The sequence below is a fragment of the Rhodococcus sp. NPDC127593 genome (assembly GCF_042671975.1).
Classification (GTDB): domain Bacteria; phylum Actinomycetota; class Actinomycetes; order Mycobacteriales; family Mycobacteriaceae; genus Rhodococcus_F.
In genome coordinates this window covers 1-113,763 of record NZ_JBHXWI010000011.1, presented here as the reverse complement: position 1 = coordinate 113,763, position 113,763 = coordinate 1, and the positions used below count along the sequence as shown (strand labels likewise).

General features: G+C 67.3%; 104 protein-coding genes and 1 pseudogene (1 of these 105 only partly in view). 64 read left to right on the top strand and 41 right to left on the bottom strand.

From position 1 onward, the window contains the following. The 6 genes from ACFVJ3_RS12565 to ACFVJ3_RS12540 form a co-directional block, all read left to right on the top strand. Nucleotides 1-967, top strand: the 3' portion of a protein-coding gene (locus tag ACFVJ3_RS12565; protein WP_378452357.1) for an MCE family protein. 29 nt of this gene lie to the left of the window's left edge; the window shows 967 of its 996 coding nt (coding positions 30-996); its start codon lies off the left edge, out of view; its stop codon occupies nucleotides 965-967. Further along, entirely contained in the window at nucleotides 967-2,223 is a 1,257-nt protein-coding gene (locus tag ACFVJ3_RS12560; RefSeq protein WP_378452356.1) for an MCE family protein, read from the top strand. The genes ACFVJ3_RS12565 and ACFVJ3_RS12560 overlap by 1 nt, the downstream gene beginning before the upstream one ends. Next, complete coding sequence (locus ACFVJ3_RS12555; RefSeq protein WP_378452355.1) at nucleotides 2,220-3,521, top strand: MCE family protein; 1,302 nt, start codon at nucleotides 2,220-2,222, stop codon at nucleotides 3,519-3,521. The genes ACFVJ3_RS12560 and ACFVJ3_RS12555 overlap by 4 nt, the downstream gene beginning before the upstream one ends. After that, entirely contained in the window at nucleotides 3,518-4,765 is a 1,248-nt protein-coding gene (locus ACFVJ3_RS12550; RefSeq protein ID WP_378452354.1) for an MCE family protein, read from the top strand. The genes ACFVJ3_RS12555 and ACFVJ3_RS12550 overlap by 4 nt, the downstream gene beginning before the upstream one ends. Before the next feature lie 134 nt (nucleotides 4,766-4,899). Beyond that, nucleotides 4,900-5,496 (top strand): hypothetical protein, encoded by a 597-nt coding sequence (locus tag ACFVJ3_RS12545; RefSeq protein WP_378452437.1) that lies wholly within the window; start codon nucleotides 4,900-4,902, stop codon nucleotides 5,494-5,496. 79 nt (nucleotides 5,497-5,575) lie between these two features. After that, nucleotides 5,576-6,472, top strand: a complete 897-nt coding sequence (locus ACFVJ3_RS12540; protein WP_378452353.1) for a hypothetical protein — start codon at nucleotides 5,576-5,578, stop codon at nucleotides 6,470-6,472. A gap of 108 nt (nucleotides 6,473-6,580) precedes the next feature. Here ACFVJ3_RS12540 and ACFVJ3_RS12535 read toward each other — a convergent pair whose 3' ends face one another. After that, nucleotides 6,581-8,743, bottom strand: a complete 2,163-nt coding sequence (locus ACFVJ3_RS12535) for an MMPL family transporter (protein ID WP_378452352.1) — start codon at nucleotides 8,741-8,743, stop codon at nucleotides 6,581-6,583. 411 nt (nucleotides 8,744-9,154) lie between these two features. On the opposite strand from ACFVJ3_RS12535, the gene rpoB reads away from it, so the two are divergent. The 4 genes from rpoB to ACFVJ3_RS12515 all read left to right on the top strand — a co-directional run bounded on the left by rpoB (nucleotide 9,155) and on the right by ACFVJ3_RS12515 (nucleotide 18,438). Next, entirely contained in the window at nucleotides 9,155-12,661 is a 3,507-nt protein-coding gene (gene rpoB / locus ACFVJ3_RS12530; protein ID WP_141469404.1) for a DNA-directed RNA polymerase subunit beta, read from the top strand. A gap of 117 nt (nucleotides 12,662-12,778) precedes the next feature. Continuing rightward, nucleotides 12,779-16,735: a DNA-directed RNA polymerase subunit beta' gene (locus tag ACFVJ3_RS12525; RefSeq protein ID WP_378452351.1), complete on the top strand. Its 3,957-nt coding sequence runs from the start codon at nucleotides 12,779-12,781 to the stop codon at nucleotides 16,733-16,735. A 146-nt stretch (nucleotides 16,736-16,881) separates the two neighbouring features. Continuing rightward, on the top strand, nucleotides 16,882-18,114 hold the full coding sequence (locus tag ACFVJ3_RS12520) for a M23 family metallopeptidase (RefSeq protein ID WP_378452350.1): 1,233 nt from the start codon (nucleotides 16,882-16,884) through the stop codon (nucleotides 18,112-18,114). Between the two features lie 123 nt (nucleotides 18,115-18,237). Next, nucleotides 18,238-18,438, top strand: a complete 201-nt coding sequence (locus tag ACFVJ3_RS12515; RefSeq protein ID WP_005258232.1) for a hypothetical protein — start codon at nucleotides 18,238-18,240, stop codon at nucleotides 18,436-18,438. A 5-nt stretch (nucleotides 18,439-18,443) separates the two neighbouring features. On the opposite strand, the gene ACFVJ3_RS12510 is transcribed toward ACFVJ3_RS12515, so the two are convergent. Further along, the gene (locus ACFVJ3_RS12510) at nucleotides 18,444-18,956 is read right to left on the bottom strand and encodes a SixA phosphatase family protein (RefSeq protein WP_378452349.1); all 513 of its coding nucleotides are present in this window, start codon (nucleotides 18,954-18,956) and stop codon (nucleotides 18,444-18,446) included. A gap of 9 nt (nucleotides 18,957-18,965) precedes the next feature. Continuing rightward, nucleotides 18,966-19,979 carry an aldo/keto reductase gene (locus ACFVJ3_RS12505; protein ID WP_378452348.1) on the bottom strand — a complete coding sequence of 338 codons (1,014 nt, stop codon included), beginning with the start codon at nucleotides 19,977-19,979 and terminating at the stop codon, nucleotides 18,966-18,968. Nucleotides 19,980-20,113: 134 nt separating this feature from the next. On the opposite strand from ACFVJ3_RS12505, the gene ACFVJ3_RS12500 reads away from it, so the two are divergent. Continuing rightward, nucleotides 20,114-20,950, top strand: coding sequence for a helix-turn-helix transcriptional regulator (locus ACFVJ3_RS12500; protein WP_378452347.1), 837 nt, complete (start codon nucleotides 20,114-20,116; stop codon nucleotides 20,948-20,950). On the opposite strand, the gene ACFVJ3_RS12495 is transcribed toward ACFVJ3_RS12500, so the two are convergent. Then, nucleotides 20,951-21,730 carry an acyl-[acyl-carrier-protein] thioesterase gene (locus tag ACFVJ3_RS12495; RefSeq protein ID WP_378452346.1) on the bottom strand — a complete coding sequence of 260 codons (780 nt, stop codon included), beginning with the start codon at nucleotides 21,728-21,730 and terminating at the stop codon, nucleotides 20,951-20,953. It abuts the gene before it with no gap. Between the two features lie 153 nt (nucleotides 21,731-21,883). Between ACFVJ3_RS12495 and ACFVJ3_RS12490 the strand changes: the two genes are divergently transcribed. From ACFVJ3_RS12490 to ACFVJ3_RS12460, 7 genes are all read left to right on the top strand, one after another. Beyond that, nucleotides 21,884-23,545, top strand: a complete 1,662-nt coding sequence (locus tag ACFVJ3_RS12490) for an FAD-dependent oxidoreductase (RefSeq protein ID WP_378452345.1) — start codon at nucleotides 21,884-21,886, stop codon at nucleotides 23,543-23,545. A 37-nt stretch (nucleotides 23,546-23,582) separates the two neighbouring features. Next, on the top strand, nucleotides 23,583-24,548 hold the full coding sequence (locus tag ACFVJ3_RS12485; protein WP_378452344.1) for an NADPH:quinone oxidoreductase family protein: 966 nt from the start codon (nucleotides 23,583-23,585) through the stop codon (nucleotides 24,546-24,548). 107 nt (nucleotides 24,549-24,655) lie between these two features. Beyond that, the gene (locus tag ACFVJ3_RS12480; RefSeq protein WP_378452343.1) at nucleotides 24,656-25,126 is read left to right on the top strand and encodes a MarR family winged helix-turn-helix transcriptional regulator; all 471 of its coding nucleotides are present in this window, start codon (nucleotides 24,656-24,658) and stop codon (nucleotides 25,124-25,126) included. Beyond that, nucleotides 25,123-26,652 carry a DHA2 family efflux MFS transporter permease subunit gene (locus ACFVJ3_RS12475; RefSeq protein WP_378452342.1) on the top strand — a complete coding sequence of 510 codons (1,530 nt, stop codon included), beginning with the start codon at nucleotides 25,123-25,125 and terminating at the stop codon, nucleotides 26,650-26,652. The genes ACFVJ3_RS12480 and ACFVJ3_RS12475 overlap by 4 nt, the downstream gene beginning before the upstream one ends. 145 nt (nucleotides 26,653-26,797) lie before the next feature. After that, on the top strand, nucleotides 26,798-27,895 hold the full coding sequence (locus ACFVJ3_RS12470; RefSeq protein WP_378452341.1) for an LLM class flavin-dependent oxidoreductase: 1,098 nt from the start codon (nucleotides 26,798-26,800) through the stop codon (nucleotides 27,893-27,895). After that, on the top strand, nucleotides 27,879-28,325 hold the full coding sequence (locus ACFVJ3_RS12465; RefSeq protein WP_378452340.1) for a MarR family winged helix-turn-helix transcriptional regulator: 447 nt from the start codon (nucleotides 27,879-27,881) through the stop codon (nucleotides 28,323-28,325). Before ACFVJ3_RS12470 ends, ACFVJ3_RS12465 begins: the two co-directional genes overlap by 17 nt. A 19-nt stretch (nucleotides 28,326-28,344) precedes the next feature. Beyond that, nucleotides 28,345-29,322 carry a pirin family protein gene (locus ACFVJ3_RS12460; RefSeq protein ID WP_378452339.1) on the top strand — a complete coding sequence of 326 codons (978 nt, stop codon included), beginning with the start codon at nucleotides 28,345-28,347 and terminating at the stop codon, nucleotides 29,320-29,322. Between the two features lie 12 nt (nucleotides 29,323-29,334). On the opposite strand, the gene ACFVJ3_RS12455 is transcribed toward ACFVJ3_RS12460, so the two are convergent. The 3 genes from ACFVJ3_RS12455 to ACFVJ3_RS12445 are packed head-to-tail and all read right to left on the bottom strand — an operon-like array spanning nucleotide 29,335 to nucleotide 31,306. Beyond that, complete coding sequence (locus ACFVJ3_RS12455) at nucleotides 29,335-30,279, bottom strand: serine/threonine dehydratase (RefSeq protein ID WP_378452338.1); 945 nt, start codon at nucleotides 30,277-30,279, stop codon at nucleotides 29,335-29,337. Nucleotides 30,280-30,310: 31 nt separating this feature from the next. Then, entirely contained in the window at nucleotides 30,311-30,739 is a 429-nt protein-coding gene (locus ACFVJ3_RS12450; RefSeq protein WP_378452337.1) for a PaaI family thioesterase, read from the bottom strand. A 3-nt stretch (nucleotides 30,740-30,742) separates the two neighbouring features. After that, nucleotides 30,743-31,306, bottom strand: coding sequence for a TetR/AcrR family transcriptional regulator (locus ACFVJ3_RS12445; protein ID WP_378452336.1), 564 nt, complete (start codon nucleotides 31,304-31,306; stop codon nucleotides 30,743-30,745). Nucleotides 31,307-31,396: 90 nt separating this feature from the next. Here ACFVJ3_RS12445 and ACFVJ3_RS12440 point away from each other — a divergent pair, with 90 nt between their 5' ends. Further along, entirely contained in the window at nucleotides 31,397-32,599 is a 1,203-nt protein-coding gene (locus ACFVJ3_RS12440) for an adenylate cyclase regulatory domain-containing protein (protein WP_378452335.1), read from the top strand. A 79-nt stretch (nucleotides 32,600-32,678) separates the two neighbouring features. Continuing rightward, nucleotides 32,679-32,984, top strand: a complete 306-nt coding sequence (locus ACFVJ3_RS12435; RefSeq protein WP_378452334.1) for a hypothetical protein — start codon at nucleotides 32,679-32,681, stop codon at nucleotides 32,982-32,984. Nucleotides 32,985-32,986: 2 nt separating this feature from the next. On the opposite strand, the gene ACFVJ3_RS12430 is transcribed toward ACFVJ3_RS12435, so the two are convergent. Continuing rightward, nucleotides 32,987-33,547 carry a TetR family transcriptional regulator gene (locus ACFVJ3_RS12430; RefSeq protein WP_378452333.1) on the bottom strand — a complete coding sequence of 187 codons (561 nt, stop codon included), beginning with the start codon at nucleotides 33,545-33,547 and terminating at the stop codon, nucleotides 32,987-32,989. A gap of 76 nt (nucleotides 33,548-33,623) precedes the next feature. Here ACFVJ3_RS12430 and ACFVJ3_RS12425 point away from each other — a divergent pair, with 76 nt between their 5' ends. Next, on the top strand, nucleotides 33,624-35,096 hold the full coding sequence (locus ACFVJ3_RS12425) for an FAD-dependent oxidoreductase (protein WP_378452436.1): 1,473 nt from the start codon (nucleotides 33,624-33,626) through the stop codon (nucleotides 35,094-35,096). On the opposite strand, the gene pepN is transcribed toward ACFVJ3_RS12425, so the two are convergent. Genes pepN through ACFVJ3_RS12405 form a run of 4 tightly spaced genes read right to left on the bottom strand, consistent with a single transcriptional unit; the run spans nucleotide 35,086 to nucleotide 40,334 of the window. After that, nucleotides 35,086-37,596: an aminopeptidase N gene (pepN, locus tag ACFVJ3_RS12420; RefSeq protein ID WP_378452332.1), complete on the bottom strand. Its 2,511-nt coding sequence runs from the start codon at nucleotides 37,594-37,596 to the stop codon at nucleotides 35,086-35,088. The genes ACFVJ3_RS12425 and pepN overlap by 11 nt on opposite strands. A 37-nt stretch (nucleotides 37,597-37,633) precedes the next feature. Next, nucleotides 37,634-38,488: a DMT family transporter gene (locus tag ACFVJ3_RS12415; RefSeq protein WP_378452331.1), complete on the bottom strand. Its 855-nt coding sequence runs from the start codon at nucleotides 38,486-38,488 to the stop codon at nucleotides 37,634-37,636. A 19-nt stretch (nucleotides 38,489-38,507) separates the two neighbouring features. Continuing rightward, complete coding sequence (locus tag ACFVJ3_RS12410; protein WP_378452330.1) at nucleotides 38,508-39,308, bottom strand: crotonase/enoyl-CoA hydratase family protein; 801 nt, start codon at nucleotides 39,306-39,308, stop codon at nucleotides 38,508-38,510. Between the two features lie 57 nt (nucleotides 39,309-39,365). Next, nucleotides 39,366-40,334 carry an SDR family oxidoreductase gene (locus ACFVJ3_RS12405; RefSeq protein WP_378452329.1) on the bottom strand — a complete coding sequence of 323 codons (969 nt, stop codon included), beginning with the start codon at nucleotides 40,332-40,334 and terminating at the stop codon, nucleotides 39,366-39,368. Between ACFVJ3_RS12405 and ACFVJ3_RS12400 the strand changes: the two genes are divergently transcribed. The 5 genes from ACFVJ3_RS12400 to ACFVJ3_RS12380 are packed head-to-tail and all read left to right on the top strand — an operon-like array spanning nucleotide 40,312 to nucleotide 47,564. Further along, nucleotides 40,312-41,103, top strand: coding sequence for a TIGR03084 family metal-binding protein (locus tag ACFVJ3_RS12400; protein WP_378452328.1), 792 nt, complete (start codon nucleotides 40,312-40,314; stop codon nucleotides 41,101-41,103). The genes ACFVJ3_RS12405 and ACFVJ3_RS12400 overlap by 23 nt on opposite strands. Further along, on the top strand, nucleotides 41,100-42,806 hold the full coding sequence (locus tag ACFVJ3_RS12395; protein ID WP_378452327.1) for an acyclic terpene utilization AtuA family protein: 1,707 nt from the start codon (nucleotides 41,100-41,102) through the stop codon (nucleotides 42,804-42,806). The genes ACFVJ3_RS12400 and ACFVJ3_RS12395 overlap by 4 nt, the downstream gene beginning before the upstream one ends. Beyond that, entirely contained in the window at nucleotides 42,803-43,951 is a 1,149-nt protein-coding gene (locus ACFVJ3_RS12390; protein WP_378452326.1) for an acyl-CoA dehydrogenase family protein, read from the top strand. The genes ACFVJ3_RS12395 and ACFVJ3_RS12390 overlap by 4 nt, the downstream gene beginning before the upstream one ends. Continuing rightward, nucleotides 43,948-45,546: an acyl-CoA carboxylase subunit beta gene (locus ACFVJ3_RS12385; RefSeq protein ID WP_378452325.1), complete on the top strand. Its 1,599-nt coding sequence runs from the start codon at nucleotides 43,948-43,950 to the stop codon at nucleotides 45,544-45,546. Before ACFVJ3_RS12390 ends, ACFVJ3_RS12385 begins: the two co-directional genes overlap by 4 nt. 8 nt (nucleotides 45,547-45,554) lie before the next feature. Beyond that, a complete protein-coding gene (locus tag ACFVJ3_RS12380) occupies nucleotides 45,555-47,564 on the top strand; it encodes an acetyl/propionyl/methylcrotonyl-CoA carboxylase subunit alpha (protein ID WP_378452324.1) in 2,010 nt (669 codons plus the stop codon). Between the two features lie 33 nt (nucleotides 47,565-47,597). Here the strand turns inward: ACFVJ3_RS12380 and ACFVJ3_RS12375 are convergent, their stop codons facing one another. Then, complete coding sequence (locus ACFVJ3_RS12375; RefSeq protein WP_378452323.1) at nucleotides 47,598-48,545, bottom strand: RNA-guided endonuclease InsQ/TnpB family protein; 948 nt, start codon at nucleotides 48,543-48,545, stop codon at nucleotides 47,598-47,600. A gap of 110 nt (nucleotides 48,546-48,655) precedes the next feature. On the opposite strand from ACFVJ3_RS12375, the gene ACFVJ3_RS12370 reads away from it, so the two are divergent. The 9 genes from ACFVJ3_RS12370 (at nucleotide 48,656) to tuf (ending at nucleotide 57,210) form a co-directional block, all read left to right on the top strand. Continuing rightward, on the top strand, nucleotides 48,656-49,846 hold the full coding sequence (locus ACFVJ3_RS12370; protein ID WP_378452322.1) for an acyl-CoA dehydrogenase family protein: 1,191 nt from the start codon (nucleotides 48,656-48,658) through the stop codon (nucleotides 49,844-49,846). Then, nucleotides 49,846-50,646: an enoyl-CoA hydratase family protein gene (locus ACFVJ3_RS12365; protein ID WP_378452321.1), complete on the top strand. Its 801-nt coding sequence runs from the start codon at nucleotides 49,846-49,848 to the stop codon at nucleotides 50,644-50,646. Before ACFVJ3_RS12370 ends, ACFVJ3_RS12365 begins: the two co-directional genes overlap by 1 nt. 59 nt (nucleotides 50,647-50,705) lie before the next feature. Beyond that, on the top strand, nucleotides 50,706-51,347 hold the full coding sequence (locus ACFVJ3_RS12360) for a TetR/AcrR family transcriptional regulator (RefSeq protein ID WP_378452320.1): 642 nt from the start codon (nucleotides 50,706-50,708) through the stop codon (nucleotides 51,345-51,347). A 38-nt stretch (nucleotides 51,348-51,385) separates the two neighbouring features. Next, complete coding sequence (locus tag ACFVJ3_RS12355) at nucleotides 51,386-51,910, top strand: DUF3558 domain-containing protein (protein ID WP_378452319.1); 525 nt, start codon at nucleotides 51,386-51,388, stop codon at nucleotides 51,908-51,910. Between the two features lie 11 nt (nucleotides 51,911-51,921). Next, a complete protein-coding gene (locus tag ACFVJ3_RS12350; protein WP_378452318.1) occupies nucleotides 51,922-52,461 on the top strand; it encodes a DUF3558 domain-containing protein in 540 nt (179 codons plus the stop codon). Between the two features lie 362 nt (nucleotides 52,462-52,823). Beyond that, nucleotides 52,824-53,198: a 30S ribosomal protein S12 gene (gene rpsL / locus ACFVJ3_RS12345; RefSeq protein WP_005252198.1), complete on the top strand. Its 375-nt coding sequence runs from the start codon at nucleotides 52,824-52,826 to the stop codon at nucleotides 53,196-53,198. After that, nucleotides 53,198-53,668, top strand: a complete 471-nt coding sequence (rpsG, locus tag ACFVJ3_RS12340; RefSeq protein ID WP_073361026.1) for a 30S ribosomal protein S7 — start codon at nucleotides 53,198-53,200, stop codon at nucleotides 53,666-53,668. The genes rpsL and rpsG overlap by 1 nt, the downstream gene beginning before the upstream one ends. Before the next feature lie 159 nt (nucleotides 53,669-53,827). Continuing rightward, nucleotides 53,828-55,930, top strand: a complete 2,103-nt coding sequence (gene fusA / locus ACFVJ3_RS12335) for an elongation factor G (RefSeq protein WP_378452317.1) — start codon at nucleotides 53,828-53,830, stop codon at nucleotides 55,928-55,930. An 89-nt stretch (nucleotides 55,931-56,019) separates the two neighbouring features. Continuing rightward, the gene (gene tuf / locus ACFVJ3_RS12330) at nucleotides 56,020-57,210 is read left to right on the top strand and encodes an elongation factor Tu (RefSeq protein ID WP_378452316.1); all 1,191 of its coding nucleotides are present in this window, start codon (nucleotides 56,020-56,022) and stop codon (nucleotides 57,208-57,210) included. Nucleotides 57,211-57,336: 126 nt separating this feature from the next. Here the strand turns inward: tuf and ACFVJ3_RS12325 are convergent, their stop codons facing one another. The 5 genes from ACFVJ3_RS12325 to ACFVJ3_RS12305 are packed head-to-tail and all read right to left on the bottom strand — an operon-like array spanning nucleotide 57,337 to nucleotide 59,830. Continuing rightward, nucleotides 57,337-57,912: a hypothetical protein gene (locus tag ACFVJ3_RS12325; protein ID WP_378452315.1), complete on the bottom strand. Its 576-nt coding sequence runs from the start codon at nucleotides 57,910-57,912 to the stop codon at nucleotides 57,337-57,339. Beyond that, nucleotides 57,909-58,889, bottom strand: coding sequence for a DUF6286 domain-containing protein (locus ACFVJ3_RS12320; protein WP_378452314.1), 981 nt, complete (start codon nucleotides 58,887-58,889; stop codon nucleotides 57,909-57,911). Before ACFVJ3_RS12320 ends, ACFVJ3_RS12325 begins: the two co-directional genes overlap by 4 nt. Beyond that, nucleotides 58,882-59,061: a hypothetical protein gene (locus ACFVJ3_RS12315; protein ID WP_005252219.1), complete on the bottom strand. Its 180-nt coding sequence runs from the start codon at nucleotides 59,059-59,061 to the stop codon at nucleotides 58,882-58,884. The genes ACFVJ3_RS12320 and ACFVJ3_RS12315 overlap by 8 nt, the downstream gene beginning before the upstream one ends. After that, a complete protein-coding gene (locus ACFVJ3_RS12310; protein WP_378452313.1) occupies nucleotides 59,058-59,372 on the bottom strand; it encodes a hypothetical protein in 315 nt (104 codons plus the stop codon). The genes ACFVJ3_RS12315 and ACFVJ3_RS12310 overlap by 4 nt, the downstream gene beginning before the upstream one ends. Beyond that, nucleotides 59,369-59,830, bottom strand: coding sequence for an Asp23/Gls24 family envelope stress response protein (locus ACFVJ3_RS12305; RefSeq protein ID WP_005252221.1), 462 nt, complete (start codon nucleotides 59,828-59,830; stop codon nucleotides 59,369-59,371). Before ACFVJ3_RS12305 ends, ACFVJ3_RS12310 begins: the two co-directional genes overlap by 4 nt. A 189-nt stretch (nucleotides 59,831-60,019) precedes the next feature. Between ACFVJ3_RS12305 and ACFVJ3_RS12300 the strand changes: the two genes are divergently transcribed. From ACFVJ3_RS12300 to ACFVJ3_RS12275, 6 genes are all read left to right on the top strand, one after another. Further along, complete coding sequence (locus tag ACFVJ3_RS12300) at nucleotides 60,020-60,547, top strand: hypothetical protein (RefSeq protein WP_378452312.1); 528 nt, start codon at nucleotides 60,020-60,022, stop codon at nucleotides 60,545-60,547. Continuing rightward, a complete protein-coding gene (locus ACFVJ3_RS12295) occupies nucleotides 60,544-61,059 on the top strand; it encodes a twin-arginine translocation pathway signal (RefSeq protein ID WP_378452311.1) in 516 nt (171 codons plus the stop codon). Before ACFVJ3_RS12300 ends, ACFVJ3_RS12295 begins: the two co-directional genes overlap by 4 nt. Before the next feature lie 11 nt (nucleotides 61,060-61,070). After that, nucleotides 61,071-61,514, top strand: coding sequence for a hypothetical protein (locus ACFVJ3_RS12290; RefSeq protein WP_378452310.1), 444 nt, complete (start codon nucleotides 61,071-61,073; stop codon nucleotides 61,512-61,514). A 117-nt stretch (nucleotides 61,515-61,631) separates the two neighbouring features. After that, nucleotides 61,632-62,807, top strand: coding sequence for an acyl-CoA dehydrogenase family protein (locus ACFVJ3_RS12285; RefSeq protein WP_378452309.1), 1,176 nt, complete (start codon nucleotides 61,632-61,634; stop codon nucleotides 62,805-62,807). A gap of 9 nt (nucleotides 62,808-62,816) precedes the next feature. Next, nucleotides 62,817-63,944, top strand: coding sequence for an acyl-CoA dehydrogenase family protein (locus ACFVJ3_RS12280; RefSeq protein WP_378452308.1), 1,128 nt, complete (start codon nucleotides 62,817-62,819; stop codon nucleotides 63,942-63,944). A gap of 186 nt (nucleotides 63,945-64,130) precedes the next feature. After that, on the top strand, nucleotides 64,131-64,334 hold the full coding sequence (locus tag ACFVJ3_RS12275) for a hypothetical protein (protein ID WP_005252231.1): 204 nt from the start codon (nucleotides 64,131-64,133) through the stop codon (nucleotides 64,332-64,334). Between the two features lie 7 nt (nucleotides 64,335-64,341). Here the strand turns inward: ACFVJ3_RS12275 and ACFVJ3_RS12270 are convergent, their stop codons facing one another. From ACFVJ3_RS12270 to ACFVJ3_RS12250, 5 genes are read right to left on the bottom strand one after another with little or no spacing between them, the layout of a single operon-like run. Then, the gene (locus tag ACFVJ3_RS12270; RefSeq protein ID WP_378452307.1) at nucleotides 64,342-65,502 is read right to left on the bottom strand and encodes a VWA domain-containing protein; all 1,161 of its coding nucleotides are present in this window, start codon (nucleotides 65,500-65,502) and stop codon (nucleotides 64,342-64,344) included. Then, complete coding sequence (locus ACFVJ3_RS12265; RefSeq protein WP_378452306.1) at nucleotides 65,499-67,667, bottom strand: DUF5682 family protein; 2,169 nt, start codon at nucleotides 67,665-67,667, stop codon at nucleotides 65,499-65,501. The genes ACFVJ3_RS12270 and ACFVJ3_RS12265 overlap by 4 nt, the downstream gene beginning before the upstream one ends. Next, complete coding sequence (locus tag ACFVJ3_RS12260; RefSeq protein ID WP_378452305.1) at nucleotides 67,664-68,767, bottom strand: AAA family ATPase; 1,104 nt, start codon at nucleotides 68,765-68,767, stop codon at nucleotides 67,664-67,666. Before ACFVJ3_RS12260 ends, ACFVJ3_RS12265 begins: the two co-directional genes overlap by 4 nt. Further along, entirely contained in the window at nucleotides 68,764-70,239 is a 1,476-nt protein-coding gene (locus ACFVJ3_RS12255) for a DUF5691 domain-containing protein (protein ID WP_378452304.1), read from the bottom strand. Before ACFVJ3_RS12255 ends, ACFVJ3_RS12260 begins: the two co-directional genes overlap by 4 nt. Continuing rightward, nucleotides 70,236-71,564, bottom strand: a complete 1,329-nt coding sequence (locus tag ACFVJ3_RS12250) for an SWIM zinc finger family protein (RefSeq protein WP_378452303.1) — start codon at nucleotides 71,562-71,564, stop codon at nucleotides 70,236-70,238. Before ACFVJ3_RS12250 ends, ACFVJ3_RS12255 begins: the two co-directional genes overlap by 4 nt. 128 nt (nucleotides 71,565-71,692) lie before the next feature. Here ACFVJ3_RS12250 and ACFVJ3_RS12245 point away from each other — a divergent pair, with 128 nt between their 5' ends. Next, nucleotides 71,693-72,208 carry an SRPBCC family protein gene (locus tag ACFVJ3_RS12245; RefSeq protein WP_378452302.1) on the top strand — a complete coding sequence of 172 codons (516 nt, stop codon included), beginning with the start codon at nucleotides 71,693-71,695 and terminating at the stop codon, nucleotides 72,206-72,208. Here the strand turns inward: ACFVJ3_RS12245 and ACFVJ3_RS12240 are convergent. Together ACFVJ3_RS12240 and ACFVJ3_RS12235 are read right to left on the bottom strand one after the other, a co-directional pair. Continuing rightward, nucleotides 72,154-72,582 (bottom strand): hypothetical protein, encoded by a 429-nt coding sequence (locus ACFVJ3_RS12240; RefSeq protein WP_378452301.1) that lies wholly within the window; start codon nucleotides 72,580-72,582, stop codon nucleotides 72,154-72,156. The two genes, ACFVJ3_RS12245 and ACFVJ3_RS12240, sit on opposite strands and share 55 nt — an antisense overlap. Nucleotides 72,583-72,650: 68 nt before the next feature. After that, complete coding sequence (locus ACFVJ3_RS12235; RefSeq protein WP_378452300.1) at nucleotides 72,651-73,154, bottom strand: GNAT family N-acetyltransferase; 504 nt, start codon at nucleotides 73,152-73,154, stop codon at nucleotides 72,651-72,653. A gap of 190 nt (nucleotides 73,155-73,344) precedes the next feature. Here ACFVJ3_RS12235 and ACFVJ3_RS12230 point away from each other — a divergent pair, with 190 nt between their 5' ends. The 3 genes from ACFVJ3_RS12230 to ACFVJ3_RS12220 are packed head-to-tail and all read left to right on the top strand — an operon-like array spanning nucleotide 73,345 to nucleotide 76,530. Next, entirely contained in the window at nucleotides 73,345-73,869 is a 525-nt protein-coding gene (locus tag ACFVJ3_RS12230) for a MarR family winged helix-turn-helix transcriptional regulator (RefSeq protein ID WP_378452299.1), read from the top strand. Then, nucleotides 73,862-75,661: an AMP-dependent synthetase/ligase gene (locus ACFVJ3_RS12225; protein WP_378452298.1), complete on the top strand. Its 1,800-nt coding sequence runs from the start codon at nucleotides 73,862-73,864 to the stop codon at nucleotides 75,659-75,661. The genes ACFVJ3_RS12230 and ACFVJ3_RS12225 overlap by 8 nt, the downstream gene beginning before the upstream one ends. 17 nt (nucleotides 75,662-75,678) lie before the next feature. Then, on the top strand, nucleotides 75,679-76,530 hold the full coding sequence (locus tag ACFVJ3_RS12220) for a patatin-like phospholipase family protein (RefSeq protein ID WP_378452297.1): 852 nt from the start codon (nucleotides 75,679-75,681) through the stop codon (nucleotides 76,528-76,530). A gap of 3 nt (nucleotides 76,531-76,533) precedes the next feature. On the opposite strand, the gene ACFVJ3_RS12215 is transcribed toward ACFVJ3_RS12220, so the two are convergent. Then, nucleotides 76,534-77,781, bottom strand: coding sequence for a lipase family protein (locus ACFVJ3_RS12215; RefSeq protein WP_378452296.1), 1,248 nt, complete (start codon nucleotides 77,779-77,781; stop codon nucleotides 76,534-76,536). Between the two features lie 119 nt (nucleotides 77,782-77,900). On the opposite strand from ACFVJ3_RS12215, the gene ACFVJ3_RS12210 reads away from it, so the two are divergent. Continuing rightward, nucleotides 77,901-78,395, top strand: a complete 495-nt coding sequence (locus ACFVJ3_RS12210; RefSeq protein ID WP_378452295.1) for a GNAT family N-acetyltransferase — start codon at nucleotides 77,901-77,903, stop codon at nucleotides 78,393-78,395. A gap of 4 nt (nucleotides 78,396-78,399) precedes the next feature. On the opposite strand, the gene ACFVJ3_RS12205 is transcribed toward ACFVJ3_RS12210, so the two are convergent. The 3 genes from ACFVJ3_RS12205 to ACFVJ3_RS12195 are packed head-to-tail and all read right to left on the bottom strand — an operon-like array spanning nucleotide 78,400 to nucleotide 80,625. Beyond that, nucleotides 78,400-79,161: an amino acid ABC transporter ATP-binding protein gene (locus tag ACFVJ3_RS12205; protein WP_378452294.1), complete on the bottom strand. Its 762-nt coding sequence runs from the start codon at nucleotides 79,159-79,161 to the stop codon at nucleotides 78,400-78,402. Continuing rightward, complete coding sequence (locus ACFVJ3_RS12200; protein ID WP_378452293.1) at nucleotides 79,158-79,826, bottom strand: amino acid ABC transporter permease; 669 nt, start codon at nucleotides 79,824-79,826, stop codon at nucleotides 79,158-79,160. Before ACFVJ3_RS12200 ends, ACFVJ3_RS12205 begins: the two co-directional genes overlap by 4 nt. A 10-nt stretch (nucleotides 79,827-79,836) precedes the next feature. After that, nucleotides 79,837-80,625 (bottom strand): transporter substrate-binding domain-containing protein, encoded by a 789-nt coding sequence (locus tag ACFVJ3_RS12195; RefSeq protein WP_378452292.1) that lies wholly within the window; start codon nucleotides 80,623-80,625, stop codon nucleotides 79,837-79,839. Between the two features lie 98 nt (nucleotides 80,626-80,723). Between ACFVJ3_RS12195 and ACFVJ3_RS12190 the strand changes: the two genes are divergently transcribed. Next, a complete protein-coding gene (locus ACFVJ3_RS12190) occupies nucleotides 80,724-82,187 on the top strand; it encodes a SulP family inorganic anion transporter (RefSeq protein WP_378452291.1) in 1,464 nt (487 codons plus the stop codon). On the opposite strand, the gene ACFVJ3_RS12185 is transcribed toward ACFVJ3_RS12190, so the two are convergent. Continuing rightward, nucleotides 82,184-82,954, bottom strand: a complete 771-nt coding sequence (locus ACFVJ3_RS12185; RefSeq protein WP_378452290.1) for a deoxyribonuclease IV — start codon at nucleotides 82,952-82,954, stop codon at nucleotides 82,184-82,186. The genes ACFVJ3_RS12190 and ACFVJ3_RS12185 overlap by 4 nt on opposite strands. Before the next feature lie 199 nt (nucleotides 82,955-83,153). Between ACFVJ3_RS12185 and ACFVJ3_RS12180 the strand changes: the two genes are divergently transcribed. Next, entirely contained in the window at nucleotides 83,154-83,402 is a 249-nt protein-coding gene (locus tag ACFVJ3_RS12180; protein ID WP_378452289.1) for a helix-turn-helix transcriptional regulator, read from the top strand. Beyond that, entirely contained in the window at nucleotides 83,402-84,637 is a 1,236-nt protein-coding gene (locus tag ACFVJ3_RS12175; RefSeq protein ID WP_378452288.1) for a type II toxin-antitoxin system HipA family toxin, read from the top strand. Before ACFVJ3_RS12180 ends, ACFVJ3_RS12175 begins: the two co-directional genes overlap by 1 nt. Before the next feature lie 5 nt (nucleotides 84,638-84,642). Here ACFVJ3_RS12175 and ACFVJ3_RS12170 read toward each other — a convergent pair whose 3' ends face one another. Then, complete coding sequence (locus ACFVJ3_RS12170; RefSeq protein ID WP_378452287.1) at nucleotides 84,643-85,269, bottom strand: hypothetical protein; 627 nt, start codon at nucleotides 85,267-85,269, stop codon at nucleotides 84,643-84,645. A gap of 96 nt (nucleotides 85,270-85,365) precedes the next feature. Here ACFVJ3_RS12170 and ACFVJ3_RS12165 point away from each other — a divergent pair, with 96 nt between their 5' ends. After that, a complete protein-coding gene (locus ACFVJ3_RS12165) occupies nucleotides 85,366-86,541 on the top strand; it encodes a hypothetical protein (protein ID WP_378452286.1) in 1,176 nt (391 codons plus the stop codon). Continuing rightward, nucleotides 86,538-86,948 carry a PPOX class F420-dependent oxidoreductase gene (locus ACFVJ3_RS12160; protein ID WP_378452285.1) on the top strand — a complete coding sequence of 137 codons (411 nt, stop codon included), beginning with the start codon at nucleotides 86,538-86,540 and terminating at the stop codon, nucleotides 86,946-86,948. Before ACFVJ3_RS12165 ends, ACFVJ3_RS12160 begins: the two co-directional genes overlap by 4 nt. Here the strand turns inward: ACFVJ3_RS12160 and ACFVJ3_RS12155 are convergent. Then, complete coding sequence (locus ACFVJ3_RS12155; protein WP_378452284.1) at nucleotides 86,943-88,229, bottom strand: HNH endonuclease; 1,287 nt, start codon at nucleotides 88,227-88,229, stop codon at nucleotides 86,943-86,945. The two genes, ACFVJ3_RS12160 and ACFVJ3_RS12155, sit on opposite strands and share 6 nt — an antisense overlap. Before the next feature lie 134 nt (nucleotides 88,230-88,363). Between ACFVJ3_RS12155 and ACFVJ3_RS12150 the strand changes: the two genes are divergently transcribed. After that, nucleotides 88,364-88,975, top strand: coding sequence for a maleylpyruvate isomerase family mycothiol-dependent enzyme (locus ACFVJ3_RS12150; RefSeq protein ID WP_378452283.1), 612 nt, complete (start codon nucleotides 88,364-88,366; stop codon nucleotides 88,973-88,975). Nucleotides 88,976-88,981: 6 nt separating this feature from the next. Here the strand turns inward: ACFVJ3_RS12150 and ACFVJ3_RS12145 are convergent, their stop codons facing one another. The 4 genes from ACFVJ3_RS12145 to ACFVJ3_RS12130 are packed head-to-tail and all read right to left on the bottom strand — an operon-like array spanning nucleotide 88,982 to nucleotide 91,887. After that, nucleotides 88,982-89,392, bottom strand: coding sequence for a hypothetical protein (locus ACFVJ3_RS12145; protein ID WP_378452282.1), 411 nt, complete (start codon nucleotides 89,390-89,392; stop codon nucleotides 88,982-88,984). 33 nt (nucleotides 89,393-89,425) lie between these two features. Continuing rightward, entirely contained in the window at nucleotides 89,426-90,238 is an 813-nt protein-coding gene (locus ACFVJ3_RS12140; protein ID WP_378452281.1) for an SDR family NAD(P)-dependent oxidoreductase, read from the bottom strand. 45 nt (nucleotides 90,239-90,283) lie between these two features. After that, complete coding sequence (locus ACFVJ3_RS12135; RefSeq protein WP_378452280.1) at nucleotides 90,284-91,075, bottom strand: SDR family NAD(P)-dependent oxidoreductase; 792 nt, start codon at nucleotides 91,073-91,075, stop codon at nucleotides 90,284-90,286. A 35-nt stretch (nucleotides 91,076-91,110) separates the two neighbouring features. Continuing rightward, entirely contained in the window at nucleotides 91,111-91,887 is a 777-nt protein-coding gene (locus ACFVJ3_RS12130) for an SDR family oxidoreductase (protein WP_378452279.1), read from the bottom strand. Between the two features lie 226 nt (nucleotides 91,888-92,113). Between ACFVJ3_RS12130 and ACFVJ3_RS12125 the strand changes: the two genes are divergently transcribed. After that, nucleotides 92,114-93,031: a tyrosine-protein phosphatase gene (locus ACFVJ3_RS12125; RefSeq protein ID WP_378452278.1), complete on the top strand. Its 918-nt coding sequence runs from the start codon at nucleotides 92,114-92,116 to the stop codon at nucleotides 93,029-93,031. A gap of 2 nt (nucleotides 93,032-93,033) precedes the next feature. Here the strand turns inward: ACFVJ3_RS12125 and ACFVJ3_RS12120 are convergent, their stop codons facing one another. After that, nucleotides 93,034-93,981, bottom strand: a complete 948-nt coding sequence (locus ACFVJ3_RS12120; RefSeq protein WP_378452277.1) for an aldo/keto reductase — start codon at nucleotides 93,979-93,981, stop codon at nucleotides 93,034-93,036. 225 nt (nucleotides 93,982-94,206) lie between these two features. Between ACFVJ3_RS12120 and ACFVJ3_RS12115 the strand changes: the two genes are divergently transcribed. The 5 genes from ACFVJ3_RS12115 to ACFVJ3_RS12095 all read left to right on the top strand — a co-directional run bounded on the left by ACFVJ3_RS12115 (nucleotide 94,207) and on the right by ACFVJ3_RS12095 (nucleotide 101,284). After that, nucleotides 94,207-95,709 carry an aldehyde dehydrogenase family protein gene (locus ACFVJ3_RS12115; RefSeq protein WP_378452276.1) on the top strand — a complete coding sequence of 501 codons (1,503 nt, stop codon included), beginning with the start codon at nucleotides 94,207-94,209 and terminating at the stop codon, nucleotides 95,707-95,709. Between the two features lie 27 nt (nucleotides 95,710-95,736). Continuing rightward, nucleotides 95,737-97,296, top strand: coding sequence for an APC family permease (locus tag ACFVJ3_RS12110; protein ID WP_378452275.1), 1,560 nt, complete (start codon nucleotides 95,737-95,739; stop codon nucleotides 97,294-97,296). Next, nucleotides 97,293-98,849 (top strand): GMC family oxidoreductase, encoded by a 1,557-nt coding sequence (locus tag ACFVJ3_RS12105; protein ID WP_378452274.1) that lies wholly within the window; start codon nucleotides 97,293-97,295, stop codon nucleotides 98,847-98,849. The genes ACFVJ3_RS12110 and ACFVJ3_RS12105 overlap by 4 nt, the downstream gene beginning before the upstream one ends. Nucleotides 98,850-98,941: 92 nt before the next feature. Beyond that, nucleotides 98,942-100,123 carry a thiolase family protein gene (locus ACFVJ3_RS12100; RefSeq protein WP_378452273.1) on the top strand — a complete coding sequence of 394 codons (1,182 nt, stop codon included), beginning with the start codon at nucleotides 98,942-98,944 and terminating at the stop codon, nucleotides 100,121-100,123. A 15-nt stretch (nucleotides 100,124-100,138) separates the two neighbouring features. Then, nucleotides 100,139-101,284: an acyl-CoA dehydrogenase family protein gene (locus ACFVJ3_RS12095; RefSeq protein ID WP_378452272.1), complete on the top strand. Its 1,146-nt coding sequence runs from the start codon at nucleotides 100,139-100,141 to the stop codon at nucleotides 101,282-101,284. A 76-nt stretch (nucleotides 101,285-101,360) separates the two neighbouring features. Here ACFVJ3_RS12095 and ACFVJ3_RS12090 read toward each other — a convergent pair whose 3' ends face one another. Further along, nucleotides 101,361-104,615: a protein kinase gene (locus ACFVJ3_RS12090; RefSeq protein ID WP_378452271.1), complete on the bottom strand. Its 3,255-nt coding sequence runs from the start codon at nucleotides 104,613-104,615 to the stop codon at nucleotides 101,361-101,363. A 73-nt stretch (nucleotides 104,616-104,688) separates the two neighbouring features. Further along, nucleotides 104,689-104,883 (bottom strand): hypothetical protein, encoded by a 195-nt coding sequence (locus ACFVJ3_RS12085; protein ID WP_378452270.1) that lies wholly within the window; start codon nucleotides 104,881-104,883, stop codon nucleotides 104,689-104,691. A gap of 204 nt (nucleotides 104,884-105,087) precedes the next feature. Here ACFVJ3_RS12085 and ACFVJ3_RS12080 point away from each other — a divergent pair, with 204 nt between their 5' ends. The 5 genes and pseudogenes from ACFVJ3_RS12080 to ACFVJ3_RS12060 all read left to right on the top strand — a co-directional run. Further along, entirely contained in the window at nucleotides 105,088-106,635 is a 1,548-nt protein-coding gene (locus tag ACFVJ3_RS12080; RefSeq protein ID WP_378452269.1) for a DUF1254 domain-containing protein, read from the top strand. 11 nt (nucleotides 106,636-106,646) lie between these two features. Further along, nucleotides 106,647-107,900, top strand: a complete 1,254-nt coding sequence (locus ACFVJ3_RS12075) for a cation:proton antiporter (RefSeq protein ID WP_378452268.1) — start codon at nucleotides 106,647-106,649, stop codon at nucleotides 107,898-107,900. 34 nt (nucleotides 107,901-107,934) lie between these two features. Beyond that, nucleotides 107,935-108,888, top strand: a complete 954-nt coding sequence (locus tag ACFVJ3_RS12070; RefSeq protein WP_378452267.1) for a hypothetical protein — start codon at nucleotides 107,935-107,937, stop codon at nucleotides 108,886-108,888. A 107-nt stretch (nucleotides 108,889-108,995) separates the two neighbouring features. Beyond that, entirely contained in the window at nucleotides 108,996-110,543 is a 1,548-nt protein-coding gene (locus ACFVJ3_RS12065; RefSeq protein ID WP_378452266.1) for a DUF1254 domain-containing protein, read from the top strand. Nucleotides 110,544-110,589: 46 nt separating this feature from the next. Next, nucleotides 110,590-111,300, top strand: a pseudogene (locus ACFVJ3_RS12060) (response regulator transcription factor); the annotation flags it as partial. Between the two features lie 76 nt (nucleotides 111,301-111,376). Here the strand turns inward: ACFVJ3_RS12060 and ACFVJ3_RS12055 are convergent. After that, the gene (locus ACFVJ3_RS12055) at nucleotides 111,377-112,252 is read right to left on the bottom strand and encodes a helix-turn-helix transcriptional regulator (protein ID WP_378452265.1); all 876 of its coding nucleotides are present in this window, start codon (nucleotides 112,250-112,252) and stop codon (nucleotides 111,377-111,379) included. 195 nt (nucleotides 112,253-112,447) lie between these two features. On the opposite strand from ACFVJ3_RS12055, the gene ACFVJ3_RS12050 reads away from it, so the two are divergent. Next, nucleotides 112,448-113,347, top strand: coding sequence for an alpha/beta hydrolase family protein (locus tag ACFVJ3_RS12050; protein WP_378452264.1), 900 nt, complete (start codon nucleotides 112,448-112,450; stop codon nucleotides 113,345-113,347). A 195-nt stretch (nucleotides 113,348-113,542) separates the two neighbouring features. Here the strand turns inward: ACFVJ3_RS12050 and ACFVJ3_RS12045 are convergent, their stop codons facing one another. Next, nucleotides 113,543-113,716 carry a hypothetical protein gene (locus ACFVJ3_RS12045; RefSeq protein WP_378452263.1) on the bottom strand — a complete coding sequence of 58 codons (174 nt, stop codon included), beginning with the start codon at nucleotides 113,714-113,716 and terminating at the stop codon, nucleotides 113,543-113,545. Nucleotides 113,717-113,763: the final 47 nt, after the last annotated feature.

Below are 113,763 nucleotides of genomic sequence, written 5' to 3'. Positions count from 1 at the left end.
TGGTGCCCTCGGCATTCTCGTGGTGCTGTTGGCCACCCTGTCGGCCTTCTTCCTCGATTCGCTGCCGTTCATCGGCGCCGGATCGACCTATCACGCCGAATTCACCGAGGCGGCGGGGCTCAAGCCCTCCAACGAGGTCCGGATCGCCGGCGTCAAGGTCGGCAAGGTCACGTCCGTCGAACTCGACGGCGACCATGTGGACGTCGCCTTCAAGGTGTCGGACGCGTGGGTCGGCAACGAGACGTCCGCGTCCATCCAGATCAAGACGATCCTGGGCCAGAAGTACCTGGCCCTCGACCCCCGCGGCTCGGACACGTTGAACCCGAGCGACGTGATCCCGTTGGACCGCACCACGTCTCCGTACGACGTGATCGAGGCGTTCTCGGCCGCCGCACAGACGGTGGGTGACATCGACTCCGATCAGCTCGCACAGAGCATGGTGACGCTGTCGCAGGCGTTCGAGGGAACTCCCACGGAGATCCGCGCCTCTCTGGACGGTGTCAGCAGGCTGTCGCAGACCATCGCCAGCCGTGATCAGGAACTGCAGAAATTGTTCGACGCGACCGGCAAGACCACCAAGGTCCTCGCCGACCGCAATTCCGAATTCAACCGGTTGATCAGCGACGCCGGTCTGCTGCTCGGTGAGCTCAACAGCCGTCAGCAGTCGATTTCCCAGCTGCTCACCGGAACTCAGCGGCTGTCGCAGCAATTGACCGGACTCGTGCGCGACAACGAGGCCGCCATCGGCCCCGCGCTCGAACAGCTCGACGGTGTCGTCGAGATCCTCAAGGCCAATAACGAGAACCTGGACAAGGCGATGAAACTGTACGAGCCGTTCGTCCGCCTGTACACGAACGTGGTCGGTAACGGTCGCTGGTTCGACCAGGTCGTGGTGAACCTCCTGCCGCCGGGTCTGCCCGACATTCCCGGTCCGCGCGATCCCGTCCGCACGTTGGGGGGTAACTGATGGCAGACGTCGAGAACGGAGCCGAGCGCGGAGGACGCGGCGGGGTCGCCCTCATCGTGGGAATCGTCATTGTCGCGCTGGTGATCGCCGGCGCCCTGTGGTGGGTGTTCACCCGCGCGGGCACCACGAAGATCACCGCGTACTTCGACAAGTCGGTAGGCATCTACGAGGGTTCCGACGTGCGGATCCTCGGTGTGAAGGTCGGATCCGTCGACGGTGTCGAGCCGCAGGGCGATCAGGTGAAGGTCGACATGCGCGTCGATCGTGGCGTCGACATTCCCGCCGACGCGAAGGCCGCACAGGTCACGCCGTCCGTGGTGTCCGACCGGTACATCCAGCTCGCGCCTGCCTACACGGGTGGCGACAAGATGCAGAGCGGTGCCGTGATCTCGCGTGACCGCACGGCCACTCCCGTCGAGGTAGATGAGCTGTACGCGAGCATCGAGAAGCTTTCCACCGCTCTCGGCCCTGACGGGGCGAACAAGGAAGGCGCGCTGTCACAGTTCGTGGAGACCGGCGCGGCCAACCTCGACGGCAACGGGGAGGCGCTGGGGCAGAGCATCAATCAGCTGTCCGACGCCGCCCGCACGCTCAACGAGAGCCGCGGTGACCTGTTCGACACCGTGAAGAACCTCCAGGTGTTCGTGGGTGCGTTGGCGGCCAACGATCAGCAGGTCCGTGATTTCAATTCGCAGCTCTCCGACCTGTCCGGATTTCTTGCGGGGGAGCGGGAGAACCTCGGTGCCGCCCTGAACCAGCTGGCGATCGCCCTCGGCGACGTCTCGAAATTCGTGGCCGACAACCGGGAGATCCTTGCCGAGAACGTCGACGATCTGGTTCCGGTGACGCAGACCCTCGCGGACAACCGCGAGTCGCTGGTCAATTCGCTGACCCTGCTTCCGCTGGCGATCAGCAACCTGGCCAACTCCTACGACGCGGAGTCCGGCACCCTGGCCTCGCGCCTGGCGTTCCCGGATCTGCAGGATCCGGCCGGCGTCGCGTGCAAGTTGATCGACCTCGGCAAGCTGGTTCCCGGCGATCCGCGCTTCGAGCAACTCGGGCGTCAGATGCAGCCGCTGATCGACAACTGCGCCAACGTCACGTCGCAGATCACGCAATCGGCGAAGACGCCGTCGCTCGTGCTTCCCTTCGGGATCATGAGTGCCGACAACATTCAGCGGACGGTCACGCCCGGCACGGTGCCGGGTGTCGTGTCGCCGCGATTCGAAAGCGCAACGGGTGGTGAGGGCGAATGAAGCGGTCGGTAATCCTCGGCGCCGGTGCGTGCGCCGTCGCCATCGCAGTGACGTCCTGCTCGTCGGAGGGAATCTACGGGGTTCCGCTGCCGGGCGGTCCGGATGTCGGTGACCACCCGATGCACCTGACGATCCAGTTCGACGACGTCCTCGACCTCGTCCCGCAGTCCGCCGTCAAGGTCGACGGTGTTCCGGTGGGCCGGGTCGAGTCGATCAAGGTGGCGCCGGACGGCTGGACGGCGGACGTGGAGGTCGTCCTCGACTCGTCCGTCGACCTCGCTGCCAACGCGGTCGCCGCCATCGAGCAGACCAACCTGCTCGGCGAGAAGTTCGTCCAGCTGTCCGAACCGCCGGAAGACAAGGATCCCGCACGGCTCGAGGACGGCGACACGATCTCTCTCGATCGCACCCGGCACGCCACGGAGATCGAGCAGGTACTCGGCGCGTTGTCGCTGCTGCTCAACGGCGGCGGTGTCGGCCAGTTGCAGCCGATCGTGCACGAACTGACCACCGCACTCGACGGGCGTGAGGATCGTGTCCGGGGACTTCTCGAGCAGACGAACACGCTCATCGACGGTCTCAACCAGCAGCGCGACGACATCACCCGCGCACTGGACGGACTCGACGCCCTGACCACGCGAGTGGACGAACAGAACGAGAAGATCGGGCTGATCCTCGACCAGCTCCCGATCGCCGCCGAAGTGCTCAACGAGCAGCGCCCGCAGCTCACCCAGATGCTCACGCAACTGGACCGGCTCGGTACCGTCGGCACGGACGTGATCAACCGGTCGAAGAACGATCTGATCGCGGATCTCCTCGCGCTGCGGCCGACGCTGAAGGCGCTCGCCGACTCGGGCGACAACCTGCCCAATTCGCTCGCGTTCATCCCGACCGTCCCGTTCCCGGACGGCGTCGAGAAGATCGCGCTCGGCGGATCGGTCAACCTGTTCCTCACGGTCGACCTGCAGATCGGCGACGCGCTGAGCGCGCTCGGCGTCGGTCAGGGCGACCCGGTGTACGTGCCGCCGAAATTCGGTGAGCCCAAGCCGATCGTCGATCCGTCGAATCCGTACTACAACGGCAACGGACCGAAGCCGGGATGGCCGACGGTGTCGCTACTGCCGATTCCCCCGATCATTCCCGCCCCGACGGGCCTGCGGATCCCGGGTCTCCCCGGAACCGCACCCGCGGCCGGCAACGGTGGCGCAGAGAACGGCACGACGGACGGCGCAGCGCCGTCGCCGCAGAACCCGCTCGGGGGACTGCTGGAGCAGTTCGGAATCGGGGGTGGACAGTGAGGTCACGACTGGTCAGGATCCAGCTCGTCGCGTTCGCCATCGTGGCAATGCTCGGGCTGGTCTACGTCGGCGCCAAGTACGTCCGCCTCGACAACCTGCTCGGGTTCGGTGAGTTCGACGTGAACGCGCAGTTCAAGGACTCCGGCGGCATCTTCACCAACGCCGAGGTCACATACCGCGGGGTTCCCGTCGGCCGCGTCGGCGATCTGTCCCTCACCGCGGACGGCATCAACGTCGAGTTGAAGATCTCCTCGGGTGGGCCGGACATCCCGGCGTCGGCCAAGGCCGTCGTCGCCAACCGATCCGCGATCGGTGAGCAGTACGTGGACCTTCAGCCCGACAGCGACCAGGGGCCGTTCCTCGAACAGGGTTCGGTGATCACGGAGGCCGACACGTCGACACCCGTTCCGGTCGAGCAGGTGCTGATGGCCACCGACGGTCTGGTCAGGTCGGTTCCGGTCGACTCGCTGCGCACGGTCGTCACCCAGCTGGGAACGGCATTCAACGGCAAGGGCGAGGATCTGCAGACACTCGCGGATTCTCTGTCGACGCTGACGAAGGACGGACTCGACGTCCTCCCGCAGACGCTGGCCCTCATCAGGGACAGCCAGACGGTGCTGGCGACGCAGTCCGATCAGTCCTCCGCGATCGTCCAGTTCAGTTCGGACCTCGACGCGGTTGCGGCGCAGCTGCGGACCAGCGACCCCGATCTCCGCGCGATCATCGACAAGGGAATTCCGGCAAGCGACGAGATCGGTCTGCTGGTGAACGAGACCGGTCCGAGTCTCACCACCGACCTGACGAACCTCGCCGCGGTCGGCGACAAGCTGGCACCGCAGGCGATCGCGCTGCGGCCGATCCTGATGTTCCTGCCCGCCATCGCGGCGTCCGCGTCGACCGTGGCTCCCGGCGACGGCACGGTGCACCAGGGCATCGTCCTGGAAACCAACAATCCGCCGTCGTGCACACTCGGTTACGAAGGGACGCAGGAGACCCTGGCCGAGATGAAGCGGCAGGACCCGAACTTCGACGACACCCAGCAGGACTTCCCGTTCAACACGAAGGCCAACTGCGACGCTCCTCAGGGAAGCGTGACGGGTGTGCGAAGTGCAGATCGCATCGTGTTCGCCGATCCGGACACGATCCAGCCATGGGATTTCAAGCCGAAGGTCATGCCTGACACTCTCAACTTGAATCCCATCGCAACGCAGCTCGCGCCGCTCCTCGGGGTTACTCCCAAGTAGCATTCGGTCCCGACCGACGGCGAGTAGAAGAAAACAATCAGTAGGGTATTGGTGTGACGCGAATTACCACGCCCCCGGAGGCGGGACAACCGGCTCCGGGGAAGGACAGAATTCTGAAGGCCTCGTTTGCTGCGGTGACCGCACTGGTGGTGGTCGCGGTTGTCGCAGCCGGTTGGTTTGGCTTCGGGTGGGCGCGCGCTCTCTTCGTGGAGAAGCCGATCGCCGATGCACGCGATTCTGCGTTGACAGGCGCCCAGCAGGCCGCGATCAACCTCAACTCGGTCGATTCCCAAGACCTCGACGCATCTTTCGAGAACATGAAGTCGTCGATCACGGGCGACAAGATGAACCAGGATCTCCAGGCGACGATGGACGGGTTCACGGACCAGATGCGTCAATCGGGTGCGGCGAGTAAGGCCGAGCTGATCCAGGGCACACTCACGGAACTGAACACCGACGACGGCACCGCGAAGGCGCTGGTCGTCGTGGCAGTCACCACCACGTGGCCCGACCGCTTCGACAAGGCCAAGGTAACGATGCGGATGGACGTCCAGGACGTGGACGGGGTCTGGAAGGCCTCGTCGGTCGAACCGGTGGGCGGACGTATTCCGCTCGAGAGCGGTCCGGTGCCCGCCGACGGCGCGGCTCCTGCCCCGGCCCCCACCGAACCGGCCCCCGCCGAGCAGGCGCCGGCCGAACAGGCGCCCGAAGGCGACAGCGGCGGTCAGTAGTCCTGATGTGCCGCGGCGGCGTGTCGCTGCGGTGTCCACGTCGACGACAGCTCGTCGTGTAATGAGAAAGTGGTGAACTATGCCCCCCAAGCGCCGAAACAACGTGCCGGACAGCGCTGCAAAGGGCAGGCGTCCGCGCGTGGCGGGGACCCGTCAGACAACGCCGAAGCCTCCTCGATCGGAAACCCCGGTCACTGAGGCGGAGCCCGTCACGAAGCCGGAACCTGCGAAGAAGCCGGAACCGGTCGAGAAGTCGGAACCGGTCGTGAAGTCGGCCCCGGTGGCGAAGGCCGAGGCCGCGACGACCGCAGCAGCGGCCGCCGAGGCCACCACGAGCACGTCCGCCGAGACGGCGAAGGCGGTGACGACGGCAAAGGCCGCGTCCGCGGGGAAGACGAAGGTGCCCAACCTTCAACCGCGCATCAGTAAGCAGCAGGCCCCCACCGCCGCCGAGACCGCGGCCGTCGGCAACGGGTCCAGCAGGATCACCTGGAAGCTCGTCGGGATCCTCGGAGCTGTGGCGGTGGTGCTCGGGGTGTTCGCGGTCGTCGCGGCATTCAAGCCCGGCGCAGACATCACGAACACCGCCTGGGTCGACGAAGGCGCCACCGCCGAGGTGACCAAGGCGGGAACCGAGGCGATCGAGACGCTGTACACGTACAGCTACGAAACCATCGATCAGGACTTCGACAAGGCGCGCGGCTACCTCGACGACGCCAAGCGGGAAGAGTTCGACTCGACAGCCGACACCACCAAGCAGGCCGCCATCCAGACCAAGACGGCCACCCAGGCCTCCGTCACCGACATCGGGGTCACGGTGCTCGACGGCGACCGCGCCGAGCTGCTCGCGCACATGAACGTCAGCGCCACTGGTGACGCCGTGGCTCAGGGCAGTGCCGCGACCCCGTTGTCGATCAAGATGGAGAAGATCGACGGCAAGTGGGTGCTGTCCGACATCTCCGACAGTGAGGGCTGATCCTCCCGACCGGAAAGAATTGAGCCGGAACAGGAGTCGTGCACCCTCGGCGGGTGGGTGCTGAATTGCCCTCTCCGGCAAAGCGAACCGATTCCCATCTAATCGTCTTCACGATTGGATGGGAATCTGTTGCTGCGGTGTCGGTTTCGGATCCTCGGGTGAACCGGGAGCAGGTGTCTTCCGCGCCAGGAATCCCGGCGCCCACCAGTTGGCCTCACCCATCAGCTTCACCAGGGCGGGCACGAGCATCATGCGGATGACGGTGGCGTCGATGAGCAGCGCAACGATCATGCCGAGCCCGATGAATCGCATCATCGTCAGTTCCGAGAGCGTGAACGCGCCGGTGACGACGATCAGCAGCGCCGCGGCCGCCGTCACGATGCGCCCCGTATGTGCCGTGCCGATCCGCACGGCCTCCTCGGTCGACGCGCCCTTGTCGTGGGCCTCGACCATCCGTGACATCAGGAAGATCTCGTAGTCGGTGGAGAGCCCGAACACCACCGCGATGATGAGAACGACCATCGTCGCGGGCAGCGGCCCCGGCGTCACGCCGAGGAAGTCGGCACCGTGACCGTCCTCGAAGATCCACGTGAGCACGCCGAACGAGGCGGCGAGGCTCAGGGTGGCCATCGCGATCGCCTTCAGGGGCAGCACCACGGACCGGAACGCCAGCAGCATCAGCACGAAGGTGACGGCCACCATGATCCCGATCATCCACGGCAGTCGCGCGGCCATCGCGTCCAGTCCGTCGGCGGTCAGGGCGTTCAAACCGCCCAGCATCTTCTCGGTGCCTTCCGGGGGCGGGAGGTCGCGCAGCGCTGCGGCCGTCTCCATGGCCCCCGTCGTCCGGTCGGCGTCGTCGAAGATCGCCCGGATCGCGACGAACGTGTCGGTGGCGCCGACCGGGACGACCCGCTGGACGCCGTCGACCGCGGCTGTCGCCCGGAAGAACTCTGCGGTGGCGGCCGGGGGCGGGGCCTTGCCGCCGCTGCCCTGCAGGATCAGCGTCGCGCCGTTGTTGGCGAGCGGAAAGTCGGCGGCGAGATCTTCGACGGCGAGCCGAAGCGGGTGAGCAGCGGGCAGTCCGGTGTGATCGAGATCACCCAATGACGCGCCTGCAAGGGGCGCGGCGAGCACGAGCAGCCCCGCGACGATGGTCGTCGCGATCGCGACGGGCCGCCGCATCACCCGGGCGGCGACGCCGCCCCAGAACCGGTGCGCGCGGTCTTCGCCGCGTTCGACCACACCCGGTCGCCACGTCAGCGAGTTGATGCGAGGCCCGAGCAGCGCGAGCGCCGCGGGCAGTGCCGACAGCGACAGCACGGCGGCGATCCCGATGGCCGCCATCCCGCCGTAGGCGAAGGACCGCACGATGGCCTGGGGAAACACGAGCATGCCCACGAAACCACACACCAGGAGGAGGGCGGAGAACCCCACGGTCCGGCCGGCCGTGGCGAGCGTCCGGCGCACGGCGTCGTCGGTGCGGGCGCCTGACCGCAGCTCCTCGCGGAACCGGGTCACGACGAACAATCCGTAGTCGATGGACATGCCGAGCCCGACGAGGCTCGCGATGTTCACCGAGAATGCGCTGACTTCGGTGAAGTACGAGATCACGCGCAGGGCGCCGAGGGCGCCGAGGATCGCGAGACCGCCGACGCACAGCGGGACGGCCGCGCCGACGAGGCCGCCGAAGATGACGAGCAGAAGGAGCAGCAGAAGCGGGAACGACACCGCCTCGGCTCGCAGCAGATCACTCTCGGACACCTCGTTGAAGGCGTTGGCGGCCGCGCTGAAGCCGCTGAACTCCGCGTCCGTGCCGTCGATGACCAGTACGGATTCGAGATCGTGGTACGCGGCGATCCGAGTGTTCTCGTCGCCGTTCAACGACAGCACCACCAGCCCCTCGGTTCCGTCGGTGGACCGCAGGAACTCCTTCGCCTGCGGCGGCGCGGACCAGTACGACAGGGGGGTGTTGGCGAGCGCTCCGGGGGCGATCCGCGCGAGGTGGGCGGCCACCTCGGGCCCGAGGTCGTCGATCGTCGAACCCGGACGTGCGTGATAGGTGACCGCCAGATCGGGGGTCTGCCGTCCGAACGTCCCCTCGATCAGGCTCTCGACGCCCGCGGACTCGCTGCCTGGATCGGTGTACCCGCCGAGGCTCAGCCGGTCGAACACTCCCGAACCCCACGCCCCACCGAGCAGCACCAGCAGCACCGTGGCGGCGAGGACCAGCGTCGGACGGGCGACGACGAACGAACTCCAGCGCGTCACGGCTCTGCTTCCCTCGAGAAATCGACGGCGATCGCGTGCGCATATTGTTCACCGCCCGTCGGCAGCTGGGAAGGGGCGGCGGGAACGCGCCGTGGGCCTGCCGAAACGACGCGACACGCCCCCTAACTCTTGACGCCGCGATGATCACGCGTCACTCTGATGCGTGAACATGCGCAGTGACGCGTGGCCAAGCGCCCGGCTGGGTGCTGTTTCGGGTGCCCGACTCGACATCTACCGAGTTTGGGTGTACTTTTGGACGTTGCGCTGGCTGCCTCCTGTCCACCCCTCGTCCGTACCGCTGCGAAGTGATTCACTCTTCAGCAACTGTGGCGAGTTTCGTTCGGGTCGTGACCAGCGAAATTCGAAGCAGATACAGCGGCGGTCGCAACAGCACAGAGCGGCCCGCGTGAGGTGCTGGAAGGACGCATCTTGGCAGTCTCTAGCCAGACCAAGGCAGTTTCCGGAATCCCCGGAGCCCCGAAGAGGGTTTCTTTCGCGAAGATTCGCGAACCCCTCGAAGTTCCCGGGCTTCTTGATGTACAAACCGATTCGTTCGAGTGGTTGATCGGTGCGCAGAGCTGGCGCGAACGCGCCGCCGCTCGTGGCGACAGCGCAATCTCCGGCGGTCTCGAGGACATTCTCGCGGAGCTTTCCCCGATCGAGGATTTCTCGGGCTCGATGTCTCTGTCCTTCTCGGACCCGCGCTTCGACGAGGTGAAGGCCTCGACGGACGAGTGCAAAGACAAAGACATGACCTACGCGGCGCCGTTGTTCGTCACCGCGGAGTTCATCAACAACAACACCGGTGAGATCAAGAGCCAGACGGTCTTCATGGGCGACTTCCCGATGATGACCGACAAGGGCACGTTCATCATCAACGGCACCGAGCGTGTCGTGGTCTCGCAGCTGGTGCGTTCCCCCGGCGTCTACTTCGACCACTCCGTCGACAAGGGCACCGAGAAGGACCTGCACAGCGTCAAGGTCATTCCGGGCCGTGGTGCATGGCTCGAGTTCGACGTGGACAAGCGCGACACGGTCGGCGTCCGCATCGACCGCAAGCGCCGCCAGCCCGTCACCGTGCTGCTGAAGGCCCTCGGCTGGACCACCGAGCAGATCACCGAGCGTTTCGGCTTCTCGGAGATCCTCATGGCGACGCTCGAGAAGGACAACACCGCCGGCACCGACGAGGCGCTGCTCGACATCTACCGCAAGCTGCGTCCGGGCGAGCCGCCGACCAAGGAGAGCGCGCAGACGCTCCTGGAGAACCTGTTCTTCAAGGACAAGCGCTACGACCTGGCTCGCGTGGGTCGCTACAAGATCAACAAGAAGTTGGGCCTGAACCTCGGACAGCCGATCGTCGCGTCGACCCTCACCGAGGAAGACATCGTCGCCACCATCGAGTACCTGGTGCGCCTGCACGCCGGTGACACCGAGATGACCGCCCCCGGCGGCGCTCCGGTGCCCGTCGAGGTCGACGACATCGACCACTTCGGTAACCGTCGTCTGCGCACGGTCGGCGAGCTCATCCAGAACCAGATCCGCGTGGGCCTGTCCCGCATGGAGCGCGTGGTTCGTGAGCGCATGACCACCCAGGACGTCGAGGCGATCACGCCGCAGACGCTGATCAACATCCGGCCCGTCGTGGCTGCGATCAAGGAGTTCTTCGGAACCTCCCAGCTGTCGCAGTTCATGGACCAGAACAACCCGCTGTCGGGGCTGACGCACAAGCGTCGTCTGTCCGCCCTCGGCCCGGGTGGTCTGTCCCGTGAGCGCGCCGGCCTGGAGGTGCGAGACGTTCACCCGTCGCACTACGGCCGCATGTGCCCGATCGAGACCCCTGAGGGTCCGAACATCGGTCTGATCGGTTCGCTGTCGGTGTACGCACGGGTCAACCCGTTCGGGTTCATCGAGACGCCGTACCGCAAGGTCGAGAACGGCCAGGTCACCGACCAGGTCGACTACCTGACCGCGGATGAAGAGGACCGCCACGTCGTCGCCCAGGCCAACTCGGCCCTCGACGCCAACGGTCACTTCACGGACGATCGCATTCTGGTCCGTCGTAAGGGTGGCGAGGTCGAGTTCGTCTCGTCCGCCGAGATCGACTACATGGACGTCTCGCCGCGACAGATGGTGTCCGTCGCGACCGCGATGATTCCGTTCCTCGAGCACGACGACGCCAACCGTGCCCTGATGGGTGCGAACATGCAGCGTCAGGCGGTGCCGCTCGTTCGCAGTGAGGCTCCGCTGGTCGGTACCGGCATGGAACTGCGTGCCGCCGTCGACGCGGGCGACGTCATCGTCACCGAGAAGACCGGTGTCGTGGAAGAGGTCTCCGCCGACTACGTCACGGTCATGGCCGACGACGGAAGCCGCAAGACCTACCGGATGCGCAAGTTCGCGCGTTCGAACCAGGGCACCTGCGCCAACCAGCGTCCGATCGTGGACGAGGGACAGCGTGTCGAGTTCGGACAGGTCCTCGCCGACGGCCCCTGCACCGAGAACGGTGAGATGGCGCTCGGCAAGAACCTGCTCGTCGCGATCATGCCGTGGGAAGGCCACAACTACGAGGACGCGATCATTCTGTCGCAGCGCCTCGTGGAAGAGGACGTCCTGACCTCGATCCACATCGAGGAGCACGAGATCGATGCCCGCGACACCAAGCTCGGTGCCGAGGAAATCACTCGCGACATCCCGAACGTCTCCGACGAGGTCCTCGCCGACCTCGACGAGCGCGGCATCATCCGTATCGGTGCCGAGGTTCGTGACGGCGACGTGCTGGTCGGAAAGGTCACGCCGAAGGGCGAGACCGAGCTGACCCCCGAGGAGCGCCTGCTGCGCGCAATCTTCGGTGAGAAGGCTCGCGAGGTTCGCGACACGTCGCTGAAGGTTCCTCACGGTGAGACCGGCAAGGTCATCGGCATCCGGGTGTTCTCGCGCGACGACGACGACGATCTGCCCCCCGGTGTCAACGAGCTGGTCCGCGTCTACGTGGCACAGAAGCGCAAGATCCAGGACGGCGACAAGCTCGCCGGCCGCCACGGCAACAAGGGTGTCATCGGCAAGATCCTCCCGCAGGAGGACATGCCGTTCCTGCCCGACGGCACTCCGGTCGACATCATCCTGAACACCCACGGTGTTCCGCGTCGTATGAACATCGGTCAGATCTTGGAGACCCACCTCGGGTGGATCGGCAAGACCGGCTGGAACGTTCAGGTCGCCGGCGACGGCTCCCGTCCCGATTGGGCGGAGCAGCTGCCGGAGGAGATGCTGTCTGCACCTGCCGACTCCAACATCGCCACCCCGGTGTTCGACGGCGCCAAGGAAGACGAGCTCACCGGTCTCCTCGGTTCGACGCTGCCGAACCGCGACGGCGAGGTCATGGTCGCGTCCGACGGAAAGGCCACGTTGTTCGACGGCCGTTCCGGCGAGCCGTTCCCGTACCCGGTCTCGGTCGGCTACATGTACATCATCAAGCTGCACCACCTGGTCGACGACAAGATCCACGCTCGTTCGACCGGTCCGTACTCGATGATCACCCAGCAGCCGCTCGGCGGTAAGGCCCAGTTCGGTGGCCAGCGCTTCGGTGAGATGGAGTGCTGGGCGATGCAGGCCTACGGCGCGGCATACACGCTGCAGGAGCTGCTCACCATCAAGTCGGACGACGTGGTGGGTCGAGTCAAGGTGTACGAGGCCATCGTCAAGGGCGAGAACATCCCCGAGCCGGGCATCCCCGAGTCGTTCAAGGTGCTCCTGAAGGAGCTCCAGTCGCTCTGCCTCAACGTGGAGGTGCTGTCCTCGGACGGCGCGGCCATCGCGATGGCCGACGGTGACGACGAGGACCTGGAGCGGGCCGCAGCGAACCTGGGCATCAACTTGTCCCGGAACGAAGCGGCGACGGTCGACGACCTCGCGAACTAGATTTCGGTCCCCGGGTCCTGAGAAATCAGGGTCCGGGGGCGTAGTTCACATTTGAATTGGCAGTCAGGTATCGGCGGCCACCGCTGATCCACAATCCCTCTGGGGAAAGGAAGTTACGTGCTCGACGTCAACTTCTTCGATGAACTCCGCATTGGCCTCGCCAGTGCAGAGGACATCCGCAATTGGTCCTACGGCGAGGTCAAGAAGCCGGAGACCATCAACTACCGCACGCTCAAGCCCGAGAAGGACGGCCTCTTCTGCGAGAAGATCTTCGGCCCCACCCGGGACTGGGAGTGCTACTGCGGTAAGTACAAGCGTGTCCGCTTCAAGGGCATCATCTGTGAGCGCTGCGGTGTCGAGGTGACCCGCGCCAAGGTTCGGCGTGAGCGCATGGGACACATCGAACTGGCTGCCCCGGTCACCCACATCTGGTATTTCAAGGGCGTGCCCAGCCGTCTCGGCTACCTGCTCGACCTGGCGCCGAAGGATCTCGAAAAGATCATCTACTTCGCCGCGTACGTCATCGTCGGTGTCGACGAGGAACTGCGTCACAACGAGCTGTCCACTCTCGAAGCCGAGATGCAGGTCGAGAAGAAGTCCGTCGCGGATCAGCGTGACGCCGACCTCGAGGCCCGCGCGCAGAAACTCGAAGCCGACATCGCCGAGCTGGAGGCGGAGGGCGCGAAGTCCGACGTCCGCCGCAAGGTCAAGGACGGCGGCGAGCGCGAGATGCGTCAGCTCCGTGACCGCGCGCAGCGTGAGCTGGACCGTCTCGACGAGATCTGGACCACCTTCACCAAGCTGAGTGTCAAGCAGCTCATCGTCGACGAGCTGCTGTACCGCGAGCTGGTCGACCGCTACGGCGAATACTTCACCGGTGCCATGGGCGCCGAGTCGATCCAGAAGCTCATGGAGACCTTCGACATCGACGCCGAAGCCGAGAACCTCCGCGAGACCATCCGCAGCGGCAAGGGGCAGAAGAAGCTCCGCGCCCTGAAGCGTCTCAAGGTCGTGGCAGCGTTCCAGACGAACCGGAACTCGCCGATGGGCATGGTTCTCAACGCCGTCCCGGTGATCCCGCCGGAGCTGCGTCCGATGGTTCAGCTCGACGGTGGCCGCTTCGCCACCTCCGACCTGAACGACCTGTACCGCCGCGTGATCAACCGCAACAACCGCCTCAAGCGACTGATCGACCTCGGTGCCCCCGAGATCATCGTCAACAACGAGAAGCGGATGCTGCAGGAGTCCGTGGACGCGCTGTTCGACAACGGCCGTCGTGGCCGTCCGGTCACCGGTCCCGGTAACCGTCCGCTGAAGTCCCTGAGCGATCTGCTCAAGGGCAAGCAGGGTCGATTCCGGCAGAACCTGCTCGGCAAGCGCGTCGACTACTCGGGTCGTTCCGTCATCGTCGTCGGCCCGCAGCTCAAGCTGCACCAGTGCGGTCTGCCGAAGCTGATGGCTCTCGAGCTGTTCAAGCCGTTCGTGATGAAGCGCCTGGTCGACCTGAACCACGCGCAGAACATCAAGTCCGCCAAGCGCATGGTGGAACGTCAGCGCGCACAGGTGTGGGACGTCCTCGAAGAGGTCATCGCCGAGCACCCCGTGCTGCTGAACCGTGCACCGACGCTGCACCGCCTGGGCATCCAGGCCTTCGAGCCGCAGCTGGTCGAGGGTAAGGCCATTCAGCTCCACCCGCTGGTGTGTGAGGCCTTCAACGCCGACTTCGACGGTGACCAGATGGCTGTGCACCTTCCGCTGTCCGCGGAGGCGCAGGCCGAGGCTCGCATCCTGATGCTGTCGTCGAACAACATCCTGTCGCCCGCGTCGGGTCGACCGCTCGCCATGCCCCGTCTGGACATGGTCACCGGTCTGTACCACCTGACACGTCTGGACGAGGGTGTTATCGGTGAGCTCGTTGCTGCCGGCCACGACCAGGCAGAGCAGGGCGTGTACTCCTCGCCCGCCGAGGCGCAGATGGCGGTCGACCGTGGCGCTCTCACCGTGCAGTCCCTGATCAAGGTGCGTCTGACGACTCAGCGTCCGCCGCGTGACTTGGAAACAGAGCTGTTCCCCGAGGGTTGGAACTACGGTGACGGCTGGACCGCAAAGACAACGCTGGGTCGCGTGCTCTTCAACGAGCTGCTCCCCGCGGACTACCCATTCGTCAACGAGCAGATGCCGAAGAAGCGTCAGGCGACGATCATCAACGATCTCGCCGAGCGGTACCCCATGATCGTGGTCGCGCAGACCGTCGACAAGCTGAAGGACGCAGGGTTCTACTGGGCCACGCGTTCGGGTGTCACCATCTCCATCTCCGACGTCCTCGTGCCGCCGGAGAAGGCTCAGATCATGGAGTCCTTCGAGGCTCAGGCCGATCAGATCGAGAAGAAGTACCAGCGTGGTGCTCTGAACAAGACCGAGCGCAACAGCGCACTGGTCAAGATCTGGTCCCAGGCCACCGACGAGGTCGGTAAGGCCATGGAGGCGCACTTTCCCGACGACAACCCGATCCCGATGATCGTGAAGTCCGGCGCCGCCGGCAACATGACTCAGGTTCGTTCGCTCGCCGGTATGAAGGGTCTGGTGACCAACCCGAAGGGTGAGTTCATCCCGCGTCCGATCAAGTCTTCCTTCAAGGAAGGCCTGACCGTTCTCGAGTACTTCATCAACACGCACGGTGCTCGTAAGGGTCTGGCAGATACCGCACTCCGTACCGCCGACTCGGGTTACCTGACCCGTCGTCTGGTGGACGTCTCGCAGGACGTCATCGTCCGCGAGGAGGATTGTGGAACCGAGCGGGGCATCATCACCACGATCGCGGAGAAGCAGGCCGACGGCTCGATGATCCGCGACGCTCACGTGGAGACGAGCACCTACGCTCGTACCCTGTCAGCCGATGCGGTGGACGAGAACGGCAACGTCGTCGTCCAGCGCGGACACGACCTGGGCGACCCGGCAATCGACGCACTGCTCGAGGCGGGCATCACGAAGGTCAAGGTCCGTTCGGTGCTCACCTGCACCACGGGAACCGGCGTCTGCGCCACCTGCTACGGCCGTTCGATGGCCACCGGCAAGCTGGTCGACATCGGTGAGGCCGTCGGTATCGTCGCCGCCCAGTCCATCGGTGAGCCCGGTACCCAGCTGACCATGCGTACCTTCCACCAGGGTGGTGTCGCCGGAGAAGACATCACCGGTGGTCTGCCGCGTGTCCAGGAGCTGTTCGAGGCCCGCGTCCCCAAGGGCAAGGCCCCGATCGCCGACGTCACCGGACGCGTGCAGCTCGAGGACGGCGACCGCTTCTACAAGATCACCATCGTCCCGGACGACGGTGGCGAAGAGGTTGTCTACGACAAGCTCTCGAAGCGTCAGCGTCTGCGTGTCTTCAAGCACGACGACGGCACCGAACGCCTTCTGGCCGACGGTGACCACGTCGAGGTCGGTCAGCAGCTCATGGAAGGTGCTGCCGATCCGCACGAGGTGCTGCGTGTCATGGGCCCCCGTCAGGTGCAGATCCACCTCGTCAACGAGGTCCAGGAGGTGTACCGGAGCCAGGGTGTGTCGATTCACGACAAGCACATCGAGGTCATCGTGCGCCAGATGCTGCGTCGCGTGACGATCATCGACTCGGGCGCCACGGAGTTCCTGCCCGGTTCGCTGACCGAGCGTGCGGACTTCGAAGCGGCGAACCGTCGCGTCGTCGCCGAGGGTGGCGAGCCGGCAGCCGGACGTCCGGTGCTGATGGGTATCACCAAGGCATCGCTGGCGACCGACTCGTGGCTGTCCGCGGCGTCGTTCCAGGAGACCACTCGCGTCTTGACCGATGCGGCGATCAACTGCCGCTCGGACAAGCTGATCGGTCTGAAGGAAAACGTGATCATCGGAAAGCTGATCCCCGCCGGTACCGGTATCAACCGTTACCGCAACATCCAGGTTCAGCCGACCGAAGAGGCCCGCGCTGCTGCGTACGCGGTTCCGTCCTACGACGACCAGTACTACAGCCCGGACGGCTTCGGCCAGAACACCGGTGCCGCGGTGCCGCTGGACGATTACGGTTTCAGCAACGATTACCGGTAGGCGCTCCGCGCCCGTGAGTGGTTGACGAGTCCCAGGACTCGCCGAGCACTCACCAAGGACGAAGGCCCCACCCCTCTCTCTTCGGGGGTGGGGCCTTCATCTGTCTCCATGCCTTGTCGCCTGATGTTCGCCGTTGCTAGCGTCGGATGATGGCCCGGTCGAGGTTCGCCATCGCACTCCTACTGGCCGTCGTCGTGGGAGCCGCGACTTCCTGCACCGCCTCGGACACCCAGCAGAGCGAGGCGACGTCGTCGGCGGCGCCGGCCACGTCCGCCGGTCCCGCGGTGCTCACGCCGGTGGTCGCGGACGTGGTGGCCGCACCGATCCCGGTGACGGGCAGCGACGGTCGCGTGCACCTGGCCTACGAACTGCGGCTGACGAACACCGGTTCGCAGCCGGCGACGATCACGTCGCTGCAGGTGAAGGGTGACGGCCGCACACTGGTGAACCTGAGCGGTGATGCGCTGACGCCGTGGTTCCAGGCCCTCGGCGGAGGTCCGAAGACCGGCACCGTCCTCGCCCCCGGACAGCAGGGACTCGTGTGGATCGACGCGACACTGAACAGTCCCGACGACGTGCCCGGCAGCCTCGGCCATGTCGTGAACGTCGACTTCCCGCAGGCGACGTCGCTCGTGCCGTCGCAGCTCGCCGAGAACGTGGCCGACACGGAAGTCGACACCCGCGACGCCGTCCGGATCCGCGCTCCCCTCGACGGTCCGCGGTGGCTCGACGGCACCGGCTGCTGCACGGTCACGTCTCACCGCGCGGCCGTGCTGCCGATCAACGGCCGGATGCTCGCCGCCGAGCGGTTCGCGATCGATTTCGTCCAGCTCGACGAGCAGGGACGCATCTACGTCGGCGACAAGACTCAGCTGTCGAGCTACGAGTACTACGGCGCACCGGTCCGCGCGGTGTCGGACGGCAAGGTGATCGCCGTCGTGGGCAATCTGTCGGAACAGGTTCCGGGTGCCAGTCCGCAGGGACTTCCCCTCGACCAGTACGGCGGGAACCACGTCGTCCAGGACATCGGGAACGGGCGGTACGCGTTCTACGCGCACCTGCAGCCCGGCAGTGTGGACGACATCAGCGTCGGGCAGGACCTGCGGGCGGGCGACCAGATCGGGTTGCTGGGCAACAGCGGAAACACCGACGCGCCGCATCTGCACTTCCATCTGATGGACGGGCCGGACTATCTGGCGTCGAACGGCATTCCGTTCGAGTTCGAGAACTTCGACCTCGACGGGCGGGTGACGGGAGAGAGCTTCGAGGCCGCTGCCACCGCCGGCGCCCCGGTGGTCGACGAGGCGGGGACGCCGACCGGGTCGCGCACCGACGAGATGCCGCTGTACCTCGACGTCGCGACGTTCCCGGGCAGTTAGCCGAGGATCCCGCGCTCGACGAACCGGGTGAGTGCGGCGATGCCGTCGAGCGGGTTCTCGTCCCGTGAAGACTATCCTCGACCACACCTGTCCGATATGCGTGGTTCGCTGAACGGAGACGAGATGTCCGAGAAGAAGATCGATCGCGTCAAGACCGAGTCGGCACTCGAAGTGCTGCGGGAAAGCCCCACGATCGCACTCATCACCGTGGCACCGGCACTGGTCGTCTTCGGGGTGGTCTGGTGGCTGTTCGGATTCTGGTCGGCCCTCGTGCTGGTCCTGATTCTGGGTGTCGTCGCCGTCGTCGGCCGGAAGCTGTTCTGAGGCCGCTACCGCGGAACGTGGAACGCGGCGAGTGACGCCGCGCTCGACGTGAGTTCGTTCCAGTCGCACGGTACCGTGAGGACGGCGAGCGCGGACGTCGGGAACTTCTCCCGCATCAGGTCGGCGTCCCCGGTGTCGGGGTTGCCCGCCAGATCCAGAGCCGTCGACGGCATGCCGGGAACATGCCCGACCACGAGCAGCGTGCGCACCGACGGTTCGACCCGCACGATCTCCATGAGCACCTCGGACGGGTACGCGCCGTAGAGCTCCGCGGCGAACCGGGCGGGAGCGCCGACCCGGGTCGCCTCCAACGTTTCCCGGGTGCGGCGAGCGGTCGAACACAGCACGGCGTCGATCGGCGGCTGGGTCGACCGCAGCCACTCACCGGCCAGACCGGCCTGCTTCCGTCCGCGCGGCGCCAACGGCCGCTCGTGATCTGCGACCCCCTCCGGGTACGCCGACTTGCCGTGGCGCATCAGGATCAGGGTGCGATTCCGCGACGAGCTGTGCGAGGCCATGGCTAGACGCTAGCGCCCCACGCCGGCGCGTTCACTGTCGAGCTGGGCCATTTGCGCGGGCGGGTAGCGGTCCCCGGCGACTGCGGTGTCGGGAACCGCTGCGGCGATGGCCGCGAGGTCACCGGCGCCGAGGTGGACGTCGAGTGCGCCGAGCGTCTCCTCGAGCCGGGCGACGGTGCGCGCTCCGACGACGGGCACGATGTCGTCGCCCTGGGCGAGAACCCACGCGATCGCCATCTGCGCGACGCTCACCCCGTGTTGCGCGGCCACGGCGGCGAGCGAGTCGACGAGGGTGAGGTTCTGCCGGAGGTTCTCGCCCTGGAACCGGGGGCTGTGCGCGCGGAAGTCGTCGGCCGCGAGGGTCTGATCGGTGCGCAGCGAGTCGCTGAGCAGGCCCCGGGAGAGCACGCCGTAGGCCGTCACGCCGATCCCGAGTTCCCGGCAGAGCGGGAGGATCTCGGCCTCGATACCCCGGGAGATGAGCGAGTACTCGATCTGAAGGTCCACGATCGGGTGCACCGCCGCCGCGCGGCGAAGGGTCTCGGGACCCACCTCGGACAGACCGATGTGGCGCACGTAGCCGGCCTCGACGAGTTCGCTGATCGTTCCGACGGTGTCCTCGATCGGCACGTCGGGGTCGAGACGAGCGGGGCGGTAGATGTCGATGTAGTCGACGCCGAGACGCTGCAGCGAGTACGCGAGGAAGTTCCGGATCGACTCGGGTCGCGTATCGACTCCGGCCCACGTGCCGCCGGGACCGCGCAGGCCGCCGAACTTGACGCTGAGGGTCACGTCCTCCCGTCGGCGGCCGGCGAGGGCCTTGCCGATCAGCGACTCGTTGTGGCCCGATCCGTAGAAGTCCCCGGTGTCGACGAGGTCGATTCCGGCGTCGAGCGCCTTGTGGATGGTGGCGACGGATTCCACGTCGTCCGTCCTGCCGTACATCCCGGACATGCCCATGGCGCCGAGGCCGAGCCGGCTGACGGTGGGACCGGTGGTTCCGAGTGCGGTGGTGCTGATCATGTTCTGCTCCGATGGTCTGTGTCTGTTCCGGACTGACACCAGCGTCGCCGTCGCCGGGGGCGGCAACCAGAGACCGTTCATCGGGGGACCGGCGATCCCTGGCAGCGTCCCGGTGGGTCCGGCACAGTTGATGCATGAACCGCTCCGAGTTGGCCGACTTCCTCCGCCGTCGCAGGGAACAGCTGGTTCCGGCCGACGTCGGGCTGCCACCGGGAGTCCGCCGTCGGACGCCGGGGCTCCGGCGCGACGAGGTGGCGATGCTCGCGGGAATGTCGACGGACTACTACACGCGACTCGAGCAGGCACGCGGCCCGCATCCGTCGACACAGGTCCTGGCGTCGATCGCGCGGGCGCTGCGGCTGACCGACGATCAGCGAGACCATCTCTACCTGTTGTCGGGTCAGGTTCCGCCGATGCGGGCCGCGGGCAACAAGCACGTCGGACCGGGGCTGCTGCATTTGCTCGACAAGCTCGACGACACCCCGGGCTGCGTGATCTCGGACCTCGGGGAAGTGCTGGTCCAGAACCGCATGCACGTGATCCTGTTCGGCGACGCGTCCCGGTATTCGGGTCTCGATCGTTACGTGCCGTGGCGGTGGTTCGCGCACCCCGGTGAGCGCGGGATGTTCCCCGAGGACGATCACGAGCGTCTCGCCGGAAATCACGTCGCGGATCTGCGGGCGACGGCTGCCCGGCGGGCCGGTGACGCCGACGTGACGGAACTGGTGCACCGCCTCTACGAGAGCAGCGCCGAATTCGCGGCGCTCTGGGACAGGCACGATGTGGCCGTCCGCCGGTCCGACACGAAGACCGTCCTCCACGACGAGGTCGGACGCATCGACCTCGTCTGCGAGACGCTGCTGACCCCGAGCGCCTACCAGCACCTGCTCGTGTACATGCCGCAGCCGGGCTCCGACGCGCGGGCCAGGCTCGACCTGTTGCGGGTGATCGGCACCCAGCAGATGGTCTGATCAGGCGGCGAGTGGCCCGACCCGGGCCACGGCACGCAGGGCGTCGTCGACCAGGAACCACACGGTCAGCGACGTGTCGTCCCGCCGCGACCGCAGGACGATCTCGTCGGTCGACACGATGGGCGAGAGGTACTCGAGCACGGCGCGATGGGGGTTGTCGACGAGGCGGCCGCCGCCCGGATGCTCGTGGTCGGCGAGCAATTCTTCGACGGCCTGCCAGTAGACGGCATTGTTGACGTGGTCGAACGGGTCGATGTCGGTGCGGCGCAGGACGAATTCGGTGTCCACGATGCCGTCCTCGTCGGCGGCCGGAGCGTTCTCGACGAGCCACCGCTTCCACTTGAGCCGGTGTTCCTCCGCGGACTCACCGAGGCGTTCGATGAATCCGTCGTCGATGCGGGTGGGCATTCCCGTTTCGCCGCTGATGTGGATCCAGAAACCTTCGGTCTCGATGAGGGCGCCCGCCTCACCCTCGATCTGAACCCGCATGTTCGTCCAGCGGGTCGACAGTGCGGAGCACCAGCGCCGGAGGTGTACCCGCTCGGGCCACACCGCCGGCCGTACGACGTCGATGACGGTCCGCCGGACGATCCATAGCGGGTGGCTGTCGGCGGCGTCGACCGCGTCGAGGTTGTCCAGGCCCGCGTCCTGCAGATAGCGGGCGATCCCGTCGAGGCGCAGGCGCTTGGCGGCATCGATGTCGCCGGTGCGGACCGGCCAGGACGTCTCGAAGAAGCGGCCGAGTGCGGGGGGAGCGGCGAGGGGTCGGTCGAGTGCCAAGATGCGGTTCCTTCGCTCGTGGGCGGAGCCCCGATTCTTCCATCCCGGCGCCGGTGCTTGTTTGCGGACGCGATTCTCAGTACAGTTCATATAACTGTTACTACGTGTAACACGAACGAGCTCGATGGTCCGGACAGGTATGAGGAAACCGCAATGGCATATGTCATCACCCAGGCGTGCTGCAACGACGCGAGCTGCGTCTCCGCATGCCCCGTGAACTGCATCCACCCGACGCCGGAGGAGCGGGAATTCGCGCAGACCGAGATGCTGCACATCGACCCGGAAACCTGCATCGACTGCGGGGCCTGCGTCGATGCCTGTCCGGTCGACGCGATATTCCCGGAAGACAAGCTCATCGGCTCGCTCACCCGCTACAAGGACATCAACGCCGAGTACTACACGACCAACCCCATGCCGACCGGGTGGATCCCCCTCACGCCCGCGACCCCGCCGCGCCGCGACCTCGGCAAGCTCCGGGTCGCCGTCGTCGGCGCCGGCCCCGCGGCCTGCTACGCCGCGGGTGAATTGCTCGAACGCTCGGACGTCGAGGTCGAGATGTTCGAGAAGCTCCCGACCCCGTGGGGGCTCGTTCGCGCGGGTGTCGCGCCCGACCACCCCGGCACCAAGGAGGTGACCCGGATGTTCGAGTGGAGCCTCGACCGGCCGAACTTCGAGTTCCACCTCAACGTGGAGGTCGGCAGGCACGTCACCCACGACGAGCTGCTGGAGAATCACCACGCCGTCATCTACGCCGTCGGGGCGTCGAGCGACCGGCGTCTGGGAATCCCGGGCGAGGATCTTCCCGGCGTTCACGCCGCCACCGAGTTCGTGGCCTGGTACAACGGCCACCCGGACTACGCGGAGCGCACGTTCGACCTGTCCGCGAAGCGCGCGGTGATCGTCGGCAACGGCAACGTCGCGCTCGACGTGGCCCGCATCCTCACGATGAACGTCGAGGAGCTGGAACGGACGGACATCGCCGATCACGCCCTCGCCGCGCTGCGTCGCAGCAACGTCGAGGAGGTCGTGCTCCTCGGCCGCCGCGGGCCCGCGCAGGCCGCCTACAGCAACCCCGAGTTCCTGGCGCTCGGCGACCTCGGGAACGTGGACGTCGTCATCGACGACGCCGACCTCGACCTCGACCCGGCCAGCGAGGCACTGCTGGGCGATCCGGCCACGGCGATGAAGGTCCGGCTGGCGCGGGAGTTCGCGCAGCGTGCCCCGCGGCCCGGTCACAAGCGCATCGTGTTCCGCTACCTGACGTCGCCGCTCGAGGTCGCCGGTTCCGGCAAGGCCGAGGCCCTGCGCTACGGACGCAACGAACTGGTGGTCGACGAGTCCGGCACGTTGTCCGCCCGGGCTCGGGGCGAGGAGGGCTCGCTGGACACCTCGCTCGTGCTGCGCTCCATCGGGTACCGCGGCAACCCCGTCGGCGGTGTCGCGTTCGACGAGAAGCGCGGCGTGATCCCCAACGAGCACGGCCGGGTCACCGACCGGGTGTACGTGACCGGATGGATCAAGCGCGGTCCCAGCGGCGTCATCGGCACCAACAAGGCGTGCGCCAGGGAGACGGTGTCGTCGCTGCTCGCGGATTTCGAGGCCGGAAAGCTCCTCGGCACGGTCGGCACCCGCAAGGACGTGAAGAAGGTCATCGAGCGGCGCCAGCCGGAACAGATCGGCTTCGCCGGCTGGCGTGCGATCGACAAGGCGGAGACCGGCCGGGCGGCGGGGTCCGGCCGGCCCCGCGTGAAGATGACCGACAAGGTCGAGCTGGTGTCGGTCGCCCGGAGGCGGAAGCGGCTCTTCGCTCGTTGACGCCTCTCGCCACCCCTGCGCGTCTACTGTTTCGAGCATGCGCGCAGTGGTGGTGACGGAGCTGTCGGGGCCGGGCGGCATGACGCTGCAGGACGTACCCGAACCGGCGTCCGAGGGACTCGTTCTGATCGACGTCAAGGCCAGCGGGGTGTGCTTCCCCGACCTGCTGATCAGCTACGGCAAATATCAGCTCGGCCCCGATTTGCCGTTCGTTCCCGGCGCCGAAGTCGCGGGTGTGGTGGTGTCGGCACCGGCCGACAGCGGATTCGAGCCCGGTCACCGTGTGCTCGCGGCGTCGCAGGTAGGCGGTTACGCCGAACGGGTCGCGGTGCCGCCGGCGCAGGTGCTGCACATCCCGGCGAACCTGGATTTCGAGGAAGCGGCGTCGCTGATCATCAACTACCAGACGATGGAATTCGCGCTGGAGCGCCGGGCTCGGCTGCGGGCGGGTGAAACTGTCGTCGTCCTCGGTGCGGCGGGTGGGGTGGGGACGTCGACCATCCAGCTGGCCAAGGCGCACGGCGCCCGCGTGATCGCGGTGGTGCGGCGGGACGGGGCCGACGACTTCCTACGCGAACTGGGGGCCGACGAGGTCGTCCGCCTCGGCGCCGGCTGGGGCGCCCGGGTCCGTGAGTTGACCGGCGGTCGGGGCGCGCAGATCGTGGTCGACCCGGTCGGCGGCGACGCCTTCGACGAGGCCGTTCGGGTGCTTGCCCCGGAAGGCCGGCTGGTCGTGATCGGTTTCGCGGGAGGGACGATTCCCGAGGTGAAGGTGAACCGGGTGCTGTTCCGCAACATCAGCATCGTGGGTGCGGCGTGGGGCGAGTTCATCCGGACCGAGCCGAATGCGCTGGAAGAGGTGCATGCCGCGCTGATCCGGCACGTGGAACGTGGATTGCGTCCCGTGGTCACGTCCCGGTATCCGCTCGAGGAGGCCGCGGACGCGCTGCGTGATCTCGAGGCCGGGCTCGTGCTGGGCAAAGCGGTGCTCGTCCAGGACTGAACCCGCAGGTCGAAGGTGCCGTCGGGGAATGTGATACCGGACACCATTTATTCGGTTGCGCCATAGTTGCCCTTGGGCAATAGTTGCATGAGCGCTAGCATTCGAGGGTGCCCGACAAATCTCCTGATCTTCTCTTCGAACTACTCAACGATTTCTTCACCCAACTGTTGAGTGCGGGGGAGTCGGAGTCGATGGACAACCTCATCGAGCTGGACCTCACGTTTTCGCAGGTGCGCATGCTCTTCGCGCTGGTTCAGCACGGTGAGCCACTTCCGATCAACGAGGTGGCCGAGCGGTTGCGGCTCTCGGTGGCCGCAGCGGGTCGGAACGTCGATCAACTCGTGAAACTGGGTTTGGTCGTTCGCCGGGAAGACGAACGCGACCGGCGGGTCAAGCGGGTCTCCTTGTCGGAGGCTGGACATAAGGTCGCTACCCAGCACCTCGAATGCAAGCGTGATCAGTTGCGACGGTTCGCATGGCGGGTTCCGGAGATCGAGCGGACTCGGCTGATCGAGGCACTACAACCGATCCTCGCGGGGGAGTCCCTGCGAGAACTCAACCAGGAGATATTCGGATGACATCGCCGACCGCCGCGAACGCGGCGCCCGACAAGCTCGACGGCACGGTCCTCAAGATCGCGTCCGTGGTGGTGCTCGGTGCCATCATGTCGATCCTCGACGTGACCGTGGTCAGCGTCGCGTTGCCGACGTTCGCCACGGAGTTCGACACCACCTACGCCACCGTCGCATGGACGATGACCGCGTACACACTCGCCCTGGCCACGGTCATCCCCGTCACCGGGTGGGCGGCCGACCGGTTCGGCACCAAGCGCCTCTACATGACGGCGCTCGTGCTGTTCGTCCTCGGCTCGGTGCTGTGTAGCTTCGCGTGGGACATCACCTCGCTCATCGGCTTCCGCGTCCTGCAGGGCCTCGGCGGCGGCATGTTGATGCCGCTCGGCATGACGATCATGACGAAGGCAGCAGGCCCCGACCGCGTCGGCCGGGTCATGGCGGTTCTCGGAATCCCCATGCTGCTCGGCCCCATCGGTGGCCCGATCCTCGGCGGCTGGCTGATCGAGGCGGCGAGCTGGCACTGGATCTTCCTGATCAACCTGCCCATCGGCATCATCGCACTGGCCGCTGCGTTCATCATCCTGCCGTCCGACAACGCGTCGCCCTCCGAGTCCTTCGACTTCCTCGGCATGCTGCTGCTCTCGCCGGGTCTGGCTCTGTTCCTGTTCGGTGTGTCGTCCATCCCGGAGGTGGGCACGGTCGCTTCGGCTCGCGTGCTCGTGTCCGGTGCGATCGGCCTGGCGCTGATCGTCGCGTTCGTCTTCCACGCACTCCGCAAGGATCACCCGCTGATCGACCTGCACCTGTTCAAGAACCGGCAGCTGTCGGTCGCGGTCATCACGACTTCGCTGTTCATCGTCGCGTTCATGGGTGCGGGTCTGCTGTTCCCCAGCTACTTCATCCAGGTCGGCGGGCACACCACGCTCGCGGCCGGTCTGCTGATGGCTCCGCAGGGTATCGGCGCGATGCTGACCATGCCGGTGGCCGGACGTCTGGTCGACAAGATCGGGCCCGGCAAGATCGTGCTATCGGGTCTGCCGCTGATCCTGATCGGTCTGGGTGTCTTCACGCAGGTGGCGTCGGACTCGCCGACCTGGCTGCTGATGGGTGCGCTGTTCGTGATGGGCATGGGCATGGGTTGCACGATGATGCCGCTGATGACGGCAGCGATCGTCACGCTGTCCAACGAGCAGGTCGCGCGCGGTTCGACACTGATGAACATCGTCCAGCAGACCGCCGGTTCGATCGGTACCGCCGTCATGTCGGTGGTCCTCACCAACCAGCTGCTCGATCGCGGTCTCGACAGTCAGACGGTCGCGATGCAGCACGTGCCCGAGGTCGCCGCACAGGAGCCTCCCGGAATGGTGGACCAGGTCCTGAGCCAGGCCGCCGATGCATTCGGCAACACGTTCCTGGTCGCTACCGTGCTGATCGCGTTGACGCTCATCCCGGCGTTCCTGCTGCCGCGGAAGAAGTCGGTCAACCCGCATCTCGAGGCCGAAGGTGCCCCGACGGTCATGATGCACTGATCGGGCTCGTTCGATCCGAACGTCGCCGAGGGCGGCAAGCGCATTGCGCTTGCCGCCCTCGGCCGTTTTCGGAATAGGACGAAGAGGTTGAATGTTGCAATAGGTTCATGCAAACGCATGGAGTTCTGGCGCGAGAGGAACAGCTATGCAGTTCGGAATCTTCACCGTCGGCGACGTGACCCCCGATCCCACCACCGGCCGCACCCCCACCGAGCATGAGCGCATCAAGGCGATGACGACCATCGCCAAGCACGCGGAGGACGTCGGGCTCGACGTGTTCGCCACCGGCGAGCACCACAACCCGCCGTTCGTGCCGTCGTCCCCGACCACGATGCTCGGCTACCTCGCGGCGCAGACCGAGAAGATCATCCTGTCGACGTCCACGACGCTGATCACCACCAACGACCCGGTGAAGATCGCCGAGGACTACGCGATGTTGCAGCACCTCGCGGACGGCCGGATGGATCTCATGATGGGCCGCGGAAACACGGCCCCCGTCTACCCGTGGTTCGGTCAGGACATCCGCCAGGGCATTCCGCTGGCGCTCGAGCACTACCGGCTGCTCCGCCGGCTGTGGGACGAGGACGTCGTGGACTGGCAGGGACAGTTCCGCACCCCGCTCCAGGGCTTCACGTCCACGCCGCGCCCGCTCGACGGCATCCCGCCCTTCGTGTGGCACGGCTCGATCCGCAGCCCGGAGATCGCCGAGATCGCGGCGTTCCACGGTGACGGCTTCTTCGCCAACAACATCTTCTGGCCCAAGGAGCACTACATCGCGCTGATCGACCTCTATCGCGAGCGGTACGAGCACTACGGTCACGGCCGCGCGGACCAGGCGATCGTCGGACTGGGCGGGCAGGTGTTCATGCGCCGGAACGCCAAGGACGCCGTCGACGAGTTCCGGCCCTACTTCGACAACGCACCGGTCTACGGCCACGGACCGAGTCTCGAGGACTTCACCGATCAGACCCCGCTGACCGTCGGCACACCGGAGCAGGTAATCGAGAAGACCCTGACATTCGCCGACTTCTTCGGCGACTACCAGCGGCAACTGTTCCTCGTCGACCATGCGGGACTACCCCTGAAGACGGTGCTCGAGCAGCTGGATCTGCTCGGCGGCGAGGTCGTGCCCGTGCTGCGCAAGGAGTTCGCTGCCCGGCGACCTGCCGGCGTGCCGGACAACCCGCCGACGCACGCGTCGATGAAGGCCGATCGCGAGCCGGTCGATGCCGCCCGTCAGTAGGACCGAACGAGCGGCCGAGGCGTGGGAGGCGCTCTTCCGCGCCCAGGTCGCGGTGATGCGCAACCTCGCCGCAGACGACGTGTGGGACGAGCTGAGCATGCGCGAATACGACGTGCTGTTCACCCTCGGCCGGGCACCCGGGCACAGACTGCGCCTGCATGATCTCAACCGGGAGATCCTGCTCAGCCAACCGTCGCTGAGCCGGCTCGTCGAGCGGCTGGCCGGCTCCGGATTCGTCACGCGGGAGTGCGATCCCGGCGACCGCCGCGGGACCGTCGTCGCCCTGACGGACGAGGGTGCGCGCGTTCAGAAGTCCGTCGGACGTCGGCACGCGGCGAGCATCCGGCGGCACGTCGGCCCGGCCCTGTCCGAGGCCGAACTCGACACGCTCTCCGAACTCTGCGCGAAACTGCGCGGCGCACAGGACTGACGGAAGGCACGATGGAACAGTGAGCAATCTGGAGACGAATTCGGTGGAAGAGCGGTGCGAGTCGCACCCCGACGGCGGGGGCATCCAGGTGCTCGGCGCGCGCGAGGTCCCGCTCGGCGGTCCCCGCGCGATGCCGGTCCGGCGGACCCTCCCGCAGCGGGAACGGTCGCTGATCGGAGCCTGGTGCTTCGCCGACCACTACGGACCGAACGACGTCGGGACGACGGGCGGGATGAACGTGCCGCCGCACCCGCACACGGGACTGCAGACGGTGAGCTGGCTGTTCACCGGCGAGATCGAACACCGCGACAGCATCGGTTCGCACGCGATGGTGCGTCCCGGTGAGCTCAACCTGATGACCGCGGGGCGGGGAATTGCGCACTCGGAGGTCTCGACACCGGAGACCCGCATCCTGCACGGCGCCCAGCTGTGGGTGGCGTTGCCGGCGTCGGCGCAGGACGCCGATCCGGCGTTCGAGACGTACGCACCCGATCCGGTCGAGCTGGACGGCGCCACCGTGCGGGTGTTCCTCGGGAGCACGGCGGGCTCGACGTCGCCGGTCCGCACGTTCACGCCGCTGCTCGGCGCCGAGATCCTTCTGGAGCCGGGTGCGGACGTCACCCTCGACATCGAGCGCGGCTTCGAGGTGGGGGTGCTCGTCGACGAGGGCGAGGTGCAGCTGCGCGGGACCACGGTGCGGTGGGCGGAACTCGGCTATCAGCCGCCCGGGGAGTCGCTGGTGGCGCTGCGGAACACGGGCGGGACCCGGGCCCGGCTGCTGCTGCTCGGCGGCGAGCCGTTAGGCGAGCAGGTGATCATGTGGTGGAACTTCCTCGGCCGCAGCCACGAGGACATCGTCGGCTACCGCCGTGACTGGCAGTCCGAGCTCCGGGGCGCGGCGCCCGCCGACCCCCGGTTCGGCACGGTCGAGGGTTACGACGGCGATCCGCTGCCCGCACCCGAACTGCCGAACAGCCGGCTGAAACCGCGCGGCTGAGACTTCGGCGGATCAGTAGCTGGTCAGCGACGTGTTGGCGCCGCAGAGCACCACGCAGAGCGGTTTGTCGTCGGCGGGGGCGAGCTGTCCGGTGACGATCGCGGCCAGCGCCGCGGCGGTGCCGTGCTCGACGACGATCCGGAACTCCTCCCACAGCAGCGTTCGCGCGTCGATCAGGGCGTCGTCGTCGACGATCAGGCTGGACACGGGCCGGGACCGGACGGTGTCCCAGGCGATGGAACCGATCTTGGTGGCGCCGAGGGAATCGCCGGCGATGCTGTCGATGTCGATGTCCACGGGTTGCCGGGCGGCGACCGCGGAGTGCAGCGTCGCCGCTCCGCTCGGTTCCACACCGCAGATGCTGTCGTCCTCGCCGCTGCCTGCGACGACACCGGAGAGCAGTCCGCCACCGCCGACGGCGATCACGTAGGACAGCGGCTCGGCGACGTCGTCCTGGATCTCGAGTGCGATGGTGCCCGCCCCGGCGACGATGTCGGGGAGATCGTAGGCGTGCAGGGCGAGGGCGTTCGCGGACGTCGCGAGTTCTTCCGCATACTCGGCTGCCTCGGCGTATCGAGCACCCACCTTGCGCACGTCCGCGCCGAGCGCGATCAGCTTGTCGATCTTGACGTCGGGTGCCGTGACGGGGACGACCACGGTGCACTTCACACCCCTGAGCCGCGACGCCCAGGCCGCTCCGATGGCGGCGTTCCCGCCGGACGCGATGACGACGCCCGCGTCGTCGAGTCGCCCGTCCTCCTCGGCGTGGAGCAGAGCGTTGAGGCTGCCCCGTACCTTGAACGAGCCACCGTACTGCAGGAACTCGAGTTTGAAGATCACCGGAACGGCGCCGTGCACGGTGGGGACGGTGGCACGGAACGTGGGAGTCCTGCGGATCAGGCCGGTGATGCGCTCACGCGCCCTGTCCACGGATGCGCGATCGACGGAGTGAGCCATGGTCCCATCGTTCCATCCCGTGCGGCCGCGACTACCGCGGCTGCTTGACCGTCGCCGTGCCCTGGGCGGCGGCGCACAGTACCTCGGAGCCGTCGTCCTGCACCGCGTAGATGTCGCACCGGCACAGCGCCTGGCGCCGGGTCGACGCGTCGGCTCGGGCGTCCGCCCGCAGCAGCACGCCCTGGGCGGGGCGGAGGTAGGTGATCGTGAAGCCCGCGGTCATGATGTTCGCGCCGAGCACGGTGCCCGCGGCGAACGTCAGAGCGTTGTCGGCGGCGTACGACAGGACACCGCCGTGCACGAAGCCGTTCTGTTGCCGCAGTTCGTCCCGGACGGGGATCTCGAGGGTGACGCCGCCCTCTCCGAACTGCGTCATGCGGGCGCCGACGAGCACGCTGAACGGCTGGGCCTCCAGCACGGCCTGTGCGGTGTCGGCGGTGAGTGCGACGTCGACTGTCATCCCTTACTCCTGATTCCGTAGCGAGTTCCACGCGGCGCGCGCCAGTTCGGGCGCCACCGCGGTGGGGTCGGTGGTCATGGCACCCGCGAGCCATTGGCGGGAGTACTCCTGAGCCGGGCCCAGCCACAGCGCGTACAGCACGTCGAAGTCGAATCGGCGGACCGTTCCGTAGTGTTCGTGGATTCGCCACCATTGGGTGACGTCGCGGAAGAACGCCGCGTTGGTGGAATCGGCTCGCTCGTCGATGCCCGGGGGCCGGGGCGCAGTGAGGATGACGGCCCGCTGCGGGTTGCCGGACACCCACTGCAGGTGGCGGACGACGGCGCCTTCCACCCCGGACCGCGCATCGGCGCATTCCGAGAGAGCGGCCCGGAATCCGTCCTGATAGTCGGCGAGCGCGCGTAACCAGACCTGGAGGTACAGCTCTTCCTTGTTCGGGAAGTGGTGGTAGACGGCTCCCACGCTGACACCGGCCTCGTGCCGGATGTCGGCGAGCCGCGTCGCGAGGACGCCGCGGCGGGCGAAATGGCCCTCCGCCGCATCCAGCAACAGACTTTGAATCGGCACATACCGAATATAGTTCGGTCGTGGTCGTGGGGGAAGGCGAGTTCGCAGGATTACGGCGAAGGGCGACGTTGTTCCTGGGACGATGAGGATGTGCGCATCCCGCGACAGCCCCGACGGATCACGCCCCGGACGGGACGTCTGGTGTCCCCGCCGCCTCGCCCGCTCCGACGCCCGGGTCCGCCACCCACACAACTCCACGAGTTCGAGGCCGCCGGCCTCCTCGACGGACTCAGCGGATCGGATCGCTCTGCGCGCATGGGGGTCCTGAACACCCTGATCGAGGACGGGGTGTCGATCGACGAACTCCGCGTCGCCTCGCGGGACGATCGCCTCGCGCACCTGCTGCTCGAGCACGCGCTGTCGCCGAAGGGCCGGTACAGCATCGACGAGATCTCCCAGAAGACCGGTGTCGCCGTGGAGGACGCCCGGCGGTGGTTCCGGGCGATCGGCCGGGGTGCGTCGGAGGACGGGACGTTCTACGACGACGGCGACCTCGACCTCGCGCGCGGACTCAAGCAGTACCGGGACCTGGGGCTCGACGAGAGCGGAATCTTCGCGGCCGCCCGGGTCCTCGGCCGCAACCTCTGGACGGTCGCCGACGCCGCGGACGCGCTCCTGCAGGAGCGACTCGAGGCGGCGCGCGATCACCCCGAGGTGGCTCTGCGATACGCGGTGGAGGTGCGTCGCATCGCGGATTTCGAGGCGCAGATCCTGGCTCACCTCATCGCTACCACTCTGCGCCACCAGTTGCGCTCCGATGCGGTGGGTATCGCCAGGGACTCGAACCTCCAGGTTCGGGGAGCGCAGGAGATCGGCGTCTGTTTCGCCGACCTCGTCGGATTCACGCTGCTCGGTGAGCAGGTGGCGCCCGCCGATCTGGGGCGGGTGGCCGAGCGGCTCGACGGGCTTGCCACCGATCTGGTGCTTCCGCCGGTGCGTCTGGTGAAGACGATCGGGGACGCCGTCATGATGATCTCGCCCGATCCCAACGCGTTGGCGTACACCGCGCTCGACCTCGTGCAGGCCGCACGCACCGAGGGGCTTCCGCCGTTGCGGGCCGGGATCGCCTGGGGCACGGCGGTGCCGAGCGCGGGCGACTGGTTCGGCAGGCCCGTCAACATGGCCAGTCGCGTCGTCGCGGTCGCACCGTCTCACGAGGTGGTCGTGACCGGCGAGTTCTACGACGAACTCGATACCGACGAATTCTGGGGCGAGCCGGCGGGCAGTCACCGGCTCAAGGGAATCGATGTCCCCCAAGAGCTCTTCGGGATCGGCCGCCGGTCCGTCGCCTGAACGGCGCTCCGAAAACGTGTCGTACCCTCGCGATACCGTGATGGCACAGCTCACAGAAGCACATCGAGTGAGGCGCATCATGACTGGCGATTCGGGCGCGGACTGGCATTTCTACGCGGTGGTCGAAACCGCGGTCGACGGCGGGCACACGCTCGCCGCGTTCGGGCCGCGGCCGACGGCGCTCGACGCCCTCCGGCTGGCCGTGCATTCTGTCAACCACACCGCGTATTCGGTTCTGGAACAGGGGATCGCGGGTGATCCGCGTGCCGAGGCGAGCGTCGTCGAGCGGTTTCCGATCACGTCGTTCACCATCAGGCGGCACCGCCGCAGCACGAGCGAGCTCGATGCCCGCTGGATGCTGAACGGCGGCAGGCATCACCGGTAGCGCTACCGCGGTTCCGTGGTGAGGTAGTACTCGAGCACGGGTCCGACCCAGCGCATCAGCTGTTCGTGCGTCATGTCCGCCACGGGCGGCACCCGGAGTATGTAGCGGGAGAAGGCGAGTCCGAGGACCTGCGACCCGACGAGGGCGGCGCGCTCGTCCGCGCGATCCGCCGTGACCACGGCGAGCGCGGGCGCCACCTGGCGGGCGAAGACCTGCAACATCGCGTCGGCGGCCCGCGGGCTGCTCGCCGCCGCCCGGAGCAGGGGGAGGAACGCGCCGTCGTTCTCCCACACCGCGAAGAAGCGCGGCATCAGCACGGTCGCGAGGTCCTTCGCGGGAACGTCGTGGAGATCGGGCAGGTGCAGATCGAACTCGGCGGCCTCGGCGAACAGCGATTCCTTGTTGCTGAAGTACCGGACCACCAGTGCGGGGTCGACGCCCACATCCGACGCGACGGCGCGCATCGTCGTGCGTTCGTAGCCGGCGGTGCCGAACCGGGCGCGGGCGGCGTCGAGTATCGCGGCGCGGGTGGCGACGGCGGAGCGGGCGCGGCGGTCAGGCATTTTCACAGTCTAAGTCAACGGCTGTTGACCTGACGCGCGGATGCGCCTACCGTCGAAGTCAACAGTTGTTGACTTGATGGGACACCTTTCGATCGGAGGCAACGTCATGAAGCACATCGACGTAGTGGTGATCGGCGCGGGACCCACCGGATGCATGCTCGCGGGCGAGTTGGCGACGGCGGGCCGATCGGTGACGGTGCTGGACAAGCGCGCCGCGCCTTCCACTCTCAGCCGCGCATTCGGCGTCCACGCCCGAACCCTCGAACTGCTCGACGCCCGCGGACTCGCCGACCGGCTCGTGGCCACCGGCGCCGCCTCACCAGGACTGAAGCTGTGGCGCGGTGCAGCACTCAACCTCGGGCGCCTGCGGTCCCGGTTCCCGTTCGTCCTCGTCACTCCCCAGCGGAACGTCGACGCCCTCCTGGAGGAGCGCGCTCGGGACCGCGGCGCCGACATCATCCGTGGTTTCACCGTGACCGGGGTGGAACAGGACCGGGACGGCGTCCGCGTTTCCGGCCACGACAGTTCGGGACGTGACAGCACATTCCACGCGACATATGCGGTCGGTGCGGACGGCGCGCACAGCGCGGTGCGGACGATGATCGGGCAGCCGTTCCCCGGCAAGGCCGTGCTGCGGTCGATCATGCTCGCCGACGTCGAACTCGAGAACCCACCGGACAATCTCGTGACCGTCAATGCCGTCCGCGACGGATTCGCGTTCATCGCACCGTACGGCGACAACCTGTTTCGGGTGATCGCCTGGAACCGGCGGCACCAGGTGGACGACACCGCGCCCGTCGACCGGGAGGAACTGCGCCGCACCATCGAAGTCGCGATGGGCACGGATCACGGACTCGGCGACGTGCGCTGGCAGTCGCGATTCCACAGCGACGAACGGCAGGTCCCGCAGTATCGGACTGGCCGGGTGTTTCTCGCGGGCGATGCAGCCCACGTGCATTCGCCTGCAGGCGGGCAGGGAATGAACACCGGTATTCAGGACGCCGTCAATCTCGGCTGGAAACTCGCGGCCGTCCTCGGCGGCGCGGACGACGCGGTGCTCGACACCTATCACTCCGAGCGGCACCCGGTGGGGCGGCTGGTTCTGCGGTCGAGCGGTGCCACGATGCGCATGATGATCGTCCGGCCGTGGATCCTGCGGAAGCTGCGGAACGGGGCAGTGGCGGCGCTTCTCGGCTTCCCGCCGGTCGGCGACGCGGTCGCCCGGATGTTCTCGGGTATCGGAATCGGGTACGGCCACGACGCCGGCGAGAGCACCCTGGTCGGCCGACGTGCCGAGGATCTGCCCACCGACGGCGGTCGGTTGTACGAGGTGATGCGCTCGGGCGGTTTCGTCCTGGTCACCGAGCCCGGGGCGCCTGTCCCCGGCTATGTCCACGCGGTGACCCGGACCGACGAGGGGCCCGCACTGCTCGTGCGTCCCGACGGCTACATCGCCTGGGCCGGCGACAGCACGTCCGGCCTGTGGCGGAGCGTCCTGGACCGGTGGACGGCCCGCACGTCGAACGGTGCCCGGCCGGTCAGCCGGTGACGTCCGACCGGCTGTTGAACGCCTGCGCTCGCAGGTCCCGGGCGAGATGATCCCGTTGCTCGAGCACCAGCCGACGCAACGCGGCGGGCGCATCGGCATTGGTGCCGAGCCATCCGTCCGCCGCGTCGAGTGCCGTCTCGGACGGGAACAGCCCGACCACGATCCGCCGCGCGATTTCGATACTGCGCTCCTCCCACACCGAGCGGATCGAGGCGAAGTAGCCGCCGGCGTACCCCCCGACGAGGTCGTGCCGGGCGCCTGCGCGGAACCCGGCGATGACCGCGCCGAGATGTTCGTTGGACAGTGTGCGGTCGTGGAAGATCGATTCCCAGGCCTTCGCCTTCACGTCCGGGTCCGGTCGCGAGAATGTTGCCCGCAGGTACGCGGTGCGGCCGGAGCCGGTGTCGTCGCGGCGCAGCTCACCGTCGAGGTCCGCGTCGTCGGCGTGCCCGGTGGCGGCGAGCGCGCCCCAGAATCCCCAGCGCAGATCCGGGTCGAGCGACAGCCCGGTCGGCGCCCGCCCGCCGGCCTCGAGAATCGACCGGATGCCGGCCGCGCGGCTGCCGTCCATCGCCGCCGCGGATGCCACCGCCCGTGCCCAGGCGAGCTGGCTTCCCGAACCCGGCGTGGCGTTCCACAACGCGCGCCAGGTGTGTTCGAGCCAGTCGAGACGGGCGGTGTCGCGCGCGGTCTCGGGGAGGAAGTGCTCGATCGCGTACGGGGCGTTGGCCAGCACCGACGTGAGGAGGGTCGGGTGCGCCTCCGTCGGTGAGAACCTCTGGGCCATCGACAGATACCGCGTGGCGCCCAGTTCGCTGTCGCGGGTCGCATTCCACAGCGACGACCAGATCAGGCCACGCGCCAGCGGGTCGCGCACCCGGTCGAGCGAGGTCTCGACGGTGGTCAGCGATCGGTCGTCGAGCCGCACCTTCGCGTACGTCAGGTCGGCGTCGTTGAGCAACACGAGCGGCGCGTCGGCGAGATCGACCGGGGTGTGGGCGTCGGTGAGGTCGACCTCGACCCGCTGCACGCACACGAGGTCGCCGGTGTCGTCGAAGTCGTAGCGCCCGACGCCGAGGCGGTGGGGACGCGGATCGGTCTGCACGATCGAGGCGCGTCCGTCGGCGTCCCGCTGCAGGCTCAGTGCGGACACGCCGGTTGTCTGCAACCAGGCGCGCGCCCAGCTCGTCAGGTCCCGGCCCGACGTCGCCGACAGTTCCGTCAGCAGATCCGTCAGGGTGGTGTTCCCGAAGGCGTGGGCGCGGAAGTAGCGGCGCGCCCCGTCGAAGAACGCGTCACGCCCGGCGTACGCGACGAGTTGTTTGAGGACACTGGCGCCCTTCGCGTACGTGATGCCGTCGAAGTTCAGTTTCGCGGCCTCGAGGTCGACGATGTCCGCGACGATCGGATGCGTCGTCGGCAACTGGTCCTGCAGGTACGCCCACGCCTTGCGGCGGTTGGCGAAGGCCACCCACGCGTCGGTCCACCGGGTGGCCTCCGCGTTGGCCAGTGCGCCCATGTAGTCGGCGAACGATTCCTTGAGCCACAGGTCGTCCCACCACACCATCGTGACGAGGTCGCCGAACCACATGTGAGCCATTTCGTGCAGGATCGTGTTCGCCCGGCCCTCGTACTGGGAGTCGGTGGCGGCGCCGCGGAACACGTACGCCTCGGTGAACGTCACGCAGCCGGGGTTCTCCATGGCGCCGAGGTTGTACTCGGGGACGAACACCTGGTCGTACTTGCCGAACGGGTAGGGGTAGTCGAAACCGTCCGTGAAGAACCCCAGCCCCTGCCGGGTGATCTCGAAGATCGTGTCGGCGTCGAGGTACTGCGCGAGGGAGGCCCGGCAGAGGACGCCCAGCGGGATCGTGCGGTCGCCGCCGCTCCACTCCGAGTCGACCCGGTGGTAGGGGCCGGCCACGACCGCGGTGATGTAGGTGGAGATCGGCAGGGTCGGCGTGAACGTGACGACCTGCCCGCCGGTGGTGTCCTCCCGCTCGGCGACCTGCTGGTTGGAGACCACCTCCCACTCCCGCGGCGCGGTGACGACGAACGTGAACGGCGACTTCAGGTCCGGCTGTTCGAAGCACGCGAACACTCGCCGCGCGTCCGCCGGTTCGTACTGCGTGTAGAGGTACGTCTGCCCGTCTGCCGGGTCGAGGAACCGGTGCAGACCCTCACCGGAGCGGCTGTACTCGCCGCGGGCGGCGACGGTCACGACGTTCGAATTCCGCAGTCCGGTCAACGCGATCCGGGCGCCGTCGTAGTCGACGGGCACGTCGGCGCCGTTGACCGTCACCGACTCCACACCGGCGCCGAGGAAGTCGAGCCACGTCGTGGACGTGCGGGCGGTGAACTCGACGGTGGTGGTGGTCGCGAACGTCCCGACCTCCGGGTCGACGGCGCCGAGTACGTCCAGTTCCACCCGATAGCCGAGAACCTCGATCGCGCGGGAACGTTCGGCGGTTTCGGCTCGGGTCAGGTTCGCGGTGCTCACGCGTCGATCCTGCCAGCCCGAACGGTCGGCCGTGCCGCTACCGGTTGCTCAGGACGGAGCCGACGCCGGCCGCGACGACGAGCGCGATCGCGGCCAGCGACTGCAGTCCGAGGACCTGCCCGAGCACGATCACCCCGGCGAGGGTCGCGGCCGCCGGCTCCAGCGCGATGAGCACGGCGAACACTTTCTTGCTCATCACCTGCAGCGCCCGCAGCTCGAGCGAGTACGGAATCACCGACGACAGCAGGGCCACCGCCGCGCCGACGGCCAGGATTCGGGGGTCGAACAGTGCGGTGCCGCCGGACACCGCGCCGAGCGGAAGCGTCAGGGCCGCCGCGACGATGCTCGCTCCGGCCAGGCCGTCCGCGCTGGGAACCGTCGCCGCGAGGTTCGAACCGGCGACGATGTAGCCGGCCCACGCCGCGCCGGCGGTGAGAGCGAATGCCACCCCCACGAGGTCGAGGGACTCGGCGCCCGAGTTCTCGCGCAGGCCGAGCATGACCACGCCGGTCAGCGCCGCCAGCACCCACACCCCGTCCCGGGGTCTTCGCGACAGCACGGCGGCGAGGGTGAGCGGACCCAGGAACTCGATGGTGACGGCGGTGCCGAGCGGGAGCCGCGCGAGGGCCTCGTAGAACGCCGAATTCATCACGGCCAGCGCCACTCCGAGCGCGAGGACACCCTCCCGCTGCGTCCGGGTCCACCGTCGCCACCGCGGCCGCACGATCACCCCGAGGATGAGCGCCGCGATCGTCAGCCGCAGCGACACCGCACCGCCGGCGCCCACCGTCTCGAACAGGGTGCTCGCGAAGGCGGCGCCGAACTGGACGGACAGCACCGATCCGAGGGCCGAGACGACGGGAAGAAGCTGACTGCGCGGCTCGGCTGTCACCGGTGTGCGACGCCCGGGTTCACTGGCCGGTGAAGTTCGGGCTGCGGCGATCGAGCATCGCACCGACCGCCTCGTGATGGTCCGCGGTGTGATGGGCGAGCGACTGCATGGCCGCCGACAGTTCGAGAAGGCTCTCGAGGCTCTGGTGACGCCCTTCGCGCAGCAGCTTCTTGGTCATCCGCAGCACCTGCGGCGGGTTGACCGCCACCCGGTCGGCGAGCGCCCGCGCCGCGCCGAGGAGTTCCCCGGGTTCGGTGACCTGCGAGACGAGTCCCCACTCCAGGGCCTTCGCGGCGTCGATCGCGTCACCGGTGAACGCCATCTCGCTGGCCCGCGCCATCCCGACGGCCTGCGGCAGGAACCAGGCGCCGCCGTCGCCGGGGACGAGTCCGACCTTGACGAAGCTCTCGGCGAACACGGCGGCCGTGGACGCGATCCGCATGTCGCACATCAGCGTCAGGTCGCATCCGGCGCCGATTGCAGGTCCGTTGACGGCGGCGATGGTCGGCACCTCGCAGTGGTAGAGGGCCAACGGGATGCGCTGGATGCCGTGCCGGTAACCCTGCCGCAGGTCGGCGGGGGAGCCGCCGAACATTCCGGCGCGGTCGCGCATGTGCTTGACGTTGCCGCCGGAGGAGAACGCCGAACCGGCACCGGTGACGATCGCGACGCGCACGCTGGGATCACCGTTGACGTCGGCCACCGCATTCTCGAGCGCCTCGATCACGTCCGGCTCGGAGATGGGGTTGCGCGCCTCCGGACGGTTGAGGGTCCAGGTGACGATGTCGCCATCGCGGGTGGTGAGCACGGCGTCGGTCATGGACGACTCCCTCGGGTGTGAGCGCGGATTCGAGACCGTCCCAGTCTGTCATTGCGCTCAGATGCCGGTGCGCCGTACCAGTGCGTCGGTCGCGGACGGCGCGAACGTGCCGAGCAGCCGGAACAGTTCGGCGTAACTGGGGAGCAGTTCGATCGGCCGGGTGCGCACGGCGGTGACGAACCACTCCGCCGCCTGCTCGGGAGTCAGGGCCGCCATCGCGTCGTAATCCGTGGTGGGCGCGATCATCGGCGTCCGGACCAAGGGAAAGTCGAGGGTCGTCACCGAGATTCCGCGGTCGCGCAGTTCGGCGCCGAGGCTCCGGCCGAACGCGCCGACGGCCGCCTTGGACGCATGGTAGGCGGAGAACTTGGGCATGACACCGGCAGGCACGCCCCACGTCGCGACGTTGATGATGTGGCCCTCGCGGCGCTCGATCATCGACGGGAGCAACGCGAGGGTCAGCCGCGTCGAGCCGAAGTAGTTGACGGCCATGGTGCGTTCGAAGTCGTGGAAGCGGTCCAGCGAGTCCTCGACCGTCCGCCGGATCGACCGCCCGGCGTTGTTGACGAGAACGTCGACGGGGCCGATCTCCCCGAGCACCTGAGCGACGAGGGCATCGACGGACTCCGGGTCCGTGAGGTCGCAGGGGACGGCGTGCGCGTCGCTACCGGACCGCAGGATGTCGTCGCGCACGGACTCGAGGGCGTCGGAGCCGCGGGCCACGAGGACGACCTCCGCGCCGAGGGCGGCGAGCCGGCGTGCGGCCGCTTCACCGACTCCCGAGGAACCACCGGTGACGAGGATCCGCTTCCCGGCGATGCGGTGGCCGAATCCCGGTACGACTCGGGCGGCCAGCGTGCGCGGGGAGGGGAGTGGGTTGAGCGCGGCATGGGTGAGCAACTGTCGTATCACGTGACCAGCGTGGCAGCTCGCGGGACGATCCGCAGCCAAATAACAATCAATCGTGCTTGCTTTTTTATTGGGTCGGTGTGATGCTGGTCGCATGGCTGAACTGCAGAGGTTCATCGATGACTTGTGCGCCGAGAGCGATTCACTGGACGCCTTGGTCGCCGACCTCCCCGACTCCCGCTGGGCCGATCCGACACCGGCCGAGGGGTGGACCGTCGCCCACCAGATCGGACATCTGCTGTGGACCGACGAGGCCGCCCTCCTGGCGATCACCGACCCCGACGGCTTCGCCGAGCAACTGACGGTGGCCGCCTCGAACCCCGCCGGCTTCGTCGATGCCGGCGCCGAGGAGCACGCCCGTCGGGAACCCGCGGAACTGCTCGCCGCCTGGCGCTCCGCCCGGGCTCGACTGGCGGAGGCTCTCCTGGCGGTGCCGTCGGGACAGAAGATCCTCTGGTACGGCCCGCCGATGAAGGCGGCCTCGATGGCCACCGCCCGGTTGATGGAGACGTGGGCGCACGGCCAGGACGTCGCCGACGCGCTCTCGGTGCCGCGCAAGCCCACCGAGCGGTTGAAGAGCATCGCCCACCTCGGGGTCCGCACCCGCGACTTCGCCTACGCCGTCAACGAACTCGCCCCACCCGCGGAGGAGTTCCGCGTCGAACTCACCGCCCCCGACGGAGTGTCCGTCTGGACGTGGGGCCCCGAGGACGCCGCGCAGAAGGTCGCCGGACCCGCCGACGACTTCTGCCTGCTCGTCACCCAGCGCGCGAACCGGGCGGATCTCGCCCTCGAGGCCACCGGCGCCGACGCGGACGCGTGGCTGAACATCGCCCAGGCCTTCGCGGGCCCCGCGGGCGGCGGCCGCGAGGCGGGAACCCGATGACCGTGCGGATCGGCAACTGCTCCGGCTTCTACGGCGACCGTCTGTCGGCGATGCGCGAGATGCTCGAAGGCGGCGAGCTCGACTATCTGACCGGCGACTACCTCGCCGAACTCACCATGCTGATCCTCGGACGCGACCGCATGAAGGACCCGAACCGCGGCTACGCCAAGACGTTCCTCCGTCAGGCGGAGGACTGCCTCGGGCCGGCCCTCGACCAGGGTGTCCGCATCGTCGCGAACGCCGGCGGGCTCAACCCGGCCGGTCTCGCGGACGCATTGCGGGAGGTGAACGACAAGCTGGGGCTGCGGGCGAAGATCGCCCACGTCGAAGGCGACGACCTGATCGGTCGGTCCGCCGAACTGGGTCTGGGCAGCCCGCTGACTGCCAACGCCTACCTCGGAGCGTGGGGCATCGTCGAATGCCTGAACGCCGGCGCCGACGTCGTCGTCACCGGGCGTGTCACCGACGCGTCCGTGATCGTGGGTCCGGCGGCCGCCCACTTCGGCTGGCAGCGAGACGCTTTCGACCAGCTCGCCGGCGCCGTGGTGGCCGGGCACGTCATCGAGTGCGGCACCCAGGCGACGGGCGGCAACTACGCGTTCTTCACCGAGATCGACGACCTCGACCGACCCGGATTCCCGATCGCCGAGATCGACTCGGACGGATCGTCCGTCATCACCAAGCACCCCGGGACCGGTGGCGCCGTGAACGTCGGCACCGTCACCGCGCAGTTGCTGTACGAGATCACGGGTGGCCGCTACGCCGGCCCCGACGTGACGGCGCGGATCGACTCCGTCGCAGTGTCGCAGGACGGTCCCGACCGCGTGCGCATCAGTGGCGTCGTCGGGGAGGCGCCGCCGCCGCAGCTCAAGGTGTCGCTGAACACGCTCGCGGGATTCCGCAACGAGGCCGTGTTCGTCCTCACCGGCCTCGACATCGAGGCCAAGGCGGCCCTGGTGAAGCGGCAGCTCGAGGGGTGGCTTCCCACCCGGCCGGCCGAACTCGACTGGTCGCTCGCCCGCACCGATCACCCGGACGCCGACACCGAGGAGGCCGCGAGCGCGCTGCTGCGCTGCGTGGTCCGGGATTCCGACGCCAACGCGGTCGGGCGCGGATTCTCCTCCGTCGCAGTCGAAATGGCGCTGGCGAGTTATCCCGGCTTCACGCTGACGGCGCCGCCCGGGCAAGGGCAGCCCTACGGTGTGTTCACCCCGGGATACGTGTACGCCAAGGAGGTGCCACACGTCGCGGTGCTGCCGGACGGAACGCGCGTCGACATCGAACCCGCCACCGATGTCCGGGAACTCGAAGATGTCGGCGAGCCCGCGCTCCCGGAGCCGCGGGGCGCCGAACCCACGGTCCGGGTGGCGCTCGGCACCATCGCCGGAGCGCGCAGCGGAGACAAGGGCGGCAACGCGAACGTCGGCGTGTGGGTGCGCACCGACGAGCAGTGGCAGTGGCTGGCCCACGCACTGACCGTCGACGAGCTGAAGCTCCTCCTCCCGGAGGCTGCCGACCTCACCGTCACGAGGTATGTGCTGCCGAAACTGCGCGCTGTCAACTTCGTGATCGAGGGAATCCTCGGGCAGGGCGTCGCGTCCCAGGCCCGGTTCGACCCGCAGGCCAAGGGTCTCGGCGAATGGCTGAGATCCCGGCATCTCGACATACCGGAAGCACTCCTCCCCGAAGGGACGACGTTGTGAGCGTGTGGGACACACCCGAGCGGCAGGAACTGCGCAAGACGGTGCGCAGCTTCGTCGAACGGCAGGTACTGCCGCACCTGGACGACTGGGAACGCGACGGCGAACTGCCCCGCACACTGCATCGGGAGGCTGCCGAACTCGGACTCCTCGGCGCCGGCTTCCCCGCATCCGTCGGGGGCGAGGGCGGCGACCTCGTCGACGCGGTGCTGATCTGCGAGGAATTCCACCAGGCGGGTGCATCGGGTGGCGCGTTCGCTTCACTGTTCACGTCGGGAATCGCGCTGCCGCACCTCGCCGCGGCCGGTGACCCGGAGCAGATCGAGAAGTGGGTCCGCCCAACCCTGCGCGGCGAGCTCATCGGCTCGCTCGCCATCACCGAACCCGGCGGCGGTTCCGACGTCGGGCATCTGCGGACCACCGCGGTCCGCGACGGCGACCACTTCGTCGTCAACGGGTCCAAGACGTTCATCACGTCCGCCGTCAGGGCCGACTTCGTGGTCACCGCCGTCCGCACCGGCGGTCCCGGCGCGTCCGGGGTCTCCCTGCTCGTGATCGAGAAGGGCACACCGGGATTCGAGGTGGCACGCAAGCTCGACAAGATGGGCTGGCGTGCATCGGACACGGCCGAGTTGTCGTTCGTCGACGCACGGGTCCCCGCCGCCAACCTGGTCGGCGAGGAGAACAGCGGGTTCGCGCAGATCGCCCAGGCGTTCCTCACCGAGCGCATCGCCCTCGCCGCGCAGGCCTACTCGAGCGCGCAACGGTGCCTCGACCTCACGCTGCAGTGGGTGCGCGACCGCGAGACGTTCGGCCGTCCGCTGATCAGCAGGCAGTCGGTGCAGAACACGGTCACCGAGATGGCGCGCAAGACCGACGTGGCCCGCGTCTACACGAGAGCGCTGGTGGAGCGTTCGCTGGTGTCGAACGAGGACTTCATCGCGGAGGTCTGCTTCGCGAAGAACACCGCGGTCGAGGCGGGCGAGTGGGTGGCCAACCAGGCCGTCCAGCTGTTCGGCGGCCTCGGCTACATGCGGGAGAGTGAAGTGGAACGGCAGTACCGCGACATGCGCATCCTCGGAATCGGTGGCGGTACCACCGAGATCCTGACGGGGCTCGCGGCCAAGCGATTGGGGTATCAGTCATGACCACGTTGAAGTCCACGCTGGACACGGGTTCCGAAGAGTACGCCGCGGCGGCGAAGGCCATGACGGAGAAGCTCGCCGAGATCGACACCGAGCACGCCAAGGCGCTCGCGGGCGGCGGCGAGAAGTACACCGAGCGGCACAAGAAGCGCGGCAAGCTCCTCGCCCGGGAGCGCATCGAACTGCTCCTCGACCCCGACTCGCCGTTCCTCGAACTGTGCCCGCTCGCGGCATGGGGCAGCGACTTTCCGGTCGGTGCCAGCACTGTCGTGGGCATCGGCGTGGTGGAAGGCGTCGAGTGCCTGATCGTCGCCAACGACCCGACGGTGCGCGGCGGCACCAGCAACCCGTGGACGTTGCGGAAGGGATTCCGCGCCAACGACATCGCCCGGCAGAACCGGCTCCCCGTCATCTCCCTCGTGGAGTCCGGCGGCGCGGACCTCCCCACCCAGAAGGAAGTATTCATACCCGGTGGCCGCATGTTCCGCGACCTCACCCAGCTCTCCGCCGCGGGCATCCCGACCATCGCCCTCGTCTTCGGCAACTCGACGGCGGGCGGCGCGTACATCCCCGGCATGTCCGATCACGTCGTCATGATCAAGGAACGGTCCAAGGTGTTCCTCGCCGGACCGCCCCTCGTCAAGATGGCCACCGGCGAGGAATCCGACGACGAAACCCTCGGCGGCGCCGAGATGCACGCCCGCAAGTCCGGCCTCGCCGACTACTTCGCGATCGACGAGCAGGACGCCATCCGGATCGGCCGCAGCATCGTCAAGCGCCTGAACTGGAAGAAGCAGGGGCCCGCGCCGCGGGCCGAGGTCATCGAACCGCTCGCGGACCCCGAGGAACTGCTCGGCATCGTCCCCGCCGACCTCAAGGTCCCGTTCGATCCCCGAGAGGTGATCGCCCGCATCGTCGACGGCTCCGATTTCGACGAGTTCAAGCCGATGTACGGGTCGTCACTCGTCACGGGCTGGGCCGAGCTGCACGGGTATCCGGTGGGCATCCTCGCCAACGCGCGCGGCGTGCTGTTCAGCGAGGAATCGCAGAAGGCCACCCAGTTCATCCAGCTGGCCAACCGCTCCAACACACCACTGTTGTTCCTGCACAACACGACCGGCTACATGGTGGGCAAGGAGTACGAGGAGGGCGGAATGATCAAACACGGGTCGATGATGATCAACGCCGTGTCCAACTCCACTGTCCCGCACATCTCGATCCTGCTCGGCGCGTCCTACGGCGCCGGCCACTACGGCATGTGCGGACGCGCATTCGACCCGCGTTTCCTGTTCGCCTGGCCCAGCTCCAAGTCCGCCGTCATGGGCGGGGCGCAGCTGGCCGGGGTCATCTCCATCGTCAGCCGCGCCTCCGCCGAGGCCCGCGGGCAGGCGTTCGACGAGGAGGCCGACGCCGGCATGCGCGCCATGATCGAGAACCAGATCGAGGCGGAATCCGTGCCGATGTTCCTGTCCGGTCGCCTCTACGACGATGGCGTGATCGACCCGCGCGACACCCGAACCGTGGTGGGAATGTGCCTGTCGGCCATTGCCAACGCCCCGATCGAAGGCGCCGAGAACTTCGGCGTCTTCCGGATGTGAGGCCCGAAATGATCCAGTCCGTACTGGTTGCCAATCGTGGTGAGATCGCCCGCCGCGTCTTCGCCACCTGCCGTCGCGCGGGCATCGGGACCGTCGCCGTGTTTTCGGACGCCGACGCACTCAGCCCACACGTCGCCGAGGCCGACGCCGCGGTCCGGTTGCCGGGCAACAGTCCCGTCGACACCTACCTGCGCGGCGACCTCGTCATCGAGGCGGCACTGCTCGCCGGTGCCGATGCCATCCACCCCGGCTACGGGTTCCTCTCCGAGAACGCGGACTTCGCGCGCGCCGTCCACGACGCGGGGCTGACGTGGATCGGGCCGCCCGCGCCCGCCATCGAGATGATGGGTTCCAAGGTGGAGTCCAAGAAGATGATGGCCGCCGCCGGAGTCCCGGTGCTGGCCGAACTCGATCCGGGCGCCGTCACCGAAGCCGACCTGCCGGTGCTCGTCAAGGCGTCCGCCGGTGGCGGCGGACGCGGCATGCGCGTCGTGCGTGAGCTCGCGGACCTCCCGGAACAGCTGGAAGGCGCCCGCCGCGAAGCGCAATCGGCCTTCGGTGACCCGACTGTGTTCTGCGAGCGGTACCTGGAAACGGGCAGGCACATCGAGGTCCAGGTGATGGCCGACCGACACGGAACCGTCTGGGCGGTGGGGGAGCGTGAATGCTCCATCCAGCGTCGGCACCAGAAGGTGGTGGAAGAGGCGCCGTCGCCGTTGGTCGAAGCCCTCCCGGGGATGCGCGAGCGGCTGTTCGAGGCCGCCCGGCTCGCGGCGAAGGCGATCGACTACGAGGGTGCGGGAACGGTCGAGTTCCTGGCTTCCGGTCGAGCGGAGCGAGGGGGAGATGACCCGGACGACGGGAACTTCTTCTTCCTCGAGATGAATACCCGGCTGCAGGTGGAGCATCCGGTCACCGAATGCACCACCGGCCTCGACCTCGTCGACCTGCAGTTGCAGGTCGCTGCAGGCGGCAGGCTCGACCCCGAACCGCCCGCCGTGTCCGGCCATTCCATCGAGGTCCGGCTGTACGCCGAGGATCCGGCGCAGAACTGGCAGCCGCAGAGCGGACCGGTCCACCGTCTGGACCTTCCCGAGAATGCGGTCGAATTCGACGTGCTGCGCTCCCCGGGCATCCGCCTGGACTCCGGCGTGGTCGACGGATCCACCGTCGGTGTGCACTACGACCCGATGCTCGCGAAGGTCATCTCGTTCGCGCCCACCCGCACGCAGGCGGCCACCCGGCTGGCGACGGCCCTGAGTCGCGCGCAGATTCATGGACTGCGCACCAACCGCGACCTCCTCGTCAACGTGCTCCGCCACCCGGCATTCCTCGCCGGCGACACGGACACCGCCTTCTTCGAAACCCACGGGCTGGACGTGCTGGCGCGTCCGCTGGCGTCGGCCGACACCGAGCGACTGTCGGCGCTGGCCGCCGCACTCGCGGACGCTGCGCACAACCGCGACGTCGCGACGGTCGACTCGACGCTCCCCAGCGGGTGGCGGAATCTGGCGTCCGCGCCGCAGAGCAAGACGTTCACGGGCACCGGCGGCGACATCGAGATCCGGTACCTGCTCACCCGGAACGGGCTGAGGGCCGAGGGCTTCGACGACGTCGCGCTCGTGTCGGCCACGGCGCGGCACGTCGCACTGGACGTCGCGGGGCTACGCCGCTCGTTCGCGGTGTCCCGGTACGGGGACGACGTGTTCGTCGACTCCGCCCTGGGCCCGGTGAGCCTGCTCGCCGCACCGCGATTCACCGATCCGAGCGCCGTCGTCGCCGAGGGGTCGCTGCTCGCGCCGATGCCGGGTTCCGTCATCCGCCTCGGCGCCGAGGTCGGCGACTCCGTGACCGCCGGTCAGCCGATCGTGTGGCTCGAGGCGATGAAGATGGAACACACGATCAAGGCACCGGCCTCCGGTGTCCTCACCGAACTTTCCGTGACCGCCGGTCAGCAGGTCGACGTGGGAACGGTCCTGGCAGTAGTCGAAGCAGCGCAGCCCCAAAGAGAGTCTTAGCGGTTCCCCGACTGTAGGCGGGAGATTCCACGCTCAGACCGCACACACATCCGACCCGAAGGAGGAATGCGCATGTCTGACAACGTCAACACGAGTGTGGCCCCGTTCTGCCACAGCCAGGATCACCCTGGCAGCGTTCCTGTCCCAGCAGTCGGTATATCCGCAATTCCGACACAGGAAGGTTCGTTCCGCGAGTCCGAGTCGCTGCTTGGCTCTCGCGCATCTGGAGTCGTGCCGCACCTGTCGTGCGGCCTTCTTGTGCAGCTTCGCGGCTTCTCTCCGTGCCCGCTGGTATCCCTTGGACTGCGGTCCACGCTTGCCGCTATGGCGCCTGGCCATCTTTCGCTGCGCCTTACCAAGCTCTGCGGAACAGCGCTTCCGGTGCCCGAGATATGGCAGGTCGAACCCGGGACTCGTGGTCGTGGCTGTTACGGATACATCCCAGTCGATGCCGATCCCACTGGTTTCGTCGACAGTGGGGGCAGCGACGGCTTCGCGTCGCACCACGAACGACGCGTACCAGTGCCCGAGCGAATCTCGATGCACCCGCACACTGGTCGGCTTGGACGGCAGCTCCCGCGACCAGACCACCGGGATCACGATGCCTTTGGCGAGAGACAGCCGACCGTTGCGGACCGAGAACCCTCGGGACGTGTACTCCAGCGCAGGGAGAGACTTATTGCGCGCCTTGAATGCTGGGCGTCCTCGACCCTTCACCGTGAACGAGTGCTCCAAAGCCTTCGCGTAAGTCCTCAGCGTCTGCTGTTGAGGGACCTGCGCACCTTCGCGCAGCCACGCGTTACGTCCGCGCGCCTCGGTCAGCAGCTTTCCGAGCTTCGCGAACGTCGGCTTGAGTCCGGTCTTCTGCTGCCGCACAGCCTCATTCCAAAGGTATCGGCAGCGATGCCACTCGGATTCGAGCGCGCGCACAGCCATCACGCCTGGCCGGAGCCGATAGCTGTACCGCACAACCTCTTCCACACCTCGACCGTAGTCAGGAGCACCGACATGTACAGACGCCAGACACGTCACACCCGCCCAGAAGGCTCCGTACCTGACCCGAAGGGTGGGGTCTCCGCCCGTGAGTCCCGATGAGCTTCATCGAGACAGAAGAACAGAAGGAACTCCGCGCCTCGGTGTCGAGGCTCGGGGAGCGTTTCAACTACGTCGACTACGTGCTGCCCCGGGCGCGGCGCAGCGAACCGCTGACCGAATTGTGGAACGAGGCGGGCAAACTCGGCTTCCTCGGCGTCAACCTTCCCGAGGAATACGGGGGTGGCGGCGCAGGCATCTACGAGCTCGCCCTCGTCCAGGAGGAACTCGCGGCCCACGGCGCCGGCCTCCTGCTGGTGGTCGTGTCGCCGGCGATCTGCGGCACGATCATCGGCAAGTACGGCACCGAGGAGCAGAAGCAGACTTGGCTCCCCGGCCTCGCCGACGGTTCGAAGATCATGGCGTTCGCCATCACCGAGGCCGACGCGGGTTCCAACTCGCACCAGATCACGACCACCGCGCGTCGGGTCCGATCGAGCGAAGCGAGGGGTGATGGTTCAGCCGAGGATTGGCTGCTGTCGGGGAACAAGATCTACATCTCCGGGGTCGACCAGGCCGACGCCGTCCTGATCGTCGCGCGGACCGAGGATTCGAAGACCGGCAAGCTGAAGCCTGCACTGTTCATCGTCCCCACCGACGCCGAGAACTTCGTGAAGACGCCGATGGAGATGGACATCGTCGAGCCCGACCACCAGTTCATGCTGTTCCTCGACGACGTCCGGCTGCCCGCCGACGCGCTCGTCGGCGAGGCCGATGCGGCGTTGATGCAGTTGTTCGCGGGTCTCAACCCCGAACGCATTCTCGGCGCCGCCATGGCGATCGGCATGGGCCGCTACGCGCTGGACGCCGCGGTGCGGTTCGCGAAGGAACGCACGGTGTGGAAGGAGCCGATCGGCGCGCACCAGGGCATCTCGCATCCGCTGGCGCAGATCAAGATCGAACTCGAACTCGCCAAGCTGATGATGCAGAAGGCGGCCGTCCTCTACGACAGCGGCGACGACTTCGGCGCCGCCGAGGCCGCCAACATGGCCAAGTACGCCGCCGCCGAGGCCAGCATCAAGGCACTCGACCAGGCCGTCCAGACGCACGGCGGCGCAGGCCTGACCAAGGAATACGGTCTCGCGGCGATGCTCGGTGCGGCGCGCATCGCCCGCGTGGCTCCGGTGAGCCGGGAAATGATCCTGAACTTCGTCTCCCAGCACTCGCTCGGGCTGCCGAAGTCGTACTGATGTCGAACGGACAGCACATGACCGACGTGGAAGCCGACCGGTACGTCCGGTACGAGGTGAGCCGGGGGTTCGCCACCCTCACCCTCGATTCGCCCCACAACAGGAACGCGATCTCCGGCAGGCTCGTGGGCGAACTGCTGCAGGGATTGCGGGACGCCGCCGCGGACGACGACGTCCGCGGCGTCGTCCTCACCCACACCGGCGGCACGTTCTGCGCCGGGGCGGATCTGAGTGAGACGTCCGGCGACGTCGGCTCGCGGACCCGGCAGATGGCCGACCTGCTGCGGGCCATCGTCGAGTTGCCCAAGCCGGTGATCGCCCGGATCGACGGTCACGTCAGGGCCGGGGGCATGGGATTGGTCGGGGCCTGCGACATCGCCGTCGCCGGCCCGCGCAGCACCTTCGCGCTCACCGAGGTCCGGCTCGGACTCGCCGCGTCGATCATCTCGTTGACGGTGCTGCCCCGGATCGATTCGCGAGCCGCGAGCCGCTACCTCCTCACCGGCGAGAAGTTCGGTGTCCACGAGGCGGAGGCCATCGGGCTGATCAGTGAGTCCGCCGAGGATCCAGAGGACACCGTCGAGGAATTGCTCGACCAGTTGCGGCAGGCGTCGCCGCAGGGTCTGGCCGAGTCGAAGACCCTGACGACCCGTGGCGTGCTCGCAGACTTCGACCGCTACACCGACGAGCTGACCGCCCAGTCGGCGAGGCTGTTCGAATCCGAGGAGGCGCGGGAAGGCATGATGGCGTTCCTGCAGAAGCGGCCGCCGAGATGGGCCTCCGGCCCCGTGCGTGGTTGACGAGTCTCAGGACTCGTCGAGTACTCACGGGCGCGCAGCGCGACGAGAGGAAGTGACACATGACCCGCGAACCGAAGCAGGACCGCAGCCGGGTCACGCGCGGGCATCTCCTCGCGGTCACCATCGACTGCCTCGCCGAACTCGGCTGGGGTGCCACCACGGTGAGCCTCGTCGCCCAGCGCGCCGGCGTGTCCCGCGGCGCGACCCAGCACCATTTCCCGACCCGCGAGGACCTCATCACCGCGGCGCTCGAGGTCATGTTCGACGCCCGGATGGAGCAGGCCCGGCGCGAGGCCACCGACCTGCCGACCGGGGAGGGACGCACCGAGGCCGTGGTGTCGCGGCTCGTCGACTACTACACGGGCACCTTGTTCAAGGCGGCGCTGCAGGTATGGACGGCCGCCGCCGCCGACCCCGAACTCCGGGCCCGGATCGTGCCGCTCGAGGAGCGGTTCGGCCGGATCGCGCACCGCACCGCCGTCGAACACTTCGGCTTCGACGACGCCGACCCGGTGGCGCACCGGCTCGTCCAGGCCACCCTCGATCTCGCACGCGGACTCGGTCTGGCCGACGTGCTCACGGACGACTCCAAGCGACGGGCGGAGATCGTGCGGCAGTGGGCGGCGCAGCTGGATGCCGCACTACCGCGGAGCGGTGAATCGATAGGGCCGCGGAGGCTCGACGCGGCCGTTCTCGACTGACCGGGCAAAGGTCGCGGGGATCGGTAGAGTCACCGACCATGGGCCGGAAATGGGGATTGCTCGTCCTGATCACCGTCGCGGCCGGTCTGGTCGGCTGCGGGGGAGACGGAGACGATTCCGGTACCGAACCCGCCGCGCAGCAGCTCCCGCAGGTGACCGATCCGGGCCCGTTCTTCGGTCAGTGCGGTTCGGTCACCGACGACGAGGTGGCGAAGGCGTTCGGGATGCCGCCCTTCACCGGGGTGACGCGTAATTCCGTCGGCTGCGAGTGGGAAACCGCGGGAATAGGTGGTCCCAGCGTGACGTTCTCCTGGTACCGCGGCAGTCCCATCGGCCGCGAGCGGGCGGGTTCCGAGCTGATCGGCAGGCCGGCCACCGACATCGACGTCCAGGGACATCCCGGATTCATTGCATCGTCCGAAGGAATTCTGTGTGAACTCGGTGTGGAGTTCGGGGGCGACTTCGTTCACTGGTCGGTGATGTACGCGGACGCGCAACCCGCGGCGGACCCGTGCAAGGTGGCGCGCGATCTCGCCGAACTCAGCGTGTCGAGGGCCAAGTGAGCGGGGGAGTGATGAGCAGCGGGACGTTGCGCGTCGTGCGCGTGCTGGCCGCGGCCACCGCGGTCGGGCTGATCGCGGGGTGCGGGTCGACGATCGAGGGCTCGCCCAGGGCCGAGGGGGCGGCCTCGTCCGGCGACACCGAACAGTTCACGGCCCTGCTGGAGGAGTGCAACGCCGTCGCCGACGACCAGATCGCCCAGACCGTCGGCGCCGACGCCATCCAACGGGGCTTCTTCGGCGCGATCTGCCGGTGGGACGCGGTCGGTGCCAACGGTCCCGTGAAGGTGACGTTCAACTGGTTCGAGACAGGTTCACTCGACACGGAGAAGTCGACCGGCGAGAAGCTCGGCTACACCGTGGAGTCCTCCACCATCCAGGGCCGCAAGGCCGTCGTGATGCGTCCCCCCGGTGATCCGGGGGCGTGCGGAGTGACGGTCGGATCGCCCTCCGCGGGCGTCGTCGGCTGGTGGGTACAGTTCCAGACGGGGGCGGCAGACCCGTGTGAGGCGGCATCGACGCTTGCGGATCTGACGCTCAATCTGAGTAGTTGATGTGCCCGTGCCCGTACCGACAGCTCCAAGCAGTGCCCCACATCCCAGGTCAGCCCTTACCACTGCCAGCCCACTTTGACCTTCCGGCGCGCCGCCGGGTATCGTTGTGGGTCGTGTCCGGCATGCCCGGGCCGATCTGTGTGCCTAGCGAGGTATTGCCGTGCGCGCGTTCGTGCAGATTTCTGCATGGAACGAGCATCCGGCTGCCTGTGTGGGGGTATGCGACACACCCGACCTCGGGTGCAGCTCGAGGTGTGGGTGAGGGGCAGCAGCTCTCTTGCCCCAACTGCTAGATCCCTAATTTCAGAACAGCCAAGGTTGCTTGTCCAGAGCAGTCTGTTCAACACGAAGAAAGCCGGTAAATGCCAACCATCAACCAGCTGGTCCGCAAGGGCCGCCGCGACAAGACCGCGAAGGTCAAGACGGCAGCCCTCAAGGGCAGCCCGCAGCGCCGTGGCGTGTGCACCCGCGTGTACACCACCACCCCGAAGAAGCCGAACTCGGCGCTCCGTAAGGTCGCGCGTGTGCGCTTGACCAGCTCCGTCGAGGTCACCGCTTACATCCCGGGCGAGGGCCACAACCTGCAGGAGCACTCGATGGTGCTCGTTCGCGGTGGTCGCGTGAAGGACCTCCCGGGTGTGCGCTACAAGATCATCCGCGGCTCCCTCGACACCCAGGGTGTCAAGGGCCGCAAGCAGGCCCGCAGCCGCTACGGCGCCAAGAAGGAGAAGAGCTAATGCCACGTAAGGGCCCCGCTCCTAAGCGTCCGCTCATCAACGACCCGGTCTACGGTTCGCCCCTGGTGACGCAGCTCGTCAACAAGATCCTGATGGACGGCAAGAAGTCCACCGCCGAGCGCATCGTCTACGAAGCACTCGAGCAGGCGCGCGAGAAGACCGGCACCGATCCGGTCGTCACCCTCAAGCGCGCACTGGACAACGTCAAGCCTGCCCTCGAGGTTCGCAGCCGCCGTGTCGGTGGCGCGACCTACCAGGTGCCGGTCGAGGTTCGTCCGGGCCGTTCCACCACCCTCGCGCTGCGCTGGCTGGTGACCTTCTCCCGGCAGCGCCGCGAGAAGACGATGGTCGAGCGTCTCGCCAACGAGCTCCTCGATGCCAGCAACGGCCTCGGTGCCGCTGTGAAGCGTCGTGAGGACACTCACAAGATGGCCGAAGCCAACAAGGCATTCGCCCACTACCGCTGGTGACGTCACGTCGGAGCAGTCACCAACCGTGACTGCTCCGGCGTCGTCGCACGTCGGTCCCCACCAGGGACCGGCTGATCTACAACTCGAGACAATGGCCCCGCTGGTGAACACCGGGGAGGCCGATACCCGATACACGAGCTACGAGCGGGGAAGAATCCTGTGGCACAGGAAGTGCTGACCGACCTGAACAAGGTCCGCAACATCGGCATCATGGCGCACATCGATGCCGGCAAGACCACGACCACCGAGCGCATCCTGTTCTACACCGGTGTCAATTACAAGATCGGCGAGACGCACGACGGAGCGTCGACGACGGACTGGATGGAGCAGGAGAAGGAACGCGGCATCACGATCACCTCTGCCGCGGTGACCTGCTTCTGGAACAACAACCAGATCAACATCATCGACACGCCCGGCCACGTCGACTTCACCGTCGAGGTGGAGCGTTCGCTCCGCGTGCTCGACGGCGCTGTTGCCGTGTTCGACGGCAAGGAGGGCGTCGAGCCCCAGTCGGAGCAGGTGTGGCGTCAGGCCGCCAAGTACGACGTTCCGCGCATCTGTTTCGTCAACAAGATGGACAAGATGGGCGCGGACTTCTACTTCACGGTCCAGACCATCATCGACCGCCTCGGCGCGAAGCCGCTCGTCCTCCAGCTGCCGATCGGCGCCGAGGACGACTTCGACGGCGTCGTAGACCTGGTCGAGATGAAGGCCATCACCTGGCGTGGCGTCGTGCCGACGGGTGCCGCGCCCACCATCGAGGAGATCCCCGCGGATCTGGCCGACAAGGCTGCCGAGTACCGCGAGAAGCTGCTCGAGACCGTTGCCGAGTCCGACGAATCTCTCATGGAGAAGTACTTCGCCGGTGAGGAACTCTCCGTCGAGGAGATCAAGGGCGCCATCCGCAAGATGACGGTCGCCTCCGAGCTGTACCCGGTTCTGTGTGGTTCCGCGTTCAAGAACAAGGGCGTTCAGCCCATGCTCGACGCGGTCATCGACTACCTGCCGAACCCGCTGGACATCGGCGAGGTCCAGGGTCACGCCCTGGGCAACGAAGAAGAGATCCTCACGCGTAAGCCGAGCAAGGAAGAGCCGTTCTCGGCTCTGGCCTTCAAGATCGCTTCGCACCCCTTCTTCGGCAAGCTGACGTTCGTCCGCGTGTACTCCGGCCGGATCGATCCGGGCGCCCAGGTCATGAACGCGACCAAGGGCAAGAAGGAGCGCATCGGAAAGCTCTTCCAGATGCACGCCAACAAGGAGAACCCGGTCGACGAGGCCGTGGCCGGCCACATCTACGCGATGATCGGTCTGAAGGACACCACGACCGGTGACACGCTGTGTGCACAGGACGCGCCGATCGTGCTCGAGTCCATGAGCTTCCCGGACCCGGTCATCCAGGTCTCGATCGAGCCCAAGACCAAGTCCGACCAGGAGAAGCTGGGCACCGCGATCCAGAAGCTCGCCGAAGAGGACCCGACGTTCTCCGTCGAGCTCGACGAGGAGACCGGCCAGACCGTCATCGGCGGCATGGGCGAGCTCCACCTCGACATCCTCGTCGACCGTATGCGTCGCGAGTTCAAGGTCGAGGCCAACGTCGGCAAGCCGCAGGTTGCCTACCGCGAGACCATCACCAAGAAGGTCGAGAAGCACGACTACACCCACAAGAAGCAGACGGGTGGATCGGGCCAGTTCGCCAAGGTGATCATCGCGCTGGAGCCGTTCGTCGGCGAAGACGGTGCCACCTACGAGTTCGAGAACAAGGTCTCCGGCGGTCGTATCCCTCGCGAGTACATCCCTTCCGTGGATGCAGGCGCGCAGGACGCGATGCAGTACGGCGTTCTTGCCGGCTACCCGCTGGTGAACTTGAAGCTGTCGCTGCTCGACGGTGCGTACCACGATGTCGACTCGTCGGAAATGGCCTTCAAGGTTGCCGGTTCGCAGGCGCTGAAGGAAGCCGCCCGCAAGGCCGGCCCGGTCATTCTCGAGCCGCTCATGGCTGTCGAGGTCACCACACCCGAGGAGTACATGGGTGACGTGATCGGCGACCTGAACTCCCGCCGTGGCCAGATCCAGGCCATGGAGGAACGCAGTGGTGCCCGTGTCGTGAAGGCGCTGGTTCCGCTCTCGGAGATGTTTGGTTACATCGGTGATCTGCGGTCGAAGACCCAGGGCCGGGCGAACTTCTCCATGGTGTTCGATTCCTACGCAGAGGTTCCCGCGAACGTCTCGAAGGAAATCATCGCCAAGGCGACCGGCGAGTAACCTCGGTTCCAGCCGGCCGAAGCACGACCCAGTAATAACAACCGCACTGCTGCATACCGCAAGCATCAATCAGTCCAGGAGGACACACAGTGGCGAAGGCGAAGTTCGAGCGGACGAAGCCGCACGTGAACATCGGCACCATCGGTCACGTCGACCACGGCAAGACCACGCTGACCGCGGCCATCACCAAGGTTCTGCACGACGCGTACCCGGATCTCAACGAGGCCTCGGCCTTCGACGAGATCGACAAGGCTCCTGAGGAGAAGGCTCGCGGTATCACGATCAACATCTCGCATGTTGAGTACCAGACCGAGAAGCGCCACTACGCGCACGTCGACGCTCCCGGTCACGCCGACTACATCAAGAACATGATCACCGGTGCGGCGCAGATGGACGGCGCCATCCTCGTGGTCGCGGCCACCGACGGCCCGATGCCCCAGACGCGTGAGCACGTGCTGCTCGCCCGCCAGGTCGGCGTGCCGTACATCCTCGTCGCCCTGAACAAGGCCGACATGGTGGACGACGACGAGATCATCGAGCTCGTCGAGATGGAGGTCCGTGAGCTCCTCGCTGCGCAGGAGTTCGACGAGGAAGCTCCCGTCGTCAAGGTCTCCGCTCTGAAGGCGCTCGAGGGCGACCCGGAGTGGACCAAGAACATCCTCGAGCTCATGGCTGCGGTCGACGAGTCGATCCCGGACCCGGTCCGCGAGACCGACAAGCCGTTCCTCATGCCCGTCGAGGACGTCTTCACGATCACCGGTCGTGGCACCGTCGTCACCGGTCGTATCGAGCGTGGCTCGGTCAACGTCAACGAAGAGGTCGAGATCGTCGGCATCAAGGAGACGGTCACCAAGACCACGGTCACCGGTATCGAGATGTTCCGCAAGCTCCTCGACTCGGGCCAGGCCGGTGACAACGTCGGTCTGCTGGTTCGTGGTATCAAGCGCGAAGATGTCGAGCGTGGACAGGTTGTCGTCAAGCCCGGCACCACCACCCCGCACACCGAGTTCGAGGGCCAGGCGTACATCCTGTCCAAGGACGAGGGCGGCCGCCACACGCCGTTCTTCAACAACTACCGTCCGCAGTTCTACTTCCGTACCACGGACGTGACGGGCGTTGTGACGCTGCCCGAGGGCACCGAGATGGTCATGCCCGGTGACAACACCGAGATGTCCGTCAAGCTGATCCAGCCCGTCGCCATGGACGAGGGCCTGCGCTTCGCGATCCGCGAAGGCGGCCGTACCGTCGGCGCCGGCAAGGTCACGAAGATCAACAAGTGATCTAGCTCCACCAACGCCAATGGCGCCCACCCTCAGGGGTGGGCGCCATTGGCGTTTCGGGGTACACGCTCAGCGGTAGTTCAAACGCATCCCATTCTCGGAGGTCGCCGACCGGAACGCCCCGTGTCAGTTTTCGACGTGCGCCGGGTGGTCGGCGCGGTCGAGGTGGAGCAGGACCTGGGTAGCGACCTGTTCACCGCCGAGGGTCGATGCGACCCACGATGCGACGTCCTCGGATTTGCGGGTGAAGTCGTAGATGTCGAGGGTGGGGTCGGCGGTCACGACGATCGACAGGGTGGGGAGTCCGCGTTCGACCACGGCGCGAGCGCGTGTCTGCCGGACTCCGGGGTACTGGCCGAGTTCGCTGGCGACCCCGTTGGCGAGCGAGCCGAGGTCGACGGTGACGTAGGTGCCCGATTCGCGATCCGGTACGGCGACGGGGGACGTGCGTCGCCGGGTGAGATCCAGGGCGAGGAGCACGATCCCGAAGACCAGTCCCACGACGACCGTCGCAGCGAGTGCCCAGCCCCACCAGTCCTGGTCGGGGAGTGCGGTGACGCGCGCGCGGTCGTATCGCGACACCCATTCGCGGACGATCGGAACCTGCAGGTCCCAGGCCACGGCGTAGGCGCCGAATCCGAGGAGTGCGAGCCCGACGAGCAGGACGATGACCCGGTTGACGGCGGCCGTCCGATGTCTCACGGCTTCACCTGCACTCGGAGTTCGGGAGACGTGCCGAGCAGCGACAGCGTCGGTTCCACGGCCTCGCGGACGGAGATGGCCACGTCCCCGGCGGGTGTCGACTCGGTGCGTACCACGCGAACGGTGACGTGCTTGCGGTCGACCGTCGTGTGCGCCGACAGCACTCCGGGGACGGTCTTGGCGTGGCTGCTGGAGTTGCGAGCGAGGTCCGTGGGGCGCAGCCAGACGATCGGGGTGTCACCCACCGCGAGCGGCAGGTGGGTGCGCGGCCGCGGTTTGAGGGCCGCGACGATGAATACGACCCCCAGGACGATCGCGCCCGCGGCGACGGGGACGATCCACTCGGACCAGTGCAGCCGGCCCAGCCATTGCACGGTGTTGCGGATCCAGGGCGCGTTGGCGAAGGTGCCGCGCATGATGAGCAGTTCACGCGCCGCGACGACCGCGAGACCGAGAGCTCCGACGGCGACGATGATTGCGGCGGGCACAGCGGCCGGAGTCGCGCGCGGCGTGCGTGGCCGGACGGGCGCCACCGGGGCGGGCGGCACGGCGGGGTCGCCTTGTTCGGAGTAGCGGCTTTCGGCCGAACTGTCCTCGGGTGCTGCGGATTCCGTTCCGACGACCACGATGTTGAGTTCGATGACCGGCATGCCCGTCATCTGCTCGACCTGATGGTGCACCTGTGCGCGGAGCCGACGGTTGACGAGGTCGAGGTGGCATGGCCACTGGACCGCGATGTACAGGTTGATCGCGACGGCGCCCGCTCCCGTCGAGACGTCGGCGCGGGGGAGTTCCCGACCCGTCAGGCGGGACAGCCCACCGGACTGCTTGACGACGCCGGGTACCTGGAGCGCTGCGGCGACGGCGATCTTCACGACGGCGCGCTCCTTGATTACCAGCTCGCCGCGTAGGGCGGTGTCGTCGAGCGCCGCGTCGTCGTGGGGACCGGCGGTGGGTGCGGTGAAGGGTTCAGCCACGGCCGCGGCTTCGGAGGATGGCGCCGAGATCGAGGTGGCCGTCGCGGTGCGCGCCGACGGCCATGCCCAGCGCTCCGAGGAGGACGGCGAAGACGAATCCGCTGAAACCGCCGAGGATGCCGGCGATGGCGAGAAGTAACCCGACGATCAGGCCTGTGATTGTGCTGTTCATTGAGCTTGTCCTGTCTCTGTCAGGAGATCTTCGACGGTCACGTCGACCGGGACGTCCACCAGCGATTCCACTGCGGCCCGCACTCTTTCGGCGGTGTCGACGACGTTGGCGGGGTAGCGAGCCGCGAGGTGGACGGCACAGGACGTGGGGCCGACGGTCACTCCGGTCACCCGGCGTCCGGGCAGGTAGGTCGCGACTTCACCGAACGCGCCGCCGTGCATCGCTGCCACTCCCGGGGTTGCGAGGACGGCGGCGACGATGCGTTCGGAGATGTCCTCGGCGTGGGTGTCCGGTGGAAGTGGTCCGGTCACTGCACCCTCGGTTTGCCGTCGAGCTCGGACGCGGCCTCGGATTCGTCGAAGAGCATGACGTCGAAGACGGTGATGTTCACTTCGGTCACTTCCAGCCCGGTCATGCGCTCGACGGCCGCGATGACGTTGCGCCGGATGCCGACCGCGAGTTCATGCAGTGCGACGCCGTATTCCGCGACGATGCCGATGTCGATGGCGGCCTGCTTCTCGCCGACTTCGACGGCGACGCCCTGGGCGTGGTTGACGCGGGCGCCGGGGATCCGATCGCGGAGAGCGCCGACAGCGCGTGCGGTGCCGCCGCCCACGTCGTAGACGCCGTTGATCTCACGGGTGGCGATACCTGCGATCTTGGCGACGACGGCGTCCGCGATGATGGTCCGTCCCTCGGAACTGACGAGTTCCGGCGTCGCCCCGGCACCGAACTGCACGCGGCTGCGTGCGCCTGAATCGCTGGTCATCGTGGATCCCCTTCGAGTCGCCTGCCTTCTCTTCAACAGTAATGATCACCGACCGTACGCGTGGTCTCCCACGCGCCTTTCCGCCCGCGGATCTGCCCGCGGGAGGCGCCGAAAAATATTTGATATGACTACCCGGTAGCATCTGGCGTGATGCAGGTAACAGAGATACGGCACGACGGAAGGAACCCCATGGCGGAAGAGCCCACCGGTGACGACGCCGATCCCCAGGCCCGGACGCCGGCCGTCAGCGCGGGTGTGGTGGTCCTAGCCGTCCTTGCGCTTGCGTTCCTCGCGGTCAGCGGCTATTTCGGCTACACGCACCGGCAGGCGGAGCAGGAAGCCCAGCAGCGATCCGAGATCCTCGATGCAGCGCGCCAGGGCGTCGTGGATCTGACGACGATGGACTTCGAGCGGGCTGACGAGGACGTGCAGAAGGTGCTCGACGGTTCGGCCGGGGAATTCCGCGACGAATTCGAAGCCCGATCCAAAGATCTCATTGCGGTCATGCAGGAGGCCAAGGTCAAGTCCCAGGGGGAGGTGCGCCAGGCTGCGATCGAGGCGCAGAACGGCGACTCCGCGGACGTGCTCGTCGCGGTCGCGCAGAAGGTGTCCAACGCGGGCGGCGCTGCCGAGGAACCGCGCGGTCAGAGAATGCGCGTGACGATGCAACTCGAGGACGGCACATACAAGATCGTGAAGGCAGGGTTCGTGCAGTGAGTACCGACGCATCGCCGAAATCGCGCAGACTCCTCCTGATCCTGGGCGCGCTCACCGCGGTCGCGGCCGTGCTTGCGGGGGTTCTGTACTTCACGCTCTACCGTCCCGACCAGCGCGTCGACGACACCGTCCGCGCCACCGTCACCGACACCGCGTCGCAGGGGGCGATCGCTCTACTGTCGTACAAGCCGGACACGGTCGAAAACGACGTCGGTGTCGCGAAGGAACGCCTGACAGGGGAGTTCCTCGACTACTACACACAGTTCACGACGGACGTCGTCGTCCCGGCGGCGAAGGAAAGCCGGGTGGCTACCCAGGCGACGGTGGCCGCCTCCGGTCCGGTCGACGTGGCGGCCGACACCGCGACCGTGCTGCTGTTCGTCAACCAGACCACCACCAGTGCGGCGAAACCCGAACCGGCGACGACGGCGACGAGCATCACCGTCGAGCTGGCCAAGTCCGGCGACAACTGGCTGATTTCCGGCTTCGATCCGGTCCAGTCGCACGGGTAGCGTTGGCGCCCATGAGTACTCTTCGAGAGGTCGGCGACCGCGAGTCGTGGCGCTGCTGGCTGTGTGACGAACCGGTGGATCCCGACATGTCGGTCAACGATCCGCGCGGACCCAGCATCGACAGCGTCGTCGCCGCGAAGAAGGCCAAGGCGAAGGGCGGCGTCGAACGCCTCGCTCACCGCGCGTGCAACACCAAGAAGGGTGCCGTCAAACCGGTCGTGCCGTGGCCAGACCGGTTGTTCGTCGTCGATCCCGCCCCGATCATCGGTGTCGTCGAACAACTCGGCCGCAAGGGCGGACGGGTGGCGGTGGCGCGGTGCCCGGGCAAATCGGACGCCGAGGACGCGTCGGAGTGGTTGCTCGACAGGCTGTCCCGTCTCGCACCCGAACTGAACGTCGAGACGCAGATCGACGCCGCCGGTGGCGCCTACCTGCTCGTCCTCCGCACCGCCTGACCCGTGAGTACTTGTTAACCGCGGGCGGTTGACAAGTACTCACGGGCGGCGGAGCCGCACGGGGGAGTACCGTCGGGATCAGAACATGAATCCGACCTCGAGTGCGAAGGAAGTCCGATGAATCTGGCCTTGACCGACGAGGAGCTGGCGTTCCGCGACGAGATGCGAACGTTCTTCACCACACAGATTCCGGCGGAAACCCGCGAGCGGTATGCGCGTGGAGAAGAAGTGGGGAAAGAGGGCTTCATCGAGTCCCAGCGGATTCTGAACGCCAACGGATTGGCGACGCCGCACTGGCCGGTCGAGTGGGGCGGCCGCGACTGGACGCCGGTGCAGAAGCACATCTGGCTCGACGAATTGCAGCTCGCGTCGGTGCCCGAGCCGCTCGCCTTCAACACCAGCATGGTCGGCCCCGTCATCGCGGCATTCGGTTCGCAGGAGCAGAAGGAGAAGTTCCTTCCCGCGACCGCCAACCTCGACATCTGGTGGTGCCAGGGATTCTCCGAACCCGAAGCCGGCTCCGACCTCGCGTCGCTGAAGACCCGCGCCGTCCGCGACGGCGACGACTACGTGATCAACGGCCAGAAGACGTGGACCACTCTCGCGCAGCACGCCGACTGGATCTTCGTCCTCGCTCGCACGAACCCGGACGCCCCCAAGAAGCAGGCCGGCATCTCGTTCATCCTCGTCGACATGAAGACGCCCGGGGTCACGGTGCGTCCGATCAAGCTGATCGACGGCGGCTACGAGGTCAACGAGATCTTCTTCGAGGACGTGCGCGTGCCGGCCGAGAATCTCGTGGGCGAGGAGAACCAGGGCTGGAGCTACGCCAAGTTCCTGCTCGGCAACGAGCGCACCGGTGTGACCCGGCTGGGATTCTCCAAAGTCCGCCTCGCGCAGGCGAAGGAACGCGCCGCGGAGATCTCGGTGGGCGAGGGGACGCTGCTCGACGACCCGCTGTTCGCCGCCCGGATCGCCGAGCTGGAGAACGAGATCATCGCGCTCGAACTCACCCAGCTGCGGGTGGTCGCCAGTTCGGCCGACGGCAAGCCGAACCCGGCGTCGTCGCTGCTGAAGCTGCGCGGGTCCGAACTGCAGCAGGCCACACTCGAACTGCTGACCGACGTCGCCGGACCCGACTCCCTGCCCTTCGCCGCAGGTGACGGCATCTCTTCGCCGCTCTGGGCGCAGCGGACGGCTCCGACCTACCTGAACTACCGCAAGGTTTCCATCTACAGCGGATCGAGCGAAGTGCAGCGCAGCATCATCGCCTCCTCGATCCTCGGATTGTGAGGGCGTGACATGGACTTCGAACTGACCGACGAACAGAAACTGCTGCGCGACACCACTCGTGAACTGCTGGGACGTAGCTACGACGCGGAGAAGCGCAACGCCATCACCGACACCGAGCAGGGGTGGAGCCCGCAGGTGTGGAAGCAACTCGCCGAGGTGGGACTGCTGGGCCTGAGCTTCGACGAGGAAGACGGCGGAATGGGCGCCGGACCTGTCGAGGTCGCGTCGGTGATGACCGAGATCGGCCGGCGCCTCGCGCCCGAACCCGTCCTCGACGCCGTGCTCGTCCCCGGCGGCCTGATCGCTGCGGCCGGCAGCACGGAGCAGCGCCGCAGGATTCTTCCCGACGTGTCGGAGGGCAACCTCCTGCTGGCCTTCGCCGATCGGGAGCCGGGTGTGCGCTGGCCGTCCACCCAGGTGTCCACGACGGCGAAGAAGGACGGCGACGCGTGGACCCTCACGGGTACCAAGAACCCCGTTCCGCACGGTGGCAGCGCGAACACCCTGGTCGTCACGGCTGCACTCCCGGACGGTGGGGTCGGACTGTTCCTCGTCGGCGCCGACGCCAGCGGCTTGACCCGCACCGCCTACGCGACCCACGACGGACTGCGGGCCGCGCAGGTGGAACTGTCGGACACCCCGGCGGAGCCCCTCGGTGAGGGCGGCGACGCGTCGTCGGCGATCGAGAGCGCGCAGATCCGGGCGCAGGCGGCACTGTGCGCGGAGGCCGTCGGCGCGATGGAGGAAGCGCTGCGACTGACCACCGAGTACCTGAAAACCCGCAAGCAGTTCGGTGTCCCGATCGCGAAGTTCCAGACGCTCACGCACCGTGCGGCCGACATGTACGTGCTGCTGGAACTGGCTCGCAGCATGAGTCTCTACGCGACGATGTCGCTGGCCGACGGAACCGTCGATCCGGTGGTCGCCTCCCGCGCCAAGCTGCAGATCGGCCGCTCCGCCCGCACGATCGGGCAGGAAGCGATCCAGATGCACGGCGGCATCGGCATGACGGCCGAGTATCCGGTCGGCCACTACGTGAGCCGGCTGACCGCCATCGAGCACACCCTCGGCGGGTCCGACGACCACCTGCGGGTGCTCGCGTCGGCGACCACCCAGGGAACCATCAGCATCATCTAGCTGCGCCCGTGAGTACTTCTCAACCGCCCGCGGTTAAGAAGTACTCACGGGTCCAGGTCTCGGATTGGTATCGGAAAGAGCGTTTCCGACGTGTCGCACGAGGACCCCAGTGTGACGCGGCTAACGTTCTGCGCGCACACCAGAACTCACGGGGGATGTAAGTAATCTCGGTGAAGGAGCATTGCCATGGGGTCCGGTCCAGTCAAAGCGATCATGTGGAGCCTGCTTTTCGTGGGACTCGTCGGTGCGGGAGTCGGGATCTCCGAACTGCACGTTCCCTGGACGGTCGCATCGCTGATCGTCGCCTCGGTCTCCGGCCTGGTCCTGCTCAGGATCCGCGCCGACGCGCACCCCGAACTGCACAGCGACCGCCGGATGGCTGCCGGCTGACCCCCGGTCACCCCGTCCGGAGACTGTCCGCCCACCTGCCGATGTCGCCGCGTTCGAGTGCGAGCGCCAGCAGTTCCGGGAACTTGTCCGGGGTGCAGGCGAACGCGGGAATGCCGAGCCCGCCCAGGGCCGCCGCGTTGTCGTGATCGAACGACGGGGCGCCGTCGTCGGACAGCGCCAGAAGGACCACCACCTGGACGCCTGCGTTTTTCATCGCCGCCATCCGCCGCAGCATCTCCGCGCGGATCCCACCCTCGTACAGATCCGAGATCAGCACGAACAGCGATTCGGCCGGTCTGTCGATCAGTGACTGGCTGTAAGCGATGGCCCGGTTGATGTCGGTGCCGCCACCGAGTTGCGTGCCGAACAGCACGTCGACGGGATCGGACAGCTTGTCGGTGAGGTCGACGACCGCCGTGTCGAACACGACCAGCGACGTCTTCAGCGCGCGCATCGAGGCGAGCACCGCCCCGAACACGGACGCATACACGACGCTCGACGCCATCGACCCGGACTGGTCGATGGCGAGGACGACGTCGCGGTGCACGGCCTGCGATCGGCGGCCGTATCCGAGCAGTCGCTCCGGCACCACCGTCTTGTACTCGGGGAGGTAGTGCGCGAGGTTGGCGCGGATGGTGCGATTCCAGTCGATGTCGCGGTACTTGGGATTGGTGATGCGGGCCGACCGGTTCAGCGCACCGGTGACGGCGGTCCTGGTCTTCTGCGCGATCCGTTCCTCCACCTTCCGGACCACCTTCTCGACGACCATCCGGGCGGTGGCCTTGCTGGACTCGGGCATCACCCGGTTCAGGCTCAGCAGTGTGCCGACGAGGTGGACGTCCGGTTCGACGGCGTCGAGCAGTTCGGGTTCGAGGAGCAACTGGGTGAGGCCGAGCCGGTCGATGGCGTCCTTCTGCACCACCTGGACGACGCTGCTCGGGAAGTAGGTACGGATGTCGCCGAGCCAGCGCGCGACCTTCGGCGCCGATCCGCCGAGACCCGCGCCGCGACGGCGGCTCTTCGACCCTTCGCTGCTGGTGTCGTACAGGGCGGCCAGAGCGCCGTCCATCGCCGCGTCCGTCTTGGACGTCAGACCGCCGGTGGACTCCTCGGCTGCGTTGCCGAGCAGCAGCCGCCACCGTCTGAGGCGCTCCGCGTCTTCGGTCACGACTTCACCCCCAGAATGTCCGCGACGGTCCGGATCGCGATCGTGCCCCGCCGAGCGTCGACCTCGGCGCGGGCATCGGCGGTGGACCCGCCCTCCACGGACTGTCCAATGGCCCGGCGTTCCCCTGTTTCGAACCCGCCGAACGTGCGGCGCAGCAGTGGCAGCACATCGACGAAGTCCTGTTCGCGCAGCCCCGACACCCATCCGTCGAGCAGTCGCAGCAGCTGCCGGTCGTGGACCAGAAGCAGCCCGCCGCCGCCGAGGAAACCGTCGACCCACCCCGCCTTCGCGGAGGGATCGGCGCCGACGGACAGCGCCCGCGACAGTCGGGTGGCGGACTCGGTTTCGCTGACGGTGCCTGCGTCGCGGAGCAATCGGACCATGCGTCCGATCACGAGGCCGTTCACGTCGCTGCGGTCGACGAGGCCCCCGAGTGTGCCGAGCCACCGCGCCGACGCACGGTCGTCGTCGCGCAGCATCACCGCCGCGTGCACGTCGTCGACGGCGCGGCGCAGGTCGAGTGCGCTGTCGTCGTCCAGCCCCGACATCGCCGAGGGCAGTCCCGCGCAGATGCGGACGAGCAAGCTGTCGGTCACGCGGGTGAGGGACGAGACGTCGGTGCCGCGGACATCGCCGTACCGCAGGGTTCGGGTGAGCGCGGGCAGGGCATCCATCAGGTGCATCACGTCGTGGTCGAGCGTGGCCGCGGTCTCCAGTGCCCGCAACAACTCGGCCAGCGCATCCCCGAGATCCGACAGCAGGGACTGCTCGAGCAGCCCGGTGAGCTGGGCGAGGGAGACGGCGCCGGCCGACGCCTGCTCGCGCACCTTCGCTGTCGCCGCGGCCTCGACGGTGGTGCCCCACAGCGACGCCTCGATGATCGACACCGCCAGTTCGGGTTTCCAGGTGAGGGACCACGTCTCACGGAACGTGCCGGTGCCGCGCACGTCGCTGTCGGCCGGGGTGCCCCAGCCGACACCGAGGATCTGCAACCGGTGCAGCAGCCGGGACCGCGCGACGTCGTTGTCTCTGCGGAGGTCGAGGTCGATGGTCTTCTCGGTGGCCTGCTGCTTGAGCCGCAGAGTCTTCGCCCGCGCCCGCAGGTCGGCGTCGAGGGGAACCGTCGGGGTGTCGTCCGGGACCGCGCCGAGTGCCTCGCCGACGACGAGACGCCGCGTGATCAGGTCGAGCAGGACGTCGTCGCCGTCGCACATCACGGCGCGGGTGGCCTCGGTGACCTCGGAGAGCCCGGCCAGTGGCCGCGCACGCATCGCAGCCAACGTGTCTGCGAGACGGACGGATTCGATGACGTGCGCACTCGACACCGGAAGGTCCTCGTCCCGCAGCACCCGCGCGACCTTCGTGAGCCATCGGGTGATCGTCCGGTCCGGTGCGGTGAACAGGTGGTGATACCAGCCAGGGGAGGTGATCCCGGCGCCGTATCCCGACGCCGCGGACAGCCGGGAGTGCGTCCAGGGCACCCACGTGAGCGAGGTCTTGATCTTGGGTATTCCCTTGAGGATTCGTGCGTCCGCAGTGGCCGGTCCGAGGGGTCCGGCGAGTGCCGGGGCGTGCCACGCGCCGCACACCACCGCGATCCGCTGCGCGCCGCCCTTGATGACCTTCCGCAGCGTCTGGCGCATGTACGCCTCGCGCCTGCTGGTGGGTTCGTCGAGTTCGACCGTGTCCCGGAGGGCGGTCATGGCCTCGGTGATCGCGTCGAACGAGTCGGGCCCCGACCCCGATTCGATGACGGCGTCCCACCAGCGTTCCGTGTCGTCGTAGCCCGCCGCGGCGGCCAACTGGGTCAGTGGATCCTCGGAGCGGGGCTCGGAGTCGTCGGCGGCGAGGGTGTTGGCGGCCGGAAGGTCGCAGAAGCGGACGTCGACGCCGCGCCCGGCCGCCCACGACAGCGCCTGCCACTCCGGGGAGAACACGGCGAACGGCCAGAACGCCGCCGTCCTGGGCTCCCCGGCGGCATACGCGAGCAACGCCACCGGCGGTTCCATGGTGTCGGAGGCGGTCAATGCGACCAGCGGATCGGCGTCCGCGGGCCCTTCGATCAGGACGGCGTCGGGGACGAACTCGTCGAGCGCGCGACGCACCGATCGTGCGGAACCTGGCCCGTGGTGGCGGATGCCGAAGACACGGACGTCGGAGTTCACCCGGTGACCTCGCGGCACGCGCGGTAGAAGTCGGCCCAGTCTTCCCGTTCGCGGACCACGGCCTCGAGGTATTCCGTCCACACCACCTTGTCGGCCACCGGGTCCTTCAGCACGGACCCGAGGATGCCCGCGGCGACGTCGGACGGACGGAGCACCCCGTCACCGAAGTGCGCGGCGAGGGCGAGTCCGCTGGTGACGACGGAGATCGCCTCCGCTGTCGACAGCGTTCCGGACGGCGACTTCAGCTTCGTGCGACCGTCGCCGGTGACGCCCGACCTGAGTTCGCGGAACACGGTGACCACGCGCCGGATCTCGTCGACGGTCGCCGGGACCTCCGGCAGTTCCAGCGAGGACCCGAGTTGCTCGACGCGCCGCGCGACGATGGCGACTTCGTCCTCCTCGTTGGCGGGCAGGGGCAGGACCACCGTGTTGAACCGCCTGCGCAGCGCGGAGGACAGTTCGTTGACCCCGCGGTCGCGGTCGTTTGCGGTGGCGATCAGGTTGAAACCCTTGGCGGCCTGCACCTCGGTGCCCAGTTCGGGGATGGGCAGCGTCTTCTCCGACAGCACGGTGATGAGCGCGTCCTGCACGTCGGCGGGAATGCGGGTGAGTTCTTCGACGCGTGCGATCCGCCCGCCCTGCATGGCCGTCATGACGGGGGACGGAACGAGTGCGCCCGCTGTCGGGCCCTCGGCGAGAAGGCGCGCGTAGTTCCAGCCGTACCGGATGGCCTCCTCCGGCGTCCCCGACGTTCCCTGGACGAGCAGGGTCGACTCGCCGGAGACCGCCGCCGACAGGTGTTCGGACACCCACGTCTTGGCGGTTCCTGGGACGCCGAGCAGAAGCAACGCACGATCGGTCGCCAGCGTCGCGACAGCCACTTCGATGAGCCGGCGGGGACCGACATATTTGGGGGTGATGACGGTGCCGTCGTCGAGTTCGCCGCCGAGCAGGTACATGACGACCGCCCACGGAGACAATTTCCACGACGGTGGCCGGGGCCGGGTGTCGTGCGCGGCGAGGGCGGCGAGTTCGTCGGCGTAGGCCTGCTCGGCGTGGGGTCGTAGCAGGTCGGCCTGGGCGGCCGCGATCTCGGTCACTCGAGCTCCTTCAGGACTGTTCTGCGATGGTCGATGTTGGTGGCGACAGTGGCGAATGCCTGGTGCCAGCCGGGATCGCGGGTGCGTTCGGCGGCCGCTCGGAGAAGCGGCGCCGCCGTGAACGGGAAGTGCGTCTCGGCGCTGCGGAGGGTCGAGTAGTGGCTGTGCCGGGAGAACTGCCCGAGGTCCTTGCCGGTCTCGGCGTGCCGCCCGGCGACGTCCTCGAGGCGAGCGATCACCCGCTCGGCCAGGTCGAGCGGCCAGGGATGGGGCAGACCGTCGAACAGGGCGGCGCCGTCGACGCCCAGCAGGTAGGAGTCGGCGCGACCCGACAGGATGTATGCGAGGCGTTCGCGAGCGGGGACGATCGGTACTACGCGACGTTCGGTCTTCCGCCCTTCCTGGTGCAGCAGAGCCGACGCCCAGCGCGGATTGCGCTGCAGCACGGTGGCGGTGGTCCACGCCTCCATCATCACCTCCCGCCACTGGTCCTCGATCCGGATCTCCAACGCGGTGGAGGCGGAGCCGATCATGCCTTCCCACACCGACAAGGGGGCGGCGGTGACCACCATTCGCAACCACCAGCTACGGATTCCCTTGTTCTTGAAGTGAACGTCCTCGATGCCGTCGCGGCGGGCCGAATCGTCCAGGGAACCGGGCATGTTCACCACGAGGCGGGTGCGCAGCGGCTTCTTCTCCACCCGCACCCATGCCCGGGCGCGAGCGGCCATCCGCTCGGCGTAGGCGGAGTTCGGTAGCTGCCGCAGCAACTGGACGCCCTGCTGGCGCACCTCTTTCCGCCGGTCGTCGAGTGCGTGCTCGAGCAGTGCGGAGTCGGCGTCGCCGAGCCCCGTTCCCAGGACCGCGATGAACGCCGCCCGGTGCTCGCCCCGTTCGGAATCCCAGGTGCGGCTCAATTCGGCCATCGCGATCGCCGGGTTCACCGCCCGCATCGTCGTGAGCCACTGCAGTCGTTCCTGGTGTGCGCCGTGCGTCCACACGTCGGTGCGATCGGACCGACGGACCAGCGGCGACCAGTCCGGGTTCTGCGCGGCGAGCCACTGGCCGCGGGAGCCCACCAGCCGGAGGATGCTCTCGCGGTGGGTGTCGTTCGTGCGGGCCACGGCCATCAGGTCGGCGACGAGATGATCCGGCGCTCGGTAATCCCGCTCGGCCGCGACCGCGAACCACTCGGTGAGCGTCCACGACTTGGCCGCGAGCAACTGCATCAGATGCGACGCGGACGCGGGCGGCAGCTGCAGCCTCGGATCGTCCTCGGCGGGTGCGGGCAGCACGCGAGCGGAGGCGGCGACTCCGCCGTCGTAGTACGCGTTCTCGAGCGCGGCGGCGCCGAGCAGAGTCTCCGCCGGATCACCGCTGAGTGCCTGTGCCAGTTCGCCGGTGGCCAGATCCTGGAACGACGGGGTGGACCGTGCAGTGCCGAGCAGGGCGGCGGACAGGAGTTCGCTCATCGCCGACTCCCCGCCGTCGCGGCCGAGGGCGTGTCTGCCCCGAGCGGGTACACGTCGCCGCGATCGAACACCGATACGGGAACCAGCGATTCGCTGGTCCACTCCCCGAACACGGTGACGGGCCGGCCGCCGGACATTCCGAGGAGCCGCCACAGGACCGGGTCTTCGCCGGACAGCGGCACCGCGCGCCCCTGCGCGTCGACGAGAAACCAGTGCCCGTCGTCAAGTGTCGGGGTGACGCCGGTGAGCAGAGCCGGCCACGAGCGGACCCACGGGTCGGCTCCGACCGCGGCGGCGAAGTGGTCGAGAGCGGTGTCGATGTCGCTCGGTGCGACGGTGGTGAACGGTTCGGGGGCCTGGTGGGCGTCGCCGAACTGTGCCCGGAGCGGTGCGGCGCCGGGGTAGAAGTGCAGGGTCGCGTCGACGAGCGATCCGAGCGGCGGGACCACTGTCGAGAAGTTCGCGGAGCCGTGCGTGAAGTCCAGGAGGATCGCGCGGCGACCGTGGTCGCGGCCGATCAACCACACCTTGCGGGTGAAGAGGCGCTTCTCCTCGGTGGTCTGTATTCCCAGGACCATCCACCGGTCGCGGACTCCCGGCTCGCTGCGCACGCTGTCGGTGGCCACCGGGTATCCCACGTGCGAGCGCACCGACGCCTGCAGGGGTTCCGGTAGTTCGCTCAGACGGCGATGGGCGACGACGAGAAGGTGCAGCCTGGCGTACTCGCGGAGCAGCCGGTCCGGCCAGTCGGCTCGGGTGGCCACGACGATCGGCAGGCGACGCAGGGCGGACGCGACGCCGGGCGCCTGCGCGTCGACCATGCGGGCCGCGATGGCGTCGAACGCGGATGCCGAGATGTCGGCTGCGCCGAGCCCGCCGCGGATCTGGTCGGTGAGCCACAGGTCGAGTTCGTCGAGGCCCGCCGTCACCCGCTCGGCCCGGCGTTCGGTGGCCTTCGCACCGGTCGTCTTGATGGCCGCAGTCGCCGGCGCGGCTGCCCGCCCCGCCCTGCGGTTCAGCCAGTCCACCGCGAACGGGGGCGGTTCGGACTGATCCGGGACGCGGCCCCGCGACCAGATCAGCAGCAGGCCGAGCGCGTGTTTGCAGGGAAATTTCCGGCTCGGGCACGAGCAGTTGTACGCCGGGCCGGAGAGGTCGACGACCGATCGATAGGGGGTCTTGCCGCTGCCCTGGCACAGTCCCCAGAGCGCGCCGCCGTTGCTGCCGGTCGCCGACCACGCGGCCGACAGCCTTTCGGCGGCAGCGAGCGAGCCGGCATCGGGGGCGACCGATGCGACCTGTCCCTCCGGCCAAGGCGACGTCACTCCGCCACCGTAGGGGAGTTGTCCGACAGGAAGGGAGGAGGGTGCCCGGAATTGTCGGCCAACTTCGGTGTGGACGACGGCCTCCCGTGTCAAGCTGTCGTCAGGTACGACAGCGAGGGAGTGGGCCGGTGATACACGGAAGGTATTTCGAGTTCAAGGGTCGTCCCGCCGTGCGGTTCCGGTGCACGTACCCGTTTCCCGTCCAGAGGCTGTGGGAGGCGGTGTCCGAGCCGGACGAGCTCGCGCACTGGTTTCCGTCACGGGTTCGCATCGACACGTACGCCGGTGGCGACATCGAGTTCTTCCCGGAACCGCACGGTGACCCCGAGACGGGGACGGTCCTCGTCTACGGCGGCCCGTACACGCTCGCGTTCACGTGGGGCGGGGACGAGATCCACTTCGAGGTCGAGCCGACCGCGGAAGGGTGCGCCCTGACGCTCGTCAACGTCCTCGAGGTCCGCAATACGGCGGCCAGGAACGCCGCCGGGTGGAGTGTCTGCCTCGCCGACCTCGACCGGCACCTCGACGGCTCCGGCGCGCCGGGTCACCGTGGAGATGCGTCCGCGGACTGGCGGCCGTTCTATCAGACCTATTTGGGGGAGGGGATGCCGTCCGGCGCGCAGATCCCCGGGGAGTCCGCCTGACCGTGGCCGGCGGCGGTCCGGCGTCGAGGGCGTTCGAACAGGCTCTCCACGTCCGACGCCGGCTCGTCCGGTTCCTCGACCGCGATGTTCCGGCCGGTTCTCAGCCACCCGTTCCGCAACGAAGATGTCAACCAGTTGTCCAGCGCGGCTTGGGTTTCGAACTTCAGCACGATCACGCAGACATCGGAGGTGCTGCTCTCCTTCAGCCATCCTCCGCCGAGGAATGCGGGAAACAGCCGGGCGAGGCCGAGTCCGGTCTGGATCCAGTCGGCGAACTCCTCGTCGCAGCCGGGAAGGACCCGGCGGACGATGGTCGTCGTGACAGACGCATCCACAGGCCCGCCTGTTCCGGCGCCGTCGGCCGCGTGCTCCATCGTTTCCTACCTCGGTTCCCGCTCACCCCCATGACACGTGCCACCTCAAACTACCAGCGGATACGACGTCACAGGTCGTAGAAGGGTGCGGCGTACCTGAACGTGCCGGTGATGCTCGGATCCCAGCGTGCAAGCGGGCGGACCTGGAAGTGGGACGACCACGACGGCTGGTCCGGCTCGATCCCGACCGACGTTCCGGAGACGAAGCCGAATCGCGGGTAGTAGTCGAGGTGACCGAGCAGTGCCACCAGTGGTTCGTCCCTGGCATCGGCACCGCCGAGCGCGGCGTGCATCAGTGCCGAACCCACGCCGTCGCGCTGGAGGCCGGGGAGTACTCCGATCGGGCCGAGCGCGAGTACGTCCGTGGAGTCGACGGTCGCGCGGGTCAGGCACACGTGGCCGGCGACGGACCCCGCCAGTTCGGCGACGAGGGACAGCTGCGGAATCCACGAGTCGCTCGACCGCAACCGGGTCACGAGGTCGACCTCGACGGGAGTGTCGCCGTCGAAGGCCTGCCGGTGCACCTCCGCCACCGCGTCGATGTCGGCCGGATTCTCGCGTCTGATCAGCATGCGGACAGAGTGCATCGACGGGCCCGCGGCCGCAACGGATTTCTGACGGCGCCCGTTGTCCGGCCGGTAGCCGCGGACGGAAAGCGTTCTCCAATTGTGACCGTGTGACGTTTCCGGCCGAAGGAATTTCCGAAGCATCAATAGCAGTATGGGCAGAACGTGAGTCGAGCAAAGGACAACGGGAATCGAGGTGCAGGTGGTCGAGGCCAGAGTGGTCGGATACAGTTGCGGTGTGCAACACAACGAGGTCGAGTCGGTGGAAACGCCCGCATCGGGCGTGGTGGCCGTCCACGACGAACTCGTCCGCCTCGTCCGTCAACTGGTTGCTGGTGACCGTCCTCCCGTCGGATCCCCGACGTTCGCTCAACATTCGCTGCTCTCTTTCGTCGCTCGCAATCCGGGATGCCGGGCCACCCAGATCTCGGACGCATTCGGCGTGCACCGCTCCACGGTGTCGCGTCAACTCCGGGGCTGCATCGACGAGGGATGGGTGCACGCAGAGCCGGGGCCGCTCCGCAGCGGTCACCCGCTGAGCCTCACGGACGGCGGCGTCGCGGTGCTGGCCGGCGCCGACGCACGTCGGGTGGAGGAAGTCCGCGACCGGGTGGCCGCGTGGTCGGACAGTGAAATCGCCGCGTTCGCCCGGCACCTCCGGAAATTCCGCCAGGGCGGCGACACAGACCACGACAGCATCGGAGACGACACCCGTGCGTGAGTACACCAGCGCCCCGACGTTCACCGTCTCCGACCACGAGAACGCCGTGCTGAGGGTATTCGCGCACGCCGAGAGCTACCCGGATCGGGTGATGTACACGCGTCCGGAGTCCGGGGGGTGGGTCGACGTGACGGCCAAGGACTTCGGCGCGCTCGTCATCGGGGTCGCGAAGGGGTTGATCGCCAACGGTGTCCAGCCCGGCGACCGCGTGGCACTGCTGTCGTCGACGAGATTCGAATGGTCGCTGCTCGACTACGCGATCTGGGCGGCGGGCGCCGCGTCCGTTCCGATCTACGACTCGTCCTCGCACGACCAGATCCGGTGGATCATCGAGGATTCGGGGGCTGTCGCCGCGCTCGTGGAGACTCCGGCCCACGCGTCGAGCTTCGAAGGCGACGGCATCCCCTACACGCTGAAGCGCATCCTCACCATCGACGAGGACGCGGTGGGCACGCTCATCAGGGACGGATTGTCGATCGACGATTCCGAGGTGTTCAAACGCGTGGTGGCGCTGACCGCCAACGATCCCGCCTCGCTCGTGTACACGTCCGGGACCACGGGGCGTCCCAAGGGCTGCATTCTCACACACCGGAACTTCCTGTCGGAGGTGCGGGCGTTGCTCGCGGCGCCGATCGGTGACGTCGCCCGGCCGGGCAACCGCGTCCTGACGTTCCTTCCGCTGGCACACGTGCTGGCGCGCGCGGTGTCGCTCGCGATGTTCGAGGCCGGCGCGACGCAGGCGCACTGGTCCGACTTCGGCACGGTCACGGGGGAATTCGAACGCTTCCGGCCCAACGCCATTCTCGGAGTTCCCCGCGTGTTCGAGAAGGTGCGGGACGGTGCGGCGCGCAAGGCGGCGTCGGCAGGCGGCCTGCAGAAGCGGATCTTCGACTTCGCCGAGGCCACGGCGGTGGCGTACAGCGAGGCGCAGGACACGGGTGGTCCGTCGCTGCGGCTCCGGCTCGAGCGTGCGCTCGCCGACAAGCTCGTCTACGCGAAACTCCGTGCCGCCCTGGGCGGCGACTGCTGGTGGGCGATCTCGGGTGGCGGGGCCCTCATCCCGAGGCTCGGTCACTTCTTCCGCGGCATGGGAGTTCCGGTCTACGAGGGTTACGGTCTCACCGAATCGACTGCCGCACACTGCGTGAACGTGCCCGGCGCCCAGAAGATCGGGACGGTCGGTCAGCCCCTGGGCGGCAACAGCGTGCGGATCGCCGAAGACGGTGAGATCCAACTGCGTGGCGGCGTCGTGTTCGGCGGCTACTGGCGCAACGAACACGCCACGCGGGACGTGCTGGACGACGGGTGGTTCCGCACCGGCGATCTCGGCGACCTGGACGACGAGGGTTACCTGACCATCACCGGCCGCAAGAAGGATCTGCTGATCACCGCCGGCGGCAAGAATGTGTCGCCGGGGCCCCTCGAAGACCGGCTGCGCTCGCACACTCTCGTCTCGCAGGCGGTGGTGGTGGGAGACGGCCGCCCGTTCATCGGTGCCCTGCTGACCGTCGATCCGCAGGAATTCGACAAGTGGAAGTCCACGCACGGCAAGCCGTCCGACGCCACGGTGGCGGACCTGCGCGACGACGAGGAGCTGCGCGGGGATCTGCAGGACGCGGTGGACGACGCGAACACCACCGTGTCGCACACGGAGTCGATCAAACGGTTCGTCGTCCTCGGCGGCGACCTCACGGAGGCCGACGGGGAACTGACCGCCACCCTGAAGATCAAGCGTCCCGTGGTGACCGAGCGCTTCGCCGACGACATCGCGAGCCTGTACCGGCGGGGCTGACCCGTTACGGTGGCGGCATGACAACAGCTTTCGTTCTGTCGGGTGGGGCGAGCCTCGGGGCCATCGAGGTCGGCATGTTGCAGACCCTGATCGGCAGGGGAATTCGGCCGGACCTCATCGTCGGCACGTCCGTCGGCGCGCTCAACGGTGCCTGGCTCGCCGGCGGCTCCTCCGACGCGGATCTTCGTGAACTGGCCGATCTGTGGCGCGGGCTGAAGCGCAGCGCGGTGTTTCCCACCGGATTGCTCACCGGGTTCACCGGCTTCGTCGGGCTCGGGAACCATCTCGTGTCGAACCGGGCCATCAAGCGGTTGTTGGAGAAGCATCTCCGGTTCGAGCGGATGGAGGACGCACCCATTCCGCTGCACGTCATCGCCGCCGACGTGCTGACCGGCAAGGACGTCCGGTTGTCGACGGGGCCTGCCGTCGACGCCGTCACCGCCAGCGCGGCGTTGCCGGGCATCCTCCCACCGGTGGTGATCGACGGCCGGGCGCTGATGGACGGCGGCGTCGTCAACAACACCCCCATCTCCCACGCGATCGAGCTGGGGGCCACCACCGTGTGGGTACTCCCCACCGGATATGCGTGCACGCTGTCCAAGGTCCCCGGAAGTGCCCTGGGCATGGGGCTGCTCGGTGTGACCCTCGCGATCAATCAGCGGCTTGCCCTCGACATCGAGCGGTACGAGAGTGCCGCCGACATCCGGGTGGTGCCCCCGCTGTGCCCGCTGGACACGAGTCCCGCCGACTTCGGCGATGCCGACGAGCTGATCACGCGGGCTCGGGAGCAGACCGCGAAGTGGCTCGACGAGGCGCGGGTCGTCGCGGTCGGTCAGGCCGATCTGCTGCTGCCGCACGTGCACGGATAATCGTCAGCGGCACCCCGCGGGCGCCGGCACCCCGGCCAGGCGCTCGTCGATCCAGCGCACCACCTCGGGCAGCGCGACCACGGCCGCGGTGAGGTGCTCGCCGAACTGCGGGGCGTAGGTGACGTCGCCGCCGCCGCGGCACCACTCCCGCTGCAGAGCGATCACCCCTTCCTCCGGAATCCACTCGTCGCCGAGGAACACCCGCGACGACCCGTGATAGAGCAGCACCGGCGTGGCCGGGGTGAGCGCGCCCATCCTGTTCTCGGCGACCACCGTTCGTGCCGTGGGGGAGTCGAACGGGTCGGGTACGGACGCGAACAGTTCGGCGGGAAGCGAGGCGATACCGGTCGGGGCGAGAGCCAGGATGCACTGATCCTTCAGCGGGGACGTCGCCAGCAGCACGCCGAGCGGATTCGCCAGTGTCAGCATCTCCGGATACTCGCGGGCGAGCCCGAGGACGGCCGACAGGTACAGGCCCGAACCGAGCTGGCCGTTCATTGTCCTGCGCAGCAAACCGAAATCGGTGGGGATCCCGCCCGCGGCGGCGCCGGCGAGTTCGACGTCCGGCGCGTACGACGGCTGCAGTTGCGCTGCCCAGCCGGTGGCGATCGCACCACCGCTGTATCCGGTGGCGACGACCGGACTGTTCGAGAGCCCGAGGCCGGGCAGACGCTTCATGCCGCGGATACTGTCGAGCACGGCGTGACCGGCCATTCGTCCGGCGCTGTACGCCATCCGCGGTCCCTGGTGATCGGGCACGAGCACCGCGTAGTTCTTCGCGAGGAACAACGCCAGCACCGGCGGGATGTCCAGGTCCAGTGTCTGCCCGTCGTGCACCATCTTGTAGGACGGGGTGCACCGGGCGCCCAGTGAGTCGATGGGCATGTTGTAGTCGACCACCGGCCTCGGTCCCGGTGCCGTCCACTCTGCGGTCGGCACGAGGACCGTCGCGGTCACCGGCACGGGACGGTCCTTGGAATCGTTGGAGCGCACCATGATCTGGTGGGCCCGGTGCGGCACCAGCACATTCGGGAACGCGCGGAGCGTCACCCGCCGTGAGCGGATTATCTCGCCGGCGCCGAACTCCGCGACGTTCGGCGGCCACGTGAAGAAGTCGTCGTCCAGGATGGGGGTCGGGAGAATGGATTCGGGCCCGAGGGGCTGGGCCGACACACGTGGGGGGTGGGCGCAGACATACGCGGCCGCGCAGGTGGAGAGTGCCATCAGGACCACTGCACGAAACAGCTTCATCGCTACCACCGCCTGAGGTAACTGTCCCAGAATGTAACTGTAACTTCAGTAACATCATCGCAGATCGACACGGGTACAGCGGTGGTTTGTTTTCGCCGCAGGGTGGTTACTGTGTGTGCATGGCGGTCACCGTGGAGCGGGCAGTACTCGAGCAGGCTGAAGACATCGTTCAGATGCACTGGGACGCTGAGGATTGGATCCTGGCCAGGGAACTCGACGCACCCGCCCGGGGTGAGGTGTCGCTCGCCGACGTTCGTGAACAGATCGAGTTCGGAGAATGGCGTGTCGCGCTGTTCGCGGGGATCGTGGTCGGGGCGCTGCGGGTGCTGCGAACCGACCCGGACGTGTGGATCGAGGACGACATTCCGGCCGCCTACGTGGCCCGCGTCATGACCGACCGCCGGCACGCCAGCGCGGGACTCGGCGCCCAGTTGCTCCGGTGGGTCGACGAGCACGCCCGCTCCGAGGACGCGTCCGTCGTCCGGCTCGAGTGCGTCGAAACCAACGCCCGGCTACGCGACTACTACGAGGAGCAGGGTTTCTTCCTGGTGGGTCGCAGGGACTTCGAGGTGGAGTGGCCGAGCGTCGTGCTCATGGAGAAATCCCTGCGCTGACCGTTCACAGCGGGTCGAGAATCCGGTGCAGGAATTGTCGCAGTCTCGGCCCGGTCGGATTGGCGAGTACGTCTTTCGGTGTGCCGCGTTCGAGTACGACACCGTTGTCGACGAACAACACCTGGTCGGCCACCTGCTGCGCGAACCGGATCTCGTGGGTGACGATCACCATCGTCCAGCCCTCGGTCGCGAGATCCCGGATCACCCGCAACACCTCGCCGACCAGTTCGGGGTCGAGTGCGGACGTGGGCTCGTCGAACAACATCAGTTTCGGTTTCAGGGCGAGTGCCCGGGCGATACCGACCCTCTGCTGCTGACCGCCCGACAGCTGATACGGGTACTGGTCCGCCTTCTCCGCCAGGCCGACCTGGGTGAGCAGCCGCATCGCGTCCGCGCGCGCCTCGCCCTTGGGTCGTTTCTGCACCACGATCGGTCCCTCGGTGACGTTCTGGATCACCGTCTTGTGCGGAAACAGGTTGTGGGCCTGGAACACCATGCCGCTCTGCCCGCGGAACCTGGCCAGCGTCGACCGGTCCACCTTGGCACCGAAGTCCACGGACACGTCGCCGATGGAGATCGTCCCGAGGTCCGCCACATCCAGGGCGTTGAGGGTGCGCAACACCGTCGTCTTGCCGGAGCCCGACGGCCCGATGATGACGGTCACCGTTCCCGCCCCGACGTCGAAGCTGATGTCGCGCAGGACGTGGTGGTCGCCGAACGACTTCTCGACGCCGGATACCTGAAGCAGGGGAGGGATGTCGGTCATCGGGCCACATACCTGTCGAGTCGGGCTTCGAGCCGGCCCTGGATGGCCGACAGGAAGATGCAGATCACCCAGTAGTACAGGGCAGCGACGCTGTAGAGGGCGAAGAAGTCGAAGGTGGGCGCGGCCGCGAGCTGGGCGACGCGCAGCAGTTCGGTCACCAGGATCGTCGACGCCAGCGACGTGTCCTTCACCAGTGAGATCAGTGTGTTGGACAGCGGCGGAACGGCCACCCGCGCGGCCTGCGGCAGCACGATCCGCTGCAGTGTGGTGCTGTAGCCCATGCCGATGGTCTGCGCGGCTTCCCACTGCCCCTTGGGGATCGACAGGATCGCCGACCGGATCACCTCGGCGGCGTACCCGCCGACGTTGAGGCTGAAGGCGATCACGGCCGCCGGGAAGGGGTCGAGAACCACGCCGAACTGCGGCAGCGCGTAGAACACGATGAACAGCTGCACCAGGAGCGGCGTGCCGCGGATGATGGAGACGTAGAACCGGGCGATCACCGACAGCGGTCTCATCGACGAGATCCGGGCGAGCGCCACCAGCAACGCGATGACGAGCCCGATGGTGAAGCTGATGATCGTCAGCGGAATCGTCATGGTGACCGTGGCCTTCAGCATCGGCCACAGGTTGTCCAGGATCAGCTGGACTGTTGCGTCGTCCACAGGCCGTCTCTCAGTTGGTCGGCGCCGAGACGTCGGTGCCGAAGTACTTCTGCGAGATCTGGGCGAGCGTTCCGTCGGCGCGCAGTTCGTCCAGGGCCTTGTCGATGTCGGGCATCAGGCCGCTGTCCTTGCGGGCCGCGAACGCCTGCTCGCTCGTGTCACCGGTCTCGGCGGCCACCTTCACACCGGTGTCGCTCGTCTGCCTCTGGTATTCGGCGACGGCCAGATTGTCGTTGACGGTGGCGTCGACGCGGCCGTCCTTGAGCAGCGTGATGGCCTGCACGAAGCCCTCGACGGATTCGACGTTCGCGCCCGCGTCCCGGGCGACCTGTGCCCAGTTGCTCGTCGCCGACTGCGCCGTCGTCTTGCCGTTCAGGTCGGCGAGCGAGGTGATCGAGTTGTCGTCGGCGCGGGTGACGATCACACCCTCGGAGTAGGTGTACGGCGTCGACAGGTCGTACTTCTGGGTGCGTTCGTCGTTGACGGTCACCTGGTTGGCGACGAGGTCGTAGCGTTTCGCTTCGAGGCCCGCGAAGATCGAATCCCACGGGGTCTGCGTGAACTCGACGGAGACGCCGAGTTTGTCGCCGACCGCGCGGATGACATCCACGTCGTACCCGGTGAGCTGACCGTCGGGGCCCTGGTAGCTGAACGGTGTGTACGTGCCCTCGGTGCCGACCTTCAGGACCCCGGCCTCGCGAACCTGGTCGATGACCGGCCCCGAGTCGGAGTTCCCACACCCCGCCAGCGACAGCGCGGTCAGGACGGTGATCAGGACGGCCGGAAGTGTGCGTCGCACGGGGTTCCTCCTCTGTCGGCGGATCAGCTAACCGTACTGGTCGAACGCTACCCGGATAGGATCTTCCGAGTCCCCTCAGGAAGAAGGATTGTCTCGCCGTGCCCACTCTCGCTCTCCGACGGCCGGTGTGGCTGCATCCGACGGTGTTTCGTATCGAGTCGTTGTCCGCGCTCGTCGTGGCGATGGCCCTCATCCCGGAGGCGTTGTCGTTCTCCATCATCGTGGGTGTCGATCCGCGGGTGGGCTTGTTCACCGCCGCGATCATGGCGATGACCATCGCGTTCACCGGCGGCCGTCCCGCGATGATCTCCGCGGCCACCGGTTCGGTGTCGCTGGTGCTGGCCCCGCTCATGGCGTCACACGGATTGCAGTACCTCATTGCGGCCGTCTTCCTCGGCGGTGCGATGCAGATCCTCCTCGCCGTCCTCGGGGTCGCGCGGCTCATGCGGTTCCTGCCTCGCAGTGTGATGGTCGGGTTCTGCAACGCGTTGGGAATCCTCATCTTCGTTCACCAGTTCCCGTATCTGACGAACGTGCCGTGGGCGGTGTACGCGCTCCTCGCGGCCGGCCTGGCGCTGCTCGTGTGGATCCCGAAGCTGACCACGGCGGTGCCCGCCCCGCTGCTGGTGATCGTCGGGCTCACCGCGTTCACCGTCCTCGCCGGTGTCGCGGTGCCCACCGTCGGCGACCAGGGTGAACTGCCCGACGGGCTGCCGACTCTGATCGGGCTGCCGGACGTTCCGCTCACGGTCGACACCCTGAAGATCATCGCGCCGTTCGCGCTGGCGATGGCCGTCGTCGGACTGCTCGAATCGTTGATGAGCGCCAAACTGGTGGACTCCGTCACCGACACGCATTCGGACAAGACGCGGGAGTCGTGGGGGCAGGGTGTCGCGAACATCGTCACCGGGCTCTTCGGCGGCATGGGCGGGTGCGCACTGATCGGGCAGACCATCATCAACGTCAAGACCGGCGGCGCGCGAACCCGGTTGTCGACGTTCCTGTCCGGTGCGTTTCTGCTGATTCTCGTGGTCGGGCTCGGCGACGTGGTGGGGACCATTCCGATGGCGGCGCTCGTCGCCGTGATGGTGCTGGTGGCCGCCACGACCTTCGACTGGCACAGCGTCCGCACGCTCCGGCGGATGCCGCTGAGCGAGACGATGGTGATGCTCAGCACCGTGGCGGGCACCCTGGCCACCGACAATCTCGCGATCGGTGTGGGTGTCGGCGTGCTGGTGGCGATGGTTCTGTTCGCGCGCCGGGTGGCTCACATGGTGGACGTGCGCGGCGAACTCGACGGCGACGTGAAGACGTACCGGGTGAGCGGTCAGCTCTTCTTCGCCTCGTCCAACGATCTCGTGTTCTCGTTCGACTACGCGGACGACCCCGGCCGCGTCGTGATCGATCTGTCGGGCGCCACCATCTGGGACGCGTCCACCGTGGCCGCGCTCGACGGCATCACCACCAAGTACGCGAGTCGCGGCACCGACGTCACGGTGGAGGGCCTGAATCCGGTCAGCGAGGAGCGGTACCGCAGGCTGACCGGCCGGCTGGGCGACTAACCGGCAGTTTCCCGCAGGTACGCGAGGTCCTCGGCCAGCCCCTCCGCCGGCGTCTCGAGGACGACGGGCGCATCGGCGGTTCGCACGACCTCGGCGAGCAGTTCGGCGTCGATGGTTCCGTCGGCGAGGTTGGCGTGCCGGTCGCGGGCCGAGTTGAACTCGTCGCGGGAGTTGTTGAGGTGCACCAGGTCGATGCGCCCCGTGATGGCCTTGATGCGTTCGACGACACCCACCAGTTCCTCACCACCCGCCCACGCATGACAGGTGTCGAGGCAGAATCCTGCGCCGAAATCACCGACCTCCTGCCACAGCCGGTCGATGGCGTCGAAGTGCCGTGCCATCGCGAAGTCGCCGCCCGCCGTGTTCTCGATGAGGATGGGGACGGGGAATCCGCCCTTGTCGGCCTGGCGTTCGAACAGTTTGCGCCAGTTTATGATCCCCGCGTTCACGTCCTCGCCGTCGCGGACGTGCCCGCCGTGGACCACCAGCCCGAACGCGCCGATGTCGGCGGCGGCCTGAGCCTGCTGCGCGACGGCGTTGCGGGACGGCATCCGGAGCCGGTTGTTGAGGCTGGCCACGTTGATCACGTACGACGAGTGCACGACGACGTCGATGGGGCTGTTCCGGATCTCGTCGGTCCGCGGATGCGCGGGCGGTTTCTCCCACTTCTGTGGGTCCGTGAGGAACATCTGAATGACGTCGGCGCCGAGCCGTTCGCCGTATCCGATCGGATCGTCGTCCTGGCGGACGTGTGCTCCTATGCGCATGTATCCAGGGTAGGGGGTGGGTGTGTCAACAAACCTTGTGCTTGTCATCGCAGGCTTACGACCGGTGTAGGTCACATTTCGGACCTTCTCGCACCTTAAGCTTGCATTCGCAATCATAGGCATGGACTTCGGGGCAGAATCGGCGCACACTGGCGTTAAGCATCCGTCGACAAGCATTGCACTGATCAGGGAGGCTTCAATGGCAACCCCACGCCGCCGCGAGCGTACCGAGACCGGCGGGATCGCCGACGGGTTCGTGGCGCGCCGACATCAGCTCGGGCTCACGCAGGCGGAGCTTGCCGACCTGGCCGGGGTGTCGAGGTCGAGTGTGCAGTCGATCGAATCGGGTCGGGGAACCGTCCAACTTGATCTCGTCGACGCCGTCGCGGACGCGATGGGATGCCGTCTGACACTCGTCACCCGCTCGGGTGTGGAGGTGGCGTCCTGATGGTCGAGAACCTCAGCAGCGTCGACCGCGCAGATGTCTACAAGGGTGAGCGCCTCGCGGGCAGTCTCGTGCGGGAGGGCGGTGACGTCGTCTTCCGCTATGACACCGCGTACCTGCAGGACCCCGGCGCCCCGCAGGTCGCATGGACGATCCCCACGTCGTCGACCGACGTGCGCGCGAGTGGGGGCAGCGTCCCGCCGTTCTTCGCGGGTCTCCTCCCCGAAGGGATCAGGCTGCGGGGCGCGGTGGCGGCCACCAAGACGTCCGAGGACGATCACCTCACGATCCTGATGGCGGTCGGGGCCGACACGATCGGCGACGTGCGCGTACTGCCCGCGGGGGTGCCGCCGCCCGAGACCGCACCGGTGTTCGACCCCGACGCGGTCGAGCGCCAGGACCTGCGGGCGCTGTTCGAGCACATGTCGGGGCACGAGGCGGTGAAGCTGGACCCCACCTCGCTGCCCGGTGTCCAGGCGAAGGTGTCGGCTCAGATGTACTCGACACCGATCGCGACCGAGAAGGGTCCCGCCATCCTCAAACTCTCACCACCGCAGGGGTATCCGCAGTTGGTCGAGAACGAGCACTTCTTCATGGGACTCGCCGCGCAGTGCGGGTTGCCCGTCGCCGACCACCAGCTGGTACGCGATGGGAAGGGCAATGCCGGTCTGCTCGTCGCCCGGTTCGACCGGCGCGTCGATTCGGCCGGCCGCGTCATCCGCACACCCCAGGAGGACGCGTGCCAGGTGATGGGAATGTTCCCCGCCGCCAAGTACCGGCTGAAGACCGAGAGTGTGATCACCGCACTCGCCGGCGTGTGTGAGCGCGGTGGCGGTTCGGCGCGGGTGGCCACCCTGGAACTGCTTCGGCTGGTCGCCTATTCGTACGCGATCGGCAACGGCGACCTGCACGGCAAGAACTTCTCGGTGCAGCTCGCCGAATCCGGCCTGTGGAGTGTCACACCCGCCTACGACCTCCTGTGCACCCAGCCGTACCTCGCATGGCGCGACCCGATGGCGCTCGACTTCTACGGCAAGGCGAACAAGCTGACGCGCAGGCACCTCGTCGAATCCGGTGGGCGGCTCGGTGTTCCCGAACGCGCGGTCACCAGAATGCTCGACGGCGTTCGCAAGGGCATCGGGCGCGGCATCGGGGAGATCGAGACGATCGGCTTCACCGCGAAGGAGAACGCCCAGCTGCGCACGCTGATGGAACGGCGCTCGGACGAACTGGGCTGACCGCCTCACCACACTCGAAACGCGCTGTCCGAGAGCGTGAATCCGTGGCCCGCATCGCTGCGGCACGAGACCCCGGACGTCTCGTCGACGAGACACGTCAGGTCATTCACCTGCAACGCGGTGCCGTACGACAGTGCGGGGGCGGCGGATCCGTCGAGAGGGTAGTACCGGGGATCGCCGGCGCTGGCGAACTCACCGGGGCGTCCACCGGTGACCTCGATCGCGTTGGGTGTCACCGGGGTGCCGGACGCACCGGACCCCGGAACCTTCGGCGCCGACGCCGGCATCGGGCCGTGACAGCCGGCGGTCGGGACGTCGCCGCCGGTGAGGATCGCGCAGTGGAACTTGGTGCTCGGCGTCGTGAAGTAATAGCTCCCCGCCGCGGTGCCGGCAAATGTCTGCGGGTTTGCCTGGGCAGGGGTGTTCGTGGTGGTAGTCGTCCTGGTCGTGGGGCTCGTCGTGCTCGTAGGGGTAGGGGTAGTGGTGGTCGTCTTCGGTGCGGTCGTCACACTCGGGGTGGTCGCGGGCCCCGCGACGGCGCCGGTCTCGGGGGAGCCGTCGACCGAGCGACCGCAACCGGCCACCACCAACGCCGTCGCGAACAGAAGTACCGCACGCACCGTGAAGGTCATGAGGGAGAGCCTAGAACCGCAGGCGGCCTCGAGCGGTCGCGGCGCGTCGGACGAAATTCTGGGACAGTGGTGAGCAGCGAACTGCCAGGAGGTCCGATGTCGGAAAGCACCCAGTACGAGGAGCGGCGCGCACGCATCTCCCTGCAGGTCCGCCAGTGGTGCGAACGATCCGCGATCACGGGCACGCACGCCCCGTTGTCGGACGCCGCTGCTGTGCTGATCGCCGCCGGACACCTCGATTTGCCCACCCGGCAGGTACTCACCAACCGGCGTCGCGCGGGCCGCACCATCCCGTCGATCCGGGGCTTCGGGGCGCTGCGTCTGCTGACGGACGAGTACCACCAGGTGGCGCGCCGCGCCGACAGCCTGCGTCCCGGACCGGCCCAATTGCTGTTCAAGTACCGCGCCACCGAACTGGGCCGCAGGCTGCAGTCATATCGGTCTGCGGTGGTGATGTCGCCGGCGCACTACGGCAACGGTGTCCGGGCGATGCGTCGGGATCGGCGCGAGGGTGTCCATCTCGACCTCGAACAGCGTGAGGCGCTGTTCCAGGCGCTGCAACGCACACCGGCGCCGATCGCCGGTACCGCGCTCGAACGTGCAGGCAACTATGCCCGCGGCACCGCGGCGGAACGACTCGGCCAGGCGGCCGAGAACACCCCGATGGCCGCAGTCGGACGACGTGTCGCCGACGCCATCGGCAAGGGCGTCGATCTCGACAACGACAGATTCGCCGACTCGTACGACACCCTGCTCTACCTGGCGGGGATGCTCTTCGACAGGATCGACGGTTCCGCCGTCTGGCATTCGGAGCACTTCGCGATCCAGCGGTACCAACTCGACCTCGCCGAGGAGCTGACACAGATCGCCGTCGACACCGTGGCGCTGCGCGGAATCCGGACCGAACTCGACGAAGCACTGCGCGCCACCCATTCCGACACGGCCTGTGAACAGATCGAGGCCCGGCAGAACGCGCTGAAGCCGGTGTGGGATCAACTGGTCGACCGCGTCGCCGCACTCGCACGAATCGGCGACCTGCTGTCCCGAGCCGAGGTGCAACTGCGATCAGTGCTGGCCGTCAACCGGGCGATGAGTCTCGACAGCCGCATCGACGAACTCATCGCACGTTCCGGCGACCGCGAGTTGTCGGCGGAGAACACCCATCACGTCGGCGATCAGTTCGGCGGGGTGGAGGAACTGATGCTCACCTACCAGTCGACGCTGTACGGCGACATCGCCGAACTCACGTCCTGGTCAGGTGGGAACAAGTGACATTCACCGCGCTGGGAGATGAATCGTTCGTCTCCCTCACCACGTTCCGCCGGTCCGGGGAGCCCGTGTCGACGCCGGTCTGGATCGCGCGCGACGGCGACGATCTCATCGTCATTACCCCGGCGGACAGCGGAAAGGTGAAGCGGCTACGCAACAACCCGAGCGTCGAACTTTGCCCATGTTCCCGGCGGGGAAAAGTGGACGCCGGGGTCGACTCGGTCGCCGCAGTGGCCGAGATCGTCACCGACGAGTCCACCAGCCGAAGGATGGCCGACACCATCCGGGACGAGTACGGGCTCGAATACCGGATCGTGATGTTCGTCGAACGAATGCTCGCGCGTCGGCAGAAGCCGCGGGTGCTGTTACGGATCACCCCGGCGACCGAGAGGGTAATCGCCACCTCATGACGCGCGCAGGTGCGCCGGGGTCGAGAGCGGCGGCGCGGTTGATCGGTAGTGGTGCCCGGTCGGGGTGCCGACGTCGATGAGGTGGGTGCGGCCGGGCCGGCCGACCGGGCGGGCCGTCCAGCCCGGCGCTTCCTTCGCAGAGTTGCAGGCCTCGCAGAGGCCGGACCCGTTGTGCACGCTGGTCGCCCCTTGCTTTCGGCGTGAGCGGATGTGGTCGTGATGCCGGATCGGTGCATCGCACGACGGAGTGCGGCACGTCCGATCCCGGAGATCGATCAGCTTCCTCAGGCCCTTCGGGAACGTACGGGACTGCGATTCCATCGCCGTCAGCGCACCCGACTGCGGGCAGGAATACACCCGCTGCAGCGACGTCTCGGTGCCACTATCGACGGCGTCGGCTACCAACTGCCGAGCGATACCCGCCGACACCGGCCCGAATCCCTGTAGCTGCGCGGCCTCGTGACCACCGGCCAGCAAGGTCTCGTCGGAGAGCACCAGATTCACCGCCACTGGAACACCAATAGCAGCAGCCCGCCCAGTGCCACGCTCGAACATCAGATCCACCATGAGCTGATTGCGGGTGCGGCCGCCGCTGTTGCCGGTCGCGATGAGACTGTCCGCGTCCCGACCCAGGGTCGTCTGCAGGCAGACGGCCTGCTTGACCGGCATCAGCACACTCAGGTAGGCCATCGAATCAGGGGCGGGCCGTGTCGTGACGCGCCGTTCCGACACCGCTTTGCGATGCCTTCGGACCACCGCGGCGGCGTCGAGTTCGACCGCCAACGCTTTCGCCCGGGCGATCAGACCGCGGTCGCCGACGCCGTCGAGAGTGGCCGGGTCCGAGCACAACCGGCGGTCGACGATTCCCCGATCTGCCGCGGACAGGCACGCTGTTTCCCGCACGAGCAACGTCGCACGCCATTCGTTCAACCGGCCGGTCTGCAACATGGCCAGAGTGTGGGGCATCTCGTGCACCAGAGCCTGCGCGAACCCCAGATGCCGGCCGCCCCGATTGGGGGACTCCCTGCGTGCCAAGGCGATTTGCGACGCAATACCCCGACCCCACTCGGACTGCGGAAGTCGCCGAGCCCTGCGGTCCGCACGAATACTCGTCGCGACGTCGTCGGTGATCACCGCCTGCACCGCGCACCCGACCGACTTCAACGTCTCGATCGCATCGAGCAAATCGATGCCCAGTCCCGGATCGCCGTCGGCAGAAACCACACGCAACCGCGCGGTGAACGCACGCAATTCGTCCAGAGCCGGTGCCAGTTCCCCCACAATCAACCTCCCCCAAGGCCGTTCGAATATGTGTTCGATTCTGCTAATCATGTTCGACTGGGGCAATACTCGGCGGATCCGGTCTACGGTGGGCGTGAGAAGTCTCGTCGACAGAGATGTGGGGGCCGAGAGCGATGACCGATGACGCCGCTCTGCAACGTGCGGTCGTGAACGAGTTCACGGCACTGGCCGATCTGCTCGACGGGATCTCGGAGGCGGAGTGGGACACACCGTCGCTGTGCGAGGGTTGGCGGGTTCGCGAAGTGATCGCGCATCTCACCATGGCGGCGCGCTACTCCGAGGAACAGTTTATGGCGCGCCTGCGTGAGTGCGAGTTCGATTTCACCCGGTTGTCCAACGAGATCGCCCGTAGCGACGCCGAATTGGCATCAGCGGAACTCGTCGCCAACCTGCGCTCGGACATCATGCGCCGCTGGACCCCACCGGGCGGCGGATACCACGGCGCTCTCAACCATGTGGTGATCCACGGACTCGACGCGACGGTCCCGCTCGGGGTTCCGCGCCGTGTACCCGAGGCGGCGATCCGCATCGTCCTCAACGACCTCACGGCGGGTGGCGGGCACTCGAATTTCGGCGTCGGCATCGAGGGTCGCCGCCTGCGGGCCACGGACCTCGACTGGTCGTATGGATCGGGCGCCGAATTGCGCGGAGCGGGCGAGGATCTCGCACTGATGATCTGCGGCCGTACGCTTCCGGCAGGACGGGTCGAGGGCGACCCGTTGTGATCTGGTTCAGATTCCCGGAATGAAGCCCGGGTAGACGAAGTGCCCGGGGCCTCCGCCGGGGAGGGTGGCGCCGAGGGATCCGGGGAAGTCCATGGACAACTTGACGAGTTTGTGTGGTTGCCCGTTCTGGTCGGCTTGCCAGCAATCGAGCAGCACGCCGTGGAATCCGGTGCAGACGATGCGGTTGGCGGTTCCGAACGGCGAGGTGAGCCGATTTGCGCTGACGAACGGATTCCAATAGTCGACGTCGGTCGGGGTGAGGAAGTTCTGGTTGTCGAACGGCGCGACCGGACTGGGCTCGGTGGGCACCGGCGGCCATTCGTCGGCGGCGGCCACACCGGCGCTCCCGAGAAGGGCGGCGGCGGCGACGGCCACGGTGGCGGTGATCTGTGCGAATCGGCGAGTAGCGGTAGTCATCTCCACTAGGCCACAGTAAACCGGCGGCCGTTTCTACGTCCGCAAACCGGGATGACGGCTGGCCAGGACGGGGACGAGGAGCTTGTTCGGCGCGAGGTGGGCGAACACGGAAGCCGCCCGGTTCGCGAGGCCGGGGATGGCGATCATGTGCCCCTTGTCGAGGCCGTCGATTCCGGTCCTGGCCACGGATTCGGGGCTTTCCCACATGAAGCTCGGCAGTGCGGCCTCGGCGTCTTCCTTCGCGAAGCCGGCTGTCTCACCGAAACCGGTGTCCACCGGCCCGGGGCAGAGGGCAGTCGCCGTGACGCCGCTGCCTTTCAGTTCGCCGGTCAAGCTCTCGGTGTAGGACAGGACGAATGCCTTGCCTGCGGCGTAGGCAGCTTGTCCGGGCAGCGGCTGGAACGCGGCAGTGGAGGCGACGTTGAGGACGGCTCCTCGGCGTCGTTGCACCATGCCGGGCAGGGCGCGGCTGCACAGGTCGGCGACGGCCGTCACGTCGACCTCGATCATGTTCATCTCGGCGTCCGGATCGGACGCGGCCACCGGGCCGAGTGTGGACAGGCCGGCGTTGTTGACGAGGATGTCGAGGGTGAGACCGAGTTCGCCGACCCGGTCGAGCAGCGTCGCGCGGGCCGAGCGGTCGGAGAGATCGGCACCCAGCACGTGCGCCCGACCACCTGCGGCCCGCAGTTCGGTGGCCAGTTCCTCCAACTTCTCGGCCCGGCGTGCGACGAGCACCACCTGGTGACCACGGCGGCTGAGTTCACGGCTGAGGGCCGCGCCGATCCCGGACGACGCTCCGGTGACGAGCGCGGTGCGATCGGCGGCAGGTGTGGGCAGGCTCATGGATCCAACCTACGTGCCGCCGTCGCACGCGCAAGGGTTCACCGCTCAGGCGTGGGTTCCGCCGTCGATGCGGATCTCGGTTCCGGTGACGAACGCGCCGTCGTCGGAGGCGAGCATGGCGACGACTCCGGCGACCTGCTCGGGTCCGCCCATGGCCGCGCCACCCGATTCCAGGGTGGTCGGGAGGATGGGTGAGAGCTTGGCGAACAGGCTCCAATCGGCATCGGACGGAACGTATCCGGATGTGGCGTCGGTGATGCCGGTCTTGATGCTGCCGGGGGCGACGCCGACGGCGCGCAAACCCTGCTTGCCGTATTCGAGGGCGAGCGCATGGGTGAACGACTGGATGCCGCCCTTGCTCGCGGCGTACGCGGCCATGTAGGGGTGCGCGAACGCGGCGGACGTGGAACTGAAGTTCACGACCACGCTGCGCTCGTTGCGCAGTAGCGCGGGCAGGCATTCGCGAACCATGAGGAACGTGCCGGTGAGGTTGATCCCGATCACCTGATTCCACAGGTCCAGCGACGTCTCGTGGGTGTGCGAGGCGCGGAGAATGCCTGCGGCATTCACGAGTACGTCCAGTCCGCCGAGATTCTCGACGCTGCGGCTCACGCCGTCGGTGACGGACTTCTCGTCGCCGATGTCGATTGCGGCGACGCTGAGGCGCCCCGCCGTGCCTGCCGCCTCGGCCAGTTCCACCGTCCGCGCGAGGCCGTCCTCGGAGACGTCGGCTGCCACGACGGTGCCGCCTTCCTCGAGCAGGCGGAGGGCGGTCGCCTGTCCGATACCCGACGCGGCTCCGGTCACCAGGATCCGCCGGTTGTCGAATCGATTCATCGTCTGTGCTCCTCGTGTTGCTTTCGAATTCGATCTCATTGGCCCATGACGTATTTGACGGTCGGCCCGGCGGTCCAGCCGCCGTCGACGGCCAGTTCCGCTCCGGTGACGTAGGTGGACGCGTCGGACAGCAGGAATCCGACGGCGCCGGCGATTTCTTCGGGCACCCCGACCCGGGCCATGGGGGTGTTCGGGTAGTTGCCCTCGCCCTGCTGGATTCCGAGGCCGGCGGTCATCGGGGTGTACGTCATTCCGGGGTGGACGGAATTGACGCGGATCCGGTCGGTGCCGAGTTCCACGGCGGCGATCTTCGTGAGCCCGCGCACACCCCACTTGGACGCGCCGTAACCGGCGGTCAGCGCGAGTCCCATCAGTCCGGCGGCCGACGAGATGTTGACGATGGATCCGCCGCCGGCGGCGCGCATCGGGCCGATCACGGCCTGCAGGCCGTTGAACACGCCGGTCAGGTTGATGTCGAGGACGGTCCGGAAGTGTTCGAGCGGTTCGTGCTCGATGTATTGGCCGGTGGAGATACCGGCGTTGTTGACGAGGCCGTCGACGCGTCCGAATTCGCTCGTCGCCACGTCGACCGCGGTCTGCCACTGCTGCGGGTCGGTGACGTCGAGGTGGCTGTACCGCGCCCGCTCACCCAGCTGGTCGACGGTCGCGCGGCCGTCGTCGTCGAGAACGTCGCCGACCACGACGCTGCCGCCCTCGTCGACGATGCGCTGGGCGAATGCTGCGCCGAGCCCCCGCGCCGCCCCGGTCACGATCACAACCTTCCCCGCCAGTTGCTGTGCGGTCTCGGTCATCTCAGCTCACATCCTCGTCGTCAAAGAGTCACGTTCGTCGGGCACGTCGGCTGCCGACGGCCCGAGTCTGCTGTGGGCGCCGCCGGCGGGAAACGGGTTCTCCCGGTGATCGGAACAACTCGTAGCCACGGGAAACGTCCGGCCACTGTGATGTGGATTACCCGCTGACGTTCCGGACATGCCGGACGAGCGGATCTCCCCGACAGCCCATCGAAAGGCTTCCCCTATGTCTCGACGCGTCACCTCCACCGCCGCGGCGCTGATCACCGGCAGCGTCCTGTTCGCCGGTATCGGCGCGCCTGCGTTCGCTTCGGCGGACCCACTGTCGCTACCCGGAATCAGTCTCCCGGGATTCGGTTCGTCCGACTTCGGGAGCGCGGGCCCGGTCGTCGAGACACCCCGATTGGCGTCGGTCGACAACTTCCGCGACGTCGGGGGATCGGGCCAGGGGTACGCCACCTCCCGTGGAGGACACGTCACGAGGGGACTGTTCTACCGTTCGAACGCGCTGGTTCCGAACGATCAGGATCTCGCGGTCCTCACCGGGCTCGGACTGACCGCGGTGTACGACGTGCGGACCGTCGAAGAGGTGGCGGCGAAACCCGACCGGCTCCCGGCCGGGCCGCGGTACCTCGGCATCCCCATCCTGTCGGGAGACCTGGGGGCCGCAGTCGCGCAATTGAAGTCGCCCGCCGACGCCGTCGCGTTCATGCAGCAGATGAACCGAAGCTTCGTCGACGACGCGGCAACCCGGGCCGGGTTCGCGCAACTTCTGACGTCATTGGCCGACACCGACGGGCCGCAGATCTTCCATTGCACGGCGGGCAAGGACCGCACCGGCTGGGCGTCCGCGCTGCTGCTGTCCATCGCGGGAGTCCCGCAGGACACCATCTTCGACGACTATCTGCGCACCAACGAGTACACCGCCGCATCGATGAAAATCACGTACGACCAGATCGCCGCGAGCCGCGGAGAGGCGGTGGCGCAGATCTACCAGCCGCTGCTGGGCGTCGACCGGAGCTACCTCGAGGCCGGGCTCGGTCGGCTCACCGAGCAGTACGGCACGGTCGACCGCTATCTCACCGAGGGGCTCGGGTTGAGTGCGGCGACCGTCGACCGGCTCCGGAGCAAGCTGCTGAGCTGAGGTCAGGCGCCGATCGCGTCCGAGAGAGTCGTGAGCCGGCTGATCTCGGCTGCGGTCAGGGTCACGGTCGGGGCGTCGAGCAGGGCAGGAAGTTGTTCGAGGCGGCTCGCGCTCGCGATCGGCGCGGTGATGCCGGGTCGGGTGAGGAGCCACGCGAGCGCGACGGTGGAGATCTCCGCCGAGTGTGTTTCGGCGATCTCGGCCAGGGCGTCGACGACGGCGAGGCCGGACTCGGAGAAGTAGCGGGTCGCCATCCGCTGGCGGGGTTGACCGTCCAGGTCGGCCTGGGTGCGGTACTTGCCGGCGAGGAAACCCGCGGCGAGCGAGTAGTACGGGAAGACGCCCAGGCCGTTCTCGGTGGCGATCGCGGCCACCTCGGGCTCGTAGTCGTGGCGGTGCACCAGGTTGTAGTGGGGCTGCAGCGCGATCGGGGCCGCGAAGCCGTTCTCGGCCGTCAGGGACAGCCACTCGCGGATGCGCTCGGGCGAGTAGTTGGAGATGGCGACGTGGCGGACGAGCCCGTCGTGGACCAGTTCGTCGAAGGCACCGAGTGTGTCGACGAGGGGAGTGTCGGCGTCGTCGAAGTGGGCGTAGTACACGTCGATGTGGTCGGTCTGCAGCCGCTTCAGGGATGCCTCCGCCGCCGCGCGGACGTTGGCGGGGGCCAGGCCCTTGAACTCCGGGTGCTGGCTGACCTTGGTGGCGATCACCATGTGATCGCGGTTGCCGCGGGACGCCATCCAGTTGCCGAGGACGGTCTCGGACTCGCCGCCGGAGTTGCCCTCGGCGAACGCGGAGTACGAGTCCGCCGTGTCGACGAAGTTGCCGCCACCTGCGGCGAAGGAGTCGAGGATCTCGAACGACGTCGGTTCGTCACTGGTCCAGCCGAAGGTGTTACCGCCGAGGGCCAGGGGAAAGATGTCCAGATCCGACGTGCCGATCGCGACCACGGGTGCTCCGTTTCTTGGTGTGTCCTGTCCGGGAATGTGCGAAGAGTTCGCCTGACGACGCTATCGCAGCCGCTAGGCGCACGCGCGTCCGGCTACCGGACACACTCTTCTCGGTCACGGATACCGTCGCGAATCGGACATGTGTGCGCGATCCCCGCCGACCGCGACTCCGACGGCATACCGTAAAGGGGGTGCGTTCGTTCCGGCGAGACACGGAGTTGAGTGATGCAGGACCAGTCGATCGATGACCTCTTGAACACGGGCCTGTTCGTCGACGGGCAGTGGATCCGCTCCAGCTCCGGCGAGACCCGCGACTGCATCAACCCGGCCGACGGATCGGTGGTCGCCACCGTCGACGAGGCCTCCCCGGAGGATGCAACCCGCGCAGTTACCGCTGCCCGCGCGGCCTTCGACGAGGGAACCTGGTCCCGCACACCCGTCGCCGAGCGCACGGCGTTGGTCGCGAGGATCGCCGATCTCCTCGAGCGCGACAAGGAGACCCTTGCACGCATCGAGACGCTCGACACCGGAAAGACTCTGGAGGAGAGCAGGATCGATATCGACGACGTGGTGTCGGTGTTCCGGTACTACGCGCAACTCGCCGCGGTCGAAGCCGACAATCTGATCGATGTCGGTCGCCCCGAGGTGATCAGCAGGGTGGTGCGCGAGCCGATCGGCGTGTGCGTGCTCATCGCACCGTGGAACTACCCGCTGCTGCAGATCTCGTGGAAGGTGGCGCCGGCGCTGGCCGCCGGGTGCACGATGGTCCTCAAACCGAGCGAGGTGACCCCGCTCAGCACCATCGCGTTCACCGCGCTTATCGCCGAAGCAGGTGTCCCCGCCGGGGTGGTAAACCTCGTGCAGGGCAGCGGCGCCGTCCTGGGCGCCGCACTCACGGGCACCCCCGACGTCGACTTCATTTCCTTCACCGGCGGGCTGGCCACCGGACGCGTCATCCTCGAGACCGCGGCGAAGAACGTCACCAAGGTGGCGGTGGAACTCGGTGGCAAGAATCCGCACATCGTCTTCGCCGACGCGGACGGAGACGACTCGGTGGACCAGGTGCTCACGGGGGTGTTCCTGCATTCCGGTCAGGTGTGCTCGGCGGGCAGCCGCCTCATCATCGAGGAGTCCATCGCCGACCGGTTCGTCGCCGCGCTCGCCGCGCGGGCGGAGAAGATCCGGATGGGCAACGGTCTCGATCCCGCGAGCCGAACCGGCCCGCTGGTATCCGAGGCCCACCGGGAGAAGGTCGAACGGTACGTGGCGCTCGGCCTCTCCGAGGGCGCCCGGTTGGTGACCGGGGGAGCCCGGCCCTCCGATCCCGCGTTGGCGGACGGGAGCTACTACCTGCCCACCATCTTCGACCACTGCGACCGCACCATGCGCCTCGTGCAGGAGGAGACGTTCGGACCGATCCTCACCGTCGAGCGCTTCACCACAGAGGAGGAGGCGCTGCGACTGGGCAACGACACCGAGTACGGCCTCGCCGCCGGCGTCCGGACCGCCGACAGCGCGCGGGGTGAGCGGATGGTGCGGGGTCTGCGCCACGGCACGGTGTGGCTCAACGACTTCGGCTACTACACCGCCGCCGCCGAGTGGGGCGGCTTCAAGATGTCGGGGAACGGGCGCGAACTCGGCCCCACCGGTCTGGCGGAATACCAGGAGACCAAACATATCTGGCACAACACCTCGCCCACGGCGGCGGGGTGGTTCGACAACGGCTAGGTCGGCGCACGGAGAGGCGAGAGAACCATGGCTACTCGGCACGGAGCAGTGGGTGACGGAGGTGCACCGGGGGACAGTGGACTCGGCGAACTGGGGTACAAACAGGAATTGGACCGCAGCCTCGGCAAATTCGCCAGTTTCGCGGCGGGAGTCAGCTACATCTCGATTCTCACCGGCACGTTCCAGTTGTTCTACTTCGGGTTCGGCACCGCCGGACCGGCGTATCTGTGGTCCTGGCCGATGGTGTTCGTCGGGCAGATGGCCGTCGCCCTGTGCTTCATGGAGCTCGCCGCCAAATACCCGGTCGCCGGCTCGGTCTACAACTGGGCCAAGTTGCTCGGCAGCAGGATCGTGGGATGGTCGTCGGGCTGGCTGATGCTCACCGCGTCGATCGTCACCCTCTCCGCCGTCGTGCTGGCGCTGCAACTCAACCTGCCGCGGCTGTGGAGCGGGTTCCAGATCATCGGTGACGGCAGCGGCGAGTACGACTTCGCCACCAACGCTGTCATTCTCGGCACCATCATGATCGCGTTCACCACAGCGGTCAACGCGTTCGGTGTCAAGCTGATGGCTCTCATCAACAGTTCGGGTGTGTTCGTCGAACTGATCGCGGCCGTCCTCATCGCCATCATCCTCGCCGCCAACATCACCCGCGGTCCGGACGTGTTCTTCTCCACCCACGGTTACGGTGCCGGGGAGAGCGGCGGATATCTGTCCGTCTTCTTGGTGGCGTCTCTCGCGTCCGGGTACGTGATGTACGGATTCGACACCGCGAGTTCGCTCGGCGAGGAAACCGTCGACCCGCGACGGACGGCGCCCAAGGCGATCCTGCGGGCGATCCTCGCGTCGTTCGTGATCGGCGGGGCGATCCTGGTATTCGCCGTCATGGCGGCCCCCGACCTCGAGGATCCGCTGATCGGCAGCAGTGAGGGCGGCCTGCAGTACATCGTCGAGCAGGTGATGTGGGGGCCGCTCGGCAAGATCTTCCTGGTCTGCATCGTCGTCGCGGTCACGGTGTGTTCGCTCGCGGTGCACGCCGCGGCCATCCGGCTCACGTTCGCAATGGCCCGCGACAACGCGCTGCCCTTCGGGGAGCGCCTGGCCCACGTCAACCCGAAGCATCAGACGCCCGTGGTCCCCGCCATCGTGATCGGTGTGCTCGCGGCGTTCATCCTCGTCATCAACATCGGTCAGCCGCAGATCTTCACGGTGCTGACGTCGATCGCGATCATCATGATCTACCTGGCGTACCTCATGGTCACCGGTCCGCTGCTGAAGAAGCGACTACAGGGTCTGTGGCCGCCGAAGGAACTCGCGGAGAGCGGCTACTTCACGATGGGCCGCTGGGGGCTTCCGGTGAACATCTTCGCCGTGCTGTGGGGAGTGGGGATGGCGCTCAATCTCGCGTGGCCGCGCCCCGAGGTGTACGGCACCCCCTGGTACAACACGTGGGGTGCATTCGTCTACATCGGCATCATTCTCGGGCTCGGTCTCCTCTGGTATGCGGTGAAGGGCCGCAACCACATCGGATGCCTCGCCTCGCATGCGGCGTCGTCGAAAGACGAGGCGGAGAGTGAACTTCCATGACGGACAGCGTGTTCGACTACGTGATCGCCGGCGGCGGAACGGCCGGATGTGTGCTCGCCGCGCGGCTCAGCGAAGACCCCTCGGTGACCGTCTGCCTCGTGGAGGCCGGGCCGTCCGACGTCGGTGACCGCAACGTCCTCGAGCTGTCGCAGTGGATGCATCTGCTGGACTCCGGCTACGACTGGGACTATCCGGTCGAGCCGCAGGAGAAGGGCAACAGCTTCATGCGGCACGCCCGCGCCAAGGTGCTCGGCGGATGCTCCTCCCACAATTCGTGCATCGCGTTCTGGCCACCCGCCGAGACACTCGACGACTGGGCGGCGGCCGGCGCCACCGGCTGGGGCGCGAAGGACGTGCTGCCGCTCGTGGCGCGGGTCGAGAACAACGACGCCCCCGGCGAGCAGCACAGCCGCAGCGGCCCGGTGCGGTTGCGCGACGTCCCGCCGCACGACCCCTGCGGCGTGGCCCTGCTCGAGGCTGCGGCGAAGGTCGGGTTGCCCACCGTGCAGTTCAACCGGGGCACGACAGTGCTCGACGGCGCGGGGTGGTTCCAGATCAACGCGTCCGAGGACGGCACGCGCATGTCGACGTCGCACGCCTACCTGCACCCGATCCTCGGGTCCCGCCCCAATCTCGACGTGCGCACCGACTGCTGGGTCAGCGAAATCGTCATCGACGATTCGCTTGCGGCGACCGGCGTGCGGTACCTGCGTCCCGATCTCACCGGATACGACACGGTCTCGGCGCGCCGCGAGGTGATCGTCACCGCCGGGGCCATCGACACACCGAAACTGTTGATGCTCTCGGGTATCGGGCCGACGGTGCATCTGCGTGAGATGGGTGTGCAGGTTCGGGTCGACGCTCCCGGGGTGGGGCAGAACCTCGACGATCACGTCGAGGGGCTGGTGTTCTGGGATGCGTCCCGGCCGATGGTCGAGACTTCCACGCAGTGGTGGGAGATCGGAGTGTTCGCCACCACTGCGGAGGGGCTGAACTATCCGGATTTGATGATGCACTACGGCAGCGTGCCGTTCGACATGAACACACTCCGGTGGGGATACCCCACCACGGACAACGGTTTCTGCCTCACCCCGAACGTCACGCAGGGACTCTCCCGCGGAACGGTGCGGCTCCGCTCCCGCGACTTCCGGGATCGTCCGCGAGTGGATCCCCGGTACTTCACCGACCCGGACGGCCACGACGAGGCCGTAATGCTCGCCGGGATCCGGCTGGCGCGTCGCATCGCCGAGCAGGAACCTCTCCGCGACTGGATCACGAGGGAACTGGCTCCCGGCCCGGAAGCGGTGACCGACGACGAACTGGTCGACTACGCGCACCGGACGCACAACACGGTGTACCACCCCGCCGGGACCGCCAGGATGGGTGCGGCGACCGACCCGATGGCCGTCCTCGATCCGGAACTGCGGGTGAAAGGCGTCCGCAATCTGCGGGTGGTGGACGCGTCCGCCATGCCGAAACTGCCCTTCGTCAATCCCAACATCACGGTCATGACGATGGCCGAGAAGTGCGCCGATCTGATCCGCGGAACCTGACCCGGCGACGTGCCGGAGGCCCTGCCCGAACCGCTGGGTACTTTGAAGTCCTACTATCTCCACATACTGGTAGAGAGACGGAAGGGCACGTCATGAATTCTCCTGAACCGATCGTGGTAGTCGACGGCGCGAGGACCCCGATCGGCAGCTTCGGTGGTGCGTTCAAGGACGTGCCCGCCCACGAGCTGGGTGCCACCGCCGCGAAGGCGGCGCTGGGGCGTGCCGGGGTGCCGGGTGAGGACATCGACGAGGTGGTGATGGGCTGCATCGGTCAGGTCGGACCGGACGCCTACAACGCACGCCGCGTGGCCCTGGCCGCGGGACTTCCGGAGAAGACGCCGGCGTACACCGTCAACCGGCTGTGCGGGTCCGGTCTGCAGGCGGTGTGGTCGGCGGCGCAGCAGATGCGCTGGGGTGGGGTGAACTTCGCCCTCGCCGGCGGCGACGAGAACATGTCGCGGATGCCGTTCTACGACTTCTCCGCCCGCTCCGGCTACAAGCTCGGCGACCGCAAACTCGTGGATGGCACGGTCGCGATCCTGACCGACCCGTTCGGCGGGGTGCACATGGGCCGCACCGCCGAGGCCGTCGCCCGCAAGTACGACGTGAGCCGCCGGCAGCAGGACGAGTTCGCCGTCGAATCCCAGCGCCGCGCCGCCTCCGAGGCCGCGCGGGCGGCGTTCGCCGAGGAGATCACCCCGGTGCAGATCGGGGGCCGCCGCCCGAAGACGATCGAGGTCGACGAGCACCCCAAGCCCGACACCACCCTCGAGACCCTGGCGAAGCTGCGGCCGGCGTTCGAGGAGGGCGGCTCGGTGACCGCGGGCAACGCGTCCGGGATCAACGACGGCGCCGCGGCCCTGGTCCTGGCCACCCAGTCCGCCGCGCAGGAGAGGGGCCTGACCGGGCTGGTCACGCTCGAGGCGGTCGCGACGGCGGCGATGGATCCGGCTCTGATGGGGTACGCCCCCGTGCTGGCGTTGGCGAACCTGTTCGGGCAGACCGGCACCACCCCCGGCGATATCGACGTGATCGAGCTGAACGAGGCGTTCGCGTCGCAGGCGGTTGCGGTGATCCGGGACGCGAAGCTGAACCCGGAGAAGACCAACCCGTACGGCGGTGCGATCGCGCTGGGGCATCCGGTCGGGGCGACCGGTGCGATTCTGAGCCTGCGCCTGGCGAAGGATCTGGTGCGCCGCGACCTCGAACTCGGCATCGTCACCATGTGCATCGGCGGCGGCCAGGCCCTCGCCGCCCTCTTCCGGCGCATCTAGAAACCAGGGCAGACGATGAAGAAGCACATCCCGTCATGGCACGACGACGAAGTACGGGCACTGTCCGAGCTTGCGGTCGGGTTCTTCGAACGCGAGGTGGTCGCGCACAACGAGAAGTGGGACGCCCAGCACCGCATCGACCGTGAGGTGTGGCTCGAGGCCGGCAAGCTGGGGTTGCTGTGCTGCTCGATCCCGGAGGAGTACGGCGGCGGTGGGGGCACGTTCGCGCACGACCTCGCAGTGTTCGAGGCCCAGGGCTACGCCGGTGATCTCGCGTTCGGCATCTCGGTGCACTCCGGCATCGTCGCGCACTACGTCCTCGAGTACGGCACCGAGGAGCAGAAGAAGACTTGGCTTCCGGGAATGGCGAGCGGGGAGATCCTCGGCGCCATCGGCATGACCGAGCCCGGCGCCGGGTCGGATCTCAAGGCGATCAAGACGACCGCGATCCGGGACGGTGACGACTACATCGTCAACGGGTCGAAGACGTTCATCACCAACGGTGCGTCGGCGGATGTGATCGTGCTGGCGGTGAAGACCGACCCGAAGGCCGGTGCCAAGGGGGTGGCGCTGCTGATCGTCGATCTGCGGGACTGCCCGGGTTTCGTCGTCGGGCGGGTGTTGGACAAGGTCGGTCAGCACGGCGCCGACACGTCGGAGTTGTCGTTCACGGACGTGCGGGTGCCGGTGTCGAATCTGCTGGGGGCGGAGGGGCAGGGTTTCGGGCAGTTGATGGCGCAGTTGGTGCAGGAGCGGCTGATCATCGGTGCGCAGGCGTCCGGGGCGATGACTCGTGCGGTGGAGGACACGGTCGCGTACACGAGGTCGCGGCAGGCGTTCGGGCACAGTCTGTTCGAGTTCCAGAACACGGCGTTCGAGCTCGCCGAGTGTCAGACCATCGCCCGCACGTGTGCGGTGTTCCTGGATCATTGTATCGAGGCGCATCTGCGCGGTGAACTGGACCCGTCCGAGGCGGCGATGGTGAAGTACTGGCTCACCGAGCAGCAGTGCGCGGTGATCGACCGGTGTGTGCAGTTGCACGGTGGGTACGGGTACATGCGTGAGTACCTGATCGCCCGGATGTACGAGGACGCCCGCGTCCAGAAGATCTACGCGGGCGCCAACGAGGTGATGAAGGGAATCATCGCAAAGTCGCTGTAGCGGCAGGTTCCCTCAGCTCGATCGAGGCGGGTCCGGTGTCGGGATCGCCCATCCCTCACCGGCCCATGAGCGGCAACTACGGCGATTGTCGCTCTTCGACAACCCAGGCTGCGACCTGTGCTCGCGAGGTGAATCCGAGTTTGGTGAGTATGTGTTCGACATGTCCTCGAGCGGTGCGCTGGGAGATCACGAGGCGGGCGGCAATCGCCTTGTTGGTGAGGCCATCGGCGATCAGTTCCGCAACCTGCTGTTCGCGTTTCGTCAAGGTGGCGGAACTATGGGACGTCGGCTTTCGAGGATTCTCGTCGAGCGCGTAGGAAGCAGCGGAAGCGAGATCCATAGCCCTGCCGTGCTGCCGGGCGTCCTCGAAGGCGTGTTCGGTGAGCATCCGACGGGCGGCCCGCTCACATTCTTCGTGGTATACGCGCAGGTCTGGAACGAACACGGGTGGGCTTCCGGCAGCGCGACCGAGCGCTTCCGCGGCTCCCATCAGCGTGCTGGCGCGAGTAGGGTCACCGCTTCCGGCGATCCACGCGAAGACTTCGAAGCAATTTGCGCAACCGACCGGGTCGTCGACGAGCCGAGCAAGCCGCAATCCCTCCCCGAGCAACTCGACTGCGCGGCTCTGTGCGCCCAGTCGCCATTGCGCAACGGCCATCGCCCACAACGCGTAGGACCGATAGACGGATTCACCATGAACTTTCGTAATCGCGAGAACTTCCTCGTAGCATTCGATCGCCCGGTGGGGTTCGGCGTCGAGCAGCTGATACGCCAATCCCAGCAACGTCAGAGACTCGATCTGTAGCGCGAGGTCGTTCTCTGCTTGTCGGAACACGGACAGCGCCCGCTCCAGACCCGAAACCGCCCGAGTGAGATCGCCGTTGAACAACCCGACCAGACCGTCCGCGTGGTCGACGATCGCGTGCGCGATCGGGTCGGGGATCTGGTCGGCGAGGGTTCGCGCCTGCTCGACCAGAGCGGCACCTCGCTGATGGTCCCGCTGCTGTTCGGTCATGAGGCAGTCGGCGTACAGCGCTCGGATGGTGGCAATGTTCGGGTGTTCACCCCGGAGTGACAGGAATTGGTCGAGCCAGCGTCTCGCCTCGCTGAGGAGGCCGCGTGACCCCCAGAGCTGCATCAAGGGTGTAGCGATCTGCAAACCGGCTTCGGCATCGTCCTCGGCGACGCAGAAGTCCATAGCGTCCCGCAGATTCGGCTGCTCACTGCTGAATCGCGCGATCCACCCGAGTTGCCGGGGGCTGATGAACTCGTCCTCGGCGGTGCGGGCGAGCTGGCGATACCAATCTCGGTGCCGCCGGCGCAGGTCGTGGTAGTCACCGTTGTGCTGGGCCTTCTCCCGGCCGTAGGCGCGTAGGGTCTCGAGCAGTCTGAAGCGGACCGCGGTGTCGTGCTCTTCGCGGATCAGGATCGACTTGTCGACGAGGGTTGCCACTGAGTCCAGCAGGTCCCCGGTTGGCACATTGTCCCCGCACACGTGTTCTGCGGCATCCAGATCGAAACCGCCGGGGAACACCGACAGTCGTGCCCACGTCAGTTGCTCGAGCGGCGTACAGAGGTCGTAGCTCCAATCGACACATAGCCGGAGTGTCTGCTGGCGCGAAGGCGCGCCTCGGGTTCCGCGGGTCAACAGCGTGTACCGGTCGGAAAGTCTCTGCAGGATTTGTTCGGGGGACATCGCGCGCAACCGCGCCGCCGCCAGTTCGATGGGCAGAGGTAACCCGTCCAACTGCTGACAGATCCGAGTCACCGCAGACTTGTTGGCATCTGTCAACGTGAATGTCGCTACCGCGGTGGTGGCGCGTTCGGTGAACAGCGACACGGCGTCGTAGCGGGGCAGACCCTGGAGTGACGGTTCGCGGTCGGGGTCGGGGACGGTGAGTGGGGGAACCCGCAGTGTTGCCTCCCCGGCTGTGGCAAGGGGTTCGCGGCTTGTCGCGAGGATGCGCAGGTTCGGGTTCTGTTGCAGCAGCGCTGTGGCGAGGTCGGCGGCGGCGTCGACCACTTGTTCACAATTGTCCAATATCAGCAACAGTTCTCGCGAGGACAGGAAGTCCAGCAGAATCTCGTGTAGCGACCGGCCGGTGTGGTCCCGCACACCAAGTGTGGCGGCCACCACGTCGATCAATCGGGACGCGGTGCGGACCTCGTCGAGCTCGACGAGCCATGCTCCGTCGGCGAACTCGCGCTGGATACTCGTGGCAAGTCGTAGTGCGAGACGTGTTTTCCCGACTCCGCCGATGCCGACCAACGTCAGCAGTCGCGACGATGCCAGTAGATTCTTCGCTTCGGTGATTTCGTGTCTGCGACCGACGAAGCTGGACAAATCCAGGGGGAGGTTCCCTCGCTCGTGGCGGGAAGGGTTCGTGGGAAACCGCCCAGCTGATGTCGGTTCCGGTTCCAGTGTGGCTCGCGCATGGAGAGTTACATCGCCTGCAGGTAGTCCGCGGCGATGTTGAATTTCGCGTAGTCGCTCGCCCAATGCGGCGGCCGAGGGTTGCCGGTCCTCGGGGCGACCGGCCATCGCCTGCTCGATCACGGTAGCAACATCGTCTGCGAGGCCTTGATCTCGCAGATCCGGTGTCGGTTCGGTTGTGATGCGGATGAATTGGGCTACCAACTGTTCGCCGCTGCGGCGCTCGAATGCGGCGTGGCCGGTGGCTGCGCAGAACAGGGTGGCTCCGAGTCCGTAGATGTCCGAGGCGGGGCTCGGGGCCGCGCCGCCGAAAACCTCGGGCGCAGTGAACGCGGGTGAACCGGTGACGATGCCGGCAGCGGTCTCGAACCCGCCCGAGATATGCGCGATCCCGAAGTCCGTGAGCGCCGGCTCGCCGTAGTCGGTGAGGAGGATATTCGCGGGCTTGACGTCGCGGTGGACGATGCCCTGACCGTGAGCGGCCTCCAATGCGCCGGCCAGCTTCACTCCGAGCTGCAGCACGTCGTCCACGCCTAACGGACCGTGCCGTCGGATACGTTCGTCCAGGGAGCCCTGCAGGTGGTAGGGCATCACGATGAATGGCTGTCCGCTGTCGGTGACACCGACCTGGAGAACAGTGACGATGTTCGGGTGACCGGTGAGGCGGCCCATCGCCCTCTGTTCGCGGAAGAAGCGCTCCCGGTTCTCCTCCGCGAGATCGCCGGTGAGCACCTTCACGGCAACGGTTCGGTCGAGCGCCGGTTGCGTGCACCGGTACACGACACCGAAGCCGCCGCGCCCGATCTCCCGGGCGTCGTCGAATCCGTCAGCCGCCAGTTCCGATGCGACCGACGGGGTCACATCGCGGCGGGTCTCGAACGGATCGACATCGGACATCGTCCAGATCGATTCAGCCGGTCCACGATATGTTCGACGAAATCCGCACGTTCAGCCTCTCGATGACAGGTTCTCAGGATATCGCCCGACGGCGTGATCCCACTGACTCATCCAAAGGTAGACGTAATCCGAGCGGGAGCTTCGCGGCCAGCGCGCCGGGTTCGGCCTTCTCCGCGTCGTTCGGGGCCCGCCGTCCGGTGCCGACGAGCAGCGCGTCTGTGTCGGAGAACGACGCGAGGAACGCGGTCCCGGCGATCTTCTCCAGCATGTCGCGGGACCGGGCGAGCCCCGCTCCGAGCGGTTTCGCCGCGCCCGGGAGATGTGAGATCAGGTCGAGGTGGTGCAGCGACGACTCCAGAACGTATGCGGAGAGGTAGTCGTCGAAACCGATGTCGGTCGAGGGGTTTGAACTGATGCCGGGGGGGTACCGCCCCCGGGGAATCGTCGCCGGCGATCGGAAGGGAACCGTCTGATGAGTGTCGACCGAAAAACCCTGGAATCGATCTCCGCGCCGGACCGGATGCACACCCCCGTCAACGCCCTGGCGTTCACCGACGGCGCACCCAGCAGGGAGACCGTCGACAAGGTGTACGACCACCTCGACTTCCTTCACGGGGTGAACGTCTACCTGGGCGCGTTCCCGGGAGCATCCACCTGGGCGCTGCGCCGAGGGTTCATCGACGCGGGCGCCGAGGACAACACGATCCTCATCTTCTCCGAGCTGATGGATTCGCAGTCCCTGTTCCTGACCGCCAATGCCGACACGGTCTACTACGTCGGCATCATCGACTTGACCGGTGGACCCATGGTGGTCGAGACGCCGCCGATGGCGCTGGGCGTCTTCGACGACATGTGGTTTCACTGGATCATCGACTTCGGTCTGCCCGGCCCCGACCGGGGCGAGGGCGGGAGGTTCCTGCTCGTCCCCCCTGGCTACGACGGCCCCCTCCCTGATAGCGGCTTCCACGTCGGACATTCGGGCACCAACCAGGCCCTCATCCTCGGCCGGTCCTTCCTCCAGGACAACGACCCGAAACCCACGGTCGAGGAGATCAAGGACCGGCTGAAGATCTACCCGTACACACCCGGTGGCTACGGCACCGCCGTCGCGACCCTCCTGGAGGGAAAGGTCCGCCCCGGGAAGTCGGCCGAACACCCCGAAACCCGGTTCGTCGAGGCGAGCGGGAAGGCGTTCAACACCATCCCGCCATCCGACTTCGGTTTCTACGAGCTGCTCAACGCAATGGTTCAGGAGCAGCCCGCCACCGCCACCGACGCCGAGACCATGGGGCAGCTGGCGGCGATCGGCATCGTCAAGGGTGAAAAGTTCGCCCCCGACGAGCGGATGCGCAAAATCCTGGACGAGGCGGCCGCCGTGGGCCACGCGACCTCGCGCGCGTTGATGTTCGATGCTCGCGAGTCGGAGGGGCATTTCTATTACCCGGGGTCGGCGTGGACCGCCATGCTCTTTCCTGGCGGTTACACCTTCGAGACGCCGCCGCCGCTGGTCACCGAGGAGGGCATCGAGCCGTTCCCGCCCGGGGGCGCGAAGAAGCTGAACCTGCGGACGTTGTTCTTCTTCGGTTACACCGGCATCACCCCGGCGATGTGCATGCGGCTGACCGGTCTCGGGTCACAATACCTGGTTGCGTTCAAGGACTCCGAGAACAACTACTACGACGGCTCCCAGCACTACACGGTGACGTTGCCGCCCGACATCCCCGCGGCCAGATTCTGGTCGGTTACCTTGTACGACAATCAGACTCGGTCGATGCTGCAGACTCCGCAGCGCTACCCGAGGTCAGGCAGTCAGAGCTACCCGTCACCGGCCGCGGAGGCCGATGCCGACGGGTCGACCACCGTCCACTTCGCCCCTGAGAAACCGGACGGTGTGGGCGAGGGCAACTGGATCCAGAGTGATCCGGACAAGGGATTCTTTGTGATACTGCGCTTCTACAGTCCGCTGCAATCGTTCTTCGACAAGACCTGGAGACCCAGCGAGGTTGACCAGGCGCATTGAGTCGGTGCATCGTGACGTGGGCACTGCCTGCAATCACCGGGGTGCTGCTCGTCTTTGCGGCGATCTCGGGCCGCATCAAGGGCACACCGATTACCGCCCCGATCGTCTTCACCGGCAGTGGCCTCGTACTCGGCGCGAGCGTGGCCGGGCTGATCGACGTGGAAGCCACCGGCGAGATCATCAAACTCCTCGCGGAGGTGACGCTGGCATTGGTGCTGTTCTCCGATGCCTCCCATGTGGACCTGCCGGCACTGCGCGCCGAAATCTCCTTGCCGGCACGGCTGCTCGGCATCGGGCTGCCGTTGACGATCGCGGCTGGTTTCGGCGCCGCGGTGGTGATGCTCGGTGACTTCGCCTGGCCCGAGGCGCTGCTACTCGCGGTGATCCTTGCCCCCACCGATGCCGCGCTCGGGCAGGCCGTGGTCACGCTCCCGCTTCTGCCGTCCCGGGTGCGGCAGGGCTTGAACGTCGAAAGTGGTCTCAACGACGGGATCTGCGTGCCGCTTTTTCTGATCGTGCTGGCGGTCGCCCAGGCCGAGTCGGGGGCGATCGGCAACGGCGCGGCCGTCCGGTTGCTCGCCGAACAGATCGGGTACGGCATCGTGGCCGGCCTCGGCGCCGGGGCGGTCGCCGCCGCGATCCTGATCACCGCCCAACGGCGCCGCACGATCGACCCGTTGTGGGCGCAGATCGTTCCCGTCGCCGCCGCCGTGCTCGCCTACACCGTCGCCGTGCCGCTGGGCGGGTCGGGATTCATTGCCGCGTTCGTCGGTGGACTCACCTTCGGGACGATCCGGCGTCGCAGTGGGGCCGGCAGTGACGGTGCGGGCCTCCTCGACGAGTCCGGGGACCTGTTCAGCGCCGTGACCTTCATCGTCTTCGGCGCCATCCTGCTCGGCCGCGCCCTCGGCCACCTGTCCTGGGCGGTGCTCGGTTACGCGGTGGTGAGTCTGACCGTCGTCCGCATGGTCCCCGTGGCGTTGTCGATGATCGGGATGCACGCCCGCGCCCCGACCGTCGGCTTCATCGGCTGGTTCGGCCCCCGCGGGCTCGCCACCATCGTCTTCGCGATTCTCATCCTCGAAGAACCGGGCGAACTGCCCCACGAGGATCTGCTCCTGACCACCGCGATCGTCACGATCGGGCTCTCGGTCCTGGCCCACGGACTCAGCGCCGCTCCGCTGGCCAACCGCTACGCCACCTGGTTCCGCAACAACCCCCGCGGCGAGACAGAACCAGCCCAGGAAACGACACCCTCGACATGACCGGCGGGCACCGAACAAAAAGGGAGAAGATCCGATGACCACAGATTTCCAGGAGAGGGCTCGCCGGCTGCGCAACGCGCTGGAACCGGTGGCGGCCGGGGTGTACTTCGCCCCGGAGGCGCATGCGGCGTACGAGGAACTCGGTTTTGCGGGCAGTCCCGTCACCCATGAAGGCGCGGCCCGCCCGGATTTAACGGCGTACTTCACCAGTCGCGGCGCATGTTTGGGCCAGGTGCCGGAAGTAGTTGTCGCCGCCTTCGGCTGCTTCAACCCGAAGGTGGTCGTGCCGGCCGTCGAGGCCGGTTGGCAGATCGCCGGCCGGGAGGCGGTCCTCGCAGCTCGGGAGAAGGGTGCGACCGCCATGCTGGCGCGGGTGCTCGGTGATCAGCCCGAGGGCCTCGATCGGGTCACCGAGCTCCTCCGCCGCGGCGCCGCCGCGGCCCGGTGGGAAGCGCACCCGATCTACGGGGGACTGCGCTCGCTCGGCTTCCCCGGCAACCCGATCGGCGACCTGTGGCGGGCCGCGGACCTGCTGCGGGAGCACCGCGGCGACAGCCACGTCATCACCTGGGCGGTCGGCGGCGTCGACGCGGTCGAGATCCTGCTGCTGACCGAACAGTGGTGGGGGCTACCCGCCCGCGCATACGCTCCGACCCGCGGCTGGGCCGCCGCCGACATGGACGCCGGATTCGAGCGACTCGAGAAGCGTGGACTGATGACCGGCGATGAGAAGCTCACCGACGCCGGCCGCGCATTCCGCGAGGAAATCGAGGTTCGCACCGACGAACTCGAACGGTCCGTGCTGGACGCACTCGGAGACGACCTCGACGAACTGCTGTCGCACCTCGACCCCTGGTCCGAAGCCGTCGTCGCCGCCAACTCCTATCCCAAGCGGATCGCCGGCATCTACAACATCGGTGGCGGTCCGCATTTCGGCTCCGGGTTGACCATCGACACCGCCGCCGAGCAGTACGAGAACAAGGCATGAACCGCCCCGGGCGGTAGCGCCCGGGCACAGGACAGATTTGCGCGCGGTGCGCATCCGGGGCCGCGTCAGCCGCGTCGCCAGCGTCAAGAGTGGAAGGAACCTGTCAGATGAGTGTCGACCGAAAAACCTTGGAATCGATCTCCGCGCCCGACCGGATGGAAACCCGCCTCGGCGCCTTGGAGTTCACCGACGGTGCACCGTCCAGGGAAACAGTGGAGAAGGCGTACGACCACCTCGATTTCCTGCACGGGGTGAACGTCTACCTGGGCGCCTTTCAGGGAGCATCCACCTGGGCGCTGCGTCAGGGATTCATCGACGCCGGTGCCGAGGACAACTCGATCCTGATCTTCTCGGACCTGATGGATTCCCAATCGCTGTTCCTGACCGCCAACGCCGACACGATCTACTACTGGTCGGTCGTGAATCTCAGCGACGGCCCGATGGTGGTCGAGACACCGCCGATGGCGTTGGGCACCTTCGACGACATGTGGTTCCACTGGATCTGCGACTTCGGCCTTCCCGGCCCCGACCGGGGTGAGGGCGGCAGATTCCTGCTCGTCCCCCCGGGCTACGACGGTCCCCTGCCCGACAGCGGCTTCCACGTCGGACATTCGGGCACCAACCAGGCCCTGCTGATCGGTCGTTCCTTCATGCAGGACAACGACCCGAAGCCCACGGCCGCCCTGATCAAGAGCACTCTCGCGATCTATCCGTACGTGCCGGGCACTTACGGGACCAGCGTCGCGACCCTCCTGGAAGGGAAGGTCCGCCCGGGGAAGGCGGCGGCGCCGCCGGAGACCCGGTTCGTCGAGGCCAGCGGCACAGCGCTCAACACCATCCCACCGTCCGGCTTCGGTTTCTACGAGACGCTCAACGCGATGATCCAGGAGCAGCCCGCCACCGCCACCGACCCCGAGACGATGGGACAACTGGCGGCGATCGGCATCGTCAAGGGTGAAAGGTTCGACCCGGACGAGCGGATGCGCAAGATTCTGGAGGAGGCGGCCGCGGTGGGGCACGCGACCTCGCGGTCGTTGATGTTCGACGGCCGCGATGCGGAGGGCCTCCGGTACTACCCGGACTCGGCCTGGACCAACATGCTCTTCCCGGGCGGTTTCACCTTCGAGACGCCGCCGCCGCTGGTCACCGAGGAGGGCATCAAGCCGTTCCCGCCCGGCGGTGCGAGGAAACTGCACCTGCGGACCCTGTTCCTCTACGGCTACACCGGCATCACCCCGGCGATGTGCATGCGATTGACCGGCATCGGATCGCAATATCTGGCGGCCTTCAAGGACACCGAGAACAACTACTACGACGGCGCGAAGACCTACAAGATGTCGTTGCCGCCGGACATCCCCGCGGCCCGGTTCTGGTCGGTCACCCTGTACGACAACCAGACCCGGTCGATGCTGCAAACATCGCAGCGCTTCCCGAGATCGGGGAGTCAGAGCTACCCGTCACCGGCCGCGGAGGCCGATGCCGACGGGTCGACCACCGTCCACATCGGCCCCGAGAAGCCCGACGGTGTCGGCGACGGCAACTGGATCCAGACCGTTCCGGGAAAGGGCTGGTTCGTCATCCTGCGCCTGTACAGCCCGCTGCAATCCTTCTTCGACAAGAGCTGGCGGCCCAGCGAGATCCAGGAAACGAAGTAGGCCCTGCCGCACGCTGGCCGTGACGTCAGGCCGAGGGTGTGACCATGTCCTGTACTTGTTGGGGTTGGCCTATGGGTTGATCGGCCTGACGGATCGCGCGATCGTATGCCACGAACGTGTTCTCGCGATCACGGACACCCACGACGAGAAGGTGTATCGGTCACACTCGCAGTGGGCCCTGAGCCTTGCCGTGTGGCGAAAAGGCGACACCGATCGCGCGGTCCAACTCCTCGAACAATCGCTGGATTTGACTCGGACAGTGCACAGCCCCCACGTCGCCGCAGCCTGCATCGAGGCGCTCGCCTGGATCGGCGTCGGACAACGCGGCGCACCACGGGCTGCGGTCCTGTTGGGCGCCGCAGAAGGGCTGGCGCGGTCCATAGGCAGCACAGTGGTCATTCATTCCAACTTGACTGTCTTCCATGAGGAATGCGAACGGAGTACCCGGCAAACAAATTGGTGACACAGCATTCGCAGGGGCATTCCGCAAGGGCGAGGGACTTGGCTTCGATGCCGCTATCGCATACGCCTTCCCGAGCAACCGTCGGGCACCTCCGGACAGGCCACCGGCGCGTCGACGCGACTGACCAAGCGGGAACGCCGAGTTGCCGATCTGATCGCCGAAGCTTTGACCAATCAGGCCATCGCTGCCCGTCTGGTGATCTCCCCTCGCACCGCGCAAGGGCATGTGGAGCACATCCTGGCCAAACTGGGCTTCACCTCCCGCACGCAGGTCGCTGCCCGGGTCGTGGACCGACGCAACCTTAATGCGGAGTTGCCACGTGTTGTTTGCGAAACCCGACGAGTTGGAGTCGTTGCTTGCGTTGCTGTTCCTAGGGCTGCACGCTGTGGTGCTCATCTCCACTCTCGGTAGCCCACGAGATGAGAAAGCGCAGTGCCTGCTGGGAAGGTGATCCTGGTGGTGCCGTCATGACCATGATCGACTGATCGGGGTCGTGTGGGCAGGTGAGGGTTTGCCAATCCAACGTCAGATCACCGGCCACAGCGTGGTGGAATTGTTTGGTGCCGAATGTTTTGTAAGCGACGTCATGCAATGCCCACCACTGACGGAAGTCCTCGTCGAGGACAGAGAGTTCGCCGACCAATGCCTGGAGCTCCGGATCCGCGGGTGAGTGAGCGACGTCCATCCGGGCGAAAGCCACACAGTTTCGGGCGGCGGATTCCCAGTCGGTGTAGAGGTCACGGATGTGCGGATCGAGAAAAGTCAGCCGCAACAGGTTGCGGTCCCTGGTCGGGAGCACCCCGAAGTCGGTGTAAAGAGCTGCGGCGAGGGAATTCCAAGCTAGGACACTCATATGACGGCCGAGAACGAGAGCGGGGGTGTCGGTCAAGTTGTCCAGCAGACGTTGGGTCTGGGGGTGCACATGCTGTTGCACGCGTTTACGAAGGCGGGGTGCCTCGGATTTGTGTGCTAGCTGGTGGAGGTAGCGGGTCTCGTCGGGGCTCAGGCGCAGGGCGCGCGCAATGGCGGCCAGCGAGGAGACTGATGCACCGGCCAGTCGCCCCTGCTCGATGCGGGTGTAGTAGTCCGCGCTGATGGATGCGAGCTGAGCGACTTCTTCCCGGCGCAGCCCGGCCACCCTGCGCGGGTGGCCGATGGTCGGTAGCCCCACCTCGTCAGGGGTGACTTCGGCCCGACGAGCCCTCAGGAAGTCTCCTAATTCGTTGTGTTCCCCGCGGTTGCTCATGGCTGTAATTGTCCATCTTCGGCGCGGGTGGTGGGTGGGCAGGTTTGTTCCCTGGAACCGGTATTGCCAGGAAGGGATCTGCTCTGCCTTGCGTGGGGATTGCGTGTGAATGTGGATGACGCGTTACGAAGGGCCTGCACCTCACGGCTCGGTCCCGATGCCCCAATTGATCCCTGAATCAGGAGAGTTAGAACCATGACGACCACGTCAGAGCAGTTTGTTTCGACGCTTGCACGGACACTCGCGTACTCGATGCGGACTCCTGTGCTACGCCGCCCAGACGAGGTGGGTCTCGCCTATGAGGACGTGACCTTCCCTTCGATGGATGGGACTCCGTTGGAAGGCTGGTTCGTTCCGGCCGACTCCGACAAGCTTGTTATCGCCAACCACCCGATGCCCTGTAATCGGTACGGCTATCCGGGTCACATCGAAGAGTTCAGCTTCTTCGCCGATTTCGAGGTCAACTTTCTGCCCGACTACAAGAACCTCCACGACGCCGGTTACAACGTCCTGGCGTACGACCTGCGCAACCACGGGCTGAGCGGCTCCGGGAACGGCGGCGTCGTCGGCATCGGCCTGCTCGAGTATCGGGACGTGATCGGATCCCTTCGTTACGGTCGGTCCCGGATGAACATCGACAACTCCCGTATCGGACTGCTCAGCCGCTGTCTTGGCGCGGACTCCACTATCGTTGCGATGTCCAAGCACCCCGAGGAGTTCGAGAACATCCGGGCCATGGTCGCGGTCCAACCGGTGTCTCTTCGGCCCTTTGTCGAGGTTGCCTGTGAAACTAATGGCATCCCGGGTGGCGTGGAGATGTTCGCCAAGGAAATCAAGAATCTGACGAGCTTCGACCTGGACGAGCTCTCCCCTCTGTCGTACGCCCCCGATGTGCAGGCTCCGACCTTTGTGATTCAGGTGCGTGAAGACTCCAGTACCCGGCCGTCCGATGTCCAGGGAATCTACGATGCCCTCGGCGCGCGGGATAAGAAACTCTTCTGGATCGAGGGCACCACACGCCGGTTCGACGGGTACAACTATTTCGCCCAGCAGCCTGCGCAGATGCTCGACTGGTTCAATACCCACTTCGCCTGACGAGCGACCGTTCGCGCACCTGTCGCTGTAGATGTGGTCGTCGGCAGGCGTTCAGGCACCGTTTCTGGCGAAGGTCGGAATTTCCCGGTCGTGGCGCCCGCCGGGCGGAAACCGCCCGGCACTCATTGGCAGCGGAGGTGAACGAGACGGGGACTCAGACATCATCATGACATCACTGACTACTGCGGCAATGAACTAATCGATGTGCGAGTCGAACCACTCGAGCATGGGTTCGGGGTGCTCGCCGAAGTAGTTGTATCCGCGGAACCGCTGCGTGGTGCCCTCGATCCAGAACAGCTTTTTGTCCTCGGCGGCGATGTTGAGGATGTCCCGAGTTCCGTGGAACTTCGGTGGCGGCCCGATGAGCATCAGGCTGCGTTCACCTGATCATTGTGTACCACAGGTCCGACAGGTTT

Coding starts and splice junctions, on each gene's coding strand:
- ACFVJ3_RS12065 (WP_378452266.1), top strand. CDS start 108,996: ATGAGTGTCGACCGAAAAACCTTGGAATCGATCTCCGCGCCCGACCGG.
- ACFVJ3_RS12470 (WP_378452341.1), top strand. CDS start 26,798: ATGCAGTTCGGAATCTTCACCGTCGGCGACGTGACCCCCGATCCCACC.
- ACFVJ3_RS12285 (WP_378452309.1), top strand. CDS start 61,632: ATGAATCTGGCCTTGACCGACGAGGAGCTGGCGTTCCGCGACGAGATG.
- ACFVJ3_RS12485 (WP_378452344.1), top strand. CDS start 23,583: ATGCGCGCAGTGGTGGTGACGGAGCTGTCGGGGCCGGGCGGCATGACG.
- ACFVJ3_RS12055 (WP_378452265.1), bottom strand. CDS start 112,252: ATGAGCAACCGCGGGGAACACAACGAATTAGGAGACTTCCTGAGGGCT.
- ACFVJ3_RS12520 (WP_378452350.1), top strand. CDS start 16,882: ATGATGGCCCGGTCGAGGTTCGCCATCGCACTCCTACTGGCCGTCGTC.
- ACFVJ3_RS12380 (WP_378452324.1), top strand. CDS start 45,555: ATGATCCAGTCCGTACTGGTTGCCAATCGTGGTGAGATCGCCCGCCGC.
- ACFVJ3_RS12410 (WP_378452330.1), bottom strand. CDS start 39,308: ATGACCGACGCCGTGCTCACCACCCGCGATGGCGACATCGTCACCTGG.
- rpsG (WP_073361026.1), top strand. CDS start 53,198: ATGCCACGTAAGGGCCCCGCTCCTAAGCGTCCGCTCATCAACGACCCG.
- ACFVJ3_RS12150 (WP_378452283.1), top strand. CDS start 88,364: ATGACCGATGACGCCGCTCTGCAACGTGCGGTCGTGAACGAGTTCACG.
- ACFVJ3_RS12355 (WP_378452319.1), top strand. CDS start 51,386: ATGGGCCGGAAATGGGGATTGCTCGTCCTGATCACCGTCGCGGCCGGT.
- ACFVJ3_RS12255 (WP_378452304.1), bottom strand. CDS start 70,239: ATGAGCGAACTCCTGTCCGCCGCCCTGCTCGGCACTGCACGGTCCACC.
- ACFVJ3_RS12515 (WP_005258232.1), top strand. CDS start 18,238: ATGTCCGAGAAGAAGATCGATCGCGTCAAGACCGAGTCGGCACTCGAA.
- ACFVJ3_RS12210 (WP_378452295.1), top strand. CDS start 77,901: ATGGCGGTCACCGTGGAGCGGGCAGTACTCGAGCAGGCTGAAGACATC.
- ACFVJ3_RS12050 (WP_378452264.1), top strand. CDS start 112,448: ATGACGACCACGTCAGAGCAGTTTGTTTCGACGCTTGCACGGACACTC.
- ACFVJ3_RS12175 (WP_378452288.1), top strand. CDS start 83,402: ATGGTCGAGAACCTCAGCAGCGTCGACCGCGCAGATGTCTACAAGGGT.
- ACFVJ3_RS12170 (WP_378452287.1), bottom strand. CDS start 85,269: ATGACCTTCACGGTGCGTGCGGTACTTCTGTTCGCGACGGCGTTGGTG.
- ACFVJ3_RS12430 (WP_378452333.1), bottom strand. CDS start 33,547: ATGCCTGACCGCCGCGCCCGCTCCGCCGTCGCCACCCGCGCCGCGATA.
- ACFVJ3_RS12455 (WP_378452338.1), bottom strand. CDS start 30,279: ATGGCTCACTCCGTCGATCGCGCATCCGTGGACAGGGCGCGTGAGCGC.
- ACFVJ3_RS12145 (WP_378452282.1), bottom strand. CDS start 89,392: ATGACTACCGCTACTCGCCGATTCGCACAGATCACCGCCACCGTGGCC.
- ACFVJ3_RS12315 (WP_005252219.1), bottom strand. CDS start 59,061: ATGAACAGCACAATCACAGGCCTGATCGTCGGGTTACTTCTCGCCATC.
- ACFVJ3_RS12555 (WP_378452355.1), top strand. CDS start 2,220: ATGAAGCGGTCGGTAATCCTCGGCGCCGGTGCGTGCGCCGTCGCCATC.
- ACFVJ3_RS12100 (WP_378452273.1), top strand. CDS start 98,942: ATGAATTCTCCTGAACCGATCGTGGTAGTCGACGGCGCGAGGACCCCG.
- ACFVJ3_RS12425 (WP_378452436.1), top strand. CDS start 33,624: ATGGGACACCTTTCGATCGGAGGCAACGTCATGAAGCACATCGACGTA.
- ACFVJ3_RS12405 (WP_378452329.1), bottom strand. CDS start 40,334: ATGAACCTCTGCAGTTCAGCCATGCGACCAGCATCACACCGACCCAAT.
- ACFVJ3_RS12165 (WP_378452286.1), top strand. CDS start 85,366: ATGTCGGAAAGCACCCAGTACGAGGAGCGGCGCGCACGCATCTCCCTG.
- ACFVJ3_RS12180 (WP_378452289.1), top strand. CDS start 83,154: ATGGCAACCCCACGCCGCCGCGAGCGTACCGAGACCGGCGGGATCGCC.
- ACFVJ3_RS12500 (WP_378452347.1), top strand. CDS start 20,114: ATGAACCGCTCCGAGTTGGCCGACTTCCTCCGCCGTCGCAGGGAACAG.
- ACFVJ3_RS12135 (WP_378452280.1), bottom strand. CDS start 91,075: ATGAATCGATTCGACAACCGGCGGATCCTGGTGACCGGAGCCGCGTCG.
- ACFVJ3_RS12125 (WP_378452278.1), top strand. CDS start 92,114: ATGTCTCGACGCGTCACCTCCACCGCCGCGGCGCTGATCACCGGCAGC.
- ACFVJ3_RS12300 (WP_378452312.1), top strand. CDS start 60,020: ATGGCGGAAGAGCCCACCGGTGACGACGCCGATCCCCAGGCCCGGACG.
- ACFVJ3_RS12435 (WP_378452334.1), top strand. CDS start 32,679: ATGACTGGCGATTCGGGCGCGGACTGGCATTTCTACGCGGTGGTCGAA.
- ACFVJ3_RS12540 (WP_378452353.1), top strand. CDS start 5,576: ATGCCCCCCAAGCGCCGAAACAACGTGCCGGACAGCGCTGCAAAGGGC.
- ACFVJ3_RS12110 (WP_378452275.1), top strand. CDS start 95,737: ATGGCTACTCGGCACGGAGCAGTGGGTGACGGAGGTGCACCGGGGGAC.
- ACFVJ3_RS12215 (WP_378452296.1), bottom strand. CDS start 77,781: ATGAAGCTGTTTCGTGCAGTGGTCCTGATGGCACTCTCCACCTGCGCG.
- ACFVJ3_RS12240 (WP_378452301.1), bottom strand. CDS start 72,582: ATGGAGCACGCGGCCGACGGCGCCGGAACAGGCGGGCCTGTGGATGCG.
- ACFVJ3_RS12045 (WP_378452263.1), bottom strand. CDS start 113,716: ATGCTCATCGGGCCGCCACCGAAGTTCCACGGAACTCGGGACATCCTC.
- ACFVJ3_RS12400 (WP_378452328.1), top strand. CDS start 40,312: ATGGCTGAACTGCAGAGGTTCATCGATGACTTGTGCGCCGAGAGCGAT.
- ACFVJ3_RS12105 (WP_378452274.1), top strand. CDS start 97,293: ATGACGGACAGCGTGTTCGACTACGTGATCGCCGGCGGCGGAACGGCC.
- ACFVJ3_RS12350 (WP_378452318.1), top strand. CDS start 51,922: ATGAGCAGCGGGACGTTGCGCGTCGTGCGCGTGCTGGCCGCGGCCACC.
- ACFVJ3_RS12370 (WP_378452322.1), top strand. CDS start 48,656: ATGAGCTTCATCGAGACAGAAGAACAGAAGGAACTCCGCGCCTCGGTG.
- ACFVJ3_RS12080 (WP_378452269.1), top strand. CDS start 105,088: ATGAGTGTCGACCGAAAAACCCTGGAATCGATCTCCGCGCCGGACCGG.
- ACFVJ3_RS12185 (WP_378452290.1), bottom strand. CDS start 82,954: ATGCGCATAGGAGCACACGTCCGCCAGGACGACGATCCGATCGGATAC.
- ACFVJ3_RS12360 (WP_378452320.1), top strand. CDS start 50,706: ATGACCCGCGAACCGAAGCAGGACCGCAGCCGGGTCACGCGCGGGCAT.
- ACFVJ3_RS12275 (WP_005252231.1), top strand. CDS start 64,131: ATGGGGTCCGGTCCAGTCAAAGCGATCATGTGGAGCCTGCTTTTCGTG.
- ACFVJ3_RS12115 (WP_378452276.1), top strand. CDS start 94,207: ATGCAGGACCAGTCGATCGATGACCTCTTGAACACGGGCCTGTTCGTC.
- ACFVJ3_RS12560 (WP_378452356.1), top strand. CDS start 967: ATGGCAGACGTCGAGAACGGAGCCGAGCGCGGAGGACGCGGCGGGGTC.
- ACFVJ3_RS12305 (WP_005252221.1), bottom strand. CDS start 59,830: ATGACCAGCGATTCAGGCGCACGCAGCCGCGTGCAGTTCGGTGCCGGG.
- ACFVJ3_RS12090 (WP_378452271.1), bottom strand. CDS start 104,615: ATGTCCGATGTCGATCCGTTCGAGACCCGCCGCGATGTGACCCCGTCG.
- ACFVJ3_RS12280 (WP_378452308.1), top strand. CDS start 62,817: ATGGACTTCGAACTGACCGACGAACAGAAACTGCTGCGCGACACCACT.
- ACFVJ3_RS12095 (WP_378452272.1), top strand. CDS start 100,139: ATGAAGAAGCACATCCCGTCATGGCACGACGACGAAGTACGGGCACTG.
- ACFVJ3_RS12475 (WP_378452342.1), top strand. CDS start 25,123: ATGACATCGCCGACCGCCGCGAACGCGGCGCCCGACAAGCTCGACGGC.
- ACFVJ3_RS12235 (WP_378452300.1), bottom strand. CDS start 73,154: ATGCTGATCAGACGCGAGAATCCGGCCGACATCGACGCGGTGGCGGAG.
- ACFVJ3_RS12290 (WP_378452310.1), top strand. CDS start 61,071: ATGAGTACTCTTCGAGAGGTCGGCGACCGCGAGTCGTGGCGCTGCTGG.
- ACFVJ3_RS12450 (WP_378452337.1), bottom strand. CDS start 30,739: ATGACAGTCGACGTCGCACTCACCGCCGACACCGCACAGGCCGTGCTG.
- ACFVJ3_RS12130 (WP_378452279.1), bottom strand. CDS start 91,887: ATGACCGAGACCGCACAGCAACTGGCGGGGAAGGTTGTGATCGTGACC.
- ACFVJ3_RS12510 (WP_378452349.1), bottom strand. CDS start 18,956: ATGGCCTCGCACAGCTCGTCGCGGAATCGCACCCTGATCCTGATGCGC.
- ACFVJ3_RS12465 (WP_378452340.1), top strand. CDS start 27,879: ATGCCGCCCGTCAGTAGGACCGAACGAGCGGCCGAGGCGTGGGAGGCG.
- ACFVJ3_RS12365 (WP_378452321.1), top strand. CDS start 49,846: ATGTCGAACGGACAGCACATGACCGACGTGGAAGCCGACCGGTACGTC.
- ACFVJ3_RS12205 (WP_378452294.1), bottom strand. CDS start 79,161: ATGACCGACATCCCTCCCCTGCTTCAGGTATCCGGCGTCGAGAAGTCG.
- rpsL (WP_005252198.1), top strand. CDS start 52,824: ATGCCAACCATCAACCAGCTGGTCCGCAAGGGCCGCCGCGACAAGACC.
- ACFVJ3_RS12085 (WP_378452270.1), bottom strand. CDS start 104,883: ATGCTGGAGAAGATCGCCGGGACCGCGTTCCTCGCGTCGTTCTCCGAC.
- ACFVJ3_RS12070 (WP_378452267.1), top strand. CDS start 107,935: ATGACCACAGATTTCCAGGAGAGGGCTCGCCGGCTGCGCAACGCGCTG.
- ACFVJ3_RS12505 (WP_378452348.1), bottom strand. CDS start 19,979: ATGATCAGCACCACCGCACTCGGAACCACCGGTCCCACCGTCAGCCGG.
- ACFVJ3_RS12490 (WP_378452345.1), top strand. CDS start 21,884: ATGGCATATGTCATCACCCAGGCGTGCTGCAACGACGCGAGCTGCGTC.
- ACFVJ3_RS12140 (WP_378452281.1), bottom strand. CDS start 90,238: ATGAGCCTGCCCACACCTGCCGCCGATCGCACCGCGCTCGTCACCGGA.
- ACFVJ3_RS12220 (WP_378452297.1), top strand. CDS start 75,679: ATGACAACAGCTTTCGTTCTGTCGGGTGGGGCGAGCCTCGGGGCCATC.
- ACFVJ3_RS12385 (WP_378452325.1), top strand. CDS start 43,948: ATGACCACGTTGAAGTCCACGCTGGACACGGGTTCCGAAGAGTACGCC.
- ACFVJ3_RS12395 (WP_378452327.1), top strand. CDS start 41,100: ATGACCGTGCGGATCGGCAACTGCTCCGGCTTCTACGGCGACCGTCTG.